The organism is Herbaspirillum robiniae (genome assembly GCF_002213415.1).
GTDB lineage: Bacteria > Pseudomonadota > Gammaproteobacteria > Burkholderiales > Burkholderiaceae_D > Herbaspirillum > Herbaspirillum robiniae.
Window position 1 is genome coordinate 230,687 of record NZ_NJGU01000006.1, and the last position, 115,343, is coordinate 346,029.

87 protein-coding genes (1 of these 87 cut by a window edge) are annotated in these 115,343 nt (G+C 60.7%); 39 read left to right on the forward strand and 48 right to left on the reverse strand.

Annotated elements, in window-relative coordinates; all coding sequences use genetic code 11:
- Positions 1-167 precede the first annotated feature (167 nt).
- Positions 168-362 (reverse strand): hypothetical protein, encoded by a 195-nt coding sequence (locus CEJ42_RS12620; RefSeq protein WP_088751296.1) that lies wholly within the window; start codon positions 360-362, stop codon positions 168-170.
- A gap of 813 nt (positions 363-1,175) precedes the next feature.
- Between CEJ42_RS12620 and CEJ42_RS12625 the strand changes: the two genes are divergently transcribed.
- The 5 genes from CEJ42_RS12625 to CEJ42_RS12645 all read left to right on the forward strand — a co-directional run bounded on the left by CEJ42_RS12625 (position 1,176) and on the right by CEJ42_RS12645 (position 12,738).
- The gene (locus CEJ42_RS12625; RefSeq protein ID WP_243397854.1) at positions 1,176-9,836 is read left to right on the forward strand and encodes a GH36-type glycosyl hydrolase domain-containing protein; all 8,661 of its coding nucleotides are present in this window, start codon (positions 1,176-1,178) and stop codon (positions 9,834-9,836) included.
- Between the two features lie 210 nt (positions 9,837-10,046).
- The gene (locus tag CEJ42_RS24515; protein ID WP_129587711.1) at positions 10,047-10,427 is read left to right on the forward strand and encodes a hypothetical protein; all 381 of its coding nucleotides are present in this window, start codon (positions 10,047-10,049) and stop codon (positions 10,425-10,427) included.
- Between the two features lie 413 nt (positions 10,428-10,840).
- Positions 10,841-11,407: an FxDxF family PEP-CTERM protein gene (locus CEJ42_RS12635; RefSeq protein WP_088751298.1), complete on the forward strand. Its 567-nt coding sequence runs from the start codon at positions 10,841-10,843 to the stop codon at positions 11,405-11,407.
- A gap of 153 nt (positions 11,408-11,560) precedes the next feature.
- Positions 11,561-12,283, forward strand: coding sequence for a Crp/Fnr family transcriptional regulator (locus CEJ42_RS12640; RefSeq protein ID WP_088751299.1), 723 nt, complete (start codon positions 11,561-11,563; stop codon positions 12,281-12,283).
- A gap of 215 nt (positions 12,284-12,498) precedes the next feature.
- A complete protein-coding gene (locus CEJ42_RS12645; protein WP_088751300.1) occupies positions 12,499-12,738 on the forward strand; it encodes a hypothetical protein in 240 nt (79 codons plus the stop codon).
- Between the two features lie 516 nt (positions 12,739-13,254).
- Here the strand turns inward: CEJ42_RS12645 and CEJ42_RS12650 are convergent.
- Together CEJ42_RS12650 and CEJ42_RS25030 are read right to left on the reverse strand one after the other, a co-directional pair.
- Entirely contained in the window at positions 13,255-13,938 is a 684-nt protein-coding gene (locus tag CEJ42_RS12650) for a Crp/Fnr family transcriptional regulator (protein WP_129587712.1), read from the reverse strand.
- A gap of 236 nt (positions 13,939-14,174) precedes the next feature.
- Positions 14,175-14,348 carry a hypothetical protein gene (locus CEJ42_RS25030; RefSeq protein WP_165774428.1) on the reverse strand — a complete coding sequence of 58 codons (174 nt, stop codon included), beginning with the start codon at positions 14,346-14,348 and terminating at the stop codon, positions 14,175-14,177.
- Between the two features lie 1,403 nt (positions 14,349-15,751).
- Here CEJ42_RS25030 and CEJ42_RS12655 point away from each other — a divergent pair.
- The 10 genes from CEJ42_RS12655 (at position 15,752) to CEJ42_RS12680 (ending at position 27,206) form a co-directional block, all read left to right on the forward strand.
- Positions 15,752-18,187, forward strand: a complete 2,436-nt coding sequence (locus CEJ42_RS12655; RefSeq protein WP_088751301.1) for a catalase — start codon at positions 15,752-15,754, stop codon at positions 18,185-18,187.
- A gap of 73 nt (positions 18,188-18,260) precedes the next feature.
- Complete coding sequence (locus CEJ42_RS12660) at positions 18,261-19,340, forward strand: extracellular catalytic domain type 1 short-chain-length polyhydroxyalkanoate depolymerase (protein WP_243397855.1); 1,080 nt, start codon at positions 18,261-18,263, stop codon at positions 19,338-19,340.
- Positions 19,341-20,945: 1,605 nt separating this feature from the next.
- Entirely contained in the window at positions 20,946-21,179 is a 234-nt protein-coding gene (locus tag CEJ42_RS24520) for a hypothetical protein (RefSeq protein WP_129587713.1), read from the forward strand.
- Between the two features lie 379 nt (positions 21,180-21,558).
- Positions 21,559-21,837 carry a hypothetical protein gene (locus tag CEJ42_RS24525; protein WP_129587714.1) on the forward strand — a complete coding sequence of 93 codons (279 nt, stop codon included), beginning with the start codon at positions 21,559-21,561 and terminating at the stop codon, positions 21,835-21,837.
- A gap of 661 nt (positions 21,838-22,498) precedes the next feature.
- Complete coding sequence (locus tag CEJ42_RS24530) at positions 22,499-22,909, forward strand: hypothetical protein (protein ID WP_129587715.1); 411 nt, start codon at positions 22,499-22,501, stop codon at positions 22,907-22,909.
- Positions 22,910-23,116: 207 nt separating this feature from the next.
- The gene (locus CEJ42_RS12665) at positions 23,117-24,040 is read left to right on the forward strand and encodes a DNA/RNA non-specific endonuclease (protein ID WP_088751302.1); all 924 of its coding nucleotides are present in this window, start codon (positions 23,117-23,119) and stop codon (positions 24,038-24,040) included.
- 91 nt (positions 24,041-24,131) lie between these two features.
- Positions 24,132-24,749 (forward strand): tyrosine-type recombinase/integrase, encoded by a 618-nt coding sequence (locus tag CEJ42_RS12670; RefSeq protein ID WP_088751303.1) that lies wholly within the window; start codon positions 24,132-24,134, stop codon positions 24,747-24,749.
- 167 nt (positions 24,750-24,916) lie between these two features.
- On the forward strand, positions 24,917-25,204 hold the full coding sequence (locus tag CEJ42_RS12675; RefSeq protein ID WP_088751304.1) for a hypothetical protein: 288 nt from the start codon (positions 24,917-24,919) through the stop codon (positions 25,202-25,204).
- Between the two features lie 745 nt (positions 25,205-25,949).
- Positions 25,950-26,243: a hypothetical protein gene (locus CEJ42_RS24535; RefSeq protein WP_129587716.1), complete on the forward strand. Its 294-nt coding sequence runs from the start codon at positions 25,950-25,952 to the stop codon at positions 26,241-26,243.
- A 663-nt stretch (positions 26,244-26,906) separates the two neighbouring features.
- Positions 26,907-27,206: a SemiSWEET family sugar transporter gene (locus CEJ42_RS12680; RefSeq protein ID WP_088751305.1), complete on the forward strand. Its 300-nt coding sequence runs from the start codon at positions 26,907-26,909 to the stop codon at positions 27,204-27,206.
- Between the two features lie 28 nt (positions 27,207-27,234).
- Here the strand turns inward: CEJ42_RS12680 and CEJ42_RS12685 are convergent, their stop codons facing one another.
- The 4 genes from CEJ42_RS12685 to CEJ42_RS12700 are packed head-to-tail and all read right to left on the reverse strand — an operon-like array spanning position 27,235 to position 30,315.
- Complete coding sequence (locus CEJ42_RS12685) at positions 27,235-27,909, reverse strand: glycosyltransferase family 2 protein (protein WP_088751306.1); 675 nt, start codon at positions 27,907-27,909, stop codon at positions 27,235-27,237.
- On the reverse strand, positions 27,906-28,508 hold the full coding sequence (locus CEJ42_RS12690; protein ID WP_088751307.1) for an SAM-dependent methyltransferase: 603 nt from the start codon (positions 28,506-28,508) through the stop codon (positions 27,906-27,908). The genes CEJ42_RS12685 and CEJ42_RS12690 overlap by 4 nt, the downstream gene beginning before the upstream one ends.
- Positions 28,505-29,281 carry a PIG-L deacetylase family protein gene (locus CEJ42_RS12695; RefSeq protein ID WP_088751308.1) on the reverse strand — a complete coding sequence of 259 codons (777 nt, stop codon included), beginning with the start codon at positions 29,279-29,281 and terminating at the stop codon, positions 28,505-28,507. Before CEJ42_RS12695 ends, CEJ42_RS12690 begins: the two co-directional genes overlap by 4 nt.
- Positions 29,269-30,315 carry an acyl-CoA dehydrogenase family protein gene (locus CEJ42_RS12700; protein WP_129587717.1) on the reverse strand — a complete coding sequence of 349 codons (1,047 nt, stop codon included), beginning with the start codon at positions 30,313-30,315 and terminating at the stop codon, positions 29,269-29,271. The genes CEJ42_RS12695 and CEJ42_RS12700 overlap by 13 nt, the downstream gene beginning before the upstream one ends.
- A 298-nt stretch (positions 30,316-30,613) precedes the next feature.
- Here CEJ42_RS12700 and CEJ42_RS12705 point away from each other — a divergent pair, with 298 nt between their 5' ends.
- Positions 30,614-31,474: an SDR family oxidoreductase gene (locus tag CEJ42_RS12705; protein ID WP_088751309.1), complete on the forward strand. Its 861-nt coding sequence runs from the start codon at positions 30,614-30,616 to the stop codon at positions 31,472-31,474.
- Between the two features lie 165 nt (positions 31,475-31,639).
- On the opposite strand, the gene CEJ42_RS12710 is transcribed toward CEJ42_RS12705, so the two are convergent.
- The 3 genes from CEJ42_RS12710 to CEJ42_RS12720 all read right to left on the reverse strand — a co-directional run bounded on the left by CEJ42_RS12710 (position 31,640) and on the right by CEJ42_RS12720 (position 34,602).
- Positions 31,640-32,398, reverse strand: coding sequence for an SDR family oxidoreductase (locus CEJ42_RS12710; protein WP_088751310.1), 759 nt, complete (start codon positions 32,396-32,398; stop codon positions 31,640-31,642).
- An 81-nt stretch (positions 32,399-32,479) separates the two neighbouring features.
- On the reverse strand, positions 32,480-33,952 hold the full coding sequence (locus tag CEJ42_RS12715) for an MFS transporter (RefSeq protein ID WP_129587718.1): 1,473 nt from the start codon (positions 33,950-33,952) through the stop codon (positions 32,480-32,482).
- A 41-nt stretch (positions 33,953-33,993) separates the two neighbouring features.
- Positions 33,994-34,602 (reverse strand): TetR/AcrR family transcriptional regulator, encoded by a 609-nt coding sequence (locus CEJ42_RS12720; RefSeq protein ID WP_088751311.1) that lies wholly within the window; start codon positions 34,600-34,602, stop codon positions 33,994-33,996.
- 471 nt (positions 34,603-35,073) lie between these two features.
- On the opposite strand from CEJ42_RS12720, the gene CEJ42_RS24540 reads away from it, so the two are divergent.
- Positions 35,074-35,685 carry a hypothetical protein gene (locus tag CEJ42_RS24540; RefSeq protein WP_129587719.1) on the forward strand — a complete coding sequence of 204 codons (612 nt, stop codon included), beginning with the start codon at positions 35,074-35,076 and terminating at the stop codon, positions 35,683-35,685.
- A 155-nt stretch (positions 35,686-35,840) separates the two neighbouring features.
- On the opposite strand, the gene CEJ42_RS12725 is transcribed toward CEJ42_RS24540, so the two are convergent.
- From CEJ42_RS12725 to CEJ42_RS12760, 12 genes are all read right to left on the reverse strand, one after another.
- Positions 35,841-36,932 carry a UvrD-helicase domain-containing protein gene (locus tag CEJ42_RS12725; protein WP_088751312.1) on the reverse strand — a complete coding sequence of 364 codons (1,092 nt, stop codon included), beginning with the start codon at positions 36,930-36,932 and terminating at the stop codon, positions 35,841-35,843.
- Entirely contained in the window at positions 36,929-38,536 is a 1,608-nt protein-coding gene (locus CEJ42_RS12730; protein ID WP_088751313.1) for an ATP-dependent nuclease, read from the reverse strand. The genes CEJ42_RS12725 and CEJ42_RS12730 overlap by 4 nt, the downstream gene beginning before the upstream one ends.
- A gap of 431 nt (positions 38,537-38,967) precedes the next feature.
- The gene (locus tag CEJ42_RS24545) at positions 38,968-39,477 is read right to left on the reverse strand and encodes a hypothetical protein (RefSeq protein WP_129587720.1); all 510 of its coding nucleotides are present in this window, start codon (positions 39,475-39,477) and stop codon (positions 38,968-38,970) included.
- 622 nt (positions 39,478-40,099) lie between these two features.
- The gene (locus CEJ42_RS24550) at positions 40,100-42,724 is read right to left on the reverse strand and encodes a GAP1-N1 domain-containing protein (RefSeq protein WP_129587721.1); all 2,625 of its coding nucleotides are present in this window, start codon (positions 42,722-42,724) and stop codon (positions 40,100-40,102) included.
- Positions 42,725-42,740: 16 nt separating this feature from the next.
- The gene (locus CEJ42_RS12735) at positions 42,741-43,589 is read right to left on the reverse strand and encodes a TRAFAC clade GTPase domain-containing protein (protein WP_088751314.1); all 849 of its coding nucleotides are present in this window, start codon (positions 43,587-43,589) and stop codon (positions 42,741-42,743) included.
- A complete protein-coding gene (locus tag CEJ42_RS12740) occupies positions 43,586-44,578 on the reverse strand; it encodes a TRAFAC clade GTPase domain-containing protein (protein WP_207760421.1) in 993 nt (330 codons plus the stop codon). The genes CEJ42_RS12735 and CEJ42_RS12740 overlap by 4 nt, the downstream gene beginning before the upstream one ends.
- Before the next feature lie 53 nt (positions 44,579-44,631).
- Complete coding sequence (locus tag CEJ42_RS12745) at positions 44,632-45,666, reverse strand: GTPase-associated system all-helical protein GASH (protein WP_088751316.1); 1,035 nt, start codon at positions 45,664-45,666, stop codon at positions 44,632-44,634.
- A 1-nt stretch (position 45,667) separates the two neighbouring features.
- Positions 45,668-46,987, reverse strand: a complete 1,320-nt coding sequence (locus tag CEJ42_RS12750) for a metallophosphoesterase family protein (RefSeq protein ID WP_165774429.1) — start codon at positions 46,985-46,987, stop codon at positions 45,668-45,670.
- Between the two features lie 543 nt (positions 46,988-47,530).
- Positions 47,531-48,571 carry a hypothetical protein gene (locus CEJ42_RS24555; RefSeq protein ID WP_129587722.1) on the reverse strand — a complete coding sequence of 347 codons (1,041 nt, stop codon included), beginning with the start codon at positions 48,569-48,571 and terminating at the stop codon, positions 47,531-47,533.
- A 219-nt stretch (positions 48,572-48,790) separates the two neighbouring features.
- The gene (locus CEJ42_RS25430) at positions 48,791-49,345 is read right to left on the reverse strand and encodes a winged helix-turn-helix transcriptional regulator (RefSeq protein WP_129587723.1); all 555 of its coding nucleotides are present in this window, start codon (positions 49,343-49,345) and stop codon (positions 48,791-48,793) included.
- Between the two features lie 285 nt (positions 49,346-49,630).
- A complete protein-coding gene (rnhA, locus tag CEJ42_RS12755; protein WP_079219362.1) occupies positions 49,631-50,065 on the reverse strand; it encodes a ribonuclease HI in 435 nt (144 codons plus the stop codon).
- 89 nt (positions 50,066-50,154) lie between these two features.
- Positions 50,155-50,922 carry a class I SAM-dependent methyltransferase gene (locus CEJ42_RS12760; RefSeq protein ID WP_079218779.1) on the reverse strand — a complete coding sequence of 256 codons (768 nt, stop codon included), beginning with the start codon at positions 50,920-50,922 and terminating at the stop codon, positions 50,155-50,157.
- A gap of 35 nt (positions 50,923-50,957) precedes the next feature.
- On the opposite strand from CEJ42_RS12760, the gene gloB reads away from it, so the two are divergent.
- Both gloB and CEJ42_RS12770 read left to right on the forward strand, forming a co-directional pair.
- On the forward strand, positions 50,958-51,782 hold the full coding sequence (gene gloB, locus CEJ42_RS12765) for a hydroxyacylglutathione hydrolase (RefSeq protein ID WP_243397856.1): 825 nt from the start codon (positions 50,958-50,960) through the stop codon (positions 51,780-51,782).
- A gap of 345 nt (positions 51,783-52,127) precedes the next feature.
- A complete protein-coding gene (locus CEJ42_RS12770) occupies positions 52,128-53,660 on the forward strand; it encodes a transglycosylase SLT domain-containing protein (protein ID WP_079218778.1) in 1,533 nt (510 codons plus the stop codon).
- A gap of 169 nt (positions 53,661-53,829) precedes the next feature.
- Here CEJ42_RS12770 and CEJ42_RS12775 read toward each other — a convergent pair whose 3' ends face one another.
- From CEJ42_RS12775 to CEJ42_RS12790, 4 genes are read right to left on the reverse strand one after another with little or no spacing between them, the layout of a single operon-like run.
- Positions 53,830-55,446, reverse strand: coding sequence for an ABC transporter ATP-binding protein (locus tag CEJ42_RS12775; protein WP_088751318.1), 1,617 nt, complete (start codon positions 55,444-55,446; stop codon positions 53,830-53,832).
- Positions 55,443-56,522, reverse strand: a complete 1,080-nt coding sequence (locus CEJ42_RS12780) for an ABC transporter permease (protein WP_079218776.1) — start codon at positions 56,520-56,522, stop codon at positions 55,443-55,445. Before CEJ42_RS12780 ends, CEJ42_RS12775 begins: the two co-directional genes overlap by 4 nt.
- Complete coding sequence (locus tag CEJ42_RS12785) at positions 56,519-57,589, reverse strand: microcin C ABC transporter permease YejB (protein ID WP_079219360.1); 1,071 nt, start codon at positions 57,587-57,589, stop codon at positions 56,519-56,521. Before CEJ42_RS12785 ends, CEJ42_RS12780 begins: the two co-directional genes overlap by 4 nt.
- 58 nt (positions 57,590-57,647) lie before the next feature.
- A complete protein-coding gene (locus tag CEJ42_RS12790) occupies positions 57,648-59,456 on the reverse strand; it encodes an extracellular solute-binding protein (protein WP_088751319.1) in 1,809 nt (602 codons plus the stop codon).
- A 347-nt stretch (positions 59,457-59,803) separates the two neighbouring features.
- Between CEJ42_RS12790 and fabI the strand changes: the two genes are divergently transcribed.
- On the forward strand, positions 59,804-60,586 hold the full coding sequence (gene fabI / locus CEJ42_RS12795) for an enoyl-ACP reductase FabI (RefSeq protein ID WP_079218774.1): 783 nt from the start codon (positions 59,804-59,806) through the stop codon (positions 60,584-60,586).
- A gap of 422 nt (positions 60,587-61,008) precedes the next feature.
- A complete protein-coding gene (locus tag CEJ42_RS12800) occupies positions 61,009-62,583 on the forward strand; it encodes a DEAD/DEAH box helicase (RefSeq protein ID WP_079218773.1) in 1,575 nt (524 codons plus the stop codon).
- Positions 62,584-62,664: 81 nt separating this feature from the next.
- Here the strand turns inward: CEJ42_RS12800 and CEJ42_RS12805 are convergent, their stop codons facing one another.
- The 4 genes from CEJ42_RS12805 to CEJ42_RS12820 are packed head-to-tail and all read right to left on the reverse strand — an operon-like array spanning position 62,665 to position 66,314.
- Complete coding sequence (locus tag CEJ42_RS12805; RefSeq protein WP_165774430.1) at positions 62,665-63,300, reverse strand: PqiC family protein; 636 nt, start codon at positions 63,298-63,300, stop codon at positions 62,665-62,667.
- Complete coding sequence (locus tag CEJ42_RS12810) at positions 63,300-64,922, reverse strand: PqiB family protein (protein WP_088751321.1); 1,623 nt, start codon at positions 64,920-64,922, stop codon at positions 63,300-63,302. The genes CEJ42_RS12805 and CEJ42_RS12810 overlap by 1 nt, the downstream gene beginning before the upstream one ends.
- Positions 64,915-65,676 (reverse strand): paraquat-inducible protein A, encoded by a 762-nt coding sequence (locus CEJ42_RS12815; RefSeq protein WP_088751322.1) that lies wholly within the window; start codon positions 65,674-65,676, stop codon positions 64,915-64,917. The genes CEJ42_RS12810 and CEJ42_RS12815 overlap by 8 nt, the downstream gene beginning before the upstream one ends.
- A complete protein-coding gene (locus CEJ42_RS12820) occupies positions 65,673-66,314 on the reverse strand; it encodes a paraquat-inducible protein A (protein ID WP_088751323.1) in 642 nt (213 codons plus the stop codon). Before CEJ42_RS12820 ends, CEJ42_RS12815 begins: the two co-directional genes overlap by 4 nt.
- Positions 66,315-66,995: 681 nt before the next feature.
- Between CEJ42_RS12820 and leuA the strand changes: the two genes are divergently transcribed.
- Entirely contained in the window at positions 66,996-68,699 is a 1,704-nt protein-coding gene (gene leuA / locus CEJ42_RS12825) for a 2-isopropylmalate synthase (RefSeq protein ID WP_079218768.1), read from the forward strand.
- 101 nt (positions 68,700-68,800) lie between these two features.
- Here the strand turns inward: leuA and egtB are convergent, their stop codons facing one another.
- Both egtB and egtD read right to left on the reverse strand, forming a co-directional pair.
- Entirely contained in the window at positions 68,801-70,138 is a 1,338-nt protein-coding gene (gene egtB, locus CEJ42_RS12830; protein WP_243397857.1) for an ergothioneine biosynthesis protein EgtB, read from the reverse strand.
- A gap of 55 nt (positions 70,139-70,193) precedes the next feature.
- Positions 70,194-71,168 (reverse strand): L-histidine N(alpha)-methyltransferase, encoded by a 975-nt coding sequence (egtD, locus tag CEJ42_RS12835; RefSeq protein ID WP_420840762.1) that lies wholly within the window; start codon positions 71,166-71,168, stop codon positions 70,194-70,196.
- Between the two features lie 359 nt (positions 71,169-71,527).
- Between egtD and CEJ42_RS12840 the strand changes: the two genes are divergently transcribed.
- Together CEJ42_RS12840 and CEJ42_RS12845 are read left to right on the forward strand one after the other, a co-directional pair.
- Positions 71,528-73,348, forward strand: a complete 1,821-nt coding sequence (locus CEJ42_RS12840) for an ABC transporter transmembrane domain-containing protein (protein WP_088751325.1) — start codon at positions 71,528-71,530, stop codon at positions 73,346-73,348.
- 173 nt (positions 73,349-73,521) lie between these two features.
- Positions 73,522-74,640: an NADH:flavin oxidoreductase/NADH oxidase gene (locus CEJ42_RS12845; protein WP_088751326.1), complete on the forward strand. Its 1,119-nt coding sequence runs from the start codon at positions 73,522-73,524 to the stop codon at positions 74,638-74,640.
- A gap of 74 nt (positions 74,641-74,714) precedes the next feature.
- Here the strand turns inward: CEJ42_RS12845 and CEJ42_RS12850 are convergent, their stop codons facing one another.
- On the reverse strand, positions 74,715-75,356 hold the full coding sequence (locus CEJ42_RS12850) for a DedA family protein (RefSeq protein ID WP_079218764.1): 642 nt from the start codon (positions 75,354-75,356) through the stop codon (positions 74,715-74,717).
- A gap of 199 nt (positions 75,357-75,555) precedes the next feature.
- Between CEJ42_RS12850 and CEJ42_RS12855 the strand changes: the two genes are divergently transcribed.
- The 3 genes from CEJ42_RS12855 to CEJ42_RS12865 all read left to right on the forward strand — a co-directional run bounded on the left by CEJ42_RS12855 (position 75,556) and on the right by CEJ42_RS12865 (position 77,567).
- Positions 75,556-76,215 carry a tetratricopeptide repeat protein gene (locus tag CEJ42_RS12855; RefSeq protein ID WP_088751327.1) on the forward strand — a complete coding sequence of 220 codons (660 nt, stop codon included), beginning with the start codon at positions 75,556-75,558 and terminating at the stop codon, positions 76,213-76,215.
- Positions 76,216-76,305: 90 nt separating this feature from the next.
- Positions 76,306-77,028 carry a hypothetical protein gene (locus CEJ42_RS12860; RefSeq protein ID WP_088751328.1) on the forward strand — a complete coding sequence of 241 codons (723 nt, stop codon included), beginning with the start codon at positions 76,306-76,308 and terminating at the stop codon, positions 77,026-77,028.
- A gap of 230 nt (positions 77,029-77,258) precedes the next feature.
- Complete coding sequence (locus tag CEJ42_RS12865) at positions 77,259-77,567, forward strand: hypothetical protein (RefSeq protein ID WP_079219358.1); 309 nt, start codon at positions 77,259-77,261, stop codon at positions 77,565-77,567.
- Positions 77,568-77,715: 148 nt separating this feature from the next.
- Here CEJ42_RS12865 and CEJ42_RS12870 read toward each other — a convergent pair whose 3' ends face one another.
- On the reverse strand, positions 77,716-78,420 hold the full coding sequence (locus tag CEJ42_RS12870; RefSeq protein ID WP_088751329.1) for a GntR family transcriptional regulator: 705 nt from the start codon (positions 78,418-78,420) through the stop codon (positions 77,716-77,718).
- A 499-nt stretch (positions 78,421-78,919) separates the two neighbouring features.
- Here CEJ42_RS12870 and CEJ42_RS12875 point away from each other — a divergent pair, with 499 nt between their 5' ends.
- The 7 genes from CEJ42_RS12875 to CEJ42_RS12905 all read left to right on the forward strand — a co-directional run bounded on the left by CEJ42_RS12875 (position 78,920) and on the right by CEJ42_RS12905 (position 88,361).
- Positions 78,920-80,194, forward strand: a complete 1,275-nt coding sequence (locus CEJ42_RS12875) for an ABC transporter substrate-binding protein (protein WP_079218762.1) — start codon at positions 78,920-78,922, stop codon at positions 80,192-80,194.
- 259 nt (positions 80,195-80,453) lie between these two features.
- Positions 80,454-81,329 (forward strand): branched-chain amino acid ABC transporter permease, encoded by an 876-nt coding sequence (locus tag CEJ42_RS12880; RefSeq protein ID WP_088751330.1) that lies wholly within the window; start codon positions 80,454-80,456, stop codon positions 81,327-81,329.
- A 10-nt stretch (positions 81,330-81,339) separates the two neighbouring features.
- Positions 81,340-83,862: a branched-chain amino acid ABC transporter ATP-binding protein/permease gene (locus CEJ42_RS12885; protein WP_088751331.1), complete on the forward strand. Its 2,523-nt coding sequence runs from the start codon at positions 81,340-81,342 to the stop codon at positions 83,860-83,862.
- A gap of 35 nt (positions 83,863-83,897) precedes the next feature.
- Positions 83,898-84,683: an SDR family oxidoreductase gene (locus tag CEJ42_RS12890; RefSeq protein ID WP_088751332.1), complete on the forward strand. Its 786-nt coding sequence runs from the start codon at positions 83,898-83,900 to the stop codon at positions 84,681-84,683.
- Between the two features lie 13 nt (positions 84,684-84,696).
- Positions 84,697-85,629, forward strand: a complete 933-nt coding sequence (locus CEJ42_RS12895) for a 3-hydroxyacyl-CoA dehydrogenase (RefSeq protein ID WP_079218745.1) — start codon at positions 84,697-84,699, stop codon at positions 85,627-85,629.
- Positions 85,630-86,206: 577 nt separating this feature from the next.
- A complete protein-coding gene (gene kce, locus CEJ42_RS12900; RefSeq protein ID WP_088751333.1) occupies positions 86,207-87,139 on the forward strand; it encodes a 3,5-dioxohexanoate:acetyl-CoA acetone transferase in 933 nt (310 codons plus the stop codon).
- Positions 87,140-87,389: 250 nt separating this feature from the next.
- A complete protein-coding gene (locus tag CEJ42_RS12905) occupies positions 87,390-88,361 on the forward strand; it encodes a thymidylate synthase (RefSeq protein ID WP_088751334.1) in 972 nt (323 codons plus the stop codon).
- Between the two features lie 37 nt (positions 88,362-88,398).
- Here CEJ42_RS12905 and CEJ42_RS12910 read toward each other — a convergent pair whose 3' ends face one another.
- Together CEJ42_RS12910 and CEJ42_RS12915 are read right to left on the reverse strand one after the other, a co-directional pair.
- A complete protein-coding gene (locus tag CEJ42_RS12910; RefSeq protein ID WP_088751335.1) occupies positions 88,399-89,358 on the reverse strand; it encodes an amino acid ABC transporter substrate-binding protein in 960 nt (319 codons plus the stop codon).
- A 39-nt stretch (positions 89,359-89,397) separates the two neighbouring features.
- The gene (locus CEJ42_RS12915) at positions 89,398-89,820 is read right to left on the reverse strand and encodes a VOC family protein (protein WP_079218738.1); all 423 of its coding nucleotides are present in this window, start codon (positions 89,818-89,820) and stop codon (positions 89,398-89,400) included.
- 141 nt (positions 89,821-89,961) lie between these two features.
- On the opposite strand from CEJ42_RS12915, the gene CEJ42_RS12920 reads away from it, so the two are divergent.
- Positions 89,962-90,855, forward strand: a complete 894-nt coding sequence (locus CEJ42_RS12920; protein WP_088751336.1) for a LysR family transcriptional regulator — start codon at positions 89,962-89,964, stop codon at positions 90,853-90,855.
- A 64-nt stretch (positions 90,856-90,919) separates the two neighbouring features.
- Here CEJ42_RS12920 and CEJ42_RS12925 read toward each other — a convergent pair whose 3' ends face one another.
- The 4 genes from CEJ42_RS12925 to CEJ42_RS12940 form a co-directional block, all read right to left on the reverse strand.
- Complete coding sequence (locus CEJ42_RS12925) at positions 90,920-92,383, reverse strand: efflux transporter outer membrane subunit (protein WP_088751337.1); 1,464 nt, start codon at positions 92,381-92,383, stop codon at positions 90,920-90,922.
- 92 nt (positions 92,384-92,475) lie between these two features.
- Complete coding sequence (locus tag CEJ42_RS12930) at positions 92,476-93,690, reverse strand: efflux RND transporter periplasmic adaptor subunit (RefSeq protein ID WP_088751338.1); 1,215 nt, start codon at positions 93,688-93,690, stop codon at positions 92,476-92,478.
- A gap of 87 nt (positions 93,691-93,777) precedes the next feature.
- Complete coding sequence (mdoH, locus tag CEJ42_RS12935) at positions 93,778-96,411, reverse strand: glucans biosynthesis glucosyltransferase MdoH (protein ID WP_088751339.1); 2,634 nt, start codon at positions 96,409-96,411, stop codon at positions 93,778-93,780.
- The gene (locus CEJ42_RS12940) at positions 96,384-98,003 is read right to left on the reverse strand and encodes a glucan biosynthesis protein G (protein ID WP_088751340.1); all 1,620 of its coding nucleotides are present in this window, start codon (positions 98,001-98,003) and stop codon (positions 96,384-96,386) included. Before CEJ42_RS12940 ends, mdoH begins: the two co-directional genes overlap by 28 nt.
- A 538-nt stretch (positions 98,004-98,541) precedes the next feature.
- Between CEJ42_RS12940 and CEJ42_RS12945 the strand changes: the two genes are divergently transcribed.
- Both CEJ42_RS12945 and CEJ42_RS12950 read left to right on the forward strand, forming a co-directional pair.
- A complete protein-coding gene (locus tag CEJ42_RS12945; protein WP_079218720.1) occupies positions 98,542-99,036 on the forward strand; it encodes a dihydrofolate reductase in 495 nt (164 codons plus the stop codon).
- A 201-nt stretch (positions 99,037-99,237) separates the two neighbouring features.
- Positions 99,238-101,490 carry an arginine/lysine/ornithine decarboxylase gene (locus tag CEJ42_RS12950; protein ID WP_079218718.1) on the forward strand — a complete coding sequence of 751 codons (2,253 nt, stop codon included), beginning with the start codon at positions 99,238-99,240 and terminating at the stop codon, positions 101,488-101,490.
- 70 nt (positions 101,491-101,560) lie between these two features.
- On the opposite strand, the gene CEJ42_RS12955 is transcribed toward CEJ42_RS12950, so the two are convergent.
- Both CEJ42_RS12955 and CEJ42_RS12960 read right to left on the reverse strand, forming a co-directional pair.
- Positions 101,561-102,091 carry a chromate transporter gene (locus CEJ42_RS12955; RefSeq protein WP_088751341.1) on the reverse strand — a complete coding sequence of 177 codons (531 nt, stop codon included), beginning with the start codon at positions 102,089-102,091 and terminating at the stop codon, positions 101,561-101,563.
- The gene (locus CEJ42_RS12960; protein ID WP_088751452.1) at positions 102,088-102,726 is read right to left on the reverse strand and encodes a chromate transporter; all 639 of its coding nucleotides are present in this window, start codon (positions 102,724-102,726) and stop codon (positions 102,088-102,090) included. Before CEJ42_RS12960 ends, CEJ42_RS12955 begins: the two co-directional genes overlap by 4 nt.
- A 133-nt stretch (positions 102,727-102,859) precedes the next feature.
- On the opposite strand from CEJ42_RS12960, the gene CEJ42_RS12965 reads away from it, so the two are divergent.
- Entirely contained in the window at positions 102,860-103,834 is a 975-nt protein-coding gene (locus CEJ42_RS12965; RefSeq protein WP_088751342.1) for a LysR family transcriptional regulator, read from the forward strand.
- 72 nt (positions 103,835-103,906) lie between these two features.
- Here the strand turns inward: CEJ42_RS12965 and dcd are convergent, their stop codons facing one another.
- The 6 genes from dcd to CEJ42_RS12995 form a co-directional block, all read right to left on the reverse strand.
- A complete protein-coding gene (dcd, locus tag CEJ42_RS12970) occupies positions 103,907-104,476 on the reverse strand; it encodes a dCTP deaminase (RefSeq protein WP_079218704.1) in 570 nt (189 codons plus the stop codon).
- Between the two features lie 82 nt (positions 104,477-104,558).
- A complete protein-coding gene (locus tag CEJ42_RS12975; RefSeq protein WP_129587725.1) occupies positions 104,559-105,668 on the reverse strand; it encodes a hypothetical protein in 1,110 nt (369 codons plus the stop codon).
- A gap of 334 nt (positions 105,669-106,002) precedes the next feature.
- Positions 106,003-106,596, reverse strand: coding sequence for a hypothetical protein (locus CEJ42_RS12980; protein ID WP_088751344.1), 594 nt, complete (start codon positions 106,594-106,596; stop codon positions 106,003-106,005).
- A gap of 105 nt (positions 106,597-106,701) precedes the next feature.
- Complete coding sequence (gene hrpA, locus CEJ42_RS12985; protein WP_420840765.1) at positions 106,702-110,802, reverse strand: ATP-dependent RNA helicase HrpA; 4,101 nt, start codon at positions 110,800-110,802, stop codon at positions 106,702-106,704.
- Between the two features lie 218 nt (positions 110,803-111,020).
- Positions 111,021-112,772 carry a ShlB/FhaC/HecB family hemolysin secretion/activation protein gene (locus CEJ42_RS12990; RefSeq protein WP_088751346.1) on the reverse strand — a complete coding sequence of 584 codons (1,752 nt, stop codon included), beginning with the start codon at positions 112,770-112,772 and terminating at the stop codon, positions 111,021-111,023.
- A 194-nt stretch (positions 112,773-112,966) separates the two neighbouring features.
- On the reverse strand, positions 112,967-114,715 hold the full coding sequence (locus CEJ42_RS12995; protein ID WP_088751347.1) for a two-partner secretion domain-containing protein: 1,749 nt from the start codon (positions 114,713-114,715) through the stop codon (positions 112,967-112,969).
- A gap of 328 nt (positions 114,716-115,043) precedes the next feature.
- Between CEJ42_RS12995 and argA the strand changes: the two genes are divergently transcribed.
- Positions 115,044-115,343 carry the beginning of an amino-acid N-acetyltransferase gene (gene argA / locus CEJ42_RS13000; RefSeq protein WP_079219356.1) on the forward strand. It continues 1,014 nt past the right edge of the window, so 300 of the gene's 1,314 nt are visible here — the first part of the coding sequence; its start codon is at positions 115,044-115,046; its stop codon lies off the right edge, out of view.

The following is a 115,343-nucleotide window of genomic DNA, read 5'->3' on the forward strand; positions in this document are numbered from 1 at the left end:
TCGTCCAGCGCCGCGTCCATTGCCATGTCGAATCGATTCTGCCGTTGGACACCTATGTACTGGTTCGCGGCATAGCCATAGGTGGGATGTGGCGGGTTATAAGGGGTATCCATTGACAGCTCCGGTCAAAAGACAAGACCGTCTTTCGACGGCCCCGGGGATTTTTTCTACGATTTCTTTCCATCCGTCTTGTGAGACGTCGAGTGGTTCTGCTTCTTCGCTACGACCGACTGCTTGCCGCCTGTTGCTGAGTCGCCGTCGTTATCGTGGCTGGACTTGACAGTCTTGCCGCTACTCCCTCCTGCGGCCGCCATTTTCTTGTCGGTGCTGCTGTCTTTGCTGCGTTGATTGTTGCTGGACATGTCATTTCTCCTTGAGCGCCGGTTGGCAATTCGCCCGCGCCTCCGATATACATGCGCCGACGATGAGACATGCTGTTCCTATTGGAAACCAGCGGATGTAGGTGCAAGGCCTATGTAACTGTAGTCATCCTGGCCATCCGAAAAATCAGTCATTCCAGTGGCTTGTAGGCGATACCAGATTGCGTCCGCTATGTTTGTCACCGTACATACCAGACGCTGTTATTGGACTACCGTGAAGGTTGGCCGTCATCCGGGCAACGACCTCCGGAACACTTGTCATTCTTCACGGCATGGAGATGTTCTCAGTCCTCACGCGCGCCCGGTCAGGGCCAATAAAGTAAGCGCCCAAGGGCGTCAGGAGGCATTCGATGTCGGAAACACGAATCTACAAGGAATTCAGGATCGAAATCACAGTATCTGCAGTCGGTGGAAATTTTAGAACGTTCACCTGCATCGAACGTTGTCGCCCAAGACAGACGCCGTCGATCAGCGGGGTGTGCGACGAACGCATTGACTGGACTGCCCAAGAGGCTCATGTGGCGCTTGAGCGAGCGTTCGAGCGCGCCAGGAAGGACGTGGATCACCTGGTATCTGGCGGCGCCTTTTCGAGAATCTAGGTGGCTATCTTGTTCGTAGGAGAGACACATCGTAACCGCATCGACTAGCGCTTCGGAAGAAGAACTGCCCTTACGCGCTGAACTGTTCAGCGCGCAGCAGATGGAGCACCATGGCCAAGTTCTGGCCAGAGCTCACGCCGTCAGTTCGGAACAACATGCCGATCGGCTGCTGTCGCGATTATCGGAAAACCAAGGCGTGATAGTCTCCACCTGCGCCCTGCTCACCGACGCCATCAAGCAGGGCCGGCAGGTGACGCCTGCGTCGGAATGGTTGTTGGATAATTATTACCTCATCGAAGAGCAGATTCGCACCGCCAAACGCCATCTTCCCAAGCATTACAGCAAAGCCCTGCCGCAGCTCAAAAATGGGCATCGGGATGGCATACCACGGGTCTACGATATTGCGCTCGAGACCATCGCGCACGGCGACGGCCGGGTCGACCCCGAAAGTCTCAGTCGCTTCGTCGCCTCCTACCAGAAGGTCACCACGCTCAACCTCGGCGAGCTCTGGGCCATTCCCATCATGCTGCGCTTGGCGTTAATAGAGAATCTCAGACGCGTGGCGGCTCGCCTGGCAGCTAGCCACCACCATAGCAGTTTGGCACGTCGGTGGGCCGACACTATGCTGGAAGTGGCCGAACAGGCTCCCGAAGACCTGATCCTGGTGGTTGCGGACATGGCACGCTCAGAGCCATCGTTAGACAGCGCCTTCCTGGCCGAACTGGTGCGACGCCTTCAGGCTCGCAACGCCACGCTGGCGCTGGCGCTGCCGTTGACTTGGCTGTCGCAACGCCTGGCCGCGGGAGGCGACAGCATTGAAACCCTGATCCAACGGGAAGGACAGCGTCAAGCGTCTGATCAGGTCTCGATCAGCAACACAATCGGCTCACTACGTCTGCTTAGCAGCACCGACTGGCACGAATTTGTCGAGACGATGAGCGAGGTGGAACATAGCCTGCGCCAGGATCCAGCCAACGTCTACGCACGAATGGATTTTGCAACGCGTGATCGCTATCGCCATGCCGTGGAAAAGATTGCGCGCGACGGCTGGTTAACGGAAAGCGCCGTAGCCGACCGGGCACTGGGGCTGGCCCGTCATGCCAGCGGGCAGGCCGGAGCCGCCCACCGCAGCGCACACGTAGGTTACTACCTGATCGGCGCCGGCCGCTACCGTCTGGAGGAAGCTGCAGGAATGCGCCGCTCTTGGCGCGATTGCGTCCACCGTACCTGGGTGGCGCATGCCCTGTCGCTATACCTTGGTAGCCTGCTGGCGCTGGGCTTGCTTATCGAATGGCTCCTTCTGGCCGTGGCCGCGCGTGGCGGTGCGCAAGCTTGGCCCGCACTAGGAATAACACTGTTCGCCTTGTTAGCGCTGTTGCCGGTGAGCCAGTTGGCGCAATCGCTAGTGAACTGGGTCGCGTCGCTCTTAGTCACACCAGTCCTATTACCACGCATGGATCTGGCCACCGGCATTCCACCCGAGCTGGCCACGCTGGCCGTGGTTCCTTGCCTGATGCAGACGCCATCCGGCGTCGAGGAACTGGTGGATGCATTGGAAGTTCGTTTTTTGGCAAACCAGGAGCGCCATCTGCGGTTCTGCCTGCTGACCGACCACACTGATGCACAAGGCGAACGTGGGGATGCCGATGCTTGGCTGACGCTGGCAGCGACGCAACATGTGGAGCGGCTCAACCGCAAGTATCCACGCGCCGACGGCGACTACTTCCTGTTGTTGCATCGCCCTCGGTTGTGGAACTCCGGCGAAAGCGCCTGGATGGGGTACGAACGCAAGCGTGGCAAGCTGGAGGCACTCAACGCGTTGCTAACCGGTGCCACCGAAGGCGCTGGTGCATTCTCGCTGGTGGTCGGCGACATCCAAGGGCTAGCCAACATCCGCTACGTTATCACCCTAGACGCCGATACCGCGCTGCCGCGCGACGCCGCGCGGCTAATGGTGGCCACCATGGCCCATCCGCTGAACCGGCCGGTGCATGATGCATCTCGCAACGTCATCGTCGAAGGTTACGGGATGCTGCAGCCACGCATCGCCGTCAGCGCGCCAAGCGCCCAAGCCTCGCGCTATGAACTGCTGTACGGCGGCGACATTGGTATCGATCCCTACACGCGGGCCGTCTCAGATTTGTATCAAGACCTGTTCGGCGAGGGTTCTTTCATCGGAAAGGGCATTTACGACGTACGTGCCTTCGAGCAGGTCATGCGCCATCGCATGCCAGAACGACGCATTCTCAGCCACGATCTGCTGGAAGGATGCTACGTACGCTGTGGGCTGGTCAGCGATATTCAGCTCAACGAACACTATCCGGCTCGCTATCGCACCGATGCCAGCCGCCGTCATCGTTGGATACGGGGCGACTGGCAAATCGCGGCGTGGTTGATGCCGACAGTGCCGACGGCGGATACTGGGCCGGGCCCGCCGAGCAAGGAAATCCGACAGAGCAATCCACTCTCTGCGCTGTCGCGCTGGAAGCTGTTCGACAACCTGCGCCGAAGCTTGGTGGCGCCGGCGCTGACCGTGGTGTCGATCATCGGATGGATGTTCCTCTCCAATGCATGGTCTTGGACCTTGTGCGTGCTGGCGTTGATGTTTACCCCTGCGCTGTGCGCGCTGCTTTTGAGCCTGATCAGCGTCGCTCCTGATACTCGGCTGCGCCAGCATATATGGGCCTCAGCACGGGCCGCATTGACCCAGATCACGCAGGTCGCGCTGGCTGTCGCCCTGCTGCCGTATGAGGCTTGGCTGCATGTGGACGCGATCGTGCGCACGCAGTGGCGCCTGCATCTTTCGCACGTCCGCCTGCTCGCTTGGCGCAGCTCGGATGACGTGGACAGGCACGCCGATGGTCACCTCCGCGCGGCATATCGCCAGATGTGGCCCGGTCCGACCCTGGCACTCGTGACAGCGCTGTATCTCGATGCCATGCATCCGGCTGCGCTGATGGCAGCGGCGGCAGTGTTGATCTCATGGTGGCTGGCACCGTATGCTACTTGGCGCCTGAGCTGCCCCCTGCCGCGCGAGACCATGGAGCTCGGTACTGGCAGGAAGCACTATCTGGGTATGCTAGCGAGAAAGATTTGGCTGTTCTTTGAAGAACGGGTTGGGCCGGATGATCATTGGTTGCCTCCGGATAACCTCCAAGAACACCCCGTCGAAGTATTGGCGCGTCGCACTTCGCCAACCAACATCGGTATGAGCCTGATGGCCAACCTGAGCGCCTGTGATTTCGGCTACATTCCAGCCGGGCAACTCATCGAGCGCACGCGTCGGACTTTCGCAACCCTAGCCTTGCTGGACCGCCACCGGGGACATTTCTACAATTGGTACGATACCCGGAGCCTGCAGCCCTTGTCGCCGACTTACGTGTCTACGGTCGATAGCGGCAACCTGGCTGGCAACCTATTGACGTTGTCGCAGGGCCTTGAGGCACTGACGGACGCGCCGACCATGCATCCTCGCCAGTTCGCGGGACTGGCCGATGTGTGCGCCATTCTGGAGGAGTTGACCTGCGATACGGCGCTGCCACTGCCGGCTATGTTGCTGGCGAACATAGCCGACGCCTGCCGCGACGTGCCCGGCCACGCCAGCTCAAGCCACGATATGTTGTACCTGGTATGGCAACAGGCCGTCAGTTTCGACGATGCCTGGCGACGAGGCGAGTGTGGCGGCGCGGCGCTGCAGTCCGCATCGCCCGCCACGGTCGCCTCGTGCCAGGAGATACTCCGCTGGACAGGCGTCCTGGCACAACAGTGCCGCGCCACGTTGGACGAGCTCGAGGCGCTGGCCCCCTGGCTGCGAATGAAAAGCGAGCCGGGGCTACCCGACTGGCAATCGGATTTCTCTGAACTCGTCCCCATGCTAGAAACGCCCCTGAGTCTGCGTCATATCTCCCAGCTTGAGATTCTCACTCGCAAGCAGCTGGCGACAATCCTATCAGTGGCTGATGAAGAGCATGCACGGCAGGCGCGGGAACTGCAGGTGGCGATCACGGCAGCCAGCTCGCTAGCCGCGGCACGCATGTACGAGATCGCGACGCTGGTCCGGCAATGCAACGAATTCGCAAGCATAGAATACGGTTTCCTCTATGACCCGGCCACCCACCTGCTAGCAATCGGCTACAACGTCAATGAGCGCCGCCGCGACGCCGGTTTCTATGATTTGCTGGCCTCGGAGGCGCGCTTGGCGACCTTCGTCGGCATTGCCCAAGGAAAATTACCTCAGGACAGTTGGTTCGCGTTGGGACGCCAGCTCACTCTGGCCGGTGGCGAGCCTATCCTGCTTTCCTGGAGCGGCTCGATGTTCGAGTACTTGATGCCGCTGCTGATCATGCCCACATTCCGAGGCACCTTGCTAGACCAGACTTACCGTGCGGTCGTGGAGCGCCAGATCGATTACGGCATGGAATGCGGTGTGTACTGGGGCATGTCAGAGTCTGGCTACAACGCTCTCGACGCCAGCTTGAATTACCAGTATCGCAGCTTTGGCGTTCCCGGCCTTGGCTTGAAACGGGGCCTGGCGGACGATCTGGTGGTAGCGCCCTACGCGTCAATCATGGCGCTGATGATCGCGCCCGAGCGCGCTTGCACCAACCTGCTAGACATGAGGGACGCAGGCTTCGAGGGAACCTATGGCTTTTACGAAGCCATCGACTACACGCCATCACGCCTGGCACGTGGACAAAGCAAGACCATTGTGCGCTCCTTCATGGCGCATCACCAGGGGATGGCGCTGCTATCGCTGGCATACGTGCTGTTGGACCGGCCGATGCAGAAGCGCTTTGAGTTCATTCCCATATTCCAGGCGACGATGTCGCTGCTACACGAACGCATTCCCCGCGCCGGGTCCAGTTACTCGTCGGCCTCTGATCTAGCCGATGTGCGCTCAGCGCCGCACGACCAGACGCTGCCGATTCGCGTCATGCACCGCGGTGATCCTCGCGTGCCCGAGGTGCAGCTGCTCTCCAACGGACACTATCACCTGATGCTAACCAGTGCCGGCGGCAGTTATAGTCGTTGGAAGGATCTGGCCATCACGCGCTGGCGCGAGGACTGTACGCGTGATCATTGGGGGACCTTCTGCTATGTACGCGATCTGAGCGACGGCGCTTTCTGGTCAACTACAGCGCAACCAACGCGGATGGAACCTTCGTTCTACGAAGTCATCTTCTCCGAAGGACGCGCTGAATTCCGACGCCATGACAGGAACTTCGAGATGCATACCGAAGTGCTGGTCTCACCCGAGGATGATATCGAGTTGCGCCGTACGAAGATCGTGAACCATGCCACTGTCGCTCGCACCATAGAGCTCACTAGCTATGCCGAGGTAGTGCTGGCTCCAGCTGCCGCTGACGTGATGCATCAGGCCTTCAGCAACCTGTTCGTGCAAACGGAGATCGATATAACGCACAGCGCCATTCTGTGCACACGGCGAGCGCGATCACCCGAAGAAAGTGTGCCGTGGATGTTTCACCTGATGGCCGTGCATGGCACGATCATCGAAGAGACCTCTTATGAAACCGATCGGCTTGCCTTCCTCGGGCGAGCCAATACGCCGGTTTCTCCAGATGCGTTACGCCGCGCCGGCCCCTTGTCGGGTACGGCAGGCTCGGTACTTGATCCCATCATGGCAATTCGCCATCGCATTACGCTGGCTCCTGGCCAGCCGGTCACCATTGACATGGTGATCGGCGCGGCATCCACGCGGGACGCCTGCCTGGGGCTGGCTGAGAAATACCAGGACCGCCACTTAGGTACCCGAGTGGTCGAATTGGCCTGGACGCACAATCAAGTGGTGCTGCGCCAGCTCAATGCCAGCGAGGCCGACGCCCAGCTTTATGCGCGCTTGGCCAGTTCGGTGATCTACGCCAATTCGCTGTTACGGGCGGACGTCGCCATCCTGGCGCGCAACCAGCGTGGCCAGTCGGCACTGTGGAGCTATTCGATTTCGGGTGATCTCCCGATCGTACTGGTGCAAGTGGGCGACCTGGCCAATGTCGAACTGGTACGCCAACTAGTGCAAGCCCACGCCTACTGGCGCTCCAAGGGCCTGGCGGTGGATTTGGTGATATGGAACGAAGACCATGCCGGATACCGGCAAGTACTGCAAGACCAGATCCTAGGGCTGATTTCCTCGGTGACCGGAGCGCATGCCATTGATCGCCCGGGTGGTATTTTCGTGCGTCATCTCGACCAGATCTCGGACGAGGACAAGGCACTGTTCCAGTCCGTGGCGCGCATCATCCTAAGTGACCGCAACGGCTCGCTAGCCGAGCAGTTGAACCAACGCGAGCGGCCTGAGCCGCGGCTACCGCTGCTGACGGTCAGGTCGCCGCTTAGCTTCGACGCTGAAGACCGGGTGGACTCGTCCGATCCTGCAACTCCCTCCAATCATGTCGCCGCGGCACCTCTGTTCTGGAACGGCACTGGCGGTTTCAACATCGACGGCGACGAATACCATATCGTCACGGACCAAGTGCATCGTACCCCCGCGCCGTGGAGCAACGTCATCGCCAACGCTCACTTCGGCACTGTCATCTCCGAAAGCGGGCAGGCCTACAGTTGGAGTGACAATGCGCATGAATTCCGGCTCACACCTTGGAACAACGACCCGGTCAGCGACGGTGGCGGAGAGGCATTTTATCTACGCGATGAATACAACGGACGATGCTGGTCACCAGCCCCCTTCCCGAAGTGCGGTGAGGGTCAATACTTGACACGTCATGGCTTCGGCTACAGCGTATTTGAACACTATGAGGACGGCCTGACATCCGAACTGACCGTGTACGTGGCGTTGGATGCCGCTATCAAGTATTCGGTACTGCGCGTACGCAATGAGTCGGGCAGACAACGCCAGCTATCGGCGACCGGTTATGTCGAATGGGTATTGGGCGACTTGCGAGCCAAGACTGCGATGCACGTCACCACCGAGATTGACCCGGTAACGGGCGCCTTGTTCGCTCGCAATCATTACAACACCGAGTTTCCGCATCGACTGGCCTTCTTCGATGTCGATGCAGTAAAGTCTGTCAGCGCCGACAGGCAAGAATTCATCGGGCGAAACCGCGCGTTGGACGACCCAGCCGCTTTGAAGCGGCAACGATTGTCAGGCAAGAGCGGTGCCGGTCTCGATCCATGCGCGGCGCTGCAGGTAGCTTTTGAGTTGAATCCGGGCCAGGAGCGGGAATTGGTGTTTGTAATGGGTGCGGCAGACACGCGTGAGACCGATCCAGTGGCGCTGCTGACACGTCACCGGGGAAGTGCCGCCGCAGCTGAAGCATTGCAAGCGGTTCGGCGCTATTGGAAGCGCACGCTGGGTGCGATCCGCATCACCACGCCTGAGCCGGCGGTTGACTTGCTGGCCAATGGCTGGTTGCTCTACCAGACGCTGGCCTGTCGAATGTGGGCGCGCAGCGGCTTCTACCAATCCGGTGGCGCTTTTGGTTTTCGTGACCAATTGCAGGATGCCATGGCGCTGGTGCACTGTGAACCACAACTGCTGCGTTCGCACCTGTTGCTATGCGCAGGCCACCAGTTCCTGGAAGGCGACGTCCAGCACTGGTGGCATCCCCCCACCGGACGCGGCGTGCGAACCCATTGTTCCGACGACTATCTCTGGTTGCCGCTGGCGGTCTGCCGCTACATCGTCGTCACTGGCGACATCGGTGTACTGCAGGAAAGTGTGCCCTTCCTCGAAGGCCGGGCTCTGGGCGCAGATGAAGACTCCTACTACGACCTGCCGTTGCGCTCGACGCAATCCGGATCCCTGTACCAACACTGTGTGAGGGCGATACGGCACGGGCTGCGGTTCGGTGTGCACGGGTTGTCGTTGATGGGCTCCTGCGACTGGAACGACGGCATGGACAAGGTCGGCCATCAGGGGCGCGGCGAGAGCATCTGGCTCAGCTTTTTCTTCTACGAAGTGATGATGCGCTTTGCCGATGTGGCCACTACCTGTGGTGACGAGGAGTTTGCGATGCATTGTCGAGAGCAGGCAGAGTTGTTACACAGAAACATCGAGGCCAATGGTTGGGACGGCGAATGGTACCTGCGCGCCTATTTCGACGACGGTAGTCCGCTCGGTTCGGCCGCGAACGCTGAATGCAGTATCGATTCGATTTCTCAGAGCTGGTCGGTGCTCTCCGACGCCGGTATGCCAGGCAGGAGCCGGGCGGCGATGGATGCGGTCAGTCGCCGCCTAGTCCATGAGCAGCATGGCGTAGTTCAGTTGCTCGATCCACCGTTCGACCAATCCGATCAGAACCCCGGCTATATCCGCGGTTACGTGCCAGGTGTGCGCGAAAACGGCGGCCAATATACGCACGCTGCCATCTGGGCCGCCATGGCCTTTGCGCGGATGGGAGACGGTCGATCCGCATGGACCGTCATGCGCATGATCAATCCGTTGATGCACGCCTGCAATGCGGAGGAAGTCGACGTGTACAAGGTGGAACCCTATGTGATGGCGGCCGATGTCTATGCCGCCGCACCGCATGTAGGACGTGGCGGTTGGACCTGGTATACGGGATCGGCCGGCTGGATGTATCGACTGTTGATTGAATCTTTGCTTGGCCTTGAAGTTCTCGGCGAGGTGCTGAGCGTGCGGCCATGCCTGCCAGCGGAGTGGAGCAGTTATCGATTGGACTACCGTTATCACAGTACGCTCTATCGGTTGGCGATTGTGCAGCGGTCCATGGCAGAGCAGGACGTGGCGCAGGAAATGGAACAAACAGGGCCGGAACTAAGCTACCGCTACGTGGTGGACGGTGTCTTGCAAACCGCGCCCTCGATAAGATTAATCGACGACGGTCAAGTGCATCGCGTGGAGATCACGTTGCGCCGTTGATCGTGCCTCGTGTCCTGGAAAACAACGATTACGCCACCTTCGCCCACATTACAGGAGTTGCGCCTACATCAAGACCTTCAACGGCGGCGCATGATCCAGCATTACCTCAGCGTTGAACTGGCCGTCAGGCTGGAAGATGCAGGGGCCCCAAGCGCAACGGACATCACGGTCTGCCCGCCGACGCAACATTGACCGTGACTAGGAGTGCATATGTCTTATCCCGATCTTTCCGCCCATTCCCAAGGCCAGAGCGTAAATACAAACATCGACAAAAAATCGCACGCGGCCGATGGCGAATTGGGCAAGAAGCGAACGCGCCGACTGGAGTCGATCGCCAACTGGCCCAGCAGTAATCCGCCTATGCATGTATCTGGGAATCCTATCGTATCGGAGGATGTTCCCAAGAAGTCGGTAGAAGCGACGCTCGTCGCGGACATTGTGGAAACCGAGGGCAAATCTACCATGGAGCAGATCCGGCGTCGCCAGGCCGGTCAGCAAAGCGATGCCGGTACAGAACTGTATCGCGATGGCGACATCTTTCGCGGCCGGCCGCTGCTGACTCTTAAGAAAAAAGCCGATCAGAAGTTCTGATCACAAGTCTTCGCGCTTTTTCTTGCACATCGCGACGTAATCAGCCATGGCTGGAGGCAAGAGCGGCAGCGTTCATCATGTTCGCCGCGGCGCTGTTTTCATCTATCGATGCTTTGTAGACACTCATGCTCGAACTCGTATAAGTGTCTCCGAGAAAGCTTCAGAAGGCGCGCTACGGGGAAAGTATAAAAATATTCTCGTAATGTTCGATGGCGAACAGATGGAGGATGCCCGAAAAGGAGATGCTTCCTCCGGGAGGAAAAAAGTGAACGGCGGATGGCTTTCCATCCATCGTAAACACTGTTCATTCAAATAAGTGTGCCAATTCTGGGCATTCCCAAGGCGCCGACAAGAATCAAATCGTAGCAGATCGCTTTCCCCTATCGTTGCCACATTCACCTAGAGGTCACTCAATGAAAAACGTCATTTCAGGGGTATTCCTGTCCGTTTCCCTGATGCTGTCCAGCACCGCTGTCCATGCATCGACCGACATAAACCACACTTCCACTATCACTTTCAACGGGCCCAGCTCGTCGATTGGTGCTTCGTATGGAGCCGGCACCACAGGTAAGACCTTCACCGAGAATTTCACTTTCGAACAAGGTACCGTCTTCAACGTTTCTTCTGCGGTGATCTCGATCGCCTTGGACTCCATCTCGGGCCTCAACATCAGTAGCTTCACCCTGAGCGGAAACGGCGTGACCGCGACTGGCTCTATGACTTCCAGCTCGGGCCTGCAGACCTGGACGTTGAGAGCCTCCAATCTCACTGCCGGCCTGTACACCCTGTCAGCGATCGGCAAGGTCACGGGAACGAATGGCGGCAGCTTCGGCGGCAACATCAGCGTGGCAGCGGTTCCGGAGAATTCCACTGTGGCAATGATGCTGGCCGGGCTTGGCTTGGTCGGTTTCGCCGCAGCGCGCCGTCGTCGAAAATCGGCCATGCATGAGACAAACTCAAGCGGCCTCATGCCGGCATAAATGGCAAAACGGAAGAGTGTTGAAACTGCCCTTGCGGGCAGTTTTTTTATGCTGAACGCATTCATGCGTCCGGTATCGAACATAGGACAATTCCGAGTCCATCGCTGTTTCCCGATAGCTGCCTGATCTCCCTCTACCCAATTGGATTGCCGCATGTCTACTCCGGATTTTCCATTAAAGAACCACCTTCTGGCCGCGTTAGCGCCAGAGGTGCAGCAACGCCTGCTTCCTCAACTGGAATGGGTCTCCCTTCCGTTAGGAACGGTGCTCTACGAATCGGGCGATACGCTGCAACATGTCTATTTCCCGACTGACTCCATCGTGTCCCTGTTGTATGTAATGGAAGACGGTGCGTCGGCTGAGATTTCCGTGGTGGGGAATGACGGCTTCATTGGCATCGCCATCCTGATGGGAGGAGAAAGTACGCCCAGCAGAGCGATCGTGCAAAGTGGTGGTGGCGCCTATCGTCTTTCGGCCAGCCGCTTCAAAGAGGAATTCCATCGCGATACCGGCACGCTCCATCTGATGCTGCGATACAGCCAGGCGCTGTTGACGCAGATGGCGCAGACCGCTGTATGCAATCGCCATCATTCCATCGACCAGCAATTGTGCCGATGGCTTTTGTTGTCGTTGGATCGGCTATCCGGCAACCAGGTGACCATGACCCAAGAGCTCATCGCCAACATGTTGGGGGTGCGGCGTGAGGGGGTCACCGAGGCGGCCGGTAAGCTGCAGCGGCAAGGAGTGATCGAGTACAGCAGGGGGCGGCTAACGGTACTGAATCGGTCAAGACTGGAAGAACTGTGCTGCGAATGCTACGCGGTGGTCAGAAAGGAGACACGCCGTTTGTTGCCGCCGGCGCCATCCGGCAAATGATGGTCCTGCTACTTCGATCCAGCACATAAGTGTGGGGCTTGCCGACTGGCAGGAGCTCGGCAGTTCGACCCGGCGCCTTCGGTCGCCTGACGCACTGACTGCACGCAAAGTAACGGGCATGATCGGATTGAAGTGAGACGTTCGATCTGCCAGCGTGCCAATGGCCGGCAGATATCACTCGTCTTGAGCACGTTGCCGATTGCAGGAGTTCGGGCATGCACACCAGCCGCATCAAGTTCTTCAAAGGATTTCAGATCGAGGTCACGGTGACCAGTTTCGGTGTGCATTTTTACTCCTTCACCAACATACGACGGCTCACCAAGATTTCTGCGGCAGGTGGTGAATCCATTTTTTCAGAATGGATTGACCAGCGAGCAAGATCCTGCGCTATGGCCTTCCAAAATGCGTTCGAGCGCGCCCACACCGAGATAGAGAAGCACGAGATGCATGGGTAAGCTTGCAGGAATGTAGCTGGCAGAGGTCCGACGAAAAAGCGGATGATGTCTTCGCTGCCGGCTCGGCAATGTTGGGTAGCGAACAGAGTGCCGTCCGGCCTGGCGATAGAATGGGGGGTAATGGCTTAGTGCTTTCTTGAAGCTGGCCGGCCGCGAATCGAGAGGCAGTTTTTAATACAACCGCACTGACCTGTAGCGTCTTCATCAGTGATTTTGACGGCAACCTGATGGAAAAATTTGAACTACGTTTCGTCAAGACTCCAACCGCGTGGGAGAAATATCTGTTGATTGCAATCGGTAACCAACACGGGGATATCTACCGACTCATTGGAGTGTATTCGCAGGCGAATCTGGCCATCTTTCTCAAAGCGTTGCAGCGCCTGATCCTGTCGGGAGAGTCTAAAAATGGCGCACACGTGTGCGGGAAGTCCCACATGATCCTGTCGTGGCCGTTTTTCATGCCAGTTCGTGCAGGTGGGCACACGAGTGGCCGTGCGTCGACGCAGCGTGAGCGTGCTATAGCGTCTTCGTGTAGAGCTTCGTTTCGTCGAGGTAGCAAGAACACGCCTGCTTTTCCAGGTGCTTACGGTTAAGAATGGTCACGTGGCCGCGGCTGTATTCGATAATGCCATTGCTGCGTAACTGGTTGGCCGCAGCGGTGATGCCAACCCGGCGCACTCCCAGCAACGATGCCAGCGTTTCTTGAGTGATTGAGAATTCGAGGGCATTGGAGCGATCCTGACTCATTAGGAGCCACTTCGCGAGGCGCTCGGAGAGGGTATGGAATTTGATGCAGCGGCAGGTGTTATAGAGTTGCTCGATGACGATATTGATGTATCGATTCAGCGCCAGTTGTAGTCCCCTATTGTGGTGCAATTCCGTGCGGAAAACCGTGGTGGAAATACTCCATGCTTGGCCTGGATAGAGTACCGAGGCGTGAAAATCGGTGGACTTCAAGCCTAGCGCGAAGGGGATCCCGTACATGCCTTCACGACCGACCATGCCGACCTCGAAGTTCGGCGTCACATCTCCCAGCGAAAGGATGGAGATCAGTCCATTGATTGGGAAGTAAATCTGGTTAGCCCCGGACGTCGACAAGATCCGCCCGGTCTGAAGGTCAACCAAAGTACATTGCTTTAACAGATGTGACCGATCATTTTGGGATAGAGACGCGATAATATGGTTCTGGTCATTTTCCAATTCATCTCTCAGGTAATGGGAGCCAAAAACAGGCAGAGCGCAGGTCGTGCTGCCGTTTCAATGAATGGAGTATGACCCTTTTGTATATTTGTCACCGTCCGTTAACGAACATACGCGGCCGTTAATGACTAGGGGAATTAATGGCTCGAAAAGGTTAAGAAACCGCTACGAATTGGCGGAAAGAGTAACTTGGCTGGACCATCAATTGGATGATTGCCACTAGGTCGTCGCACTCCTCAATCCTGTAGAGTTTCTTCCCGGCGCTGCCTGGCAGCTTCCATTAAATCTTCAATCAGTCTACGCACAGCCACCCTGTCGCGTAGGAGGGCAGCGTGCAATGAAGGATCGATGGGGGCCACCGTCATCAGATCTTTCATTGGGGCAGTGCTTTCGTTGTATTTAGTATGCATTGATATTTCCTCAGTTCTTGCAGAGAGGCACCACGGGAAACTGTGGATCATTCTTGTAACTGTTCCTTCTTCTGCTTTGCTTCTTCCGCCAACACGCCACCAAGTCCTATTTTTGAATACCGGCCGGTGCGTTCAACGGTCGCTGACCGCCCAATCAGAGCTGCCCCCGGGGTACTTGGGACGGGTAAGCGATGCCATGATCTTCTCCTTAAAATGCATAGCCTAGTGCGGCTGCGGGGAAAGCGTCACCAGTGGGCAACGTGGCTTGACGCCGGTTGATGCCGACACAACCATGTTCGCCGTGTTGAGACGCGATCTTTTCGTCGGATGAGGAAAGGGCCTATTTCTCGTCGTATGTTCGACACCGCACAGGCACTTTCCGATCGCGGCAGTACCTTGTATGCATGGCAGGTTGCCCTGTTACCCCCCCTTTCCGATAAAAATCCGGATTTCAAGCCCTCGGTTCCTTCCCCTATACACACCTCGGAATCGGGGGCCTTTTTGCACATGCCATCAGGCGCAGTCTTCGCGCATTGAAGGCTTTCGATGTTTTGCGACATGCATGGATCTCTGGTGCGGATTCTTTGCGCCTGGAGGATTCAGGTGCGTTCGATACCTATTCTGTTGCCGATGTCGAACTCCCCCCGCTGGGACGGTTGCCAAGGGCACATTATGGGCGGCGGCGTCATACCTGTTCCGGGTGGACTTGATGCTACCGCTAGCTTGGACATGGCGGCAGAAGACGGCCTTCGATGGGCTCGGTCGCAGATAGGCAGCGCAGCAAGATGCTGCGGTCCTTGCAGGATGGCACCCGCCAGATTGGCGAGAGATGTCACGCTTAGCCGCGCGATGTCGCGCAGGGCATGGAAGACGGGGCCATGTAAGGTGGGCTTGGACATATGTTTCTCCTAGATGAAAGTAGATCTGCAATCAGATCACCCGGCAAACACGCAGGATGAAGCGTGCATTGCCCCAGCAGCGTCGCTGCGACGAATGAGTGAAACTGGATGTGAATGGCGGGCTGGGGCGAATGACAGCTGGCTGACGCCTGGGACGGAGAACGATTCGCGGCGGAGGAAGGCGCTTCTACTAGTCCCCATAGTACGCGCATGCAGTCGCGACAAGACGGAATGCCAAACTATATTTCGCTATGCTTGGGCCCTTCATGATAGCGCCGTGATGGCGACGCGTAAGGAAAAATGCAGGAGCATTCGCCGAGATCGAGCTAGCAAGCCGACTACCAGCGTCGCTGATGCAAGCTCTTCTTCATCGTATCTGACCATGCTTGGCGGCAGCGTCTTATTCCCAGCGACGCGGTGGCTGCCTAAGCTTCTCGTTCCCTCATGCGCGTTCCTCGCATGTCCCTAGCCAGCTTCCCCGTACAATCCATACGAGAGTCCGCCATGTCGCCCAAGAAATCCCCTGCAGAAAAATCCGCTTCGCCCTCCTCAGCTTCCCGCGCCAAGAACAGTTGCCTGAGCTCAGGTTCGTTGTTGAGCACAGTTTCCGGCCCGGCTGACGGCAAACCGGCATTTTCCGCGGGCACACATTCGCCCTCGGATCTGTTACGTAAGATCGCAGGTTCTAATGCGACTGCTGCCGCCATGCCTGACAATCCCAATAAGTCCGGCGAATTTGGATTGCAGCATGCCGTGGCACCGGTGGGCACCGCGGTCGAGTCATCCGATCCCGATGTGGGTTCCAGCACTGTGACCGAAGCGCACGTCTCGGCCAAAACCGGGGGGGGCAGCCCGGTGCCCGGCACCAACGCGTTGGCTGGCTCGCTGGATCGGGTGCGTGCCGACGACAGCGACCAGGTGCTCACCAGCGACCAAGGCGTGCCTGTGGCAGATAATCAGAATTCGCTCAAGGCTGGACTGCGCGGGCCAACGTTGATGGAAGACTTTTTGCTGCGCGAAAAGATCACCCATTTCGATCACGAACGCATCCCCGAGCGTGTGGTGCACGCACGCGGCTCTGCCGCGCATGGTTACTTCGAGTGCTACAAGACGTTGGCCGACTTGACCTGCGCGGCGCCCTTTTCCGAAGACGGCAAGCGTACTCCGGTGTTCGCGCGCTTCTCCACCGTGGCCGGCGGCGCCGGCTCGGCCGACACGGTACGTGATGTACGTGGCTTCGCGGTCAAGTTCTACACCGATCAGGGCAACTGGGACCTGGTGGGCAACAATATGCCGGTGTTCTTCATCCAAGATGCGATGAAGTTTCCAGACCTTGTGCATGCCTTGAAGCCGGAACCGCATTTCGGCATGCCGCAGGCTTCCAGCGCGCATGACACGTTCTGGGATTTTGTCTCGCTGATGCCGGAATCCACCCACATGCTGCTGTGGCAAATGTCGGATCGTGCGATCCCGCGCAGCTATCGCATGATGCAGGGCTTCGGCGTACACACCTTCCGGTTGATCAATGCCGAAGGCAAGTCTGTTTTCTGTAAGTTTCACTGGACGCCCAAGGCGGGAACACATTCGCTGATCTGGGACGAGGCGGTGAAGATCGCCGGCGCCGATCCCGACTATCACCGACGCGACCTGTGGGAAGCCATCGAGGCCGGCGCTGCGCCGGAATGGGAGTTGGGCCTGCAAGTGTTCTCGGAAGACGAGGCCGATGGGCTGCCCTTCGACGTCCTCGATCCGACTAAGATTGTGCCCGAAGAACTGGTTCCGCTGGTGCCGGTGGGCCGCATGGTGCTCAACCGCAACCCCGACAACTTCTTCTCCGAGACTGAGCAAGTGGCCTTTTGTACCGCGCACATTGTCCCCGGCATCGACTTCACCAACGATCCGCTGCTGCAGGGGCGTATCCACTCCTATCTGGATACGCAGATCAGTCGCCTGGGCGGGGCCAACTTTCATGAGATCCCGATCAACTCGCCGCTGCGTGCGGTACACAATAATCAGCGCGACGGTATGCACCGCCAGGCGATCAACCGCGGGCGCGTGGCCTATGAACCCAACTCGCTGGGCGGCGGCTGTCCGTTCCAAGCCGGAGCGGCGGGCTTCCGCAGCATCCCACAGACCGTCGACGGCGACAAGATCCGTGCCAAGCCAGAACAGTTCGCTGATCACTATTCACAAGCCAAGCTGTTCTGGAAGAGTCAGACTCTGGCCGAGCAGTTGCACATCGTCAATGCCTTCCGCTTCGAGCTGACTCGGGTGCAGACGCCGGCGATACGCCAGCGTGTGGTGTCGCTGCTGGTCAATGTCGACCCGATGCTGGCGCAGCAGATCGCCGAAGGGCTGGGTTTCGCAGTGCCAGAAGCAGCCCCTGTGTTGGTAGACGCGCCTGCCGAATATTCTGACTCTCCGGCACTTTCTCTAAGCGCCTATCCTGGCGAGACAGGTATTGCAACCAAACGTGTCGCGTTGCTGGTGGCTGACGGCGTGGACGGCGCGGCGCTGACGGATATCTACGAACACCTGTTGCAGAAAGGAGCCGTGCCGCGCTTGGTGGGCCAGACTCTAGGTGCGGTGAGCTGCTCGAAGGGTAAGCTGCTCCAAGTCGAAATCACACTGTCGGCCGCCCCGTCGGCGCTGTACGACGCAGTGGCGATCGTCGACGGCGAAGCAGCATCGACGCTTCTGGCGGCCGACCCGCTGGTAGCTGATTTCCTGCGTGATCAGTACCGCCACTGTAAGCCCATCTTGGCGCTAGGAACGGCCATGATGGTGATCGACAAAGCGGAACTCCCAGAGCGCCTGCCCAATGGCGACGACGACTTCTCGTTGGCCGTGGGAGACGCCGAGTTGCTGGATGAGCTATTGCAGCAATTCACCGAAGCGTTGGCAGGACCGCGTGAGTTAGGCCGCGAAGCGTTGGCGTGAGATGTGCTGTTGGCGCTATGACTTCATTGCCGCCCAGATGTCAAAGCTGGCGAAACCATGAACGGAATCTGCCATGCTGAAGAAACTGAATCGCTTGTGGCTCTCCGGGATAAAAAAGGCTGCGAGCGCGCAACGTAAGCGTGTTGGTTCGATGTTGAAGACGCTTCGCACCAAGCCAGCCGCCTCGACCAAAGCCTCCGCGTCCAAAACCGGAAAGCGATCTTCGTCCATATCCGCCGATGTTTCCAAACCAATCGGCGAATGGATCAGCGGTCATCACCGCCATGGGCCCGGCCTGACGCAGCGTATTTACTATCGGCTGTTCCTGCCGCATGCACCAGGAGCTGATATGCCGCTGATCGTGATGCTGCACGGTTGCCAACAAAACGCCGCTGAGTTCGCACAAGGGACGAGCATGAACGTACATGCGGCAAAAAGAGGCTGCGCCGTACTCTATCCCGAACAGTCATTACGCGCTCATCCGCAGCGATGCTGGAAATGGTACGACAAGACCCTTCAAAACGGTGAGGGAGATAGCGCCGCGTTGGCCGCATTGATCGAAGACATCACGTCCATTCATGCCATTGACAGGCAGCGCATCTATGTCTGCGGGATCTCAGCGGGAGCAGCCATGGCGCACATCCTTGCGTTGACGCATCCTGCGCTGGTTGCCGCCGTTGGCCTGCATTCCGGTCCCGTCTTTGGCGGTTGCAACAGCGCGGCCGGTGCATACCGGGTGATGCAGCACGGAAGCCGCTATCCTACGGCGGCCATGGATGAGCTCCTGAATCGTTTGCCTCGCCTGCAAGCTACGCCGGCCATTCTCATCGGGGGCGACATTGACAAGATCGTGCGGCCGATTAATCAGGGGCAGCTGGCCGAGCAGTTCGTCCGTCTGAACCGAGCGCTGACGCTGACGGTAAAACCCATCAGGTACAAGCCATTTGGCCGGGCGTTAAAGAACGAACCGATACGGCGCAAAATGACGATCCGTGACTATACCTATGATCGCAAGGTGATGATCCGCTCGGTAATGATCGAGGGCCTAGGCCACGCGTGGAGCGGTGGCAATGATGCGCTCGCCTTCAACGCACGCGGGCCAGATGCGAGCCGGCTGATGCTAGATTTCTTGGCACGGCATCGCATGCGCTGATTTTAAGATCTTCCATCGCGCGGCTACCGCACGACGCCGGTCCGAACTGCAGCCTGACTACCGCTGCCACTTTTGCGGCGAAGTGGTGATGGTCAATCTGCCATTTTTCGACATGAGCGGTTGGGACGACTACGAGAAGGTGCTGGCAGCACGGCGACGTGCAAGTATTCTTTGAGTATTGTTCTTCCGAATCCCCTGACGTTAATGCGACGTGTATTCGAAGAAGTGCTATGGAGCATATCGATGCCATAGATAAATATAGAAAGCAATTTCTACTTCTCCAGCGAAAACAAGCGTACTGTGAGGATGACCTTCCGAAAAATGCTTTTCGGATGCTCACCCTCCTACGTTTCACTTCCTCTCTCCCCTCGCGGTTTTTGCGTACCGGATTAAGACCTGATTCTTAGGCCACATTTGGATTCTTTGAGAGCGCGATATCGCGCTTCTCGGCATGAATCGGAGGCACTATGAGTAAGGTAAATAGGCGACACGTTTCTTTGCCCCCAGAATTCTTTGCTTCTACGGAGAGAGTTTTCGATGGAGACTCTTCTCAGCAGGCGAATGATGAATTATCCGCCAGCGAAGTGTTCGGGGATGATGCGCTTCGTGAAGAACGAGCGATTTCTGCGGCGGAATCTGAGGGGCTTGCAACTCAAGAGGACTAGCCTCTTAGCTACTGCGTTTTTCACCTGATCCCCGCATGTTCTATGCTGCGTAGAAGAACCCCGCCGAAAAGTTATTCGTCGTTAGCTATATTTAAGAATACATAGGATTGGCATTCAAGGATGGGATTCAGCATATCTGCATGGATATTGCTTACCTTGAGCTGAATGTAGCGAAAACGGACATCGCGGCCTGTTCCGGTGACGCCTTAGTGAGACCGTGATGTAAAGGAAATATATGTCTATCGTTAATAGAATTAGGGGAACTCTGCACATCGGGCAACAGCGCTCGCCCCCCCCCAAAAGAAGATGCGTCGCGTTCTCGCGATGCCAACAATCCACAGCCATGGGAGCGGAGTCGCGAAGAGAAAAATCAGAATCAAACCGACCAGCAAGGCGACGGGTTCTCGCGTCGCTACCCTGGCGGTGACATTTATCGGAAAGATCGTAAACCAGAGAAGGCGTAACTCGACATCACCGCTCAGAGTCCCTAATCGCCTTTTTGGAAAAGGCCGCTGTTGACTTGCTGGCAGATTTTCCTCTCTCCATTTGACCCGCCTTCCATGCCAGTCCGAATGCTGTCACGCGATCATAGAGCCCTTCGTAGCCGAGCGCTCGTAGTCTCAAGAACGTCAGCTTAAGAGTTTTTCTTTATTTACGCGACTTCGCACGCTCTGCGGCAAGCCAAGTAAAGGGGCGGAGCGCATATTGGTCCAGTGAGCTTGAGGATTGCCTGTTGGGATAGGAGGGATCGACCGCTGCAGATCGAATTTTGAGGCGCACGGTGGTGCGAGATGTCTAGCCTGCTGGCTATTTCTCTGATCTAGACGCGATCTCTGATGTACTAGCGCCGAATAATTCCAAGTAAAGCCACATCCGACTCCGGTCTGTCTACCGCTCGCCGTCATGAGCAAGATTGTGGCCTCTAAACAAAAAGGCCCCCATGAAGAAAATGGCGTCCAGCATTTGTCACCGCGGATGGAAAATAAAAGTGCGGTACGAACAAAAACTCTATCACTGGACTATCGTCGAGCTTCTAGCTGTGCATGACAATGATCAGATCGCCGCAACAGAAACCTCCCTGCAGCAACGTTATGCAACCAGCCAAGCGGCGCTCGCATTCGGACATATAGAAGGTCGCCGACTCATTGATGAGAGGTTGGGGCCGGCTCAGTAACGTGACTCTCGTCTCCGAGTGGATAGGTCACCCGGTTACGAAAGGGCTACGCTTGTGGGTAGTCGCCGGTAAACCATGTGCTTGATTTGATATGTATAGCCAAGAGCGCTTCCGTAGCACGCCAATAGCGCGAGTGCGAAAAGAACGCGTAAATTATCCCCATTTTCCGTGCGTAAATCTGTGGATAATTATCGGTGGTGGAACCCTTAGCCATGTCGTCAGGGCCTCTCCAGATTATGCTTATTTATTGAGCAGATCGAAATGTCGTGGCGAGATGTACTCATCTCGGGACGAGCAATGATTGCTCGTCATAGGGTTTCGCCTGATAGCTTATCTGCTACGTCCGACCTAAGGTATATTAAGGACTGGGGAGAATGATATGAACACAGCGACGATGCTCGTCGAGCACTACATGCTCTTGATCAAAAACATCGCCTATCTCACCGCAAATGGCGTGCAATATCGTGATCGAATGGAGCCGCTAGTATTGCGCGCAGCAGATCATTTGCATATTGCGCACATTGCCGATGCGTCTACCTGTAGGACGCTTTTAACCTTGGCGATAGAAGATGAACTTTGCCATCTTCACGGCGAACCGCCGCTATATGCGGACTGCCTTCGCGGAGCTCTTCAAAGCCTCGGTCGTCTGCATCACTGAAAATAATTTCAATTGAAAACGCCCGCACACTGCGGGCGTTTTACCGTTCTGATCGCCTACTTACAAGGCTCGCAAAAACTCAATTAACTCCATACTTAGAGGTGGACAATGCAGAGTAGTTTATTTTCGTCGCATTGCTTAGTGCATACCTCCTCGCCGGATGCGCCAGCCCAGAACTACAAGGCATCGTCATGGTTCCTCCCGATAGCTACGCCCTTCCGTCGACAACCAATCTTGGGGATCTGTCGGCCAACGGGAAAAAGTCTCTCATGCTCCAAAAGGCCGAAAGTTTTTGCCAGGCTCAAGGACGTCAAGCACAGCAAATCGTGAACCTTTCCCGGGAGAATGCAATTGGATCCTACGCAACACCCGAGATGCAATTCAAATGCATCGTGGCTCGACAATAAAATTTCGCCTTTCCGCCAGAAAAGGCCGCTAGTTCACGGATGTAACGAAGTCGAGTAATTCCACGTAGCGGCATGTATATCACTCCGTTTTCTCGCTCGTTGGTGATCAGGATTGTTGTCTAAACATGGGGCACCTTGGGACGCAAATTTCTTTGGGGAAGTGAGTCAGTTTTCGATGCAACTCAATCCGACCCGCGTCAATGACATATATAAGTTGTCAGTCGCACAGACTCTCATTACATCTGAGCGATAAAGTGAAGAAGGTCGTTGCTGAGATGCGGCGACATCACTATATTTTGTCGATCTCGGAGGCTATTTTGATTACAACTGCGCTAACCGGCGGTGTCGCGAGCAGCGATTTTGACAGTTTCCTTATATCAGCTGTTCGCGCCAAATCTGTAAAAAATCCTTCCATGGCGGAGAGACATTTTTTAGTGGCTGTTGGAAACCAGTATGGAGAGATTTATCGCTTAATAGGAGCGGATACAAAAGGAGAACTAGAGTCTTTACTTTCCATTCTCGAATCTTGCAGCTGGAACGTCGTGGCTACTGAGTTTCCTCTCACAGTTTCCAAATATTACGCTGTTCTATTTCAGCCAAAGGACGTTGATGCTGTGGCAAGAAGAAAAGAAATGGCTAAAAAATACAAGCGGCAACCCGCCTAATCTCGCATCAGGTCTACTTTCCCAAAAAAAGCCCTCGACGCGATGTAGAGGGCGAGAATCTAATTTGGAGGGAATTGAGGGAGACATGCCGAATATATTGCATCACAAAACTAAGCCAAGGTCTGCCATCGGCCAGAAGCGGGCGCCGTATAGGTCGCCTGGAAGTAGGTGGCACGGATCAGCGATGCAAGTTACCATCTGGGGAGAATGGTAACGAAACAGAAAAAGGCAGCACCTCGCAAGCGCTCCACCTCTAGAAAAAGTAAAAGTAAGCGATTGAGTACACTCAGCCGCTTCTTAATTTCCTTCACCAGTACGACGATCATCGTCTTCGGCATCGCCAGTTGCGTCCTCAACCCGCAGCTGACCGAAGACATACGCAATGCGTCATATCTACCGCACCTCGACTGGTCAGACGAGGATGGCTCTGCCCCGATAGAAAAAGCCGAACCAGGAAGCACCGTCACACGCTTCTCTCAGTGCCCGCAGTTCTTCCCTGGTGCTCGGCCGCCGCAATTACCTGCTGGCGCCCACTTACGGGAATTATGTTTCAGTGCTTTTGCGATCCTATATAACACCCAGACAAAGACGCCATTTATAGCTGTGGAGCGCTTGAACCGAGCCACGCTCATACACGCCCGGGATCAGCACCGTACCAACAGGTTCTATGCAGAATCGCGGCTGCCTCGCGCCGCGCGAGCAGCGCTTGATGACTACAAGGGATCGGGCTATGCGCGTGGGCACATGGCGCCAGCAGGTGACATGTCCACACCTGAGTCTATGGCGCAGAGCTTTTCGCTCGCCAACATGGTTCCGCAAAATCAGGCGCACAATTCCGGCCCCTGGTCCAAGATCGAACAGGACACGCGCAAGTACGTCATGCGCGCCCAAGGTGATGTCTTCGTCTACACGGGGCCCCTGTTTGAATCTTCGATTGGTACGATTGGACGAGGTCGCATTGCTGTTCCTGACCACATCTTCAAGCTGATTTATGACGTGAACAACGGCAGATCCTGGGCTTATGTGCAGCCAAATCGAGCAGATACGCGGACAGGGCCACCTATCGATTACGATGCCTTTGTACGGAGAACTGGGCTGCATTTGCTGCCACAAGGCGGAGCACATAGGTAACTTCGACGGCCGTTTCGACTACAGATGGCCTCCACGTGCCATTTGTACCCTCGACTCAAACTAAATCTTCTTTTGTTTTCAGGAGATTTAGATGGCCACTCTATATACACCCGCCCCCCCATGGAACAAGGGTAAGCTTGTTGGGCAAAAAGCCCCGTTGAAGTTGAGCGAGATATGGTCAATTCGCATTCGGCTTCAGCTTTCCGAGCGGAACCGCGAACTTGCGCTTTTTAATCTGGCGATCGACAGCAAACTCCGCGCATGCGACCTGGTCCAGATTCGGATCCAAGACCTATGCCAAGGAGGTCAAGTTGCAAGTCGAGCTGCAGTTTTGCAGAAAAAGACGAGGCTGCCGGTACAGTTTGAGATAACGACTGGCACTCGCGAGAGCGTTGGGAAATGCATCGCTATGGCAGGGCTTAAAGCTGGCGACTTCCTCTTTCCCAGCCGCCGGCGCGACTCTCATCACGTTTCGACACGACAATATGCCCGTATTGTTAAGAGATGGGTTGCCGAGATAGGGCTTGATCCGTCGTTATATGGGACGCATAGCATGCGTCGCACCAAGCCAACCCTGATCTATCGCCGCACGAAAAATCTTCGCGCCATCCAATTGCTTTTGGGGCATACGAAGCTTGAGAGCACAGTCCGCTATCTAGGTATTGAAGTAGAAGATGCTTTGGAGCTGGCGGAACAGACAGACGTCTAATGCCAAATAGACCGGTCATTGTCTAGATGGCCGGTCTTGGCCGATAGCGAACGCTGACACGCGTCCTGGCTGAGGATGCAAATTTGTGAGAATTCAGGAGTTTCTGATGAACAAAGGTCTGTCGGCGCTGTCAGACTTCTCTCCTATTCTTTCAGGCGAGTGCAATCATGACGGCATTCCTCTACGAGCACAAAACGAATGACGCAGAATTTATCTATAGGCTTTGGTATTCCCACCATGCTGAAGGCTGGGCTGTAGATTCTGCGCAAATCTTGCGTAGGGGGGAAACGCTGTTGCCAAAGCGTCCGCTGAAAGGAACTCACCTCGATGCATCGGGGGCCATCGCCTACGGCGTGCGTTGGTGCGAAACCATCTCTGCATATCTGGAGGCACAGGATTTTTCCACCGACGAATGGGCGGAGCGGCTTCTGGAAGGCACAAAGACTAAGAACTAGTGAATTGTTAAGGCTGCCTCACAGTTTCAATTGAAAGGGCTCGCTTATGCGGGCTTTTTCATTTTTAGTGACTGAGCCTCTGAAGCGCCATGCGAAGGGAGTCTGCATACTGTGGATGCTGACTATGAAGATGACAAAGCTCATCTTCGATAGCTAAGCCCAACATTGTTCGACAGGTCGGTGCATCCGCAACATGCGCCATACACAAGTGATCTATCGCGCGTAAGACGAGAGGTTCCATACGGTCAAGATACTGCACTCCATGGGCGGTGAGATAGGCAATGTTCTTGATCAAGAGAAGATAGTGTTCTACTAGCAGTGTTGCGGTATTCATTTCCGTCCTCCTCTTTACTTAAGCTCAACTTTAGTTCTGGATTACTAGATGAGGTATCAGGCGAAACCTTAGACGACAAAGCAACATTGAGGATGTCTTCCTCAATTCGCTTCCACCGACGTGAGCTCATTCAGCCGCTCTCTCTTCGGTCAGCATCTAGCCCCACATACTTAGGAAATTTCCCGATAGGCCGATGAAGATCCAACATTTAAACTATGTGCACGTCTCCTGAATCCTGTGGGATTTAGCTTGCCCCCGATAGCAGTATCGGGGGCTTTTTTCTTTCCGAAGCAATCGGATCGATGATCTCCATTACCTTGCATCAGGAAGGAAATACCTGATTTCGTTGTTCTCTTGATATGACTAAGATCTGTCTCACATTGAGGCGGAGTTCATTTTGAGGAGCTAGTGATGACGAAGTTATGGGTGAAATTCAAACCTGCCAATCAATCGGCTCAGCAAGAGCTGCAGTTCGAGATTGACGCAGCATTTTTGAGTGCAGATATGGTTCTTCGCGCGTTGGGAAATCATCTGCGGCCGCAAGAAGAATGGCCTTTTGCGGTGTCCCTGATTAACTGCCCGGATGATGCCGATCTTGGCGAACGTGCGGTTCGTATGCACAGGTCTCAAGCGGCGCGAAATCACCTTGGCGTTACCTACGTTTCGTATCGACCTGAAGGGGTAGTTTCCGAGCTGGCGTGTTAGCGCAGGTATGCCATGATGGCCCGATAGAAGTAGGCAACAATTGTTTGAGGTGGCGTAGTGGAAGTTTTGAATTTGCTGTTCGCGATAGCCGGAATAATTGGCGTCCCTGTAGTGCTTTGCTTTTTCTTGAGTCAACGAGTCGTCTTGAAGAAAAGCGCCATCATGGAGGCAGAGGAAATGATCCAGGTTGCGATAAGTCGGCGGGATCGGGTGTTAGAACCGGTAATAGTTTGCGACGAGCTGATTATTACGGTCGAGGAGTTCGGGGGGCTATCACCAAACAAAGCCCATCGTTCATCCCAGCCGTGTATCGAAGGTCCGCCGAAAGCAGTATGAAAAAGCCCGCGTAAGTGGGCTTTATTTTTCTAAAGCGAGGCGGAAACCGAGTTTTCGGTGACAGGTTCTCCGACCTCTTTGGTGCCACTGATCCCGGGCGTGAGACCCCAGCGACACCGTCGCATTACTTGACTACATGGTTGTCCGCATCTGGTCGATTGCAAACGTGTGACATTCCAATGCCGCGCGAAGCTCTACGTCAGGGCTTGAATTCGATTCGGATGTCCTACAGTGGCTCGCGCAGTCTTCCGATGCCCCGAGGCGCAGCACATTGGCATCATGTCCTGACGAGCCGCCATCCAGGCGGTTCTCCTTGTGGAGTCGTCGATGTCCGAGACCTTGACCAACCTGATCGGGTGGTGCGCTACGCTGATCCTTCTCCTGACCGTTTCCTCGCAGGTCTACGAGCAGTGGCGCACACGCTCAGTGCGAGGCGTATCCCATTGGCTGTTTGCCGGCCAGTTGGCAGCCTCAACCGGCTTCGTCATCTATTCCATACTACAGGGAGACTGGGTGTTCGTGGCTTCCAACGTGATGCTCCTAATCACCGCGCTGGTAGGACAGGTGCTCTTCTTACGAAATCGACACCGAAGCGAGGATGAGGGAGAACAGGCGCCACACCGCTGATGCCCCAAGCGGCGATCCTCTGCCATTGTCACACACCCGGTGGTAAGGCGACAGACTGGGCCCAGCTATGCAAGGTGTCACCAAAGCCGCCGCGAGACTTGCTTGCCAGCCTCGCACTTGTGGTTACACGTGGCGCCGCACTCCATGCGATGGAAGCGCCGTTGGCTTGCAGCGAGCGTACCAGGTCGAGGTCTTCATGGCAGGAGAGCGGCTTGAAGCCGCCACAACGGAGGTAAGCCTCCGCCGAGATTCCGAAGTTGGCGCCATGGATATGACCGTGGCCATCACGGTCGCAATACTCGGACCTGAATTTCTCCCAGACGTGGCGAGGGTGTTCGCGCCAGTCGGCCACGCCCACGGTGCCGCAGACAGCGTCGGCATGCAAAGTCAGCTGTGTTGTGAGCCAATCGGGCGCGACCAGGGTGTCGGCATCAGTGAATGCCAGCCAGCGTGCGCCGGCTGCCAGCATGCGCCGCGCACCGTGCGCACGCGCATGGCCGACATTCATTGCATTGACGTATTCGATGTCTACGCGGTGCTGGGAGGCAATGGAAGCAGAATGATCCGTACAGGCGTCGAGCACCACCACGATGCGCACCGGTTCGGCCAGCAAAGCCGGATGGGTGGCTGCGGTGCGCGCCGCAGCGAGGCAGCCGTCCAGCAGCGCTTCTTCATTGTGGGCCGGGATGACGATGCCGATCATGAGACGCTCCCCTTCTTTTGCTTTTGCCATACGTCGAGCCGAAATTCCTCATCTTCGTAATAGGCGTAGCTGTGCAGCTCGTCGTGCGCCGCAAACAGACCGTGGATATCCGCAGTATCTTGCTGCCGATCCTCGAAGGGGCGTTTCCAATGGCAGGTCAGCAAGTGCCCTGCGGGGAGCAGGCTGCCTACGGACAGCGAAACGATCATGCGCAGCTGCTCGTCATCCAGGTAGTAACACAGCTCAGACAATACGATGAGGTCAAACACCGGCATTCCGCCTGCTTGCCATTGTTCCGGCAGGCTCTCCCTGACGACCTGTACATGGCGGCTGTCCAGGACGCGCGACAACGTCAGGCGCACCGCCTCATCGCAGAAATCTGAAGCAATCAGGAGGTCGCAGCGCTCGGCCAGTGCAACAGTGAGCGCACCGTTGCCGCAGCCCGGCTCATAGACACTGGAGAAGTGCGGCTTGGGCAAGGTGGCAAGCAGGATGGACAGCTTGCGTTGCTCATACCAGCTGTCGGCGGTGTGCCAGGGATCGGTGCTGCTGGCATACAGGGAGCGGAAGTGTTCAGCGTTTGGCGCAAGGGTCGTCATAGGAAGAACACCTCGTGAGGACGGACAAAGTGGGCCAGTACATTGGCGGGGAGCACGGGCGTGCGGCCTTCATCCTCGCTGATCTGGCTTCGGTGGCATTGCATCGCCAGGCGCTTTTTTTGTTCGGCGGCTGGCGTCAACGCCAGACGTCTGGCCCGACCCCACGGTAGACGCGGATCGTCGGGGCGTGCCCAGTGCCAGGTCCAGATGGGCACTTCGACCAGCTTGCAGCCAACGACCTCTTCCATCTCACACGCGGCCTGACCGACGGCTTCGTGGTCGGGATGGCCATCCAGCATCCAGGGGGCGAACAGGATGTCGGTCGGTTGGAGGTACGTACGAAGCCACTTTCTGAGCTCAGGCAAATGGGCTGCTACTGCGCCGTCCGGGAGGTGGATGCGCTGGATGGCGGCGTCCACGATACCAAGATGGCATAGTGCAGCGCGACTTTCCTGGGCGCGCACTTCTGGCAGTCGGGCGTGCAGCGCCGATTCTTCTGGATGGCTACCTTCACCGTCACTGACCGCCACGACGTTAACGTGCCGGCCTAGCGCCGCCAGCAGACTGATCAGGCCGCCGCAACCCAATGTTTCATCGTCGGGGTGCGGCGCCAGAATGACAGCACGGGAGCGTGATGGCACCAGCTCGCACAGCTCGACTTCGGGCAGTGCATCAAGTTGGGTGCAAGCTTGCCAGGCGTGTTCCGGTGTGCCTGTTTCGATGTCGATATGGCGGGAAAGGGCGTCGGTGGTGCTGCCAGTCAGAGTTGCCATGGTGACTCCTCGCTGTCCAGACACAAGCTGCCGAGTTGCACCAGGTCACGTTCCGCATGGCTCTGGCGCAGGAATAGGGGAAGGTCGGCCAAGATGCGTGCGCTGTGGCGGTCCAGACAATAAGGGGCGGGGCCGAGTGCGCGGCCCGCATGGCTGATCACGGCCTGACTGGCCGCCTCCACTTGCAAGCGGGCGGATAGGGCCAGCCGGGAAACTGATGTGACGGGGTTCGCATCGATGAAGCGTGCTGCTTCGCGCAGTTGGTTCAGCGCGCCGCTCAACTGGCAATGGGCCCCGCCCAAGTGCGCCAATGCATGCGGGTCGTTTCTGTTTCGCAACGCCTGTCGCAGCTTTTCTGCCAACGTGGCGCCAGCACCGTACCAGCCGGCGGCGATGCCGATGGCGCCATGCCAGAACCCCGGCCGCTCCAGATAGAAACCGGGCGCACCAATCGGTGTCGCGTGCACGGCAGTGAGCTTGATGGTGGCGGTGCGAGTGGCTGCCATACCCACGGATTTCCACGCATCGTCTTCCACCGAGATGCCGTCCTGGTCCAGGTCGACTGCGGCCAGGCAGGCTTGCTCTTGTTCGTCGCGATAGCTGAGCAGCGCGTGCGTGGCAGACATTGCGCCGGAGCACCAACGTTTTTCTCCATCGAGTACCAGTTGTCCTTCCGCTGCAATGGGACGAGCATGCAGTACCGCGCCAGGCGGCTCTGCGCACCATACGCCCCACACGGACAGCGGCGGTATGTCGGTGAAGCCGCCTTCAGCAAGGATGGCCAGCGCATCGGTATGGGCTTCATATAGTTTGAGCAGGCTCAGGTCACGCCCGGCTACGGCCGCCAGTACTCGCCATCGCTCCAGTGTGGCGCCGCTGCCGGGCAGAGGGAGTGCGTCAAGCCGATTGTCGACGATCTCGCACAAGATTTCAGCCACCAGCGATGGCAGCGTTTCTTGCGGGCACTGAGCGATACGCTCTGCGATGAGCTCATGGAGCCTGCAGACAATACTGGAGCCGTCGGTGGGGGCCATGGTTTCCTGATGCAGAAGAGAGATGGGACAAAGCTGAACCAAGCTTGGTTAGCTTGAGTATCGTGAAAGTGGGCTCGCCTGAATGTCGGCAGACAGCGCGGCGCACCGTAGGAATATGGCCCGATTTCAACGGTGCGCGTTCGATTGCAGCTGTTCTGCTACCAAGCCAAAGCAGCTCATCTTCATCGCCCGGTGCTGGAAAATCAGGAGTCCGCTGGCGAAGCCCGGGCCAATCTCCGACATATCTCAAAGGCATTGATGCCTAGCAGGGCTATTTAGCCATGCACGGAGGTCGACCATGAGCACCCACGAGACAGCATCCGTTCCACGCCAGCATCAGGAACGCCAACCTGGCAGTGAACAACAGATGACGCCGCAGCCGACGTCCCAGCCGACGGCGCGACCGGCGCAACGCCTGTCCGGAAAGGTCGCGCTGGTCTCCGGCGGCGACAGCGGCATTGGCCGGGCGGTAGCGCTGGCGTTCGCGCAAGAGGGGGCGAGGCTGGCCATCGTTTATCTGGATGAACACGAAGACGCTCACCGAACGCGTAACGAGCTTCAGGCGATGGGTGCCGCGTGCCTGCTGCTGCCGGGCGACATTACTTCTCCCGCGTTCTGCCAGCAGGCCGTACAGGCCACCACCGACGCCTATGGTCGTCTCGATGTGCTAGTCAACAATGCAGCCCAGCAGTACCCCGCGGCCAGCATCGAGGAGATCTCCGACGAGCAGCTGGAGCATGCCTTTCGCACCAACGTCTTCTCGATGTTCTACATGGTCAAGGAGGCGCTGCCTTACATGACGCGCGGTGCGCGCATCATCAACACCGCCTCGGTCACTGCCTACCGCGGCAGCAAGCACCTTATTGACTATTCAGCGACCAAGGGCGCGATCATCTCGTTCACTCGCTCGCTGTCACAACAGCTGGCGCAGGCGGGCATTCACGTCAACGCGGTGGCGCCGGGTCCGATCTGGACACCGCTGATCCCGTCCAGCTTCACCGCCGAAGAGGTCGAGCAGTTCGGCAAGAACGTACCGCTGGGGCGCCCGGGGCAACCGGATGAGGTAGCACCCGCCTATGTCTTTCTCGCCAGCGAAGGTGCCTCCTATATGACCGGGCAGGTGCTGCATCCAAACGGAGGCGAGATCATCAACAGCTAGGAGAAAACACCATGCTCATCGGATAGACGGCGGCACCGTTCCGATCGTGTAGTCACAATAGCGAGCGTTCGGAGGGGGCAGACACATCAGCCGATCGGCTGTGTGTCTGGCCTGAGCGCTGCGTTCCAGAGGGGGCGTCGATACAGTTGCGGTCCGGAAGGCCCTTTAGATCTGGGACAGGCCGCCATCGACTGTCAGTTCAATACCAGTAATGTAGCGGGCATCAGCGGATGCCAAGAATAGTCCTGCACTTGCGATTTCCGCCGGATCCGCCATGTATCCCAGCGGCGTGATTTGGGAGACATACTCTTTCAGGCTATCGATCTGCTCATGGTCAAGCTTGAGGCTATTGTCCATTAACGGCGTGCGCGTAAAGCCTGGGCTAAGCGCATTGATACGAATCTTGCGCCCCCGCAAATCATTGGTCCAGGTGCGCGCGAAGGAACGCACTGCTGCTTTGGACGCGTTGTAGACGCTGAGCTCTGCCATGCCGTTACTGGAGCAAATGGAGGACGTAAGCACCACGGAGCCGCCGTCGGCAAGCAGCGGGAGCAACGTCTGCACGGTATAGAAGACGCCTTTGACGTTGATATCGAAGGTGCGGTCGTAATCCGCTTCGGCAGTGCTTCCGAATGGGTGTTTTTCACAAATGCCGGCGTTGGCGAAAATCGAATCGAGGCGATCGCCGCGCTTCTCGATTTCGGTCTTCAGATGTTCCAGCTCGGCGAGATCCGACACATCGGACACAATGGCCACCGCGGCATCACCCAGCAGGGCGATCGCCTCATCAAGGCTTTTGCGGGAACGGCCTGTGATGTAGACCCGTCTGGCGCCCTCGGCAAGCAATCCCTGGGCAATGGCCAAGCCGATTCCGGTCGAGCCGCCTGTAATCACTGATACGTGGTTTAAAAATTTAGAGGACATCGGATATTCCTGTCTTGATCAAGTTGGGAAAAAAATTGAATACCTGTGCCGGGAAGCGCCTAACCCGGTCCAACCTGGTATTCATGCAGATTGGTCGGATAGAGCTGCTGAGACGGCGTTTTTGTGTGTATGCGATGCGCGGGCGACCAACAGCGCCGCCACTGTCAGGCTGGCGGCGATGCAACGCATCGCCCAGCTGAAGGCATGCGCCAGAGAAGACGGAGTGTGGCTGGCGCCAGCAAGACTGAAGAACACGCTGCCAATGATCGCCACGCCCAGCGCGGCACTGATTTGCAAGGCGGAATTCACAATGCCGGCCACCATGCCGGAACCGCCCGCCGGCGCCCGATCGATCATTGATCGAACCAGTGTCGGCACGGCAATTCCTTGCCCGAACCCGATCAGCGACAGGGCGATCACAACACCCGGTAACGCGAGCGCATGCGCTGCGGGTGCAGTGGACACCACCGCACTGAGAACCAGGCAGCCAACGACCTCAAGCGCCATTCCCAATACCGGCGTCCAGCGCCCAAACCAACGGGTCGCGGCTGGAGTCGTCAATGGTCCGATCAGAAAACCCAAGCCGCAAGGAACAAACATCAACCCGGTTGAAAAGGCGCTCTTTCCGATTGCCTCCTGTAGATAAATGGAGAAGGTAAGAAAGAATGCCGAGACCACATAGAAGAACAACACGCCAGTCAGCGCAAGCGCGAGGCCAGGCACTTTGGCCAGCTGCGGACTCACCAGCGGAGTTGCCCCGCGTTGCGTGAGGAGCAGCTCGTAACGCCAGAAGGCAATGGCGAATCCTGGAGAGGCAATGAGCATCAGGCACGTCCACCACGGCCAACCCGCCTCAGGCCCTTTCACCAGCGGCACAACCAACAGGCCCAGCGAGAGTGCGCATAAAAGGACTCCCATCCGATCCAGTCGCGCAGGATTGGCGCTGCGGGTATCGGGCAGCAAGGGAATTCCGCCAAGCAATACAATGGCCACGATCGGCAAGTTGATCAGAAAGATGATGCGCCATTGGAGGTCACCGATATTGGCTGCGATGAGCAGCCCGCCGAGCGCTTGGGCGACAATCGCCGCCAGTCCGATGGTCGCGCCGTACATGCTCAACGCGCGCGCCCGTTCATGCTCGGGAAAGAGCGCCTGAACCGATGCCAATCCTTGCGGTGCCATGATCGCCGCGCTCAAGCCTTGCAATAGCCGCCCCACGATCAGCATCGTCGGTGAAGTCGCAACGCCACATAGCATTGAAGACAAGCCGAAGCCCGCCAAGCCTGCCAGAAACACTCTTTTTCGCCCGTACAGGTCTCCCAGTCGGCCGCCAGTAATCAGAAACACTGCGTAGACGGCCGCGTAACCGGATATCACCAATTGCATCTCAGAGGGATCCGCGCCCAGCCCGGCACGAATCGACGGGATGGCCACATTGACGATGAAAAAATCCAGCGGCGGCAGGAATGCACCCACCAGCAAGACAGCGAATGCAAGCCAGCGGCGTGGCTGGGGAGCGCGCTCAATGAGCGAAGATGAAGTCAGAGGATTCATTGAAATAAGAACCGAAAGGTTCCAAATTGATCAAAAAAAATTCAGTCGAGTAGTCGCATCGCCGATTCGACGACCGCGGTCATTTGTTTATCGATGGCCCCCACCTTTCCAAGTGTTCGCATGCCGTGGGTCAGGCTGACGATCAGTGTGGCCAATGATCGCGCGTCGTGGTGCGCAGGAATTTCTCCGCTCGCCTGTCCGCGTACGATTGCTTGTGCATACGCATTGCGGATGCGGTCCACCATGGATTTGACACGCTCGGAAATTTCCTCATCGTGAGCGACCATTTCCATCGCCGTTGCCACCAGCATGCAGCCGCGGCGGCCTTCTTCCTTGCAAGACATTTCCGCTAAACGAGTCAATGTTTCGCGGATGGCGGCTTTCGCGGATCCAGGCTTTTCGAGCGTGCTGAGTAAACGTACGAGCGATTGAGAAATGTAGCGGTCAAGGGCGAACAGAAACAAACCATGCTTGTCACCGAAAGCCTTGTATAGGCTGCCGCGCGACAGGCCGGTGCCGCCAATCAAGTCGACCAACGACGTGCCGTTGTAGCCACGCGTCCAGAATACCTGCATCGCGGATTCAACGGCGGCGTCGATCTCAAATTCACGCGGACGCCCTGGTCCGGATGGAAGGTTAGATACGCTCATGATCTATTTGGAACCGAGTGATTCCAAATAATATCTCCTAGCGTTGCTTCGCGCAAGAAAAAATACGGCTCCAGCGCCATCTCCAGCATGGGTGGGGTTGAGTTGTTCGTCTACCGATTAGCCTGCGCTATGTGAGTGTGATGAATATAGTCCGTCGGCTTTGAGGTCGGCTGCTGGGTGCATTTTCTTGAGCATCTCTGGGTTCAAGGTTGACCGCTTCTGGCCGCGAGCGGACATCTTCAGCGAGACTTTTTCCAATGCCTGGAGAATTGAACAACGGCTTTTTTGAAAAGCTGGTTTCTAAGCTGTCACCCTGCTGGCTGCAGACAAAGTTAAGCTTGAAGTATGTCGTTAGAAATTTAACCAGAGAGACTGAAGATGTTGGCATATAGGATTTTGGAAATTGTGCTCCTATTGATTCGCAGGCTATCAAATCAAACCTTCCAGAAAACCAAGACGTGGGGAATAGCATTGGCAATCATAGCAATGGTTTCCGCGTGCTCACCAGCAGTGAACGGAATCATCACGGGTGGAAATAGCGTCAGTATTCAGCGAAGCCATGAAAAGACAGAAAAGGCGATCGAGGAGTACGTCGCAACAATAACCAAATTGAAAGACGCAGGTGACCCGAGAGGGAAATTTCTTTGGGCGCAGGCTAATGATTTCAATTGGATCAAAGGATCAACTCATGACCCCGGGATACTAATTCCGATATATCAAGATGCGGCGAGCGGTGGCTCGATTGATGCTCGCATACTTTTGGCAATTCGCGAGATTCGGCTAACTAGTTATAAGCTAAAAAGCGAAGCGCAGGACCGCGAAGTATTGGTGTCTCGTATCAAAAACGGCCTCGACGATCTTGAAAAAAACACCGAAGGAAGATGTTGGTATCAAAAGCCATCAATTGTTCCTGGATATGGTGGAATTTGCCTAGGTGGAGTTTCGGCTGCCGGGTGGGTATGGCCGGCGCTCAGGGATAGCGCTGACTTTCCTGGTAAAAATGAAATCGTTGAATACTGGCGCATGAAAGACGTTAGTTGTCAAAAATCAGAAAGCTTTAGGTCTGTTAACGCACGCTGCTAAATATTCTGGATAACTTAAAAATGACAACGACTCCGATTAGTACAACAGCACGGTTGTCCGCTTCTGGCCGGTTGCAGACTTATTTCAGGCGTAGCGCAAGCTTTTCTATTGCCCTGATTCTAGCCGACATATTTTCACGTGCAGAGGCTCCAGAATCATGACTCACATAATCTTATTTTGGGCTTCCAAAAAGGAAGCGGAGATAAGCCCGCCTTATCCATAATGATCGCTACACTTTGTTTAGCGCGAGTCACGGCAACGTAGAAGCTGGATGCGGAAGTCGGCTCTAGGAAAACGTTAGATGTGATGAATTTCTCTATCGGTCCGGTAGGAACTATAAGGACTCGTTCGTAAGTCATGCCCTTTGAGATTTTGAAATTTAGATAATCGAGATCGAAATCCTTTCCAGCACTGACGCTGTGTCGAAGGCACTGAGGTTGGAAAGTATCCACATATTCCGATACGTGCTGCGGTGACACTAGAAACACACCGTCATGGTCTGTAATCGAGTGGTTTTCCGATCGTGTATTCGGGAAAGCCCAAGAGGGATCAAAGATGCCGTCAGAGAAATTGGCAATCAAAGGATGGCATCGCCAAGTTACGACACTTTCTTCGATGTTCAGCAACCCCATCGCCTGGCGTTCGCGTGCCCATTTAACTGCGCCGGCATACGAATATTTTGAATTCTTTGTGCTACGCGGGTTCGTGGCCAACACAGACTGCCGGATGTCGCCGACCATACGAATGTTGATCGATGAACGCAAAAGAGCATCGATAATTTCCCAGTCATGAGCGCTGAGATCTTGAACCTCGTCGATAAGAATTTCATCATAAATACATTCAAGTCTTCTAAGCAGAGCCCCTTTGCTCTCACTAACTAACTCATGGGCCAAACGCCCCAGTTCGCATGCATATACTGCTCCATTCGGATCCAGGAAGCGTCGACTGCCCTTAGCCATGCGATGTGGTCTGCCATCAAAGTTAAAGCCGTGGACACGCTGGCCAGCAAATTTAAACGGTATAAAAGGCCGCGCGAAATGTCTGAGTAAGAACGTGAACCACCCCATCACCTCAACATGATGGTGATCTCCAGCATGCTTCTTCAATCGTGTGGTCAGTTCGATCTGATTTGCCTGCGTATAGGTCAGAACGAGCACGCGCCGCTCCTGCGGCAATAACCCGCAGTGATCCACGATGCCTTGCGTTTTGCGAGAACCTGCTACTGCCAACGTCAGATGATTCGTCATGGGCAATCGTGGACGAACTTGGCTGCCTCCAGCATATACGCTGGTGGAATAACTTCTTTTTCAGTCGTGCTAATCCTGAGGGCCGCTTCGGTCTTTTCTCTGGTCATCCACTTAAGAAGATCGGCGTGAGGGGCAATGTCTAGCATCTCGCGCAATGCTGTTTCTCCATTGTGATGAATTAGCTGCGGCTCAAGTGTTGCCCCGTGTGCGACTTCGCCAATAAAGAGTTCTCGCTCACCTTTTTTGAGCCATTCATCCAAGGACGTTCGGAGTTCTGCAGGATCTACGCCATCATTGTCGCGAAGAGCCGTAATAGGCTTATTTAATGCCTTACAAAGTTCTAGGCCTCGTGCAAGTGAAAGACCTCGCATACTCAAGACGTCAATGCCGATTTCCATAGGGCGTTTTCGATATAGATCGTAGAAGACCCTTTCGAAAATTAGCTCGTCGGATGGCCCTTCGACTAGTACAATTTTCTTTGCGAGGACTATGCGGAGAGTGTCGTATCCAGGGAGTTTCTTGAAGTAATCCACCGTCTCTGGAGTGAGCTCTGAGAGTCTTGTCGTAGCGTTAGTCCCCATTAGCAGCAATGCATTTAGCCCGAGGCGATTGAGTACGAAGGAGCTATGCGTAGTAATGAAAAGCTGCTGCGGATCTCCTGCGAGCGTTTCTATTCGCGATAGTAAAGTCGTAAGGCTAGTGTGTGATAGGTGATTTTCAGGTTCTTCGACCATGACGAATTTCGCGCGCCCAGCGTGACGGCTCATGGCCAAGGATATTTTTATTGCAGATTGTTGCCCTTGTCCTGCCATTGAAAAGGGGACATTGTCTATGTGTGGTGCCACAACGCCGTCCCAAGACGTCCTAGAGGTTTGATCCATAGCCAGCGCAATTGGGCGATTATGCAACGTTGCGTGCACAGCGCTCATTCTCGTGTTGACATCGCTCAGCGCAGTATCAGACATGGATGCCTTTACGCGCCGATACTCAAGAGAAATCTGCGCTCGCTCTTGAGGTGCCAGTTGATCGTTAAGAATTTGGCGAAGGTGGTAGTCAACTCCAGCGTAAGTGCGAACGGTGTGTGAGTTAATAAGCGCTGTGGCAAGAATTTTCGGTCTCATCGTCAGTTCGGCCGCTGCAAAAGTACGCCAATTACAACGATAAAACTCAACAGGAAGAAGCGCTGTCGGGCATTTTGCCCACTCCTCAAGCTCGTTGGCGTAGTCAGGATTTGGGGAAATCTGCATGCTTACACCTGGGCATGCCGTTGTGGGTACGTGTGAGTTTATTGCCCCGCATAGTTCCTGCAATTCGGGAAGATCTTCGAACGATAGTTCGATTAGGATTTCTGGAAAAGAGACAGCAATGCCTGCGGATCTGTTCTTGATGAATTCATTAACGACGGACGTATTAAACCAATGCGGGTTTAGTTCTTCGCTAACACTACGGCCATTAATCCGGCCAGTGAGGGCAATTGCGACAGCCTCCATAAGTGTTGATTTACCGGACTCGTTGGCGCCGACGATTAGATTGAATTTCGAATTCGGCTCAATCACCAAATCTCTGTGGATACGGTAGCCCTTGATCTTTATTTTTCGAATCATCTCTCTTCCCACACGACCTCGTTACTGAGAGGCAGTTGTATTTATTAGAATTGACCACAGCAGAACTACTTCGCGACAACAGCCCAAAGATTCTGGCGGCCGCTCATGTCCCCGAATCGTCACGGAATGTCACCCCCTGTTTCCCTGCAGGAGCTGTGATTGCTTTTCTGACGAATGCTCTCGTCAGCAAATTGACTATAGTTTCCCACTCTACATGAGAATTTAACTAATACTTAAGGCGAAAACGGTGCTCCGTTGATTACGTTTGTGCGACATCGTATTGATCGTTATCTTGTTGTCGCGGCAAGATTGAAATTGCCGGATTTTCAAATCAATTTGATGCGATGTAGATTAACGATGGCTAAGGTAGCCGGACATCACGACCAGCGGAAATCAAATCTGACGTATTTTGAGCACCTTGGAGGGCATTTTTAATGCGGCCAGTCGGATCGGCGCTCCACATCGAGATCAAGCTCTTGGAGGCCCGCCGCTGGCCCACCTACGGGGGCTAAATTCTTTGCGGCTATTGCGGCCGCAATATGCTTCCACAGTTCGTCTAAAAATCCGTCTTCAGGCTTAATTTTCAGAATCTGTCCCACTGATGTGTAGACGTAGAGTCGCAGTTTTGTGAGGCTTTCACGGCGCGAGTACGCATCGAGCCATACATCGCCGCGTGTCCCAATACCTTCAAACCAATTTCCTTCTCCGGTGACGGGCAGGAAGAAGGATGCAGTCGCGCCGAATGTAAGCTTGTGAGGGATGATGTCGCTATGAACGTTGTCGTCTCGCACCCCGCCATGCTGGTATGCGTTTAATTTGCTGCGGCGGTGAGTAACCCACGCCAAGCCCGATATCACGAACTCTCGCTCACCATTGTTTGTGACGCTGATATGGACGTATTCTGGCTTTCCCTCGACACCTTGTCCGACGACTACACGCATTCCGACATTCCCGCTCATGTGTAGACGGGGTGGGCTCAGAGCGACCCATAACGCCACAACTACGGCGCCACACGTCCCCATAGCGGACAGAATTTGGGCGATATCAACGACATATTTCCACCAATCCGGCTGCATCTTCCCTCCCCCTTGTTTTTAGACCTTCAATGTAACATCTGTGTAATTTAACTCGCTTTGCACACGGGAAATTCCGCTCCGCAATTCTTTACAGAGCGAGGCCCAATAAAGCGTTGCGAAGGGCTATCCTTTTTAATTGCGGAGCAAAAAATGGGCTAAGTATTTGATTTAATTAAATTCTGCGCCGGACTTGTAATCAGGCGCTCCAGACGGCAAAACGCCCGCGACCTGCGGGCGTTTTTCTTGCGCTATGGATGTCCGCTTCTGGCGGCGGTTTCAACCGGTGGCTGCAACAGATTGATAGAACCGTTGTCCCTCGCATATATCCCGGGATTGGGGAAAGCGGTGATATCAACGTACGTGTGACTTTGTTGATGCCTCGGGATGGCAATGGGAAATTGATCAGATGGGAGGCTCAATTCTGCAAAAAATCTAAAGATTAGTTTCCCACCAACTAGTACCTTACTTCGGTAGTAGCTTATTTCCCTCATAGGAGATCTTCGTCCGAATCCTTGTCTTTCCCCATGGATTTCAAGGCTCCAGCGACTTTAGTCCTCCAGGGAATTGGAATTAACTCGAGGCTCTCATGCATCTTCTCTATAACCCGACCATCGGCATCCATGCTTCCAATAAGCCTTACGATGCGATCAACATCTCCCGAACGTGCAGCGGCAAGAGCTATATCAGCAATACTCCACTTAGAATTGGAAAAAGCGACTAGAAGCTCCCGCCTTAATGTTTTGCACTTATCCCAGTCCGCAAAGAAAAATAAGCTGAAAAGATCGGGGCCTAGCTCGGAGTCTTTGTAATTCCTATAAACGACAGGGAACGCGACCGAAATCAATGGTGAGGCAGCTCTTCCAGGTGAGCGCCACAACAGGGGCAATAAAGCTGTGGATGCTTTGAGCAACTCAGCTTCATTCTTGATCCCAGAATCCCACATCAAATTTGCAATCGCTGCTGCAGCCTTAGGAGAGAAATCTATCTTCCCTCTTGCTAATAGAGCGGAAGAGAAAGCTCCAATATTTTCCATCAGAGATTCTCGAGTATCTGAAGAGATGCTATCTAATACCTCGAGATTTTCACTAAGAAGCTTACTTCCCACGTCCCGTTGCAGCGAAGTTCGATAAATCCAGGCACCGTCCACAGATGACCCGACGGTTTCAAGTAAAGCTGCTAAAGCCTCTCGTCGGCCCATCATCTCTCGCGATAGCAGCACGCCTAACGCGCGTAAAGAGAACCGCCTCGCTGTATTGGTGTCGACATGCCTCGATATGGATTTTGTGGTGTGAACTAAGACCGCAACACTTAATTCCTCAATTTCCAATATCCGATCGATTATCGCCAAATTCAATTTGGGATCACGCATCAGCAGACTTAGTACCGACTCAACTTCAGGTCCAGCAAGCATTGTCCTAAATTGACGCTCCGATGCATTCTTTATCAAGACGCGCACAAACTGCACGCGCCGACTATCTTTTAGATCCTTTGACCGAAGGATCCAAAGCAAATCGGCTTGGATTGGGCTTAAAAGTTTAATCAATAGCGAATCGGAGCCTTCCCCATCACTCAAGCTCGCGACCACATTCCTTAACTCCCTTACGACGTGGATTTCCTCTGCACGGGTCGCCAAAGCACCATGAAAACTATGGGCAGCCAATCCGTTCTCTTTGTCGAGATGGCGCACTTCTTCCATCAATTCAAGTTCGTCCAATTCGGCAAACAAAATCTTGGCCACTTCAAAATGGGCATCATCAACAAATAGTCTTAACAGTCGGCGTTTTGCCTCAAAAAGTGACGCAGACGAAGCTCGCTCGAGAGCGGAAGCAACCTTCGAAACAACCTTGTGAGAGTTATGTAGCGATACCTCAGCAAGTGCAGGACTAAGCATCAGCATCTTGAGGAGATCCGAAGGAGATAATTGCAAGAGCGCTTCAGCACGGTCAGCGTCAAAATGGGATGCAAGTCCTTCGCCAATCGCTCCTAATAGGAACTCCTGGTCTTTAACCGAAGACAATACATGGACGTTGGCTAACGCCTCTGCTGGTGCTCGGTCTGCAAGGTCGATCGCCGCCGCACGGATAGACTTTGCTATCGATAATTTCAAACGTACATCGTGCAGTTTAGCGAGAAGCGCGAGAAGAAATCGCCATGCCTCCACCGTTGGGAGCATGGTTGATGCACGTCGCGCTGCCGAACCAATTTCCGGCTCAATTTTTTTAATTGCAGCCATGTTTCTTACCGCTCGGCTATTCGCAATATCCAAGAGCCCCAGAACTGCGTTCGGAGACGACTGCAGCTTCCCGTAGAGTTCGTTCCACAATAGCGAAATTCGTAATTCGGCCTCTGTCCCGCCCTTTTCGGATGTCAACTCACCGAGGACGTCTTCGCGTAGCAACGACGGACGCACATCTGAAAAAATCCGCGTCGCTATTTCTTGAGACCAGCGATGACGAGAAGATGCTTGTTTCCTAGCATCAATCCGCCGTCCGGCCCAGTCGCTGAAGCGCGATCTTGCATCACCTGGACAAAATACTAAGTCAAAAAATCGTCGACCAAGAAGCCTAGGTGACAGTGCATAAGTAGAAAGTGCGAAAGATTGTCGGAACGAAGGCCAGAAAGACGTCAGCAGACGCATGGCAAGCAGCTCGGCATTTTGGGCGTCAAAAACGACTATCGGCTTGCGCTCCTCAAGAAAAATCGCCTCAACAAGCTCGATATTCTCTGCAAATGGAATCGGGTCGAGAAAATCTCCGGTGACATAAATCTTTCTCTTTGCAGCACTCTCAATAGGACCATCTTTCGATAACTGATCAAGAATCGCAAAAAGATCAACACCCCGACGCCAGTCTTCCATCGGAATCAACTGGCTACGAGTGCGTACACATCCAGCGCGAGGAGCGCTCAGGTCTTGCCAGGTGCGAGCCACGACATAATAAGTGGCGGAGGGAACGGGGTAACAGGTGATATATGGCTCAAACATCTCCCCTGGGCGCAACGGACCTGCGACGTCGGAAAGCCGATCGATTACGTCTTGATCACCTCTGGAGAGAGTCGTCGTCGCTGAAAGAAGTTGATGGCCATTTCGATAGCCATGTAATTGTTGATCCATAAAAATCATAAGCTGCTCAATCCCCAATTGCCCATGCAACCGGAATCGTAATATCCGCATCGACCGAGACTATACCCTCGCGATTCAACGAGACCCAGCCACAATCTTCAATTGATTTTTTCCTATTCTCCTGTCGAAACACCGGATCATTGTCAAGGTCACCACCGACAATCGTGACTCCATACGTCCGTATGTCGACTTTATCCGCATCATGGAGCGCTCCAAAGAATAGGGGAAATTGTTCACTTAAGAATACCTCTGGTCCGGCATTCTGCTCTTCCGGATTCAAACGATCCCACGCGGTCACTATTACAGCAACTCGAGGTCGGCCACCATCAGCGCGTCGAGATAACCGTGCTTGAAGCAAAGATAAGAGTTCACATAAAACGACTTGAGTAGGAAGCTCAATGTCTTCATTGCCCTGCCCTATTTTCTTCAGTAAATCACGAGACGTAACCCAGTCTAAAGGTTGCACATTGCGAGGAGAGTGAACGCGCACGAACAGCAAGGCTCCATTTGCCGTTTCTAGCTGTTCCAACCACTCGGCGGCAATTTCCGAGTGTTTAATGGCGTCTCGCCACAATTCCCCCGTAAAGTCTGGAACCAAAAGTGTGGTCGGCTCGGAGTCAGCACCTAATTTAAGAGGTACGCGAAAATCCTGGCGAGCTAAATTCGTATCGGTACGGCCGATAAATTTCCCTTGAAATAAATGCTCACAAATGCTGTCAATGTATTCCAAGTTCTCGGGTAGGCCGGCTCGCTGAAGCATACCCCGCCCCGCTTTCAAAGAGCACCAGAGTCTCGCCACGTAGTTGCTCTTTCCGGTTTCGGGACCACCCACTAGAATTATCGATTTGTGCTTCATACGTCTCTGCCAAAGCTAAGAAATGACCTCTTCGGACGTTCGGATTGTAGATTCGGCCAGAAAGGAACGCGTTTAACAGACGTAGCAACGGAACTCTCGATTAACTCCGATAACCCGTAGCCTGGCTTAGTATCACCATCTGAAAAAGAAGCAATCGGGAAAAACTCAATATTAAACCCGTGCTTTTTTCCGCATTCTTCCATTTTGGAGTACGCATCCTCGGGAAAAGCACCAAGATCGTGCCAAGTCGCAACGAAGATGATCCGTGGTGGAGATGCCGGGAAAATTGCAGCAAGCCTTTCGATCAAGATAGTGACTCTGTATAAAGCTCCAGCACGCAGCTTCTCATCTAGGAATTCTCCACCATTGGCCATTAACCAAATCACATCCGCTGCACGTAGAAATTCAAATCTTTTGGCCTCTCCCATGGCCTGAAGGCTGCGAGTCCACTCACCTGGCAAGTCAGGAAATAAAAAATCAAATTTACCGCCATCAGACTCTCGCTTTAGCCGAAGATGAAGAAATCCAGCCAACCGGTCATCGGCTAAATTGGTATGAGAAGTCATCTGAGTAGGCGGATTTCCAGCATTCCACCGCCGTACCCCTCGTGATATTTCCTCGAATGCCATTAAAGTCTTACTGCCCAAGAACGAAAAACCATGAAGTAATCGATGGGCCAGTAATAGATAAAGGCTAGCAAGACACGCGGTCTTTCCTGCATTTGGAAAACCGACAATTCCAATTAGATTTACCTGACGATTTCTCATGAGCTCATCAGCGTCAGCCAAACCTAGAGTTCCGCTTCGAGGCAGCTTTGGCTTTTCCTCCGGCGATGGAAGAACAGCATCACCAAGAGAGCTGTCTGCGGACAAGCTCTCGTTGCCTGCCAAAACTCCTGGCGCGTCCCCCCGGTAGGCCCCAGAATCGCCGACTAGCGCCACCAATGGTTGGTGGCGATCTGGGCATTCATCCGGAGCATAGTCATTCATGCACTTCCCTGTTTGGGCAAATGTGCACTCGGGTGCTGCGCATATCTGGCTGGTCATAGACCACCATTCGTGTGCGCGTGAATATGGTGAATAGCCCCCTCCAGTAAGGCGCGTTGCCCCCACTCATAGGGGCTCAATTTAACGGCCGACAGTATGCCCTTGTCTTCCTCACCAACTATTGCAGCAAAAAGAGGGAAAACGGCCGGTGCCCCATCTAATATAGTCCCTAAACTTTTTGACCACTTCTGTCTGTGTTCTCCAGCTACTTCCAGTAGCTCAACTATTGATAGCGGCTCGCCTTCTTCCACATTTCTCAGGACAATGTTGCGATGTGCTTCTGCGGGCAATTTTCTCAACTTTGCTGCGGATTCCAGTCCCGCGGTAACGGCTCGCACAGTATTATTCAGTGACGCCATTGGCTCATCAAGAATTTCACTACGATCAGACATTAGCCACCATAAGAAATCTAATTCTTCACGATCAAGCGCGGCATTCTCTTGCATAGCGTTGACCATTGGCTCGACCGCACGAGAAAAGGCCTGATTCACCCTAGAACCAGCACTGGAATCTTGATTAATATTCACTGAACCGATCGGAGGTATGGGACGTCGCGTGCGCGACCGTTCTCCAGTTTCGAGAACACGGCTACGACTTGCACTCATTAAGTTCTGTCTGAGCTTTTCCAACTTCGGAACGCTCAACGACTGTTGCGCTCCGAGGGCTGACCACAACGCAGCAGCCAAAGCGTCAACGGTCTTCCACCCGTTATCCGACAAAGCCTCTTCGATCAGATCTTCTGCTGCGGCAGAGACCAACACGGTGATCTCCAACTCGCCGCTATTTTCCGATCGTACGAATGATTTGGCGTGTTCCCTAATGATGTTCTCTACTGCGATACCATAAACCGGAGGAAGCGCCTGATTCGCACCGATTGAAGTTGCGATTGCTGAAGCGCAGGTAATCACGTCTGTTCGACTCATTGCTTCCAGCCATCTCTTTATATCGGCGATAGCGCTAATTCTCTTTTCAACCCATTCGTCCGAGGTGGTGGTTTGGAAAATCAGCGCATACTCTGCAATGTTGCTCATCTCATCCCTTTTTTTGTCTCATCAATTCTGCTGTAATCGCCGCCCGTACGTTCTCGAATCCTTTTTCGACAATTGAGCTGTTGAACAGGTCACTTGCCGTGGCATGGTTAAGAGCTCCTTTAAATCCCGGAGGTAAAGTACCGATTTCATGGAAGACGTTTAGGCGAGCCTCTGCCCCTAGATCCCGGAAGAAATGCAAATGTAGATTTTGGCGCTCAGATATGTCCACCATCCTTGGAAGCACGGCAGTCATCTCTGGCAGACGAATCTCAACTTTTGCCACCTCTGATTTATCTCCTAAATCACCCAATGGAGCCTTCTGAGGCCTAGGCCCTGCACGGAAATTAGGAGAGCCAAGTGTCAATTTCTCCGCCCCACCAGCGTTCGAATCGAAACGTTTCAGTTCATTGTTCCAGACTCGTGTTTCTACCGCCAAAGTCAAAGCATCCTGTCCCTCATCCCAATCGAATTCGATGACGTTGTATGAATATGTATAGACGCTGTCTATCTGATCTGGTGTAGTAGCGCCGGCAGCGAGTGACACTAAATGAGTTCCCTCTTCGACTTCTTCACACTCCACTGACGCTAGGTGTTCGTGACCAGATATCAAAACGCGAGCGCGCCCGCGCAAGTAGCGTTTCATCTCTTCGGAGTCAGCGAGCCAACTAAGTGGGTGATGAGTTAAAACAATTAGCTCTTCGCCCGGCGTAGCCTTCATAACTCGCTGCCCCGCGCCCAGCAGCAATTTCCCTAGATCGTCCCTAGACGATTTCAAGCAGGTAAGTGCTGAATTAATCCGCACGAAGCGGATAGATCGTCCTTTTGCTAGTTCCACTAAACGTTCCGCCGTACTCACTCCTTCGCAATTCAGCGGGCAATGATATGCGTCAGCGAATTCTCGATAAGCCTCAAAACGATGATAGAGAACTTCGCGATCAACTTCTTCGGCCAGAAAACTGTTTAGCTTCGGTTCGCCACCTTCGCGGATGGAATTGAGCATTAGTTCGGTAGCACCGCGAAATCTGCTCCGGTCAACATCGTGATTTCCAGGGACCATTTGCAAATCGGAGGGTTCACACCCCACCTTCTCAGCAAGCCGGTCTAACCATTCGCCTGCCGCCTGGTACTCATGCTTCTGTCCCGCATAGGCAATATCACCGGTGACGATAATCCCGGAAGCTTTTCCCTTCACTGAACGGCGGACGACACTAGCAGCGTCGTCTATTAGACGGTCACGAGCATCTTTATTGATGATCAATTGCCCTGGCTCTTTCTCTTGCCCGAAATGGATATCAGACAGATGTACAAATACCGCCGCCAAGTTACCCCCCTTTTTATTTATTCTAAATAGCGCTCGCAGCCGTAACCCAGATGAAAGCCCCTTCCATCTATGCTAGCCCAAACTACTTTTGTCAGCGATTTGACAGTAAGTTAAGTATAGGTGCAAACAAAAAAATAAGCTCTACAGACAAATTTGAATCGACCGAGCATTCCCATAAAGAAACTTTTTCTATATTAGTTAGTGCTGCTAATGGCTTCCATTGGCTCGTTGCTCAAGGCCGTCTTTAATTGGCAGCCCGGATGCTCCTCCCGCCTTCACTAGCCAGATACACTGGCAAGACGAGGATTGACGTCCAAGCGTCTGCAAACGATTGAAGTACAACTCCACTGCCTGGCGTCGCAATAACCTCCCAAAATAAAGAAGCGCCAGCCTCTTTATAGGAGACCGACGCTTTGCTCGTGGATGTTGCTGCTCCTAGGCGTTCAACTACCATTCAATGCCTAGGTCTGCGCTAATACGTTATGCGAAGGGCATATCTATATCCTGTAATAAACTCAGAAAATCGCCGTTGATACGAATTCTTCATGAGAGGAGTATTGCCGAAAATATAGTTCCAGCTAGAGCTACACACATACTTATCGCTGCATATCGATTCAGATCATTTTGAACGATGACAGTCTGTGCAAACTGAAAGATCCGTCTACTTCGCTCACTAGCCTTACCTTCTGGCAGTCTGAAATTATGTGCATTTAGAGAGTAAACCCGAGCCCAACAAGAGACCGCGCAAGAAAACGCACATATCGCGATCATTGCCAGAAACATTGCCCAAGAGGCTCTGGTTTTACGAGCCTTTTCAGCTCCCGCCAAAGCCACGTCTTGCTCCTTCCCCTTAAGTTTGTATTTTTCCGGGAATTGAGCTTTGCAGTCTAAAGACGGTGCTGCGATTTTTCCTAGCAGTCTCAAGTTTTCTGCATTGGAGACAATATAGACGGCCTTTTCATCGAGCAAGACGACATACTTCTCAGCATGGTGAAGAATTCGACCTCGGATCACATCATCCGCCCCGAGAGAAATGGTTGCGGGAGCCGGCTCTTTACTTTCCGTCCGAATCTTTTCATCACAAAGATCGCTCAAGAACTGAGCTCGACCTTCTTGCCAAGCATTTGGCATCCACCACACTCTCATGACAAAAATGCAGATTAGTGTCAGTGCACAAATTACGCCGAATGCAAAAGATATCCTAATAGCCTCAGGATCGATGGAGAATCGACTGCGCTTTGGTAACGCTCTCTCCGCCTTTTTCAGGGAGCCTGGCAGTTCAATTCGAAACGAAAAGACGAGGAAGAGTACACAGTATCCGCCAGACATTATGATCAGCCCTAACCAGTTCCATTCGGGCACCGTGCCATATATAAGTATTTCCTGGAAGCTTCTGTTGATGAATGACTGGGGCAGACGCGCGGCTCCCCAATAGCCCGCCGTATAGCAATAACCAGCTGTCCATAGCAAGACCGTGGAGATCGTGACGAACATACCGAATAGCATTCCCCAATTCGGGACGAAAAACGCTCTCTCTTTGCCCTCTGTATTTCTTTCAGATGTTGCAGGAATTTTCTCTATCATTTTTTATTCGTTGCATAACTTCCGTAGCATCCCCAGTAGGCGGCACTCTCGACGAGCACCGACCATTGCGTAATTATTGCTCGACTAAATCCATAATAGGCAATGCACCACCAAAAAATCGACAGCCGGCGCCGACCGGCAATCAGCTTCCTGAGTAATCACAAAAGCAAGCCCGCAATTTAACCTCAGGGTAGGCAGCCGCTCGAAGACATTGTTTTTCTAGATTGGACTCTGGAGCCGCTGGAACGAAAGGACTGGGACGGTGTCTGGGACCGGGTCTGGCTTTGCTCTCTCCGAACCAAGCAGAGGCTGCGACTGTCGTCGACATGTTTCGATCAAAGGAGAGTGCAGCGCGACGAGAATTATCTTCTGAGGTCTAGCAAAACTACATCGAGAAGTGGTGTATGTTGATTTGCGCGCAGAATTGCTCCTCTCCATTTGACCCACCCTCCATTGCCTCCAGAAGGCTGCCACGCGGTCATAAGCCCCTTCATATCCCAGCTCCCTTAAGTCCAGGAACATCTGTTTCTGGGTTCGTCTCTGCTTGCGCGATTTGACTGCCTCAGCGCTGAGCCAGGCTGAAACTCGAGGCGCGAATTCATCCAGGGCGCTGGATGATTGCCTCGAGGGGTAGGATGGCTCGATGACTCCGGGTCGGATATAGCGACGAACCGTGTTTCGAGAGATGTCCAGCCGGCGGGAGATTTCCCGGATTGAGATGTGATCGCGGATGTACCAGCGTCGAATAATTCCAAGTAGGGCCACGTCTATCACTCCGTTCTCCCGTTCACTAACATGAGCAGGATTGTGGTCTAAACTTGGGGTAACTTAGGACGCAAATTTCCGGGGAAAGTGGGTCAGTTTTCGATACAACTCAGCAAAGTGTAAACAGCCAGGCGAGAAATATAGCCAGGGTTTACAAAATACTTCGTAAAACCTGCATTTCCCAAGCTTCTAGATATGTTACACGGATTAAAAATCTACTCATCCCCTTACGTTTACAGTCCTCCTACCTATATAGAACGATTGGATCTGGCGCATGGGGTTGTTCGCTCCTGATTACTTGATGCTGTCCACGCCGCGGTTGGCCAGCTGGTCGGCGCGCTCGTTGCCGGCGTGGCCGTTGTGGCCGCGCACCCAGCGCCATTCGACGGTGTGCTGCTGCTGCGCGGCGTCCAGCGCCTGCCACAGGTCGGCGTTCTTGACCGGCTCCTTGCTGGCGGTCTTCCAGCCGCGCGCCTTCCAGCCGTGGATCCACTCGCTGATGCCTTTTTGCACGTACTGGCTGTCGGTGTGGACGATGACGTCGCAGGGGCGCTTCAAGGCGTTCAGGGCCTGGATCACCGCCATCAGCTCCATGCGGTTGTTGGTGGTGTTGGGCTCGCCGCCGAAGATTTCCTTCTCCTGGCCGCCGGCCACCAGCAAAGCGCCCCAGCCGCCGCGGCCGGGATTGCCCTTGCAGGCGCCATCCGAAAAAATCTCTACTTTGTCCATGCTCATTTATCTCTTGCTCGATGCCGGAATCCGCCGGCTGCTGCCGGCATGGCCGGGGCCGCGATCATACCCGATCCGGCCGCGGCGGTTCATTTCGACTTGTGGATGCGGTTGGTGGCCGGCACGCCGCGCGGCGCCTTGACCTTCTGTTTGGACAGGGCCGGGCCGATCAGGCGCATGCCGGGCACGCGCTTGATCGCCTGCACGATGTAGACCGCGCCGAAGTACGGCCACCAGCGGTCGCCGGCCTTTTCCATGAAGCTGAAGCGGCCCAGCCATTGCTCGGTCTGGCAGGGCGGCGCGTAGCAGCCGAAGTGGCCGCGATTGACTTCCATGTTGAGCAGCTTGAGCCAGTCCTTCAAGCGCGGCAGGCGGATGAACTCGCCGTCGCGCGGCAGGAAATGCGCCCCGGTCAGGCGACCGGCGGCCTGGCGCATGCCCCACAGGCTGCTGGGATTGAAGCCGCAAATGATGACCTGCCCTTCCGGGATCAGCACGCGCTCGACCTCGCGCAGCACCTGGTGCGGCTCGGCGGCGAACTCCAGCACGTGCGGCAGGACCACCAGGTCCAGGCTTTGCGAGGCGAACGGCAGCTCGCAGAAATCGTGCGTGACCACCTGCGGGATCTCCAGCTCGGACTGGCTCTCGGCCGGCATCGCGTTGTCGGTCAGCCAGCGGTAGGGCATGCGGTTGGCGGCCAGCGCGTGGATCTGGGGCGAACCGATCTGCACGGCGTTGAAACCGAAGATGTCGGCCGTCAGCGCGTTGAGGTGGCGCTGCTCCCATGCCCGCAGGTAAGCGCCGGTCGGTGTCTGCAACCAGGCGGCGAGGTCTATAATTTCCGGAGTTTCAACCATCTATTCTTTCGTGCCCCATGACCGAACAGCCAGCCATGCCAGCCAACCCGGATCGAAAAACTTCACTGGACGTCGTGGCCGTGCCGGCCTTCAACGACAATTATCTCTGGCTGATTCACAACGGCCGCCATGCCGCCGTGGTCGACCCGGGCGACGCCGGACCGGTGCTGGCCGCATTGCAGGCCAAGGGCCTGACGCTGAGCGCTATTTTACTGACTCATCACCATGCTGACCATGTCGGCGGTGTGGTCGAGCTGGCCGGGCGCGCCAGAAGCGCGGAATTCCCCGCGATCCCGGTCTACGGCCCGGCGCGCGAACGCGACAGGATCGCCGGCATGACGGTCGCGCTTGGACAAGACGACAAGGTCAGCGTGCCGCAACTGGCGCTGGAGCTGGACGTGATCGAGGTGCCGGGGCATACCCTGGGCCATATCGCCTATCACGCGCCGGCCGCGGGGCTGCTCTTTTGCGGCGACACGCTGTTCGCCGGCGGCTGCGGGCGCATCTTCGAAGGCACGCCGTCGCAGATGCTGGCCTCGCTTGCCAGACTGGCAAGCCTGCCCGGCGCCACGCGCGTGTATTGCGCGCATGAGTACACCTTGTCGAACCTGAAGTTCGCCGCGGCCGTCGAGCCCGGCAATGCCGATCTTGTAGCCCGGATAAAGGCCGAACAGGCCAAGCGCGAGCGCGGCGAGCCCACCGTGCCCTCGACCATCGCCCTGGAGCGCGGCACCAACCCCTTCCTGCGCGCCGGCGAAACCGAAATCGTGAGATCGCTGCAAAACGCCGGCCGTTTGAAGGAGTTCGACGAAGTTGCCAGCTTCGCGGCGCTGCGCGAATGGAAAAATACCTACAAATAGCGCGAAGATCGCGCCGACTTAGGCGCAAAATCCAGCCAAATCAAGGACTTGGCTTTGTAACAGAGGCCAATTTTTACTTGACTGCGGAAAAGGGTCTTCCGTACACTCCCTGCATTCCCCATTTTGGAGCGGCGGCTTTTACGTATTTTTACTAGCCGCTTTTAAAGCTGTTTCTCGTAGCGATTCGTGCTCAGGGGAAATCCGCAGCTTCCGACCTTGCATTGCCGCCAATACTGCCGGGCGAGATGAAATCGTTTTCCGGCGGGAGGCTCCGAGCTTACTGCACAGCTCTGCGACGGAAGCGCCGACAGCAAACTTTAGCCTCTGGCACAGGATATCGCCCACATGCAGCGAACACTGAAGAATCTCGCTATTGCCGCCCTGTTTTGCGCTAGCACCCCGCTGCTCTCCCACGCCAACGACATCTCGATCTATCCCGCGCCCTTCAACGCGATCAATCCCGAACTGGCCGGCAACGCGCTGCCCGGGATGAATGACATCGACATCTGGACGCGCATCCGCAAGGGCTTCGGCATCCCCGACCTCGACAATGCGCTGGTGGAAAGCCAGACCCAGTGGTACAGCTCCCGTCCCGACTACATCCAGCGCACCACGGCGCGCGCTTCGCGTTACCTGTTCCACGTCGTGCAGGAACTGGAAAAGCGCGGCATGCCGACCGAACTGGCGCTGCTGCCCTTCATCGAGTCCGCCTTCAATCCGGAAGCGCTGTCGACCGCCAAGGCGGCCGGCATGTGGCAGTTCATCCCCTCCACCGGGCGTGACTACAACCTGAAGCAGAACATGTTCACCGACGAGCGCCGCGACGTGCTGGCCTCGACCGATGCGGCGCTGACCTACCTGCAGAAGCTCTACGGCATGTTCGGCGACTGGCAGCTGGCGCTGGCGGCCTACAACTGGGGCGAAGGCTCGGTGCAGCGCGCGGTGAACCGCAACCTGGCAGCCGGCCTGCCGATCGACTTCAACACGCTGTCGGCGCAGATGCCCAACGAGACGCGCAACTACGTGCCCAAGCTGCAGGCGGTGAAGAACATCATCGCCAGCCCGGCCTCGTTCGACATCGCGCTGCCCAAGGTCGACAACCAGCCCTACTTCGTCACCATCGGCAAGACCCGCAACATCGACGTGAAGGTGGCCGCGCAGCTGGCCGAACTGTCGCTGGATGAATTCAAGGCGCTCAACCCGCAGTTCAACCGCCCGGTGATCATCGGCGGCGAGGACACCAAGATCCTGCTGCCCGAATCGAACGCCGAGAAGTTCAAGACCAACATGACCAAGTGGACCCAGGCCTTCTCGACCTGGACCGCGCACACCGTCTCCAGCGCCCGTGAGCGTATCGAGACCATCGCCAGCAAGTTCGGCACCACGCCTGAAGTGATCCGCAGCGTCAACCAGATCCCGCCGCGCATGGTGCTCAAGGCCGGCTCCACCATCCTGGTGCCCAAGACCGAAGAAACCGCGTCGCTGGACACCGACCTCACGCCCGAAATCGCCGACAACGCCCGCCTGGCCATCGCGCCGGACGTGCCTGAGACGCGCCGCATCTTCGTGAAGGCCGGCAAGCGCGACACCCTGGCCGGCATCGCCGGACGCTACCGCGTGAGCGTGGCCCAGATCAAGGAATGGAACGGCTTGAAGCGCGACACCCTGGCCGCCGGCCAGAGCCTGCAGCTGAACGTGCCCAACGTCGCCCATGCGGCGCCGACCCGCGTGGCCGCCGTGCGCCACGCCGCGCCGGTACGCCGCCAGGTGGCCGCCGCCCGTGCGCCGGTGCGCAAGGCCGCGCCCGCCCCGGCGCGCAAGGTCGCCGCCGGCAAGCCGATCACGCTGGCCTCGGGCAGCGGCGCGCGCAAGCAATAAGACAAGCCGTACGGGAGCCGCTCCCGCGCAGGAAATCCGGAGGAACCGGAGGAGACCAGAGCAGCTCGACTGCCACAAAAAAAGCACTGCCAGTACTGCAATACCTCACAACAAGAAAGAAAAAAGCCCCGCGCATGCGGGGCTTTTTCATTGGCGCGCAAAGCGCTGCTCAGGCCGCGCCTGCCCCGTCGCCCGCATCGGGCGCATCGGCGGCATAGGACGCCGCCGCCAGCAGGCGCTGGGTGTAGGTATGCTGGGGCCGCTGCATGACTTCCTCCGTGAGGCCGCCCTCCACGACCTTGCCATCCTTCATCACCAGCACCTGGTGCGCCATGGCGCGCACCACCGCCAGGTCGTGCGTGATGAACAGATAGGCCAGGCCGTGACGGCGCTGCAGCTCGGAGAGCAGCTGCAGCACCTGCTGCTGCACGGTGACGTCCAGCGCCGAGGTCGGCTCGTCCAGCAACAGCAACTCGGGCTGCAGCACCAGCGCGCGGGCGATGGCGATGCGCTGGCGCTGGCCGCCGGAGAACTCGTGCGGATAGCGCGTCAGCACCGAATCGGGCAGGCCGACTTCGGCCAGCGCGTCGGCGATGGTGCGGCGCTGCTGCTCTGCGCTCAGTTCCGGATGATGCAAGGCCAGGCCTTCGCCGACGATCTGCTCCACGGTGCGCCGCGGCGACAGCGAGGCGAACGGATCCTGGAACACCACCTGCATGCGCGAACGCATGGGCCGCAGGTCGCGACTGCTGCGCTCGGCGATGGAGGCGCCGTCGAAACGGATCGCGCCCGTCACCCGGGAGCCGGACAGGCGCAGCAGCGCCATGCCCAGCGTCGACTTCCCGGAGCCGGACTCGCCGACGATGCCCAGGGTCTCGCCGCGCCGCAGCTGCAAATCGACGCCGTCGACCGCCTGGAACAGGCGCTTCTTGAACCAGCCCTGCTTGATCTGGTAGGTGCAGCGCAGTTGCTCGGCCTGCAGCACCGTCGGCGCATCCGCGGCGACCTCGGCCACGGTGCGCTGCGGGCGGCTTTGCAGCAGCTTCCTGGTGTAGGGCTCCTGCGGATTGGCGAACAGCTCCGCGGTGGAGGCGGTCTCGACCAGCCGGCCCTTCTCCATCACGCCGACGCGGTCGGCGAAATGGCGCACCAGGTTCAGGTCGTGCGAGATGATCAGCACCGCCATGTTCTCGTCGCGCTGCAGCTGGTTCAGCAGCTCCAGGATCTGCACCTGGATGGTCACGTCCAGCGCCGTGGTGGGCTCGTCGGCGATCAGCAGCCTGGGCTTGCAGGCCAGCGCCATGGCGATCATGGCGCGCTGGCGCTGGCCGCCGGAGAGCTCGTGCGGATACGCCAGCGCGCGCCGCGCGGGCTCGGGAATGCCGGTCTTCTCCAGCAGCGCCACGGTGCGCAGCGCCGCCTCCCTGGCGTTGATGCCTTCGTGGCGCATCAGCACCTCGGCGATCTGGTTGCCGATGGTAAACAGCGGGTTCAGCGCCGTCATCGGCTCCTGGAAGATCATCGCCACGTCGTTGCCGCGCACCTGCTGCATCTGGCGCTCGGACTTCTGCAGGATGTCCTCGCCGTTGAACAGGATGCGGCCGCCGTAGCGGGCATCCTGGTTCAGCCTCAGCACCGCCAGCGAACTGACCGACTTGCCGGAACCGGACTCGCCCACCAGCGCGAACTTCTCGCCGGGCGCGATGGAAAAGCTGATGTCGTCGACCACCACGGCGTCGCCGAAGCGGATCGCCAGGTTCTGTACCTCAAGCAAGGGCGCGCTCATGCCTTCCTCCGCACGTCCAGGGCATTGCGCAGGGCATTGCCGATATTGGTCAGCAGCAGTAGCGTCACGGTCAGCACCACGAAGGTCGACAACGCGATCCACCATGCGTCGAGGTTGTTCTTGCCCTGCGCCAGCAGCTCGCCCAGGCTGGGCGTGGACGGCGGCACGCCCAGGCCGAGGAAGTCGAGGCTGGTCAGCGCCAGGATCGCCGCGCTCATGCGAAACGGCAGGAAGGTCACCACCGTGGTCATGCTGTTGGGCAGGATGTGGCGCCAGATGATCAGCCGGTTCGGCAAGCCCAGCGCGCGCGCTGCCTGCACGTATTCAAGATTGCGGTTGCGCAGGAAGTCCGCGCGCACGTAGTCCGACAGGCTCATCCAGCCGAACAGTGACAGCAATACCAGCAGCAGGCCCAGGCTGGGCTGGAAGATCGAGGAGAAGATGATCAGCAGGTACAGCTCCGGCATCGAGCCCCAGATTTCCAGCAGGCGCTGGGTGATCAGGTCGGTGCGGCCGGCGAAGTAGCCCTGCACGGCGCCGGCGGCGATGCCCAGCACCACGCCGATGGCCGTCAGCGCCAGGCCGAACAGCACCGAGACGCGGAAACCGTACAGCAGGCGCGCGAACACGTCGCGCCCGCGGTCGTCGGTGCCCAGCCAGTTGTCGGCCGAGGGCGCGGCCGGATTGGGCTCCCTGGCGAAGTAGTTCAGCGTGTTGTAGCCGTAGCGGTTCAGCGGATAGACGACCCAGTTGCCGTCCTTCTTGAACTGGTCCTGGATGAAGGGATCGAGGTAGTCGGCCGGGGAATCGAAATCGCCGCCGAAGCTCTTGTCGGAATAGTCGCGCAGCATCGGGAAGATCAGCTCGCCCTTGTAGCTGGCCACCAGCGGCTTGTCGTTGGAGACCAGCTCGGCGCCCATGCTCAGCACGAACAGGATGACGAAGAGCACCAGGCTCCAGTAACCGTTGCGCTCGGCGCGAAAGCGCAGCCAGATGCGGCGGCCGGGTGACACTGAAGGTGACGGCGAAGGCGCCGCAGGTGCGGCCGGCGCGGCGGAGGTTGGCAGGGAGCTCATTTGGCCAGGCTTTCGAATTGGACGCGCGGATCGGCCCAGACATAGCAAAGATCGCCCAGCAGCTTGACCACCAGGCCGATCAGCGTGAAGAGGTACAGCGTGCCCATCACCACCGGATAGTCGCGGCGGATCGCCGACTCATAGGCCAGCAGGCCCATGCCATCCAGCGAGAACAAGGTCTCGATCAGCAGGCTGCCGGCGAAGAAGGACGCGATGAAGGCCGCCGGAAAACCCGTCACCAGCGGAATGAGCGCGTTGCGGAATACGTGCTTGTACAGCACCTTGCGCTCCGACAGGCCCTTGGCGCGCGCGGTCAGCACGTACTGCTTGCGGATTTCCTCGAGGAAGGTGTTGCGGGTCAGCATGGTGATCACCGCGAAGGAACCGATCACCGACGCCGCCACCGGCAGCGTGATGTGCCACAGGTAATCGGTGACCTTGCCCAGCAGCGACAGGTTCTCCCAGTTGTCGGAAGTCAGCCCGCGCAGCGGGAACCATTGCAGGAAACTGCCGCCGGCGAACACCACCAGCAGAAACACGCCCAGCACGAAGCCCGGGATCGAATAGCCCACCAGCACCAGCGCGGAAGTGAAGCCGTCGAAGCGCGTCCCCTCGCGCACCGCCTTGGCGATGCCCAGCGGGATCGATATCAGGTAACTCAGGAAGAAGGTCCACAGCCCGATGCTGATCGACACCGGCAGCTTGGACTTGACCAGCGTCCAGACATCGCCATGGTGGTAAAAGCTCTTGCCCAGGTCGAAGGTGAGGAAACCCTTGACCATGCCCCAGAAGCGTTCGGCCGGCGGCTTGTCGAAGCCGTAGAGCTTCTTGATCTCTTCGATGCGCTGCTCATCGATGCCCTGGCGGCCGCGATAGGCGGAAGCGCCGGTGGCGGCGCCGCCGCCGGAGGCTTCACCGCCGCCGCCGCGCCCCTTCATCTCCAGCATGGCCTGCTCCACCGGCCCGCCGGGCACGAACTGGATCACCGCGAAGGTAATGGCGATCACGCCGAACAGGGTGGGCACCATCAGCAGCACCCGCTTCAGTATGTAAGACCAGATATTCATGCCAGCGGCCATCCTCGTTCAAACCCGGCGCAGCCGGAAGTTGCCTTGCGAGCCATGTTCAGCGTCCTTTCTCTTCCCACCAGGTGGCGATCACGTAGGGATCGGCCTGGTAGTACAGCGGCGCCACCGCGGGAATGCCGAAGCGGTTCTGGTAGGCGATGCGGTGGGTCGACGAATACCAGTGCGGCACCACGATGTACTTGTGCAGCAGCACGCGGTCCAGCGCGCGCGCCGCCGCCGTCAGCTTGACGCGGGTGTCGGCGGCCACCACCGCCAGCACCAGCTGGTCCACCACCGGGTCCTTCAGGCCCCAGACGTTGTTGGAGCCCTTCTCGTCGGCCGCCTTGGAGCCGAACATGTCGAACAGCTCGTTGCCCGGGCTGCTGGTGTCGGGGAAGCGGATGCTGGTCATGTCGAAGTCGAAGTCTTCCATGCGCTTGGCCACCAGCGCGAAGTCGGCGCTGCGCTGGACCACGTCGATGCCCAGCGTGCGCAGGTTGCGCGCGAACACGCTGATGACGCGCGACATCGAGCTCTGGTCGTCCAGGATCTCGAAGGACAGCGCCACGCCCTGGGCGTTGCGCACCGCGCCGTCGCGGTAGACCCAGCCGGCCTCGGCCAGCAGTTCGCGCGCCTTCCTCAGGTTGGCGCGCAGCGAACCGGGCGGATTGGTATTGGGCTGCACCGGCGCCGGACCGAACACGGCCGCATCGACCTTGCCGCCCTTGGCCTGGATCGAGCGCAGCAGCGCCAGCTCGTCGCCCTCGGGCACGCCGGTGGCGGCCAGCTGGCTGTTGTTGAAGTAGGAATAGATGCGCGTGTACTGGTTGTAGAACAGCTGGCGGTTCATCCATTCATAGTCCAGCGCCAGCCCGATCGCCTGGCGCACGCGCGGGTCCTTGAACTGGTCGCGCCGCAGGTTCATCACGAAACCCTGCATGCCGGCGCCGTTGGAGTGCTTGAACTCCTTCTTGATGATGCGGCCGTCGCGGAACTGCGGGCCGGTGTAGCTGCGCGCCCAGTTCTTGGCGCTGTATTCCACCACCACGTCGAACTCGCCGGCCTTGAAGGCCTCCAGCCGCGCCAGGTCGTCCTTGTAGAAGCGGTAGACGATGCGCTCGAAGTTGAACATGCCGCGCCGCGTCGGCGCGTCCTTGCCCCAGTAGTCCGGGTTGCGCTTGTAGGTGATGCTGCGGCCGGTGTCGTAGCTGTCGATCACGTAGGGGCCGGTGGTGACGGGCGGGGTCAGCTGGATCTGGTCGAACGGCGTGCCCTGCGCCCACTTTTTGGAGAACACCGGCACGCTGCCCACGATCAGCGGCAGCTCATGGTTCTGGCTGGCGAAGTCGAAGCGCACGGTGGCGGCGTCGACCACCACGCAGCCCTTGACGTCGGCGAATACCGAGCGGAACTGCGGCGCGCCCTTGGCCATGATGGTGTCGAAGGAATACTTCACATCCTCGGCGGTGACCTTGTCGCCGTTGTTGAAGCGCGCCTTGGGGTTGATGTGGAAGGTCATCGACATGCGGTCCGGCGCCAGCTTCATGTCGTCGGCCAGCAGGCCGTAGACGGTGGCCACCTCATCCGAGGACGACACCGCCAGGGTCTCGAACATCAGCGCGTCGATGCCGGCGGCCGAGACGCCCTTCATCGACAGCGGATTGAACTTGTCGAAGCTGGTACGGCGATCCGGGTTGGCGAGGTAAAGCGTGCCGCGCTTGGGCGCGTCCGGATTGACGTAGTCGAAATGGGTGAAACCGGCGGGATATTTGGGCGTGTCGTACAGCGAGAAGGCATGCTCCGCGCTGGCGGGACTGCTGTGGACCAGGGCTGCGGCCAGCAGGCAGGAAATGAGGGTTTTGACCATGCGGTGGTTGTCTGCGCTCTTGTTGGCTTGATGTCGTTCCGGTGGAAGCTTCCTGTCAGGCAAGTCCCGTGCCCGGCAAGGAAGAAACGTATTTTGTTCGGGGCATTGTAAATAGATGGCCGATTACAGGGAAGCAATTAAAACAGCCATGCAAACAAGCAAAACGCATGGCCGGCCCTGGCAGTTCCGAGGCCAACCGATGCGGCAAGTTCCGGCCCGGCCGGGCGCAGAGGTTGCCCCGCCCGGCGCTAGCCCCTACAATCTGGGCCTGTTCCAGCCCGGCGCCGGCGCAAGGACGATCGAAACGATCGCCCGATGCGCGTCGCCGCTACCCACACGGAGTCATCATGGCATTTCTGCAAGGCAAAAAAATTCTGATCACCGGCTTGCTGTCCAACCGTTCCATCGCTTACGGCATCGCCGAAGCGTGCAAGCGCGAAGGCGCCGAACTGGCCTTCACCTATGTCGGCGAGCGCTTCAAGGACCGCATCACCAAGTTCGCGGAAGAGTTCGACAGCAAGCTGATCTTCGACTGCGACGTGTCCAGCGACGAGCAGATCAATGCCTTGTTCGCCGACCTCGGCAAGTCCTGGAGCCAGCTGGACGGCCTGGTGCACGCCATCGGCTTCGCCCCCAGCGAGGCGATTGCCGGCGACTTCCTGGAAGGCTTCTCGCGCGAAGGCTTCAAGATCGCCCACGACATCTCGGCCTACAGCTTCCCGGCCATGGCCAAGGCCGCCGTGCCGCTGCTGTCGCCCAACGCCGCCCTGCTGACCCTGACCTACCTGGGCTCGGAGCGCGTGGTCCCCAATTACAACACCATGGGCCTGGCCAAGGCCTCGCTGGAAGCCTCGGTGCGCTACCTGGCCGAAGCGCTGGGCCCCAAGGGCGTGCGCGTGAACGGCGTCTCGGCCGGCCCGATCAAGACCCTGGCCGCCAGCGGCATCAAGGGCTTCGGCAAGATCCTGGGCGCCGTGGCCGCGACCGCTCCGCTGCGCCGCAACGTGACCATCGAAGACGTCGGCAATGCGTCGGCCTTCCTGCTGTCGGACCTGGCCTCGGGCATCACCGGTGAAATCACCTATGTCGACGGCGGCTTCTCCCGCGTGGTCGGCGGCATTGCCGAGTAATACGGGACTTCGGCGGCTCCCTGCTGAGCCGCCGAAGCGCAAATAAGCCACAGATTGACGATTTGGCATGATGCCAAACTCGATGTTTTACTGTATGATTCGGCTTGTGCGTCGCAATAAGCGATGCGCGAGCGAATCCGGCATGAAAACGTACTCATCTGAATACATTTGCGCCGAGATCGCCCAAGCAGCTTCGCAAGCCTTACCTGTCAGCAAGACAAGTTTTCAGTAAAAGCCCCCCGCCTCTGGCATCGTTCGATGATGCCGTCCCGGCGCAAAGCTTTTGTGCCGAAATTTCTTTGTATTTTTTCATAGTCATTTCGTCGGTTGGCGTTGCTTTTTTTCGTTCAGGCCTCTGATGCCCGGCGCGCTCGCGTGCGCCTGTCGCATGGTGCCTGACGTTCACATTCACGAAAGAGATTATGACTTTTGAAGCACTCGGCCTGAACCCTTCGATCATCAAAGCACTGACCGAAGCAGGCTACACCACCCCGACCCCGGTCCAGGAAAAGGCCATCCCCGCCGCCATCGGCGGCCAGGATCTGCTGGTTTCCTCGCAGACCGGTTCGGGCAAGACCGCTGCTTTCATGCTGCCCTCGCTGCACAAGCTGGCCGACCTGCCGCAATCGGCGCCGGCAGCCGGCGCGGGCAACCGTACCCCCAACCAGGAACGCCAGGCCAGCCGCGCCCGCGGCGAACGTCCCCGCTTCACCCCGGCGCAGCCGAAGATGCTGGTGCTGACCCCGACCCGCGAACTGGCCCTGCAAGTGACCACCGCCACCGACAAGTACGGTTCGTACATGCGCCGCGTGCGCGTGGTGTCCATCCTGGGCGGCATGCCTTACCCGAAGCAGATGCAACTGCTGTCGAAGAACCCTGAAATCCTGGTCGCGACCCCGGGTCGCCTGATCGACCACATGGAATCGGGCAAGATCGATTTCTCGCAGCTGCAGATCCTGGTGCTGGACGAAGCCGACCGCATGCTGGACATGGGCTTCATCGACGACATCGAAAAGATCGTCGCCGCCACCCCGGCCACGCGCCAGACCATGCTGTTCTCGGCCACGCTGGACGGCGTCGTCGGCAACATGGCCAAGCGCATCACCAACAACCCGCTGACCATCCAGATCGCCAGCTCGTCGACCCGCCATGAAAACATCATGCAGCGCGTGCACTTCGTCGACGACCTGTCGCACAAGAACCGCCTGCTGGACCACCTGCTGCGCGATACCAGCATCGACCAGGCCGTGATCTTCACCGCCACCAAGCGCGACGCCGACACCATCGCCGACCGCCTGAACATCGCCGGCTTCGCCGCCGCCGCTCTGCACGGCGACATGCACCAGGGCGCGCGCAACCGCACCCTCAACAGCCTGCGCCGCGGCCAGGTCCGCATGCTGGTGGCCACCGACGTCGCCGCGCGCGGCATCGACGTGCCGGGCATCACCCACGTGTTCAACTACGACCTGCCCAAGTTCGCCGAAGACTACGTGCACCGTATCGGCCGTACCGGTCGTGCCGGCCGCAAGGGCGTGGCGATCTCGCTGGTGAACCACTCCGAAGGCATGCACGTCAAGCGCATCGAGCGCTTCACCAAGCAAAGCATCCCGGTCGACGTGGTCGAAGGCTACGAACCGAAGAAGGCGGCCGCACCGCGCGGCCCGCGCAAGCCCAACAACTGGCGTCCGGGCGACGGCCGCAGCAATCACGGCGGCAACAACCAGCGCTTCGGCAACCGCGAAGGCGGCGGTGGTTTCGGCAATCGTGAAGGCGCTCCGCGCGAAGGCGGTTTCGGTCATCGCGAAGGCGGTGGCGGTTTCGGCAACCGTGAAGGCGGCCAGCGCGAAGGCGGCTACGGCAACCGCGACAACCGCAGCTTCGGCGGCAAGCCGGCCGGCAACGGCCCGCGTCGCGAAGGCGGCGGTGGCGGCGGCTACAAGGGCAACGGCGGCGGTTTCCGCTCCGACGGCCCGCGCCGCTCCTACGGCGACCGCTGATCTGCGTATCGCCCCGGCCTTAAAAAGAAAAAGCCGCTTCATCTGAAGCGGCTTTTTTCATGGGCGTTCCGTTTTACGGTTTCAGCCGGCGCACTTGGCACCCTGCCCCGCCTGCAGCGCCTTCACATTGTTGGCGATGGCGTCGGCCGCGCCCGAGACCGCCTTCTGCATGGCCAGCACCACATCGCCGACGGCGCCGCCGGCCACCGGCTCGACCACCGTCATGCGGCAGACCGTGCTCCTGCGGTCATCCGAACGCGTCACCGTCCAGCCGAAGCTGGCCTGCACCTGCCCGCCGCGCACGGCGTCCAGATCGCGCAATTCGACGGCGATGCGATAGCTGACCTGGTCGGCCGGGCGGCCGCTGCGCGAGATGTCGATTGCACCCAGGCGGCTGGCCACGCCGGCGGCCAGCGCATCGCGCAGCTCGCTGTTGAAGGGCGAGGACCAACGCTCCTGCTCCAGCACGTCGACGCGGGTGGCGTCGCTGCGCACCACCAGCTGCGGACGCGCCAGCCGGTCCGGCACGGCCACCGGCATCACCTCGATGAAAGTCTGCGGCCCCTGCGCGGGGATCGCGCCGTTTGTCGAGGCCGACGCCGGCGCCGACAGCGTATAGAACTGCGCCGGCGGCGAACTGCCGCAGGCGGCCAGCAGGGCCGCCGCCAGCGCGGCGGCGGCCAGGGACTTCAGGGAGTTGTTCTTGTGGTTTGGCATCATGGCTCCTGTTTGCCGCGGATCAGCGATTCCGGGTGCTGCTGCAGGTAGTCGGTCAATACCCGGATCGACGCCGCCGCGCGCGACAGTTCCTGCATGGTCTGGCGGATATCCTGCTGCAGCGGCGCGTCGTCGGACAGCGTGCGTTCGGCCGCGTTCAGGGTCTTGCGCGCGTCCTTCATGGCGGCGGTCATTTCCGGCGCGATGTCGTTGTTGATGCGCGCGGCGGTCTGCTCGGCCGTGGTCAGCGTCTTGTTCAGGGTCTTGACGGTGGTCTGCAGGTCGCGCCCGATCTCGTCGAACGGCACCTTGGACAGCTTGGCGGCGATGTCGGAGATCTGCGTCTGGATCTCGTCCAGGCTGCCCTGGATGGTAGGCAGCTCGACCGGCACCTTGCTGGCGTCGATCTGGACCGGCTTGGCCTTGGGGAAGAAGTCGATCGCCACATACAGCTGGCCGGTCAGCAGGTTGCCGTTGCGCAGCTGCGCGCGCAGGCCGCGCTTGACCAGGAACTTCAGGCGCTCGGTATGGGAGTAGCGGGTGTCGGTCACGTCCTGGTTGAAGCGGCGGCCCAGGCGGTCCGGATAAATCTGCACCAGCACCGGCATGCGGAACTCGCCCTTGGCCCGGTCGTATTCGATGCCCACGCTCTTGACCTCGCCCAGCACCACGCCGCGGAAGTCGACCGAGGCGCCCGGCTGCAGGCCGCGCAGCGACTGGTCGAAGTACAGCAGCACGGTCTGCGGCGCGCCGTCCGGATCCTTCATCGCGGTCGTCTCGTCGTCGGCCAGCTGATACTCCGAGCCCTCCTTGGCCGGCGGGCTCTTCTCGTCTTCATTGCGGTCGCGGAAGGCGATGCCGCCCAGCACCACGGTGGAGAGCGCCTGGGTATGCAGCTTGAAGCCGCTGGCGTTGAGCTCCATGTCGAAGCCGCTGGCGTGCCAGAAGCGCGAATTGAGCGTGATGAACTTGTCGTAGGGCGCGTTGATGAAGATGCGCAGCGTCACGCCTTTGCCGTCGGCGTCGAGGTCATAGGCCATCACCTGGCCGACCTTGATGCGGCGGTAGAACACCGGCGTGCCGATGTCCAGCGAACCGAGGTCGTCGGTATGCAGCACGAACTGGCGCCCGGAGGCGTCGCGCGTGACGATGGGCGGCTGCTCCAGGCCGACGAAGTCCTTCTTGGTCTCGCCGGAAGCGCCGGCGTCGGCGCCGATATAGGCGCCCGAAAGCAGCGTGCCCAGCCCCGAGATGCCGGAGGCGGCGATGCGCGGGCGCACCACCCAGTAGCGCGTGTCCTCGGCGTCGAAGCCGGAGGCCTCCTTGGTCAGCTGGATCGACACCAGCACGTGGGAGCGATCCTCCGACAGCTTGATCGACTGCACCTGGCCGATGTCCACATCCTTGTACTTGACCTTGGTCTTGCCGGCTTCCAGCCCTTCGGCCGAGATGAAGCTCACCGTCACCACCGGGCCGCGGTCGACCAGGATCTTGGCCACCAGCGTCAGGCCGACGATGGCCGCGATGATGGGGATCAGCCAGACCAGCGAAGGCAGCCAGTTGCGCCTGCGCTCGCGCCTGGGCTGCAGCAGCGCCGGTTTTTCGTCGTGCGGATCAGTCATTGCGTTCCTTCATGTTTTCGATTTCTTTTAACTCGAGGTCATTGACGTCGGCCGTCTGCTCGGCCTGCCGCTGGCGGTCTTCCTCATCCCAGATCAGGCGGGGGTCGAAGGCCAGCGAAGCCAGCATGGTCAGCACCACCACCGCGCCGAAGGCGGCAATGCCGATGCCGGCATGCACGTCGGCGAAGCCGTGGATCTTGACCAGCCCGGTCAGCACCGAGACCACGAACACATCCAGCATCGACCAGCGGCCGATGGTTTCGATCACGCGGTACATCTTGGCGCGCTGCAGGCGCTGCCAGCTGCTGCGGCGGCGCGCCGACAGCACCAGGATGATCAGCGCCGCCAGCTTGAACAGCGGCACCAGGAAGCTGGCCACGAACACCACCAGCGCCAGCCCCCATTCGCCCGAGGTCCAGAAGTAGATCACGCCGGAGAGGATGGTGTCGCGCTGCTCGTCGAACAGCGTGCGCGTGACCATCACCGGCATCAGGTTGGCCGGGATGTACATGATGCAGGCCGCGATCAGCAGCGCCCAGGTGCGGTTCAGGCTGTCGATCTTGCGCACGTGCAGCGGCGCGTCGCACACGCCGCAGCGGTCGCCCTGGCGCGCGCCCTGCCACACCGTGCCGCAGTGATGGCAGCCGATGACGTCGATGTCGGCGGCGTTGGTCACTTGCGCCTGCGCCTGTACCGCATCCGCGGCCGGCGCGACGGCTGGTCCGGCGGCGCCGGAAGATGCCGCGCGGCTCATGGCGCGTGCTCCCCGATCGTCTCGCGCAGCGCCTGCTTCTGTTCGCAGATGTGCCAGATATAGCGCGGATTGAACGAGACCACCGCGGTCAGCAGCACGGTCAGCGCGCCGAAGGACCACAGCGCCGGGCCGGGAATCACCTCGGCCATGTTGGAGAGCTTGATCAGCGCCACCAGCACGCCCAGCATGAACACCTCGATCATGCCCCAGGGCCGCGCGGCCTGCATCAGGCGCAGCAGCAGCACGAAGCCGGGCGGGCGTTCCAGGCGCGAAGACGGCAGCAGCAGGTAGAACAGCACCAGCATCTGGATCAGCGGGAACAGCAAGGTGGTGGCCATGACCAGCAACGCCACCTCCGACATGCCGTCGCGTGCGAGCGCCATCACCGCGCCGATCAGCGTGGTGTCGTTGGACAGGCCCTGCAGCTCGATGGTGACGATGGGGAAAGCGTTGGCAATCACGAACAGCACCAGCGCGCCCACCGTCAGCGGCAGCAGCCGCTCCAGCCGCTTGCCGGTGTCGCGGTCGAGTTCGGCCTCGCAGCGCGGGCAGCGCGCGATTTCACACGGCCCCAGGCGGGGGCGGTGATATACGGCGTCGCACTCTTCGCAAACGATGAGGTCCGGGCGTTTCTGCATGGATGAGTCGTTCTGCTTTCTGGCTATTGTTATCGGAGAGTCGTGGCGCGCCCGCAGGCACCCAGGCGCCCCATTTTGAGCCAAATCGGCCCGGGGCGTTCAATGGTTGCAATCATTTGCGTTTTGCAAACATCGTTTTTAATGACCCGTCGGTAAATTACTCGACGATTCTAACAACAAATATATTGCGACCCGGCACGCATTTGCGCTTGTAAAGAAGATAGCCCTTGACAAGCTTGCAGGCAATCTTCTAAAGTCGCCGAATGACTTCCGCAGCAAAAATCTCCCTACGACTGAACAGCGCCGGCGCCCTGCTAGCGTTGCTACCAGTGTCGCTACTACTAGCCTCGCGCTAATCCTGCTGTTCCTGCCGAAGTTCGCTGAGTCCACGCGCACCGGCACACAAAATCAATCCGCAGTACCCTGGCAGTACCAATCCGCAGCGCCGCGTCATCTGAACGCCGCCGCACAGACAAGCGAAGCGATCATGCATTCGAAGCCGGTCACAACCCGCACGCAGCACGCCCACCCAGGGGAACGCGCCCGCTCGCGCACGGAGATTCTGCTTCTGGCTCTATGACGGGTTGCCTGGCCATGCGTGAGTGGCAGCCAGGCAACCCGATCCGCCACATCTGACACCGTTTTCCAGTATTTCCGAATCCAGAGACTAAGAGGTCCATCATGATGTTAAGCAATCCTTCCGCCAAATACCGCGCCTTCCCCGCCATCGACCTGCCTGACCGCACCTGGCCGTCCAAGGTCATCGACACCCCGCCGATCTGGATGAGCACCGACCTGCGCGACGGCAACCAGGCCCTGATCGAACCGATGAACGCCGAGCGCAAGCTGCGCTTCTTCGAACTGCTGCTGAAGACCGGCCTGAAAGAGATCGAAGTCGGCTTCCCCTCCGCCTCGCAGACCGACTTCGACTTCGTGCGCAAGCTGATCACCGAGAACCGCATCCCCGACGACGTCACCATCATCGTGCTGACCCAGTCGCGCGAAGAGCTGATCCGCCGCACCGTCGAATCGCTGGAAGGCGCCAAGCAGGCCATCGTCCACCTGTACAACTCGGTGGCGCCGGCCTTCCGCAAGATCGTCTTCAACATGTCACGCGACGAGATCAAGAACATCGCCGTCACCGGCACCAGGCTGGTCAAGGAACTGACCGACGCGCGCCCGGGCACCGACTGGCGCTTCGAGTACTCGCCGGAATCCTTCAGCACCACCGAGCTGGACTTCTCCAAGGACATTTGCGACGCCGTCTGCGAAACCTGGGGCGCCACGCCCGAGCGCAAGATCATCCTGAACCTGCCCTCCACCGTCGAGTGCAGCACCCCCAACGTCTACGCCGACCAGATCGAATGGATGTGTCGCAACCTGAAGCATCGCGACTCCGCCATCATCTCGGTGCACCCGCACAATGACCGCGGCACCGCGATCGCTTCGGCCGAGCTGGCCGTGATGGCCGGCGCCGACCGCGTCGAAGGCTGCCTGTTCGGCAACGGCGAGCGCACCGGCAACGTCGACCTGGTCACGCTGGCGCTGAACCTGTACACCCAGGGCGTGAACCCGGGCCTGGACTTCTCCGACATCGACGTGGTGCGCCAGGTGGTCGAAGAATGCAACCAGATCCCGGTCCACCCGCGCCACCCGTACGTCGGCGACCTGGTCTTCACCGCCTTCTCCGGCTCGCACCAGGATGCGATCAAGAAGGGCTTCGCCAAGCAGCAGGCCGACGCCATCTGGGAAGTGCCCTACCTGCCGATCGACCCGGCCGACCTGGGCCGCAGCTACGACGCCGTGATCCGCGTCAACAGCCAGTCCGGCAAGGGCGGCATGGCTTACCTGATGGAGCAGGAATACGGCCTGGCCATGCCGCGCCGCCTGCAGATCGAGTTCTCGCGCGCGATCCAGCGCGAGGCCGACGCCACCGGCAAGGAAATCAACGCCGCCGACATCTACTCCATCTTCAAGAGCGAGTACCTGGACCGCAGCGAGCCCTACGTCTACCGCGCGCACCGCATGTCGGAAGATTCGTCCAAGGCGGAGTCGATCAACATCGAAGTCGATATCGTGCGCAACGGCCAGCCGGTCACCGTGCGCGGCAGCGGCAACGGCCCGATCGACGCCTTCGTGCATGCGCTGGGCCTGGACATCAAGCTGATGGACTTCCATGAGCACGCCATCGGCGCCGGCGCCGACGCCAAGGCGGCCAGCTACATCGAGCTGCGCCTGAACGAAGCGCCGACCGGCTTCGGCGTGGGCATCGACGCCAACATCGTGACCGCGTCCTTCAGGGCCGTGCTGTCGGCGGTGAACCGCCAGATCGCCATCAGCGAGAGCGCCAACCAAAGCGGTTCCGCGCGCGCCAAGGCCGCCTGATCATGGAATACCGCCGGTGATCCCGGCGGCTGCTCCTGAAAAAAACGCCGACCTACAGGTCGGCGTTTTTCTTTGCCCGGCGAAAATGCGCGGCGTCGTCGTCAGCCACCACGGGCCAGCCGTATGCCCGTCACCTGCCAGCGCGCATACGCCGGGAAGAAGTTCCGATACGTCAGCCGCGCATGGTTCAGCGGCGTGGCCGAGGAAGAACCGCGCAACACATACTGGTTCACCATGAACTTGCCGTTGTACTCGCCCACCGCGCCCTGCGGCGCGCTATAGCCCGGATACGGCGCGTAGCTGCTGCTGGTCCATTGCCAGGCCACGCCGAAGAACTCGCGACCGCTGCCCTGCATCTTCCCCGCGGCATGCTCCCATTCGGCCTCGGTCAGCAGCCGCGCACCGGCCCAGCGGGCGTAGGCATCGGCCTCGTAGTAGGAAAGGTGAACCGCGGCGCGGTGCGGCTGCAGCTCCTGCAGGCCGTATTCGGTGAATTCGCTCCAGTGTCCGGACGCGTCGCGCTGCCAGTAGATGGGGTGTTCCAGCGCCAGCTGCTTGCGCCACTCCCAGCCCTCCGACAGCCACAAGGCCGGATCCAGATAACCGCCGTCCTCGACGAAGGCGCGATACTCGTCGTTGTTCACCAGCCGCGACGCGCAATGGTAGGCCTCGACGAACTGCCGGTGGCGCGGCGTCTCGTTGTCGAAACAGAAGCCCTCGCCGGCATGCCCCACTTCCACCACGCCCGCCTCGATGCGGTGCCATTGCAGCGGCAGCTCGGCCGGGTCGCCGCCCACCAGCGCTTCGGGCAGATCCTGGTAGGCCGGCCTGAGCGGATTGATCGACAGCAGATGCTTGACGTCGGTCAGCATCAGCTCCTGGTGCTGCTGCTCATGCTGCAAACCCAGCTCCAGCAGCGCGAGGAAATCGGCCAGCTGGGCACGCAGGCGCTCCTGTGGGCCGCCGGCATGCGCGCCCGCTTCCATCGCGTCGATCAGCAGCAGCATGCGATGGTCGACGTCGGCGCGATAGGCCTGCACTTCTTCCAGCGAAGGGCGCGTCAGCAGGCCGCGCTGCGGCCGCGGAAACTTCTCGCCCACGCCTTCATAGTAGGAGTTGTACAGCACCCTGAATTGCGGATGGAACGCCTGGAAGCCGCTCTCGAAACGCTCCAGGATGAAGGTCTCGAAGAACCACGTCGTGTGCGCCAGATGCCACTTGATCGGGCTGGCGTCGGGCATGGACTGCACGCAGCAATCCTCCGCCGACAGCGGCTCGGCGATCGCCTGCGACTGGCGCCGCACGCGCCGGAAGCGATCGCCCATGCGGTCGCGCGGGCGATGGTTGACCTCCTGGATCGCGGCGTCGATCACGGCATCGATGGCGGCGCTCATGGCCGCATCCGCGGTGGCTTCGACAATGGCGCCGTCAGTGCGCATGGCTGGTCTCGTCATTGCAGTCATATTGCGGTGATATTGCAGTCATCGTCTTGCGTCAGCGCGCGCGGGCATGGCAGACCGCGAACCAGCGCTGCGGGTCGAACCACATCCGCACATCGCCGAAACCGGATTCCTCGAGCAGATCGAGGATGTCCTGCGGCGTGAACTTGTGGCTGTTCTCGGTATGGATGCGCTCGCCCTGGCGGAAGGTGCGGCGCCCGCCCTCCCAGCGCACGATCAGGTCGCGGCAAGCCTCCAGGTGCATCTCCACCCGCTGGTGCGCAGCGTTGTAGAAACCGATATGGCGCCAGTCGCGCGGGTTGAAATCGGCGCCGATCAGCCGGTTCACGTGCTTGAGCATGTTCAGGTTGAAAGCCGCGGTCACGCCCAGTTCGTCGTCATAGGCGGCGTCCAGCACGCGCGCGTCCTTGACCAGGTCCAGGCCCAGCAGCACGCCGCCGGCCTCGCCGATCTGCAGCGCATGGCGCATGCGGCGCAGGAAGGCGCGCGCCTGCTGCGGATCGAAATTGCCCAGCGAGGAGCCGGGATAGAAGAACAGCCGCCGCTCGCGGCTGACGGTGGCGGGCAGCTCCAGCGAGGCGGAGAAATCCATCGCCACCTCATGCATCGGGATGTCCGGGAATTGTTGGCGCAGGCCATCGACGGCCTGGTGCAGAAAATCCGCCGAGATGTCGATCGGGACGTACTGGCGCGGCTTGAGCTCGGGGAACAATCCCGCCGCCTTGGCGCAATTGCCGGCGCCCAGGTCGATCAGCGTGACGCCGGTGCCGGCGGCCTGCGCGATATCGGCCGCGTGTTCAGCGAAGATCGCCGCCTCGGTGCGGGTGGGATAGTATTCGGGCAACTCGCAGATGGCCTCGAACAGCTTGCTGCCCAGCGGGTCGTAAAGATACTTCGGGGAAATGGCGGCGTCCTGCGCCGTCAGTGCGGCCTCGATTTCTGCGCGGATCTCCCAGTCTTCGGGAGTCTGCTGCCAGGGCCGTTGGATCAAGCGAGCGAGTTGGGCCAAGCTGGTCTCCTTGCCGTTGATGCTGCGTTTGCGTTGCAATCGGGTAACTCGGGTACGACGATCGGGGGCGACGCACTGCAAATGCCGCCGGATCCAGGCTGTCCAGCCAATGTAGCAGGGCTTTACGCGCAAGCAATGTGCGGCGGGAAACTCTGCGCTACACTCTGCCGGCGCCAAATCGACACCAACCAAGCCGTTTGGCCGGAAAGCGGCTTATGAGCAGCCTGCATATACTTATGAAGCTTCCGACTTAAGCGCACCGCGGTGGTTCAACGCAGCAATAAGATTTTCCCGGTGGCAGCACTGTGGACCAGACCGGCAGGTCATCCGCATTGCCGCCACGACAACACCAGCCCAATATGCCATCCACGCCAAGCTCATCCACAACCGCCACGGCTAACGCCTCTTCCCCCACCGCAAGAAAAAGCACCCTGGCCACGCTGCGCGGGCTGGCGCCTTTCCTTGCGCCCTACAAAAAGCAGTTCCTGCTGGCCGGCCTGGCCCTGATCGTGGCCGCCGGCGCCACGCTGGCCGTGCCCTACGCGTTCAAGCAGATGATCGACCTCGGTTTCGGCGCGGCGGGCAGCAAGAGCGCGGCCCACATCAACCTGTATTTCATCGCCCTGTTCGGGGTGGCCTGCGTGCTGGGCGTGGCCACCGCGCTGCGCTTCTACATGGTGTCGTGGCTGGGCGAGCGCGTCACCGCCGACCTGCGCCGCGCGGTGTATGCGCACGTGGTGCTGCAAAGCCCGGAGTTCTTCGAAACCACCAAGACCGGCGAAGTGCTTTCCCGGCTGACCACCGACACCACGCTGATCCAGACCCTGGTCGGCACCAGCATCTCGATGGCGCTGCGCAACGCGCTGCTGTTCGCCGGCGGCATGGCGATGCTGTTCATCACCAGCGCCAAGCTCACCTCCATCATCATCGTCATGCTGGGCGCGGTGGTGCTGCCCATCGTGTTCTACGGCCGCCGCGTGCGCAAGCTCTCGCGCGCCTCGCAGGACCGCGTGGCCGATGCGTCGGCGATGGCCGGCGAGATCCTCAACGCCATGCCGACCGTGCAGGCCTTCACCCATGAAGAGATCGAAGCCAAGCGCTTCGGCGGCTCGGTCGAGCGCGCCTTCGAGACCGCGATGGAACGCATCCGGGCGCGCTCCCTCCTGACGGTCGCCGCCATCCTGCTGGTGTTCGGCGCCATCGTGTTCGTGCTGTGGCTGGGCGCGCATGCGGTCATGCAAGGCAGCATGAGCGGCGGCGAGCTCGGCCAGTTCATCCTCTATGCCTCGCTGGTGGCGGGCTCGCTGGGCGCCCTGTCGGAAGTGATGGGCGACACCCAGCGCGCCGCCGGCGCCACCGAACGCCTGCTCGACCTGCTGGCGGCCAGGTCGCCGGTGCAGTCGGTGCTGCTGCCGGAGAAGCTGCCGCAGCGCACCGCCAACGGCGCCGCGCTGGACATCGCCGGCGTCGACTTCCACTATCCTTCCCGCCCCGGCAGCCATTCGCTCTCGCAGCTGTCGCTGCAGGTCAAGCCCGGCGAGACGGTGGCCGTGGTCGGGCCGTCCGGCGCCGGCAAGACCACGCTGTTCCAGCTGCTGCTGCGCTTCTACGATCCGCAGGCCGGAGCGATCCGGCTGGACGGCGTCGACATCCGCTTCCTGACGCTGCAGGACCTGCGCGGCGCCATCGGCATCGTGCCGCAGGACACCGTGATCTTCTCGGCCAACGCGATGGAAAACATCCGCTTCGGCCGCCCCGGCGCCAGCGACGCCGAGGTCATCGCCGCGGCCCAGATGGCCGCCGCCCACGAGTTCATCGAGCGCCTGCCGGAGGGCTACGGCTGCTTCCTCGGCGAGCGCGGCGTGCGCCTGTCCGGCGGCCAGCGCCAGCGCATCGCGATTGCCCGCGCGTTGCTGAAGAACCCGCCGCTGCTGTTGCTGGACGAGGCCACCAGCGCGCTGGATGCCGAGTCCGAACGGCTGGTGCAGTCGGCGCTGGAGGCGGCCATGGTCGGCCGCACCACGCTGGTCATCGCGCACCGCCTGGCGACCGTGCAAAGCGCCGACCGCATCATCGTGCTGGAGCATGGCCGCATCGTCGAGACCGGCACCCACGCCGAGCTGATTGCGCAGGACGGCTTGTATGCCAGCCTGGCGGCGTTGCAGTTCAACGTGGAATAAGCCGGGCCGCCCCACCACCGAGGGCAGGCCCGCGCGTCCCGGCCGCCGGGTGCCGGCGAAGGCTGCCGGCGCAGGAGGGGTGGGGCCGACGCGATTTTCCAAAATCCAATAGACTGCCTGCTGCAATTGCCCCGACCAGCCAAAACAACAAACGCTACAACAGGAGTATTCCGATGAGCAGCCAACTCTTTTCGCCGCTGACGCTGCGCGGCGTCACCCTTCCCAACCGCATCGCCGTGTCGCCGATGTGCCAATACTCGGCGCAGGACGGCTTCGTCAACGACTGGCACCTGGTCCACCTGGGCAGCCGCGCCACCGGCGGCGCCGGCCTGGTGATCATGGAAGCCACCGCCGTGGTGCCGGAAGGCCGCATCACCGCCGCCGACCTCGGCATCTGGAAGGACGAACACATCGAGCCGCTGCGCCGCATCACCCGCTTCATCGAGCAGCAGGGCTCGGTGCCCGGCGTGCAGTTGGCCCACGCCGGCCGCAAGGCCAGCGCGCTGCGTCCCTGGGACGGCACGCCCGGCAGCGTGCCGGTGGCCGAAGGCGGCTGGCTGCCGGTGGCGCCCTCGGCCCTGGCGTTCGACACCACTTACACCGAGCCGCATGCGCTGACCGCGGACGAGATCAAAGGCCTGGTGCAGGCCTTCGCCGACGCCGCCAGGCGCGCGCTGCAGGCCGGCTTCAAGGTGGTCGAAGTGCACGGCGCGCACGGCTACCTGGGCCATGAATTCCTCTCCCCCTTCAGCAACAAGCGCACCGACCAGTACGGCGGCTCCTTCGAGAACCGCATCCGCTTCCTGCTGGAAGTGACCGCCGCGGTGCGCGCGGTGTGGCCGCAAGAACTGCCGCTGTTCGTGCGCCTGTCTGCCACCGACTGGACCGAGGGCGGCTGGACGCCGGACGAGACCGTGAAGCTGTCGGCCAAACTGCGTGAGCTGGGCGTGGACCTGGTCGACGTCTCCAGCGGCGGCAACCTGCCCACCGCGGCGATCCCGACCGGCCCCGGCTACCAGACCGAGTTCGCCGCGCGCGTGAAGGCCGAGGCCGGTATCGCCACCGGCACGGTGGGCATGATCACCGACGCCATCCAGGCCGAGCACGTGCTGCGCACCGGCCAGGCCGACCTGGTGCTGCTGGCGCGCGAACTGCTGCGCGACCCGTACTGGCCGCTGCATGCCGCCGACCAGCTGCGCGAGAACATCGCCTGGCCGGCGCAATACGTGCGCGCCGCGTCGAGCAAGACGCCGCTGCGTCCGGATGTGGACTACGGCGCCGAGCTCGACTGAGCGTCATCGCGTAAAAAAAGCCACCGCATGCGGTGGCTTTTTTATTGGTCACATCCGTATCTGCGCCCGCCGGATCAGCCGGGTCGGCGCTTCTGGCGGAAGTACTCGATGATGCCCGGCAGGATCGACAGGATCACGATCGCCACGATAAGAAGACTCAGGTTCTTCTTGACGATGGGCAGGTTGCCGAAGAAGTAGCCGGCATAGGAGAAGCTCGTCACCCAGGCGATGCCGCCGACCACGTTGTAGAAGAAGAACTTGGGATAGGTCATCGCGCCCACGCCGGCGACGAAGGGGGCGAAGGTGCGCACGATGGGCGCGAAGCGGGCGATGATGATGGCCTTGCCGCCGTGCTTCTCGAAGAAGGCATGGGTCTTGTCCAAATATTCCTTCTTGAAGATGCGCGAGTCCGGCTTGTCGAACACCTTGATCCCCAGCATCTTGCCGATCTGATAATTGGTGCTATCGCCCAGGATGGCGGCCACGATCAAGGTCAGCACCATCAGGTGGACGTCATACGCGCCGGTGGCGGCCAGCGCGCCGGTCACGAACAGCAGCGAGTCGCCGGGCAGGATCGGTGTGACCACCAGGCCGGTCTCGCAAAAGATGATCAGGAACAGGATCAGGAACAGCCAGGGGCCGTAGGACGCGGCCAGCTCGGCCAGGTGGCGATCGATGTGAACGATGAAATCGACAAGGAACAGAAGGATATCCATAGTGCCCGCTTGAAAAAGAAAGGGGCATTGTAGCAACTTGCGACCGCGCGGCTCACAAACCGCGTCACACTCCGGGAGTTACGCAATGCTTCGCAACGGATGAGATCGCATTCAATAGAATGTATGATCTTCTCCGCCGTCATTTGCATTTACCAACAACACCAACTATTAAAGCCTTGCACAGGCTGGGGGTAACGTCGTGCAAACACCAAAACACAAGCGGCTTGCTGCCGGCATTCTTTTATTGTCGTGGTGCTCGCTGATACACGCGGGGCCCATAGACGACTTATTGGCCGAAGCGCAGGCGGGCAATGCCGATGCCCAGTTCAAATTGGGCCTTGCCTACGATTCCGGGCGCGGCGTTCCACGCGAGATCGACACCGCAAAGATGTGGTACTCCAAATCTGCCGAGCAAGGCAACGTCGAAGCTCAAAACAGTCTGGGGAGCATCTACCAGGAGGAAAAGAACTACCAGGGCGCCAGGCTCTGGTTCGAGAAAGCCGCCGCTAAAAAGAATGCTCTGGCCTTGAATAACCTGGCGTATTTGCACGATCTCGGTCTGGGCACCGAGCAAAACCGAAAAATGGCATTCGACCTCTACCTCCAGTCGGCAGACCTTGGCTGGGGAGAAGCAATGTGGAATCTGGCCAACATGTACGGCGCTGGCCAGGTAGGCGCTCCTGACTTGTATCAGGCTTGCGTGTGGACCATGCGTGCTGAGCGCTTTTCAGCAAACAACGGCAACCTGGCGATGCATGTGCGCCAGGCAAAACCGCAAATACTGAAGCTGCTGGGCGGCCGTGCAAGCGCATGCGAGCAGGAGGGCAACGCCTGGTCTCCTCAAACCGTCAATAAGTAGATAAACAATGGCATGGACGGCCCGATGCCGGCATGCTGCATGTCCTCGCAGCGCAATTCCAACCCCTCTGACAAACCGATGAAATCTCTCATGTTTCCAACCCTGAACAAGTTTCTCCTTTGCGTGCTCGTCTGCCTGCTCGGCCTGCTTGGCGGTTGTGCCACCAACAATTCCCTGAATCCGGCGCAAGTTTCCCAGATCAGGAAGATCGGCGTCATCTCCACCGCCGGCGGCACCTTTTATCGCCAATACATAGGCCTGACAGTGTTCAACAACGAGTCGGAATCCCTGGATATTCGTGACTGGAAGCTGGATGACGTCTACGAGGCGCAGGCGCAAAAAGCATTGAAGCAAATGTCTTCCATCGAAGTGATCCTGCTCGGCGAACAACGCGCCGATTTTCATGTGCTGCAAGGACGAAAAGAGTTGATCCAGACGACCGCGGCGCGCTTGAAGCTTGATGCCATTGCGCTGGTCTCTTCTGATCCTGCCAACAGGAATGGGCTGGGACTATATGGCCAGGGGATGTCCAATTCCAATCTGCGCTTCTATGCATCGATCGGAATCTACGATGGAAAAACCGGCGAACTGATCGGCCAAGAACGACTCGGGAGCGTCAGGAGCGATCCCATGGCGCTCGGCATACCAAAGTTCGGCGAACCGCGACTCCGCGTTTCACACAAGACGGTACTCACGCCGTTGGCTACGCTGTCCGACAAGGAAATTGCAGATCTGAAGCAGCAGGCGACCTATTTGCCCGGCACGGCCTGGATGGAAACATTCCGGCGCCTTTTGGGCAAGCAGGGAAGCTGATCGCGCAGATGGCCCGGGCAAAATCGCAGCGTTCCAGGTAAAGAAGAAACCTGAACACATCCCTACCCAAACTTACCGATCTTTACGAGAAAATCGCGCAAGGTTTTACCCGACAGTCCGATATCTGATGCAAGCGGTGAACGACGGCGGCCAGCCGATACCGCCCTGGCGGCGAGCCTATGTTCGCCCTTTCTTCTCTTCAGAACTCGGAACTGTCAATGGAGCTGACCATGAAAAGCAAACTGATGACGATGCTGGACAAGACCCTCGACGCCCTGCCGCTGACCGGCGCGGCGATCGGCATAACCGTCCTGGCCTGCGTATTTTCGGGCACCCTGCGCGAGATCCTGCAGCGCGCGAACATGGACATGCTGGCCGCCGCCGTGGCGCTGCTGCCGCTGTCGGCCGTGCTGCTGGCCTTCGGCTGGAGCATGCGCGGCCACCAGGGGCGCGACCGCCAGCGCGCGCTGCGCGAACGCGAAGTGGAACGCCGCAAGGCCATGCTGCGCGCCACCTACGACCTCGACAACCGCAACTGAGGATCGCCAACTGATGCCGCATCGACAGGAAGGACCGGCGACGCTCCGCGCCCTCGTCCCGCCAGCCGCCACGCCCCGCTTCTGAATTCGGTTCAGGACGCGTGCGCCCAGGCAGCACCGACCGGACCGGAACCCCACCCCGCCCGCTTCAATCGGGCAGACCGTCCCCCGCCAGGATCATCTGCGCGGCGCTCAAGAGATCGCCGGAGAGGCCTTCGCGCGCCTTTTCCGGCGAACCTTCCTGCAAGCCCTTCAGCAGCACGCCATGGTGGAACAGCGCCGGCGCCTCCGACAACCGGCGCGAGCCGGCGCGCAGGTCGAGGTTGATCACCGGCCCCACCTGCAGCCACAGGCCGGAGATCAGGTCCACCAGCGTCGGCATGCCCGAACCCTGGTAGGCGGCGAAATGCAGCTCCTTGTTCAGGCGGATGATGACGTCGACATTAGGCTTCTTGCGGTTCATCTCCACGCACAGGCTGTCGTGCAGGTCGGCCACTTCCTTCAGGCCCTCGCGGCCGATGTTGGCCGCCGCATGCTCCACCGCCAGCCCCTCCAGCGCCAGCCGGATCTTGAGCAGTTCGCGGAACTTGTCCTTGGTCATCAGCGGTACCCGCATGGCGCGGTTGGGCAGGATCTCCAGCGCGCCCTCGGCGGCCAGCTGGCGCACCGCCTCGCGCACCGGCATCGGGCTGGTGCCCAGCGCGTCGGACAGCCCCTTGAGCGTGAGCTTCTGGCCCGGGCGCACCTGGCCGGCCTGGATCAGTTCGCACAAATCCTGGTACACCCGCTCCGACAGCGTGGCGTGCTGGATCTTGCGCATGTTGGAAAGGTCGGCGATTAAGGTCTGATCCATGATGATGCGTGAAAAATTTTCGCGGATTATACCGCCGGGTACGGCGGCGCTGGGCCGGGCCGGCCTGCAAGCCAGAACCGAAGCGGCTTGCGGCCCGCAACGCCCCGCAATGGCCGGCTTCGGCCGGCGCCACACCGGTTGGCGAAGCCGGTTGACGCCTTAAATTCTATCGAATACATTTGATCACATGTCAAATAAATGACATCAGCAGAATAAAAAACGGATCGGTGCGGCAGGATGCGGTTTTCACCCAACATCTGCGCCGCGGCGGTGACGGCCCCAGGAGATATTTCTTTTCGCACGTCGACAGCAGCCTCGCGATACGCGCGGCCGGCATCGGCGCATCTTCCCTGCCCGCCACGATGCGCGCGAACGGCCGCCTCGGTCGTTCCACCCTGCTGCCGCAACAAGCCGGCGCCAGTCCGGCCGTATGTAGTGCTCAAAAAAAGCAGTTCCCACGAGACACCGGCTTCGGCCGGACATTAAGGAGGATCGCACCATGGAGCAAGACAAGAGCAATGATCTGAACGACGTCGCCTCGCCGCGCCGCCGCAGCATCCTGAAGGCCGGCGCCGCCGCGGCCGGCGCTTCGGCGCTGGGCTTCCCGGCGATCGTGCGGGCCCAGTCGGACAAGATCATCATCGGCCACCTGACCCCGCGCACCGGCTTCCTCGGCCCGATGGGCGAATACGCGGTGATGAGCATCAACCTCGCGGTGGAAGAACAAAACAAGGCCGGCGGCCTGCTGGGCCGCCAGCTCACGCTGATCTCGGAAGACTCGGTCAACCCGCCCACTGCATCCAGCAAGGCCCAGCGCCTGCTGGAGCGCGACGGCGCCGCGGTGCTGATCGGCGAGATCTCGTCGGCCTCGGCATTGGGCATCGCCCAGGTCGCGCAGCGCAACAAGAAGATCTTCATGAACACCGGCTGCAACTCCGACGAGCTACGCGGCAAGAGCTGCAACAAGTTCATGTTCCACATCGAGGCGGCCAACTCGACCTATGTGAAGGCCTGCGGCCAGCAGCTGCTGCAAAACGGCCTGATCAAGGGCAAGAAACTGTACGCGCTGACCGCCGACTACGCCTTCGGCCATGACCTGCTGCGCACCGCCAAGGTATTCGTCTCGGCCAACGGCGGCGCCATCACCAACGACGAGCTGGTGCCCACCGACGCCACCGACTTCAGCCCCTACCTGCTGAAGATCCGCCAGGCCAAGCCGGACCTGGTGATCTCGAACCTGGCCGGCAACCAGATCACCAACTTCATCAAGCAGTACTCCGAGTTCGGCCTGCCCTTCCCGATGTCGGGTTTCGGCTTCGACACCGTGGCCGCCTGGGGCGCGGGCGCCGACAACTTCGCCGGCACCTGGCCCACCACCTGGCACCACGATGTGGATGCGCCGTCGGCCAAGGCCTTCGTCGCCGCCTTCACCAAGAAATACGGCAAGCCGCCCGAGAACCAGGCCTGGGGCGAATACGTGGCCTTCCGTTCCATCGTGCAGGCGATCACCGAGACCAAGTCGCTGGATACGATGAAGCTGATCGAGTACTTCGAAAAAGGCGCCGAGGTCGACGTGCTCAAGGCGCGCAAGGGCGTCTACCGCGCCTGGGACCACCAGCTGCTGCAGGAGATGTACACGCTCTCGCCCAAACCCAAGGGCCAGGCCAAGGACCAGTGGGATTTCCTGAAGCTGGGCGCGGCCGTGCCCGGCCCGGGCGGCTCGCTGGAGTCGATCGCGCCGACCATGCAGGAAAACGCCTGCAAGTTCACGTAAGGCGGGCAAAGCTGCTGCGCGCGCCAATCCCGGCGCTGCGATGCCGGCCGTACATTTAGTGCTCACGTACGGCCGCGCTTCCCGCACCGGCCTTGGCGCTGGCGACGCTTTTCCAGCCTTACGGCGGCATCTGTTCGGATGAATCGAATCGACCGCACGGAGGAACGCGCTGCCTCCCCTGCGTCGTCCGGACGAAAGTCAGGACTCAGCGTCGTTCAGCGGCCATCGCGCTGCAACGACGCCCCTTTGCGGAGCACCAATGCAAATCGTTTTCCTGCTGGAACAAATACTCAACGGCCTGCTGGTCGGCGGCTATTACCTGCTGATCGCGCTGGGCCTGTCGCTGATCTTCAGCCTGGGCGGCATCGTCAACCTGGCGCACGGCGCCTTCTACGCGATCGGCGCCTACCTGGCCGTGGAGATCACCAAACACCTGGGCTTCACCGGCGCGGTGTTCATCTCGCCGATCGTGGTGGCCCTGATCGGCATCCTGTTCGAACGCTTCCTGCTGCGCCGTTTCTACTCGGCCGATCCCATCCTCGGCCTGCTCCTGACCTTCGGCCTGTCGATGGTGGCCGAGCAGCTGATCCGCATCGTCTGGGGCGCTTCGCCGCTGCCGGCCTCGATCCCGCCGGCCTTCAAGGGCCAGATCATGGTGGGCGACTTCATGTACTCCAAGTACCGTTTGCTGATGCTGGCCACCGTGCTGGCGGCGCTCACGCTGATCTGGCTGCTGCTGAACAAGACCTCGTTCGGGCGCGTGGTGCGCGCCGGGGTGCAGAAGCCCGACATGGTCGCCGTGCTGGGCATCAAGCTGCAGCCCTACATGACCGCCATCGTGATGCTGGGCGTGGGCCTGGCGGCGCTGGCCGGCGTGCTGTTTGCGCCGATCTCGGGCGTGCATCCGGCCATGGGCGCGGAAATCATGACCGCCGCCTTCGTGGTGGTGGTGATCGGCGGCCTGGGCAGCTTCTGGGGCGTGATGGCCGCGGCGGTACTGGTGGGCGTGGTGCGCGGCATCACCATCCAGTTCTACGCGCCGGCCGGCGAAGCCTCGATGTACCTGCTGATGCTGCTGGTACTGATCTTCCGTCCGCGCGGCCTGCTGGGCGAGCGCATCGAACGTTTTGAATGACAGGCGGATCATGAACAAAAAACATCAACCCCTGGCTATCGCCGCCGTCGCGCTGGCCGTCACGCCCTTCCTGCTGCAGCTGCTGGGACTGACCACCACCTCGGCCACCGATGTGGTGATCTATGCGATCGCGGCGATGGGCCTGAACCTGCTGGTGGGCTACACAGGCCTGACTTCTTTCGGCCACGGCGCCTGGTTCGGCGTGGGCGCCTACGCCGCGGCGCTGTCGCAGAAGTACTGGTTCCCGGGCCAGATCGTGCTGCCGCTGCTGTTTACCATCGTCTTCATCGCGCTGTGCGCCATGGTGATCGGCTTTCTGATCCTGCGCCGGCGCGGCGTCTACTTCTCGCTGCTGACGCTGGCGCTCTCCGCCCTGACCTTCGCCATCGCCTTCCGCTGGACCGACTTCACCGGCGGTGAATCGGGACTGGGCGGCGTGGTGCGCCCGGCCCTGGCCGGTATCGATCTGGACCAGTCGATTCCCTACCTGGTCTTCGTCAGCGTGATCGCCTGGCTGGTGCTGTACGTGCTGCACCGGATCATCCGCTCGCCCTTCGGCCACACCATCGTGGCCATCCGCGAGAACGAGCAGCGCGCCCGTTTCCAGGGCTACGCCACCATCGTCTACAAGCTGCAGATGTTCGTCATCTCGGCCAGCGTCACCGGGCTGGCCGGCGCGCTGCTGGCTTTCCATCACCGCTTCGCTTCGGCCGAACCGACCTCGGTGGCGTTCTCCGGCGAGCTGCTGGCGATGGTGGTGATCGGCGGCATGCGCAGCTTCCTCGGCCCGGCGCTGGGGGCGCTGTTCTACATCCTGTTCCGCGAATGCCTGTCGATCTGGACCGAGAACTGGCTGCTGTGGTTCGGCCTGGCCTTCGTCGCCTTCATCCTGTTCTCGCCCACCGGGCTGGTCGGCATCTGGCAGCAGATCCGCCGCCGCTTCAACCCGCCGCCGGAAGTGGGCGCGGCCATGAGCGCGCGCCAGATCGTCGACGGCCTGCCGCTGCCGGCCTTCCTGCAACCGCCGGCGCAACAGGGGCTGGTGCTGGAAGCCAGTGACATCGAAATCCGCTTCGGCGGCATCCAGGCCGTGAAGAACGCCCAGATCGCGCTGCACGCCGGCGAGATCCACGCGCTGATCGGCCCCAACGGCGCCGGCAAGACCACCACCTTCAACCTGATCTCGGGGATGTTCGCGCCCCATGGCGGCACCGTGAAACTGAACGGCGAAGAGATCCAGGGCCTGCCGCCCAGCCAGATCTGCCAGCGCGGCCTGGCGCGCTCGTTCCAGATCACCAACCTGTTCAAGGGCCTGACGATCTACGAGAACCTGCGGCTGTCGCTGCAGGCGCGCCACGCCTCGCGCTACAACATGTGGAAGGACATCGACAGCTACCCCGAGATCCACGCCGAGACCGAGGAGCTGATGCGCTTCCTGGGCCTGAAAGGCATCGACGAGATCGAAGGCGGCGCGCTCTCCTACGGCGGCCAGCGCCTGGTCGACCTGGGCATCGCGCTGGGCTCCAAGCCGCACGTGCTGCTGATGGACGAGCCGCTGGCGGGCCTGGCCGCGGCCGAGCGCGAACGCGTGTCGCGGCTGGTGAAGATCATCGCCTCCAACATCCCGGTGCTGATCGTGGAGCACGATATCGACCGCGTGCTGGGCTTCTCGCAAAAGGTGACGGTGATGAACCAGGGCAGCGTGCTGATGGCCGGCACGCCCGACGAGGCCCGCGCCGACACCCGCGTACAAGAGATCTACACCGGCCACGGCACGCCGCCGGTCACCGGCCGCGTCGCCGGCGACGCACAGGAACGCCCGCAGCTGCTGGCCTTCGAACAGGTCAACGCCTTCTACGGCAAGAGCCACATCCTTAACGACGCCACGCTGGAAGTGCGCCAAGGCGAGATCGTGGCGCTGCTGGGTCGCAACGGCGCGGGCAAGTCGACGCTGCTCAAGGCGCTGACCGGCCTGCTGAAACCGGCCTCGGGCTCGATCCGCTACAACGGCCGCGACATCGCCGGCCTCTCCGCGCCCGACATCGCGCGCCTGGGCATCGGCTACGTGCCGCAGGGCCGCGGCCTGTTCGCCGGCATGACGGTGGCCGAGAACCTGGCGCTGGGACGCCTGGCCCGCAAGACGGACAACAGTGATGGCGTGGCCTGGAGCGAAGAGAAGATCCTGCAGTACTTCCCGCGCCTGAAGGAGCGCCTGCACACCCACGCCGACTTCCTCTCCGGCGGCGAGCAGCAGATGGTGGCGGTGGCGCGCGCGCTGTCGGGCAACGTCAGGCTGCTGTTGCTGGACGAGCCCTTCGAGGGCCTGGCGCCGGCCGTGGTGCAGGAGCTCTTCACCGTCTTCGACCAGCTGCGCAGCGAAGTCTCCATCGTCATCGTCGAACACAACCTCGACCTGGTGCTGGCGCTGGCCGACCGCGTGTTCGCGCTGGAACGCGGCGCCGTGTTCCACACCGGCCCGGCCGAGCCGCTGCTGACCGACCTGGCCTATCGCAAGAAGATTCTCTGGCTGTAACCACCTCCCCCTACCGTAACAAGGAAACACGCATCATGGATCTGAACCTCAAGGACAAGAAAGTCATCGTCACCGCCGGCGCGCAAGGCATCGGCTTGGCCATCACCGCCGCCTTCGTCGAGGCCGGCGCGCAGGTGCACATCTGCGACGTCAGCGACGAGTTCCTCAACGCCGCGCGCGAACAGTTCAACAACGCGCCGGTGAGCTACAGCCACACCGACGTCACCGATGAAAAACAGGTCGACGCCATGTTCGCCGAGCTGTCCAAAAAGTGGGACGGCCGGCTCGACGTGCTGGTCAACAACGCCGGCATCGCCGGCCCCACCGCGCGCGTGGAAGACGTCGACCTGCCGGCCTGGGACCAGACCATCGCCGTCAACCTGACCGGCCCCTTCCTGTGCGCGCGCCGCGCGGTGCCGATGTTGAAGAAGAACGGCGGCGGCTCGGTGGTCAACATCTCGTCGGTGGCAGGCCGCCTCGGCTTCGCCCAGCGCACGCCGTACTCGGCCTCCAAGTACGGCATCATCGGCCTGACCGAAAGCTGGGCCATCGAGCTGGGCCCGGACAACATCCGCGTCAATGCGGTGCTGCCGGGCGTGGTAGCCGGTGCGCGCCAGGAGCGCGTGATCGCGGCCAAGGCCGCCTCCTACGGCATCGACCATGAAGAGATGCGCGAGCGCGTGCTCTCCAAGGTATCGATGCGTCAGATGGTCACCGCGGAAGACATCGCCAACCAGATCATCTTCATCTGCTCGCCGGCCGGCGCGTCCATCAGCGGGCGCAGCCTGTCGGTGTGCGGCAACGTCGAAACCCTGAGCTGAGGAGCCTTTCATCATGAGCGAAAAGATCGCAGTCGTCGGCGCCGGCCTGATCGGCCGCGCCTGGGCCATCGTGTTCGCGCGCGCCGGCTTCAAGGTCGCCATCTGGGACGCCGTGCCGCAGGCGCTGCAGTCATGCCAGCAGCTGCTGCGCGAGAACGTCGGCGACCTGGCCCGGCATGGCCTGATCGCGGAAAGCGTGGAGGTGGTGCTGGAGCGCATCAAGCCCGCCGCCAGCCTGGCCGAGGCCTTGAAGGACGCCGCGCTGGTGCAGGAGAACGTGAAGGAGACGGTCGAGGTCAAGCGCGAGATCTTCGCCGAGATGGACCGCCTGGCCGCACCGGGCACCATCCTCACCAGTTCCACCTCGTGGATCCCCACCTCCGAATTCACCGAACACCTGCCCGGCCGCGAGCGCATCCTGGTGGCGCACCCGGTCAACCCGCCCTACCTCGTCCCGCTGGTGGAACTGGCGCCGGCGCCCTGGACCTCGAAGGCGACGGTCGAACGCGCGCGCGACATCTACACCCGCGCCGGCCAGTCGCCGGTGCTGCTGAAAAAGGAAATCACCGGCTTCCTGCTCAACCGCATCCAGGGTGCGGTGTTGAACGAGGCGTTGAATCTCTATGAAAACGGCTATGCTTCCTCCGAAGATCTGGACAAGGTGCTGAAGGACGGGCTGGGCCTGCGCTGGTCCTTCATGGGGCCGTTCGAGACCATCGACCTGAACGCGCCCGAAGGCGTGCTGGACTACGCCAAGCGCTACGGCCATACCTACCGCGACGTCGCCAAGACGCAGCCGCCCAACGAATGGAAGGCCGAGACGCTGGCCGCCATCGAAAAGGAGAGACGCGCCGTCCTCGGCGCCGGCGCCCTGGGCGAGCGTGCGCGCTGGCGCGACAACCGCCTGATGGGTCTGGTGGCGCACAAGCGCAAGCAGCCGACGTAAGCTACGGAGATGGCTGCGAGAACGACGCAAATAAGCTGGTAGCGCTGATCGATCTTCAGCGAAGTGCAGCGAACGTCGCTGGGTCCCCGCTTTCGCGGGGACGACGGATTAAAAGAGATGCCGAGCCGACGCATCGAAGCCGCAGGCAAGCACGCAGGCAAGCAGCAAGCAGCAAGCACAGCGAAGCCGAAGGCGAGCAAGACACAGCGCGATGCCGAAGGCGAGCCGGATACGCTGTCCCCTTGTGGGCCAGCCGCCGGAGCGCGGTAAAAAATGGATCAGCGGGGCAGCCGGAGCGAAGCGACTCTGCCCTGCCCATTTTTTACCGCGCTCCGGCGGGAACCCCGAAGGGGCTGGCACTTAGGGGCCGCCTTTCTTTGCTTACTTTCTTTGGCGGAGCAAAGAAAGTGAGCGGCTGCCGGGCCGCTCCCGGCGCTCCGCTTCGACCGGAGAAAGATAAGCCCAGAGCCAGTACACCGGCACGCAGCAAGACCAGACTTAAAAGAAAAGAACACCACCAGACAAGCAACACCAAACACAAAACCATCAACACAACAAACACCCAAAGGAGCACACCATGGCCAAACCCCGCAAAGTCATCATCACCTGCGCCGTCACCGGCGCCATCCACACCCCGTCGATGTCGCCCTACCTCCCGGTGACCCCCGACGAAATCCGCGACGCCGCACTGGGCGCGGCCGAAGCCGGCGCCGCCATCGTCCACCTGCACGCGCGCGACCCGCAAAACGGCAAGCCGACGCAAGACCCGGCCGAGTTCCGCAAATTCCTGCCCGGCATCAAGGCCAAGTCCAACGTCGTCATCAACCTGACCACCGGCGGCGCCCCCACCATGGGCGTGGAAGAACGCCTGCAACCGGCGCTGCAACTGAAACCGGAAGTCGCCTCCCTGAACATGGGCTCGATGAACTTCGGCCTGTATGAAATGCTGGGCCGCTTCAAGGACTTCAAGTACGACTGGGAAAAGCCCTACCTGGCCGAATCCGACGACCGCATCTTCCGCAACACCTTCAAGGACATCGCCTACATCCTCGAATCCTGCAGCGCCAACCAGACCCGCTTCGAGATCGAGTGCTACGACATCGGCCACCTCTACACCGCGGCCCACTTCATCGACCGCGGCCTGATCAAGCCGCCGTTCCTGATCCAGTCGGTGTTCGGCCTGCGCGGCGGCATCGGCAACGACATGGAAGACGTCATGCACATGAAGCGCACCGCTGACCGCCTCTTTGGCGACGACTACTTCTGGTCGGTGCTGGGCGCCGGCCGCGGCCAGATCCCGATCGCCACCATGTCGGCGGCGATGGGCGGCCACACCCGCGTCGGCCTGGAAGATTCGCTGTGGGACGGCCCGGGCCAGCTGGCGAAAAGCAATGCCGACCAGGTCAAGCGCATCCGCACCGTGATCGAGGCGCTGTCGCTGGAAGTGGCCACGCCGGACGACGCGCGCGAAATGCTCAAGCTCAAGGGCGGCAACAACGTCGCGTTCTGAGGCAACAGCGGCAGAAACGGCAGCACGACCAGCGACATAAAAAGCCGGAGCGCGGACCACCGCGCCCCGGCTTTTTCTTTGTGGGCCATCTCCTGCGCGAGAAAGTTTCCCGCAGGATTTATCAAGGCGGCAACATGTCCCGCCGCCCGGTCCGGGCGCCGGCAATAGGCTACAATCTCCCCCATCCGATTGAGCCGCCGAACCGCGCCGCGCATTTGCCGCGCCGGGCCGGCCTTTGCACCAGACCCCGATGAAACAATACCAAGACCTGATCCAAGACGTACTCGACAACGGCAGCTGGCAAGAGAACCGCACCGGCATCCGCACCCTTTCCGTGCCGGGCGCGATGATGCGCTTCGACCTGCAAAAGGGCTTCCCGGCCGTCACGACCAAGCGCCTGGCGTTCAAGTCGGTGGTGGGCGAGCTGGTGGGTTTCCTGCGCGCCACCCGCAGCGCGGCGACCTTCCGCGAACTGGGCTGCAAGGTCTGGGACCAGAATGCCAATGAAAACGCCGAATGGCTGGCCAACCCCTTCCGCGCAGGCACCGACGACCTCGGTCCGGTGTACGGCGTGCAGTGGCGCGAGTGGCCCGCCTACAAGGTGATCGACGCCGGCAAGACCGACCGGATTGAAGCCGCGCAACGCAAGGGCTTCAGCGTCGTCTCCGCGCTGACCGACAACGGCCAGGACAAGGTACTGCTGTACAAGGCGGTGGATCAGCTGCGCGAATGCCTGGACACCATCATCAACAATCCGGCCAGCCGCCGCATCCTGTTCCACGGCTGGAATTGCGCCGTGCTGGACGAAGTCGCCTTGCCGGCGTGCCATTTGCTTTATCAGTTCCTGCCCAACCAGGCGACCAGGGAAATCTCGCTCTGCCTTTACGTGCGCAGCAACGACATCGGCCTGGGCACGCCGTTCAACCTGGCCGAAGGCGCGGCGCTGCTGCACCTGGTCGGCCGCCTCACCGGCTACAAGCCGCGCTGGTTCACCTATTTCGTCGGCGACGCCCACATCTACGAGAACCACATCGAGATGGTGACCGAGCAGCTCAAGCGCGAGCCCTATGCCGCGCCGCAGCTGGTCATCGCCGACCGCGTGCCCGACTTCGCCGTGACCGGCAAGTACGAGCCGCAATGGCTGGAACAGGTCGAGCCGGGCGACTTCATGCTGGAAAACTACCAGCACCACGCCCCGCTGACCGCGCCGATGGCGGTCTGACCGCTACGGCGTACGACCAGGCGGGGCGTCGCCCCGCCTACTTCTTCTTGCGTATTGCCGACAGCTGCTCCTTCGGGAGCGGCGCATAGTCCGCCGGATCCGGCGAACTCGTCACTTTGGCGATGGCAGCCCGGGTCTCGGCGCTCATCGGCCAGTTCAGGTTCTGGCCGCCCGGCAGCGTCGGCGACTGGAACCACTTGGCATAGAGCTTGTTGATGTCGCCGGACTTGAACAGGCTGTCGATATTGCCCTCCACCAGCGCCTTGAACTCGGGATCGTTCTTGCGATAGATCAGCCCGAACGGTTCCACCGAGAGCGCATCTTTGCTCAGCACCAGTTCATTTTTCAGCTTGCTGCCGCCGGCCAGCGAGGCCAGCACGATGTCATCGTTCATGAAGGCGGCGACGCGGCCGGTTTCCATCAGCAGCATGCCCTCGGCGGTGTCGCGCGAGGGCACGATGTCGATGCCCAGCTTCTGCTCGTCGTTGAGCGTGGACACCAGCTTGATGTGGGTGGTGCCGCTGTTGATCGCCAGGCGCTTGCCGCGCAGGTCAGCCAGGGTCTGGATCGCCGCCGCCTTCTTCGACAGCAGGCGCGACCCGCTGACGTAGTAGGTGGGAGAGAATTGCACGACATTCTGGCGCTCGGCGGTATTGGTGGTGTTGCCGCATTCGATGTCCACGGTGCCGTTCTGGATCAGCGGGATGCGCGTGGACGAGGTGACCGGCATCATCGTGATCTTCATCTGTTCGAGCCCCAGGCGGCGCTGGACGCTGCGCGCGATGCCAAGGCAAATGTCGAGGGCGTAGCCTTCGTACTCCTGCTTGTCGTTCAGGTAGGAGAACGGCTTGGCCGAGTCGCGCACGCCCAGCACGATCACGCCCTTCTCCCGGATCTTCTTCAGGGTTCCCCCCACCTCGTCGGCCGGCGCCGCGTGGGTAGTGCCGGCGGCCAGCCCCAGGGCCAGTCCGGTTGCCGCAAGTGCCTTGCAGATCATTGCTCTCTCCCTTTTTGGTTTTCGTTTTTGCCTGCGGCCTTACTTGGCGAAGATGTAGTCCATGTTGGCGAAGGACTTGAACTCCAGCGCATTGCCCGACGGGTCCAGGAAGAACATGGTGGCCTGCTCGCCGACCTCGCCCTTGAAGCGGATATAGGGCTCGATGATGAACTTGATGCCGGCCGCCTTGAGCCTGTCGGCCAGCGCGTTCCACTCGTCCAGCGAGAGGATGGCGCCGAAGTGGCGCGACGGCACCTCATGGTCGTCGACGTCGTTGCTGACGCTGAAGCCCGCTTCCTCCGGCGCCAGGTGCGCCACCAGCTGGTGGCCGTAGAAGTTGAAGTCCACCCATTTCTCCGAACTGCGGCCTTCCGGGCAGCCGAGCAGGTCGCCGTAGAAGGCGCGGGCCTCGGCGATGTCCTTCACGGGAAAGGCGAGGTGGAAGAGAGAGTTCGAGTTCATGTCATATCCCTGTAGATGAGTAAAGCTCGCGGGGCCTGCGAGACAAAGCCCTCTTGATGGCGAGGTTTTTCAGTCTATCGATGAGATATATTTATGTGAAATTCATAATTCTCGTCTCCATCATCTAAATTTTTGATATCGATGATCCGCTACCTGAAGACCTTCATCGCCGCCGCCAGGCTGGGCTCCTTCTCCACCGCAGGGGCCCGCCTGGGCCTGACGCAATCGGCGGTAAGCATGCAGATCCAGCGCCTGGAGGCCGAGCTGAACTGCGAACTTTTCATGCGCATCGGCAAGACGGTGGTGGTCAGCGAGCACGGCAAGCAGTTGCTGGCGACGGCGCAGCAGGTGATCGATCTGTTCGAGTCGATGAAGGGGCAGTCCGAGCTTTCCAGCGCGCGCGGCAAGATCGACATCGGCGCCATCTCCACGGTGCAGCTGGGCCTGCTGCCGGCGGCCCTGGGCGAGTTCAGGAAGCGCTTCCCGCTGATCGAGCTCAACGTGGTGCCGGGCACCTCGGTGCAGCTGATGTCGCTGATCGACAGCAACGACCTGTCGCTGGCCGTGATGATCCGGCCCAACCTGAGAATGACCAAGGGGATGAAGTGGACCACGCTGCTGCGCGAGACCTATGTGGCGATCTGCCCGGCGGCGGTCAAGGAGGAGTCGGTCAAGGAGTTGCTGGCCAGGCACCCGTTCCTGCGCTACAGCCGCAGGTCATATGGCGGCCAGCTGGTGGACCGGTTCTTGAAGCGCAGCAGGCTGCAGGTCAACGACGCGATGGAGCTGGACGAGCCCATGGTGATCACGGAAATGGTGCGCCAGGGCCTGGGCGTTTCCATCATTCCCTTTGACCTGGTCTCCGGCAACCTGGGCAAGAAGATCCGGCTGCTGCCCTTGCCGGGGCAGGCGTTCCACCGCGAGATCGGCATCCTGCGCCGCACCGCGCCGGAACCCAATGCGGCGCTGGAACAGCTGATCGAAAGCATCTCCGGCGCGGCGGCGCGACTGGATAGCGCTGCCGGCAAAGCGTAGCGCCGGCGCGCATCGAAGCGATGGCGGCCCGGCGCGCCTGGCCGCCGTAAAAAACGTCAGGGCGTTAGGGTGCTACGGCGCCGTTGCCCGGCGCCTCGTCATGCCAGCCGCCGCCCAGCGCCTTGTACAGCGAGACCGTGGCCTGCAGGCGCTGCAGCTTGATCTGGCCGAGCTGGTTCTGCGCCTCGGACAGGATGCGCTGGGTGTCGAGCACCACCATCAGGTCTTCGGCGCCGGCACGGTAGCGGATCTCGGACAGTTCAAACGCGAAGCGCGCCTGGTCGACCTCGCCGCTCTTCAGGCGGTAACGCTCCTCCAGGCTGCGGATCGCGCCCAGCGCCTTCTCCACTTCCGAGAGCGAATTGATCACACGCTGCTGGTAGACCTGCACCAGCTCTTCCTTCTGCGCGATCGCCAGGTCGCGCTGGCTGCGCAGGCGCCCGCCGTCGAAGATCGGGGCGATCAGGCCGGCGCCGATGTTGGCGAACAGGTTGGGACCGTCGAACAGTGAAAGCAGCGCATTGCTCTGCGCGCCGGTGGAGCCGGTCAGCGTGATGCTGGGGAACAGCGCCGCGCGGGCGACGGCGACGTTGGCATTGGCCGCGGCCAGGTTGGCCTCGGCGCGACGGATATCGGGACGGCGCGTGAGCAGCTCGGAGGGCAGGCCGGCCGAGATGCGCGGCATCTGGATCTGCGCCAGGCCTTTCTCCTGCACGCGGAAATTCTGCGGCGGACGGCCCAGCAGGATCGCCAGCGCGGTCTGCGCATCCTGCTCCTGCTGCTGCAGGTCGGGAATGAGCTGCCGCTGGTTGGCCAGCGCCGAGCGCTGGCGCGCCAGGTCCAGCGGCGAGGCGGAACCGGCGCGGCTTTGCGCCTCGACCAGCTTGAGCACGCGCTCGGCGTTGCTGACGTTCTGGCGCGCGATTTCCAGGCGGTCGCGCAGCGACAATACCTGCAGATAGGTGGAGACGATGCCGCTGGTGACCGTCAGCGCCACGGTCTCGCGGTCGTAGCGGTTGGCCCGCAGCGACGCCTCGGCGGCATCGGCGCCGGCCCGGTTCTTGCCCCAGAAGTCGATCTCGTAGCTGACCTGCAGCCCGGCGTCGGCCGAATTGCTGGGCGTGCCGCCCGACAGCGGCACGGTGCGCGCGGCATTGGCGGTGACGCCCACGTTAGGCAGCAGCGGCGCGCCGGCGATGCGCGCCTGCGCCTCGGCCTGCTTGACGCGCGAGAAGGCGGCGGCGATCTCGAAGTTGTTGTGCTGGCCCTCGTCGACCAGGTTGGACAATTCGTTGCTGCCGAACTGCTTCCACCAGTCCGAATCCGGCCACAGCTGCTCCGCGTGCGCCACATCGGCGGCGGCGCCGCTGCCCCACTTGTCGGGCACCTGCATCTCGGGGATGGGATCGGTCTCGACCTTGCGGGTGGCGCAACCGGCCAGCGCCAGCGCGGCGCACAGCGCCAGCGCGAGGCGCCTGCGGGTCGGCGCCGACGAGAGATCGGGCTTGTGAGGCTTGCTGAAATTCATAGGCGGACGGTGCAAACGTGGAACGGGCCGCGCCCGTTTCCCCGGGCGCAAGCCTGTATTTTAAAGAATCCGCGAGAAAGCCCGAAACCGGCTTACTGCCGGGCCTGCGCGGGCGCCGCCGATGCCGCGGGCGTATTGGCCGGCAGCAGCACCTGCTCGCCTTCCTTCAGGCCCGAGACCACCTGCGCGCGCTCGCCGTCGCGGATGCCGATTTTGATCTTGCGCTGCTCCAGCTTGCCGCCCTCCAGCAGCACCTTCACGCTCTGGGTGCCGTCCAGGCCGGGCTTGGCCACCAGCGACAGCGGAATGGTCAGCGCGTGCTCGACATGGGCCAGCACGAAATAGACATCGGCGGTCATGCCGCTCATCAGCTCGCGGCTGGGGTTGGCGACGTCGAACAGCACCGTGTAGAAGGCCTTCTTGCCCTGGCGACCGGAGTCGTCGGTGGGCAGCAGCATGATCTGGCGCAGCTTGCCGCTCCAGCGCTTGCCGGGGTAGCCGGGCGTGCTGAAGTAGGCGGTCATGCCCTTCTGCAGGCGCGTCACGTCCTCCTCGGCCACCGGCACCTGCACCGTCATGCGCGACAGGTCGGCGATGCGCATCAGCACCTCCGGATTGGCGCCCAGCATCTGGCCCACGCGCGCGTTGAGCGTGACGACGGTGCCGCCGACGGGGGCCTCGATGCGGTTCTGCTTCTGGATCAACTCGTCTTCCTTGATGGCCGCCTCGGTCTGCTGGATCTGCGCATTGGTGGCGTCCACCCTGGCCGCGGCCGCGTACATGTTCATGCGCGAGGATTCATACGACTCTTCGCGGGTGGCGTTCTCCGCCTTCAGCTGGGTCTGGCGCTGGAACTGCAGCTGGGCGAAATCAAGCTGGGCGTTCTGCCCGGCCAGTTCGGCCTTCAGGCGCGCCAGCTGCGCGCGGTTGTTCTCGATGCGGCTGTTCTGCACCGCCGGCGAAACGGTGACCAGCACCTTGCCGGCCTTCACCACCTCGCCAATGGCCACGTCGACGCCGTCGATCTGGCCCGCGACCCGGGAGCCGACGTCGACATAGTTCTGCACCACCACGTTGCCGGTGGCGTTGACCACCTGTTCGATGTCGGCCTTCTCGACCCTGGCCGTCTCCAGCTTCACCGGCACCGGCTTGGCCGGCGCGGGCGCCGGGCGGTTCTGCCAGAAGGCGATGCCGCCCGCCACCAGCGCCGCCGCCAGCAGGCCGCCGCCCCACAGCGCGCCCTTGTGCGAGGCGCCGTGCGCGGCTGGCGGCGTGTGTTGCGGGATGTTGTCGTGCGGCTCGCTCATGATGGCAGTGGTTGCTTGCGATAATGATTTCAGAAAAAGATGACGGCCGGATTACTCCGGCCGCACTGGCTTGCCGATGCCGCCCCCTCAGGCGGCAAGCGCTTGCGGCGGCAGTTGGCCCAGCGCCGCGCGCCAGTCGGCGTGCACCTCCGGCGCGCCGCTCCACACCGCCTGGTGCAGTTGCGACAACAGGCCGGGTTCTTCCAGCAGGCTGTTCTTCTGCTTGTCGTTCAGGGCGTCCGGACCGTCCTTGAGCGCGGTGCGCACCAGCTTCTCGCGCAGGTGCTGCGTGAGCTGCGGCACGGCCGGATGGGCGTGCGCGGTGGCGCACACCAGCGCGTTGAAGGACGGATCGACCACCGCCTCGACGAAGCCCGGCAGCGCCGGCGTCTCGTTGAAGTGGCGCACGGTCTCCAGCAGCTCGAACGGCGGCGTGGTCTCTTCCGGGATCTTGAACAGGCCGGCGCGGCGGAAACCCCGGCCGAAGGTCACGCGCGAGGACAGCACCGACACCGGCACCGACACCGCCAGCGAACCGGCGATGGGAATGAGCCACCAGATGAAGGACGGATTGAGCCAGTAGACCGCCGCGCCCCACACCACGCCCAACAGCGAATGCCAGCCGTGGCGGCGCATCGCCTCGCCCCAGCCGGTTTCGTTGTCGGCGCGCGGCGGCGATTTCCAGCCGGCGTTCCAGCCGAGGAAGGCGCCCAGCACGAAGCGCGTGTGGAACAGCATGCGCACCGGCGCCAGCGCCATCGAGAACAGCAGCTCGATCACCATGCTCACGAACAGCGCCAGCGCGCCGCCGAAGCCGCGCGCGCCCTTCACCGCGAACAGCAGCACCGCCAGGATCTTGGGCAAGAACAGGATGGTGGCGGTGGCCGACACTAGCGCCAGCGCCTTCTCGGGATGCCATTCGGGCCAGATCGGGAACAGCTGGCGCGGCGAAGTGAAGTACTGCGGGTCGATCAGCGTATGCGCGGCCAGCAGCACGGTGGACAACAGCAGGAACAACGCCCACAGCGGCGCCGACACGTAGGCCATGACGCCGGTGACGAACACCGCGCGGTGCACGACGTGCATGCCGCGCGCCAGGAACAGCTTGAAGTTCATCAGGTTGCCCTGGCACCAGCGGCGGTCGCGGCTCAACTCGTCGAGCAGGTTGGGCGGCATCTCTTCGTAGCTGCCGTCGAGGTCGTAGGCGATCCAGACCGACCAGCCGGCGCGACGCATCAGCGAAGCCTCGACGAAGTCGTGCGACATGATGGGGCCGGACAGGTTGCCGCGGCCCGGCAGCGGCGCCAGCGCGCAGTGCTTCATGAAGGGCTTCAGGCGGATGATGGCGTTGTGGCCCCAGAAGTGCGACTCGCCCAGCTGCCAGTAGTGCAGGCCGGCGGTAAACAGCGGGCCGTACACGCGCGTGGAGAACTGCTGGATGCGGGCATACAGCGTGTCGCGCCCGGCCGCGCGCGGCGCGGTCTGGATGATACCGGCGCCGGGATGCTCTTCCATCAGGCGGGTCAGCTTGGTGAGGCACTCGCCGGTCATCACGCTGTCGGCGTCCAGCACCACCATGTAGCGGTAGTCGGCGCCCCAGCGGCGGCAGAAGTCGTCCAGGTTGCCGCTCTTGCGCTTGACGCGGCGGCGGCGATGGCGATAGAAGATGCGCCCGAAACCGCCGGTCTCCCGGCACAGCGCGGCCCAGGCCGCGGTCTCGGCGGCGCAGATGTCGGCCTCGCCGCTGTCGGAGAGAATGAAGAAGTCGAAGTGCTCCAGCTGCCCGGTGCGCTCCAGCGACTCGTAGGTGGCGCGCAAGCCGGCAAACACCCGCGCCACGTCCTCGTTGCAGATCGGCATGACGATGGCGGTGCGGGCATCGGGGGCGATGTCCTTGTTGCCGGCCTTCTCGTGCGAGATCAGGTATTCGTCGTCGCCGCGCATGAGCACCAGGAAGCCGGTCATGGCGGTCCAGAAACCGGCCGACACCCACAGGAACAGCAGCGCGAACAGGCCCAGCACCAGCATCTCCAGCGGCTTGGTGCCGTGATACGGCAGCACGTCGCTCATGAAGTAGGTGGCCATCGAGGTCTGCAGCACCATCAGCACCAGGAGCGTGATGCGGCGCAGGTTGCCGGTGCGCTGCCAGTGGCCCTTGGGGTCCGGCGCGTCGGACTTGTCGAGATGGTCTTCGACATAGTGCGGCTCGGCCGGATGCTCGGGCTCGACGGCCTTGGCCTTCTTGCGGCGCCAGCGGCTGGGGCGGCGCTCCAGGCGGCGGTTCTCCTCCTCCACCCAGCGGGCGAAGGGATTGAGCTCGCCCCAGGGACGGGGCACCATGGATTTGCGGTTCAGCGGCGGCGCCACGGCGATATGTGGCTGGCCGCGGTCTTCGCCGACGGCCGGCGCGTTCGCGCCCGGCGCGCCGCTCACGTCGGTCGATTCGGCCGCAGCCGGATACAGCAGGGCCAGGCGCGCGTCGATGGAGGCCTGGGCGGCAGAGGCGTCGCCGGCAGGGCCGGTATCGCCGGCGTCGCGCCCGGAAGCCTGCGCCAGCACGCGGTGCAGGTCCGCCACCGGGTCGCCGGAGCCGATCGCACCCGCCCGCGCCGCCAGTTCACGACGTTGCTCAGGCGACAGCGGCAGGCGCGCGAGGTAGTCTTCGAGCGCCTGGGATGCTGCCGACGTCTGCATTAGTTGGGGGGTAATATGTAGCTCCACGTTTCTGACAAGGTTGTGCCGCCGTTGGCATTGCGCAGGAAACCGCGCAGCTCGACCGGCTTGTTATCTTCCACCCGGCGCAGCTTGACTTCAATGCGCCAGCCGCCGGTCACGTCGTTCTTGCGAGTGGTCACGCTCGCGATCTTGCCGTTGGCGTCAGCCTCGACCACGCCCTCGACACGGGCGTTGGCGGGCAGCTTCTTGAGCGAGCCGCCGTCGAAGTCGATCGCCAGGGCCTGGGAATCATCCTGCTTGCCGTCCTGCTTCGGACGGTAGCCGTGGCCGAAGCGGGTCTGCGTGACCCAGGCCAGCGGCGGACGCTTCTCGTTTTCCTTCTGCCACAGCAGGCGGTATTCCACATTCATCGGCTGGCCGGCCTTGGGCATGGTGTTCGGGATCCAGTAGGCCACGATGTTGTCGTTGGTCTCGTCGGGCGTGGGGATCTGCACCAGCTCGACGCGACCCGAACCCCACTTGCCCTTGGGCTCGACCCAGGCGCTCGGGCGCGACTGGTAGTTGTAGTCGAGGTCCTGGTAGCTGGAGAAGTCGCGGTCGCGCTGCATCAGGCCGAAGCCCAGCGGGTTGTCGAACGAGAACGAGGTCACCAGCAGGCGCTTGGGGTTCACCAGCGGACGCCACAGCCATTCGCCGGTGCCCGACTGCATCAGCAGGCCGTCCGAATCGTGCACCTCGGGACGGAAGTCGTCGCCCGGACCCGGCTGGTTCTCGCCGAACAGGAACATGCTGGTCAGCGGCGCAATGCCCAGCTTGGTCACGTTGCCGCGCAGGTAGATCTGGGCCTTCACGTCCATCACCGTGTCCACGCCCGGCTTGAGCACGAAGCGGTAGGCGCCGGTGGCGCGCGGCGAATCCAGCAGGGCGTAGACGACCAGCTCCTTGGCCTCGGCCGAGGGACGCTCCAGCCAGAACTCGGTGAAGCGCGGGAACTCCTCGCCGGAATACAAGGCAGTGTCGATCGCCAGGCCGCGCGCCGACAGGCCGTAACCCTGCCCCTTGCCCATCGCGCGGAAGTAGCTCGCACCCTGGAAGGTCAGCACGTCATCCTTGACCTTGGCCGAGTTGACCGGGAAACGGATGCGGAAACCGGCAAAGCCGATATTGCGCAGCGAGCGCGGATCGATGTTGCGGTTGGCGCTGTAGTCGAACAGGGCCGGGCTGAAATTGATCTCGCGCACCGCGCCGCCGACCACTTCGTTGACCTTGACCGGCTCGTTGAAATTGCCGCCCAGGTGAATGAAGGACAGCTCGAACGGCAGCTTCTGCGCGCCCCAGTACGCCTTGTCGGCGCGGAAGCGGATCTGGTTGGCCTGTTCATAACTCAAGTCGCGGATGGACTTGGGCAGCTCGTCGGAAGGCTTCTTGTACGATTTGGACGCCAGCGTCTTGGCGCGCGCGGCCACCGTATTGAAATCGAAGGCGAATGCCGCCTGGTGGAACGCCAGCAAACCCATCAGGGTTGCCGGAACAACAAGACGGCGCCACCAGGACGGTCTTGCGGCGCGGCGCGCGGATGTGGATCCGGTTGCCGGCCATGAGGTGGTGTGAAGCGGCATTATTGTTTTGTCTGACATGCAATTTTCTGGTTGGAGTGCTTTCCCCCGGAGGCGGAATCGACCGCCGCCGGTCTTTTCCCGGCCTGGACCGCTGGAATGAACCATCGGCGCGGCCTGGAAAGCAGGCGCTAGTTTACCCAAATGTTGCGTGAATTGTTCGAGCGGATGGCGTGAAACCGGCATTTACCGGCGCCATTACCCGCCGGCAACGTCTCCCGCGGGGCTGCCGGGGCGATTGCGGGCGGCGCCTGCATCGAACGACCCGCCGAACGGCCAACGCAACCCCTGACGGCGATGTCTGGGCGGGATCCCCCGCCGCATCGCGGTGCCTGCCGCCGCGACGCTTCTGTCGAGCTCGTCCCAGGCGGCACGCGGGCAGTCTGTCGAAACTGTTCCGATCAGTGCACTGTCTGGTATAAGGGCGGCGGTGGAACAGAAAGTTCCGTGATGCAGCATTGCGTCCTGTAACATTGCGGCTTCGGCGCCGCGCGGGATCTTCCGCCGCGTCGTCCGGCTCCACCTTCGACCCAGCAACCATCCATCCGACCAAGCGCGCATGAGCACTTCCGCAGGCAACCTGACCATCGTCGTGGCCACCGACAAGAACAACGGCATCGGCATCAACAACACCCTGCCCTGGCGCCTGCCGGAAGACCTGGCGCATTTCAAGCGCACCACCTCCGGCCACGCCATCCTGATGGGCCGCAAGACCTTCGAGTCGATCGGCCGTCCGCTGCCCAACCGCCGCAACATCGTCATCAGCCGCAATGCCGGCTGGCAACACGAGGGCGTGGAAACGGCCGGCTCGCTGCAAGCCGCGGCCGAGCTGGCCGCGGGCGCCCCCGCCTTCGTCATCGGCGGCGCGCAGATCTATGCCGAAGCGCTGCCGCTGGTGAACCGCCTGATCGTCACGCGCATCGAACAGGCTTTCGCGTGCGACGCGTTTTTCCCGGCGCTCGACGAGCAGGTCTGGAAGGAGACGGCGCGCGAAGAACACCGCAGCGAAACCGGCGGATTCGACTACGCTTTTGTGACATACGAAAGACGTTGAAGGGGCGGCGCCCCCGCCCTGTTGTTTTTTCCCGTTTTTGCTTAATATGCGCACCTCTTTTGCGCATATCTGCGACAATCCCGCTTTCTTTTTTTCGGCGCGCAAGCCCTGCCAGCCCAGGCGCAGTTCCCGCAGTTTATTTTCACCCATGAGTCCCGACCGCGCCTGCGGACCGGCCGCACTCTAGCCCTGGAGAACACAATGAAATTCCGTTTCCCCATCGTCATCATCGACGAAGACTTCCGTTCCGAGAACACCTCGGGCCTCGGCATTCGCGCCCTGGCCGACGCCATCCAGGCGGAAGGCATGGAAGTGCTGGGCGTGACCAGCTACGGCGACCTGGCCCAGTTCGCGCAGCAGCAGTCGCGCGCCTCGGCCTTCATCCTGTCGATCGACGATGAGGAACTGGGCGCCGGCTCCCATGAGGAAACCGATTTCGCGCTCAAGGCCCTGCGCGCCTTCGTCGGCGAGATCCGCCACAAGAACGCCGACATCCCCATCTACCTGTACGGTGAAACCCGCACCTCGCGCCACATCCCCAACGATGTGCTGCGCGAACTGCACGGCTTCATCCACATGTTCGAAGACACCCCGGAGTTCGTGGCGCGCCACATCATCCGCGAAGCCAAGTCCTACCTCGACGGCCTGGCGCCGCCGTTCTTCCGTGCGCTGGTGGAATACGCCAACGACGGCTCCTATTCCTGGCACTGCCCCGGCCACTCGGGCGGCGTGGCTTTCCTGAAGTCGCCGGTGGGCCAGATGTTCCACCAGTTCTTCGGCGAGAACATGCTGCGCGCCGACGTCTGCAACGCCGTGGAAGAGCTGGGCCAGCTGCTGGACCACACCGGCCCGGTCGCCAATTCGGAACGCAACGCCGCGCGCATCTTCAACGCCGACCACTGCTACTTCGTCACCAACGGCACCTCGACCTCCAACAAGATGGTCTGGCACTCGACCGTCGCCCCGGGCGACATCGTGGTGGTGGACCGCAACTGCCACAAGTCGATCCTGCACTCGATCATCATGACCGGCGCGATTCCCGTGTTCCTGATGCCGACCCGCAATCACCTGGGCATCATCGGCCCGATCCCGCTGGAAGAGTTCACGCTCGAAAGCATCCAGAAGAAGATCGAAGCCAACCCCTTCGCGCGCGAAGCGAAGAACAAGAAGCCGCGCATCCTGACCATCACGCAATCGACCTACGACGGCGTGGTCTACAACGTCGAAACCTTGCGCGAAATGCTCGACGGCGAGATCGACACCCTGCACTTCGACGAAGCCTGGCTGCCGCACGCCACCTTCCACGACTTCTACAAGAACATGCACGCCATCGGCAAGGACCGTCCGCGCGCCAAGAAGTCGATGATCTTCGCCACCCAGTCGACCCACAAGCTGCTGGCCGGCCTGTCGCAAGCCTCGCAGGTGCTGGTGCGCGAATCGGAAACCGTGCAACTGGACCAGGACGCCTTCAATGAAGCCTTCCTGATGCACACCTCGACCTCGCCGCAGTACTCCATCATCGCCTCGTGCGACGTGGCCGCGGCCATGATGGAAGCGCCCGGCGGCACCGCGCTGGTGGAAGAATCCATCCTCGAGGCGCTGGACTTCCGCCGCGCCATGAAGAAGATCGACCAGGAGTTCGACAACGAATGGTGGTTCCAGGTCTGGGGCCCCAACCAGTTCGCGGCCGACGGCATCGGCGAGCGCGAGGACTGGGTCATCAAGGCCGAAGACGACTGGCACGGCTTCGGCAACCTGGCGCCGGGCTTCAACATGCTGGACCCGATCAAGGCCACCATCGTCAACCCCGGCCTGGCGCTCAACGGCCAGTTCGGCGAGACCGGCATCCCGGCCTCGATCGTGACCAAGTACCTGGCCGAGCACGGCGTCATCGTCGAGAAGTGCGGCCTGTACTCGTTCTTCATCATGTTCACCATCGGCATCACCAAGGGCCGCTGGAACACGCTGGTCACCGCCCTGCAGCAGTTCAAGGACGACTACGACAAGAACGCGCCGATCTGGCGCATCCTGCCCGAGTTCGCCCAGCGCAACCCGCGCTACGAGCGCCTGGGCCTGCGCGACCTGTGCCAGCAGATCCACGAGACCTACCGCGCCTACGACGTGGCGCGCCTGACGACCGAAATGTACCTGTCGGACATGCAGCCGGCGATGAAGCCCTCGGACGCCTTCTCCAAGATGGCGCACCGCGAGATCGAGCGCGTGCCGCTGGACGAGCTGGAAGGCCGCGTCACTTCGATCCTGCTGACCCCGTATCCGCCGGGCATCCCGCTGCTGATCCCGGGCGAGATCTTCAACAAGACCATCGTCGACTACCTGAAATTCGCGCGCGACTTCAACGAGAAATTCCCGGGCTTCGAAACCGACGTGCACGGCCTGGTCAAGCGCGAAGTCAACGGCCGTCGTGACTACTTCGTGGATTGCGTGAAGCAGTAACGGCAGAACAAGCGCCCATGAAAAAAGCCGATACCGTTGTCACGGTATCGGCTTTTTTCTTGCCTGCAGCTCAGAACGAGCCGAGATAGAAATACCCCGCCAGCGCCCCGCCGAACAGCAGCCACAGTGGATGGATCTTGGTCTTCAGCGCGATCACCGCGGTGGCGGCGGTGACGGCCGCCAGGAAGCCGTGGGTGATCGAGGCCTGGGCGATCAGCAGCGCCGAGGCCGCCACCAGGCCGCCGGTCACCGGCAGCAGGCCGGCCTGCACGTGGCGGCGCCACGGCTTGTCCTTGAAGCGTTCCCAGACGTGCAGCATGACGATGGTGATCAGCGAAGACGGGCCGAACTTGGCGAAGGTCGTCACCAGCATTCCCCAGAAGCCCGCGACGTGCCAGCCGACCAGCGTCACCACCATCAGGTTGGGGCCGGGCGCGGCCTGGCCCAGCGCGAACAGCGCGCTGAAATCCTCGGCCGTCATCCAGTGGTGGACCTCCACCACCTGGCGCTGCATCTCCGGCAGGATGGTGTTGCCGCCGCCGAAGGCCAGCACCGACAGCTGGGTCATGATGACGGCCAGTGCGATCAGGGTCTGGCTCATTGCGCGCCCTCCTTCGCGGCGTCCTTGGATGCCTCCTTCGCCTGCGGCCTGGCCGAGAACCTGTCGCCGTAGCGCGAAGTCAGCAGCACGCTGATCGGCGTCATCACCAGCATCACCCACACCAGCGGCACGCGCACGATGGCGATGGCGATGAAGCAGACCACCGCGACCGCCGCAAGCACCAGGTTCTTGCGCAAGGGCAGCGCGATCTTGATCGCCATCTGGATCAGCAGGCCGGCCGCCGCGGCCGCCAGCCCGGCGAAGAGGTGCTTGACGTTCGGGTCGTTCTGGAAATGCTGGTAGATGATGCCCAGCACCACCACCACCGCCGACGGCACCGCGATCAGGCCGGAGATCGCCGCCAGCGCGCCTTTGACGCCGCGGAACTTCATCCCCAGCGCAACCGACAGGTTGATGATGTTGCCGCCCGGCAGGAACTGGCACAGGCCCAGCAATTGCACGAATTCCGGCTCCGACAGCCATTTTCGGCGCTCCACGATCATGCGGTGCGCCAGCGGCAGCGCGCCGCCGAAAGCGGTCATACCGAGGCCCAGGAAGCCCAGGAAAAGTTCTTTGGAAGTGGGTGGCGCCGAGGGCGCGGCCGGAGTATCCGGATGGGGCGTGGAAGTGCTCATGTTCATCTCGTCTTGCGTTGCAGCGGGGGTTGCAGCCTGGTTTGGCGGCGCCATCGCCGCATGTATGAAAGGCTACTCCCGAGGAGGGTTTTTGTCTAATATATGTCAAATACTCAATCCATATTGAACAGATATGTCACCCAACATCGACCTGCGCCTGCTGCGCTACTTCATCGCCGTCGCCGAAGAGGGCCACCTGACCAAGGCCGCCCTGCGCATCGGCATCCAGCAGCCGCCGCTGTCGCAGCAGATCCGCGTACTGGAGAAAGAACTGGGCGTAACGCTGTTCAACCGCCTGCCGCGCGGCATGGAGCTGACCGAAAGCGGCGTGGCGCTGCTGGCCGACGCCCGCGCCATCCTGGCCCAGCTGGAATCCACGGTGGCTGGGGTGCGCCGCATCGCCGCGGGCAAGATGGGCCGCATCGCGGTCGGCTTCACGGAATCGGCCTCTCTGCATCCCTTCGTGCACTCGGTGATCCGCGCGTTTCGCGCCGCCGCGCCCGACGTCGCCCTGAAGGTGGAAGAGACCAACACCCACGAGCTGGTCGAGGCGCTGCGCCAGAAGCGGCTCGACCTGGCCTTCGTGCGCTCGCCGGTGGGCGACGCCACCGGTCTGACGATGGAAACCATGCTGGTCGAGGAAATGGTGGCGGCGCTGCCGGTGGACCATCCGCTGGCCGCGGGCGCCCGCAAAAATGGAGGCAACGGCGGACGCAACGGCGCCCGTAAGGGCGGGGGCAACAACAGCATCGCCCTGGCCTCGCTGGCCGAGGAGTCCTTCATCATGACGCGCCGCCCCAGCGGGCCCGGCCTGTACGACACAATCATCGCCGCCTGCCACGCGGCCGGATTCTCGCCGCGGGTAATGCAGGAGTCCAGCAAGAACCTGTCGACGCTGTCGCTGGTGGCTGCGGGGCTGGGCGTGTCGGTGATCCCGGCCTCGCTCACGCGCGTGAACGCCGAGGGCATCGCCTACCTCAAGCTCAGCGACGCCCCCGAACTGAAGGCACCGCTGCACCTGGCCTATCGCGAAGGCGAAATCAGCGGCGCGGCCGCACTGATGCGGGAGGAAGCGATCAAGCTGGGCGCCCAGCAGAAACGGCGCTGAAGCCGAAGAGCGTGCAGAAACGACAAGGCCTCCGTCAGGAGGCCTTGTCACTTGCAATCGACAGCGATGCGATCAGGTCTTGGGCAGCGTCACGCCATGCTGGCCCTGGTACTTGCCGCCGCGATCCTTGTAGGAGGTCTCGCAGATCTCGTCGCTCTCGAAGAACAGCACCTGCGCGCAGCCCTCGCCGGCGTAGATCTTGGCCGGCAGCGGCGTGGTGTTGGAGAACTCCAGCGTCACGTAGCCTTCCCACTCGGGCTCGAACGGGGTGACGTTGACGATGATGCCGCAGCGCGCGTAGGTCGACTTGCCCAGGCAGATCGTCAGCACGCTGCGCGGAATGCGGAAATACTCCATCGTGCGCGCCAGCGCGAACGAGTTCGGCGGGATGATGCAGACATCGCCCTTGAAGTCCACGAAGGACTTCTCGTCGAAGTTCTTGGGATCGACGATGGTCGAGTTGATGTTGGTGAAGATCTTGAATTCGTCGGCGCAGCGGATATCGTAGCCGTACGACGAGGTGCCGTAGGACACGATCTTGCTGCCGTCGGCGGCGAGACGCACCTGGCCCGGCTCATAGGGCTCGATCATCCCGTGCTGCTCCGACATGCGGCGGATCCACTTATCTGACTTGATGGACATGGTATTTTGGCAATTTCTGAAGATGTGCAATTTTACGCGAAAACACCCAGAAATACCCTCCGGACAAGCATTTCCGGCCGAATCAGGACTTTTTCATGCTCATGGTGCAGGCGCGATCCAGAGAATTGCGCACCAACAAGCCGCCACTGCCTTCCCAGGTGGAACCATCACCATTGAAGGCACCGTCCAGCCGCACCGACCATCGATTGGCCGGGTTCTCCACCCGGTAGCCGGTACCGCGCAGCGCCATGCGGCCGTTGATGACGCGCCCGGCGATGTTCTCGGTCACCGTCGTGGAGCGTCTGTGCAATCGTATTACCGGGTAGCGACTTACATCCACGTCATAGTTGCGGGTAAAGGGACTCGGCTGGCTCGGATGAGCGGCGTTGCTGGCGCCGCAGGACATGACCGCGCTCCAGCTCTTGTCCGTCACATGCACCGCATCGGAGCTGGCGATAGCAAGCAGCAGTCCATCGTCCGGTTCGCCGGCCAACGCCGGATCAAGCTTCCCTGCGGCATCCGCCGGCAGCGTATAGGTCTGTTGCGACGCAGCTGCCAGCTTCAAGGCGTCGTTCGCGAAGCCATTCATGCAGTCCGCGGCGCCAAGCACTAGGCGCTGTTTGAGCAAACTGGCATTGTGCGCCAGCAGTTCGTCCTTGCTGGGAGGATGGGGATCGTTTTCGCTCTGCACCGAACGACAAGCCTGCTGCGCCAACACCTGCTTGCTACGGGAGTCGATGAGACGCAGGCGAGCAGAATAGTCCACCTTGTAGTGGGTCCAATCCGAAGCGAAATACATCGTGGCCCACCCCGTGGTTTTGATGTCGAGGATATAGTCCGCTTCAGGCTGCGCCGTCACCACGGAACCGATATCGTCCTTGCCCAGGGGTACGGCGGGCGGCGGCAGGATACTCATGCCGCGCTCCTGCGCCATACGCCTGGCCAGCAGATCGGCCATGGCAAACGCAGGATCTTCGACGTGATATTGCCTGACCAGGGCTTTCCCCTGTTCCTGCGCCGCCAACACCCCGATAATCCCGAAGACCGCATTGCCGGCCTTGAAATCGACGAAGGTAGGAAGCTCATAAGCCACAACGGCCAGCCTCTTGCCCGACATCTGCCCCAGACTTTGCTGCTGCATCTCGATTTTCTGGGCGACGCAGGCTGCCAGCAGCATCGGCAGCGCGAGCACGCAGCAACGCCTGCTCAGGCGTCTGAGGAAGAGTCGGATCGAATTGATGGAAAGAGACGAGTCATACGGCCTTGTTCTTGTCTGCATATGGCGTGTTCACTAGGGCCGCGCAGCGCTTTTCCCCGCTTACCCCTCGGGACGGATTGCCTGGCCAGCCGCGATTATTGTCGTACAAGCCGGCGCACGTGGTCGCCGGCTTCCCCCGATGCCGCGGCTGTTGCCGAAGCTCGCAAAAATCATAAGGGAAAAGAACCAACGCTGGCTGACGAAGCGCTGACAACGACCCGACGAGAATATGTTTTTCCCGGCGCTGCGCGCAAAGAGCATTCTGCGGTCACCGGATCGGCGCGACCTGTGCTGGCGCATGGAGTATCGGCGCCACCGCCTTGATCAGATGCAGGGAGAGGTCATCGAACCGAGCCGCATCGATGCGCGACGGCGCGAAATAGGCCTCCTGGAGATCAGTGCGCCACAGCGTGGGCGCCGCGCCTGAGCGCAGCAGCGTGGCGCGCAGGGTCACGCGGTAGGAGCAGGCGCCGGCGCTTGCGCATTCCTGCCTGTCGTCCTGGATGCGCAGGTAGAGCACATGCGAGACGGCCGAACGGGCGGTCCTGGAGTTGAGTACGGTGGTGACGTTGGCTGCGCGCACGAACAAGGCGTTCACGCCCACCTCGGTCAGCCCCGCCGGCACCCGTTGCTCAAGCGACTCGCCCAGCGCATCGCTGAGCCGCTCGCGCTGGGCTGCGGAGCTTCCCTCCGGGCCACTACCCTCGGCGCCCTGCAGCGGGGGCTGGTAGACCACCAGCAGGCGCGGCACTTCCACCGGGACATCGACGAAGGTCTGGGTATCGATCTGCCTCACCGCGCAGGCCGACAGCAGGAATGCCGTCGTCGCGACAGTCAGCCTGGCGCTCAGTTTGTACGACATGTCTGCAGCTCCTTTTTTTTGACCGGTGATGCACTGCCCGACGGCAGGGCAGAACCCAGGTGAAACTTCAACAGACGGCGTTGCAGCGTCGGCGGCGCGCCAGCTTCAGCGCTGCATGCTCTCCCACACCTTCTGCAGCCGCTTGACCGACACCGGCATCGGCGTCTTCAGCTCCTGCGCGTACAGCGACACGCGCAGCTCTTCGAGCATCCAGCGGAACTCGGTCATCTTGGGGTCGGCGCGGCCGGCGCGTTCCTTCAGGCCGCGCTGGTAGGGCAACGCGACCAGGTTCCAGTCCGTCAGCAGGCGCGTGTCGCGCGCGGGATCGGCGCGCAGCTTGTCCAGCCGCACGTTGATGGCCTTCAGGTAGCGCGGATAGTGGCTCAGGTTGCCGTAGTCGGTGTCGGCCACGAAACGCTTGCCCACCAGCAGCGCGAGCTGCGACTGGATGTCGGCGGCGGCCTGCGCGTGCGCCTTGATGCCCTGCAGCTTCTTGGGCAGCGAGTGGTACTCGGCCAGGATCTGTGCGGCCAGGCGCGCGATCTCGTTGACCAGCAGGCTCAGGCGCGCCTTGCCCTCGTCGCGGCGCCGGTTGAACTCGTCGGCGTTCTTCGGCAGCGGGTCCTGCAGGAAGGCGCGCTCCAGGCCGGCGTTGAGGATCTGGTCGCGCAGCTCCTCCTGCGTGCCCAGGGCCATGAACTGCATGCCCATCTGCTGCAGGCCGGGGATGTTCTTTTCCAGGTACTTCAGCTGCTCCTTCATCTGCAGCGCAAACAGGCGGCGCAGGCCGGCGTAGTGGAAGCGCGCGGCCTCGGCCGGATCGTCGAAGACCTCCAGGTCGCAGTGGGTCTTGCGGTCCACCAGCGCCGGGAAACCGATCAGCGTCTGCGCCTGCTTGCCGGTCCCGCGCGTGATCTCCAGCAGCTCGGGCAGCTCGCCGAAGCTCCAGCCGGTGAGGTTGGCGTATGCGCCGGCCGAGGCCGGTGCGGACGCGGACGAAGACGAAGGTGCAGACGTGACCGCGCCTGGCGCCGGTTTTGCGGCCGTTTTTGCGGTCGCCGCCTGTGCCGGCGCCGCATCGCCATCCTCATCGCGCGGCGCGATCGCCACCTGCTCGGCCAGCTTCTGGAACTGCTGGCGCGCCTGGCCGCCGAACTCGGCCTGCAGCGCGGCGAGGTTGCGTCCCATCTCCAGCTGGCGGCCGTGCTCGTCGACGATCTTGAAGTTCATCGCGTGGTGCGCCGACAGCGTCTCTTGCTTGAAGTCGCTGGCCTTGACCAGAATGGTGATCTGCTCGCGGATGTCGGCGATGATGGCGTCGATCAGGTTGCCGCGCCCGAAGGTCTTGCGTTCATCCTGGCGCTCGCAGAATTTCGCCGCGTAGTCCGGCAAAGGCACGCAGTGGCGGCGCAATTTCTGCGGCAGCGACTTGATCAGCAGGTGCACCTTCTCCTTGAGCATGCCCGGCACCAGCCATTCGCAGCGGTCGGCCGAGACCTGGTTGAGCGCATACAAGGGCACCGTCAGCGTGACGCCGTCGCGCGCCGCGCCCGGCTCGAAATGGTAGGACAGCGCCATGGCGATGCCGGCCACGTTCATGGTCTTGGGGAACAGCTCGGTGGTGACGCCTGCGGCCTCGTGGCGCATCAGGTCGTCCTTGTTCAGGTACAGCAGCTTGGGATCGGCTGCGGTGGCCTGCTTGTGCCACTTCTCGAAGTCCACGCCGTTGCAGATCTCGGCGGGAATCAGCTTGTCGTAGAAGCCGATGATCAGCTCGTCGTCCACCAGCACGTCCAGGCGGCGCGACTTGTGTTCCAGGTTCTCGATCTCGCGCACCAGCTTCTGGTTGTGCGCGAAGAACGGCGCCCGGGTCTCGAAGTCGCCGCCCACCAGCGCGTCGCGGATGAAGATCTCGCGCGCTTCGGCGGCATTGATGTGGCCGTAGTTGATGCGGCGCTGGCTATACACCACCAGGCCGTAGAGCGTGGCGCGCTCGGAGGCGGTCACCTGGGCGACGCGCTTCTCCCAGCGCGGTTCGCCCCAGGATTTCTTGAGCAGGTGGCCGCCCAGCTTTTCCAGCCATTCGGGCTGGATGTTGGCCACACAGCGCGCATACAGGCGCGCGGTGTCCACCAGCTCGGCCGCCATCACCCAGCGACCGGGCTTCTTGGTCAGGTGGGCGCCGGGCCAGATGTTGAACTTGATGCCGCGCGCACCCAGGTACTGGGCGTCGTCCTCGGACTTGAAACCGATGTTGCCCAGCAGGCCGGTCAGCAGCGCCAGGTGCAGCTGGTCATAGGTGGCTGGCGCCTCGTTGAGGCGCCAGCCCTGTTCCTTGACGATGGTCAGCAGCTGCGAGTGGACGTCGCGCCATTCGCGCAGGCGCAGCTGCGACAGGAAGTTCTCGCGGCAGTGGTCCTGCAGCTGGCGGTTGGACTTCTTGTGCTCGATGGCGCTTTCGAACCACTTCCAGATCTTGAGGTAACTGCTGAACTCGGACTTCTCGTCGGCGAATTTCTTGTGGGCGTTGTCGGCGGCGTTCTGCGCATCCATCGGCCGGTCGCGCGGGTCCTGCACCGACAACGCTGCGGCGATGATCAGCAGTTCGGTCAGGCAGGCGTTGTCGCGCCCGGCCAGGATCATGCGGCCCACGCGCGGGTCCAGCGGCAGCTTGGCCAGTTGGCGGCCCAGGGCGGTCAGGCGATTGACCCCGCCCTGCTCTTCCACCGCGCCCAGCTCCTGCAGCAACTGGTAACCGTCGGCGATCGCCCGGCCCGGCGGCGGCTCGATGAAGGGGAAGCTCTCGACATCGGTCAGGTGCAGCGACTTCATGCGCAGGATGACCGAGGCCAGCGAAGAGCGCAGGATTTCCGGATCGGTGAATTTGGCGCGTCCCTGGAAGTCCTGCTCGTCGTAGAGGCGGATACACACGCCCGCGGCCACCCGGCCGCAACGCCCGGCGCGCTGGTTGGCGGCGGACTGCGCCACCGGCTCGATCTGCAGCTGCTCGACCTTGTTGCGGTAGCTGTAGCGCTTCACGCGCGCAAGGCCCGCGTCGACCACGTAGCGAATGCCAGGCACCGTCAGCGAGGTCTCGGCGACGTTGGTGGCCAGCACGATGCGGCGCGCATTGCTGATCTTGAAGACGCGCTCCTGCTCGGCCGCCGACAGGCGGGCAAACAGCGGCAGGATTTCCACATGCGGCGGATGGTGCTTGCGCAACGCCTCGGCGGCATCGCGGATCTCGCGCTCGCCCGGCAGGAACACCAGCACGTCGCCCGAACCGATGCGCGCCAGCTCGTCGACGGCGTCGACCACGGCGTCCATCAGGTCGCGCTGCTCGCGGTCCTTCTGCGCCTGCGAGGCACGGCCTTCGGCGCGCGCGCGGGTCTGCGCCACTTCGGTGGACACACCGCTGCGGTCGGCATTGTCGATCGGGCGATAGCGGATCTCCACCGGATACAGGCGGCCGGAAACCTCGATCACCGGCGCGGGGAGGATCTCCATCCCGTCGGCGCCCTTCACCTCGCGGCCGAAATGGCGGGCGAAGCGGTCGGCATCGATGGTGGCCGAGGTGATGATGAGCTTCAGGTCCGGGCGCTTGGGCAGCAACTGCTTGAGGTAGCCCAGCAGGAAGTCGATGTTCAGGCTGCGCTCGTGCGCCTCGTCGATGATGATGGTGTCGTACTGGCGCAGCAGCGGGTCGGTCTGGGTCTCGGCCAGCAGGATGCCGTCGGTCATCAGCTTGACCCAGGCCCCCTTGGACAGCGTGTCGTTGAAACGCACCTTGTAGCCGACCAGCTCGCCCGGCGGCGAATTCAGTTCCTGCGCGATACGCTTGGCGGTCGACGACGCCGCAATGCGGCGCGGCTGGGTATGCCCGATCAGGCCCTTGGCGCCGCGGCCGAGGTCCAGGCAGATCTTGGGCAGCTGGGTGGTCTTGCCGGAACCGGTCTCGCCGCTGACGATGATGACCTGGTGACGGCGCAGCGCCTCGGCGATCTCGTGACGGCGGCCGGAGACGGGCAGCTCTTCGGGAAAGGTGACCGGGGGCAGCGGGTTGCGTACCGCCGGCGCCGCTTGCGCCTCGGGCTTTGGCTGTGGACGCGGGCGACGCTGGGGATCCTGCTGCGGCTTTCCGGCGGGCGCGGGAGTGGTAGATTTGGTAACGGACATGAGGCCGACATTATACCCGCCGCCACCCATGGAAGCAGGCTGCAGGCGGGTGCCAGCCAATTTTCGCGCCGGCAATCAGGCGCTGCGTTACGGCGCCGACGACAGGCTGCCCGGCGGCGGCGCACGATGCCGCCGGCCGGCTTTGCCGGCGGGACGACGAGCGATGGACGTCAATGACGGGGGCGGAATGCCCGGGCATTCATACGAGCACAAGCGGATACAGGCGGCGCGCCATTACCGGAGCGGCTTCAATACTGATACGCAAACTCGAATCCCCCGGCCATATTGCTCGTCTGGAAGCCCGTCGGCTTGTATAGCGGCGTCCCCAGAAAGAGGTTGAAGGAGAGCGCGCCAAGGGTCCCGTCCGCCCAGGCTCCGCGCACGCCAACGGCCATGCCGGCCAACTGGTTTCCGGACTGGGCGCTTGCCATGGTGCCGCCCACCCGGCCATAGTCCAGTCCCGCATAGAGCGCGTGACGGGTTCCGGGCAAGCCGGTCTCGACCTCATTGCGCCAGTAGCCACCTGTCTCGCCGCGCAGGTTCGACTCCCCGTCAAAACCGCGCACCGTCCAGCGGTTGCCGATTGCCAGCGCGTCGACGAAGAATTGTTGATCGGGCGTATACCTGACATGCGCGCTCGATATGTAGGCCGCCCTGTAGTCGGCCACCGAAAACGGCATCTTCAGGCTGAGGTTGGCCTGCTGCAGCCGGTAGTAGGGCGTCTGCGCGGAATTGGGTGGAGCGTCCTTGGCTCCCAGCCACGGCACGCCCTGGCGATGCGCCAGATCGGCATCGACCTGCATGGCGCCCAGATAGCTACGGTTGGACAGCCCGACCTCAACGTAGGTGCTGTTACGGTTCTGGCTGGGGATCTCCGTGTCCTCGATGAAGCCTCGCGCGGTACGTTTTCCCAGTTTGGCGAAGATCCCCAGCACGTGATTCTGCGCCCGCGATATCACGCGGCTGACGCGCAATTCCCCGCCCGTCGACTCGCCGCTGGCAGAGAACGTCGTGACGGCCCCGGTCACCTTCTGCCGATACGCATTGGCATACACGGAAACGTTCGTGGTCCAGTAGCCGGTAGGCAGCATGTAAGTGACGGTCCATCCCTTGGTGCCGCCGCCGTTGTTTGCGGCGGAACGACTCACTCCCAGGTTCAACTGGTCGTTCAGCCCCAGCGGGTTGTCGATGCCCAGATACAGCGCCTGCTGCGTCTTTCCCGTGTTCCGGTAGCCGCCGTTGTCGGCGAATGCCGTCACGCGCCAAGGTTTCTGGCGCTCGACCAGCACGACCACATCGCTCTGCCCGGGAGCGGGCGCCGGCACCACCTTCACATCCACGTCTTGTGAAGGGATCTGCCTCATCTGCTCCAGGCCCTGCTCCAGCGCCGCCAGCTCCAGCAAGTCGCCGGGGCGCGCGGGGAATGCCGAACGCGGCGAGCCGCTCTCCCGGGGATCCTCGAAGCGGATCGCGCCGATGGTTCCGGGGATCAGCGAGAGCCTCAGCCGTCCGCCGGCAAGGTTCTGTTCATCCGCCACCACCACGCGAGTGGTGATGTAGCCGCGGCTCAAGATCAACGCATTCAGGTTCTTGACCAGTATCCCGATGCCGTTGCCGCCCAGGCAACGGCCGCTATATTGTTCCAGCCACTCCCTCGCAAACGCGAAGGGATCCTGAGGCAAGGCCGAGGCGCCGGCCGTTCTGGCCGCAGCGGGCAGCACATCGGGTACCGTCAGCAGGAATTCGCTGATCTTAAAACAGGGTTGCTCGACAGGAAGCACGACTTCGTCACGCGCCTGCTCCCGGCCCAGATGGACGGACGGCGACATCAGCTGTCCGGCCCGCTGTTGCGCCTCCTGCTGCTGCAGCAACTGCTGCTGGGCCGCCGCGTTGGCACGGGCGGCGTCGGCGCGATCGCTCGGCGCTTGGGCGACCGACAAGGAATGGGACAAGATGCCGAGCACGGCTACGGCAATTCTGCGGATCTGGAAACGATACATGAGGGGGGTACTTCAATCAGCCCGGATTTCCCTAGGGCTGGTTGGCGAAGGTGCCGAAGAGTCTTCCGATGCGCCTCCCGCGTGCCATAGACCCGGCTACGGACAAGAGAGGCGTCGGATGAACGGAGACAACAGGTTGTCCGGGCATCGCTTTTGATGAGACAAGGGCGATCCCCGGTTTAAACCCGGCCTTGTTACTCGAAGACGACGGACGGTGCAGTCAGCGTCCCGGTATTCACCAGAGGGCCGGATGTGTTGAAGCTGATGCGATCAGTCGCCTGGATGGTCCCGGTATTGGAGACGCCAGCGTCAGATGCGGTCACCCGCACGCTCTTGCCCGCGACAAGGCCATTTTGCTCGACCGCGTCGAAACTGACCAATTCAACGTTCTTGTTCGCCCGGATGACGCCAGTTGCGGCGTTGCTCAACTTGCCATCGCTGGCGACAAATGCATCGCCGGCGGTGGCCTCGATCAGCCCCTCGTTACGCAACGCACCACGCGTACCGACGGTGAGGCTGCCCGCGCTCAGCTCACCTGACGCGGTGTTTATGAAGCCATTTTCGCTGCGAATCTCGAGCGCTTTCCCGGCCTTGAGCGCACCACTGTTGACCAGCTCCTCGCCTCCATTCACGCGCACCAACATGTCAGCACCTGCCGTGATCTTGCCGGCCTGAGCAACGGAGTCGCTGTTTATTTCGACATTCTTCCCGCCGTGCATGACGCCGCTCGAGGAATTGGTGAATTTTCCTTCAACAAAAGCCGACAGGTTGTCCTTACTGGAGATGGCGCCGTCGTTGCTCACAGTACGTGCACCCAAAGCCAGACGGCCGCCGGCGTTCATCACGCCGGTCTTGCCGTTGACCAGGGAGTCCGTGCCATGGGCCAGCAGAGTGCCTTTGCTCTCCACCAGGCCGCTGTTGTTGATACTGCCCAGGCTGTCGATATTGACTTGCCCGCCTTGCAGGCGTGCCGTGTCGCGCAGCGCCAGGTTGCCGCTGCTGTCCAGACGCAAGGACTCCTTGGCATCGACGATGCCGCCGATATTGACACCCACGCCGCGCTCAGTACCGATCAGCGCGATCTTGTTGGCATACATGCCACCCAACGCCGCGACGTCGATGGCCACAGCAGGTTTGGGGCCGCGCACGGCGCCCAGGCTCGCCGGCGAGGTCGCATTGCGATAGTAGACCTCGTTGATGCCGGCGACCACGTTCAAGGCGTTGTCGGCATGAATCTCGCCGTTGATCTTCACCGCGCGGGCGATCAGGTCAACCTGATCGGTGCCGCGTCCATCCAGCTTGTTGACGATCAGATCGCCCTTGATCACCCGCACGCTGTTGAGGCCGTTCTGGTCAGACACCACCGGCGAACCAGTTGTCAGCACGGCGCGCGAGGTGTTGATGAAACCAGCGCCGTTGACGGTGATGCCATTGGGATTGCTCAGCACGACTTCAGCGCGCCTGCCGGCGACCTCGATATTGCCCACCAGATTGCTGGGCATGTTGCCCGTGACCTGGTTGATGATGATGCGGGCCGCGCCGTTGGCCATGTTGGCGTTGCCGGCGATCGCGCCGGCCAGCTGCGTCTGGCTTGCCGCGGCGGAGTTGTTCAGGATGGCGCCGCGCGAGTCGGTATTGAACTGCGCGTAGTGGTTGACGCTGACGCCGGCGCTGGAGGCGGCATTGATGTTGACCAGCGGCGTGCCGTTGCCCGCGGCGCTCACGCCGGGCGCCTTGCCCTGGCGGTTGTCGGCGGAAATCTGCGCATAAGCGGACGAGGCCATGCCCATCATGCCGGCGGCCAGGCACACGGCGCAGGCGATGCCTTTCAGGGGCGATGGCGCGTTGCCACGGGATTTGCCGCGCGCGGGGGCGTTCTCGGCCACGGCCATCATCTGGCCTCGGGCCTGGTTGAATACGATGCGGTGCTGATTTTTATTCATAAGTCATTTCCTCTTTCATGTTGAGAGCTCAAATGCAAAACGGCGCCCGAGAATCAGGCGCCGTCAGCAGCGGGATTCTATGGTTCGGCACCGCGCATTGAAATGACATAAATTCGAGAAGCGAAGAAAGCAGCAGAAAACCGGAAAATGCCGACAACCTGGCAAACATTCGCCGAAGTCCAATATTGATATTTGACAACCCCAAGCCCACAAAAAATGGAATGGCGCGCGCTCGACGGTGGCGGATATCCCCCGCCACCCGCCATTTCCTTCATTTCAGTGGCGCGCCAGCCGACGCCGGGCGGCGACGCTGGTTATAATGCGCGTCATGGAAAATCAGACCGAATTCGTCAACTGGCTGCGCTCAGTCGCGCCCTATGTTCACGCCTTCCGCGGCAAGACCTTCGTGGTCGCCTTTCCGGGCGAGCTGGTCACCGCCGGCGACCTGCAGGTGCTGGCCCAGGACTTGTCGCTGCTGCACGCGCTGGGCATCCGCGTGGTGGTGGTGCACGGCTCGCGCCCGCAGGTGGCCGAGCAGCTGGCGCTGCGTAACGTCGAGGCGCGCTTTCACAACGGCCTGCGCGTGACCGACCCGGCCGCGCTGGAATGCGCCAAGGAGGCGGCGGGC

Coding starts and splice junctions, on each gene's coding strand:
- CEJ42_RS12840 (WP_088751325.1), top strand. CDS start 71,528: ATGCCATCCACGCCAAGCTCATCCACAACCGCCACGGCTAACGCCTCT.
- CEJ42_RS12940 (WP_088751340.1), bottom strand. CDS start 98,003: ATGTCAGACAAAACAATAATGCCGCTTCACACCACCTCATGGCCGGCA.
- CEJ42_RS12655 (WP_088751301.1), top strand. CDS start 15,752: ATGTCGCCCAAGAAATCCCCTGCAGAAAAATCCGCTTCGCCCTCCTCA.
- egtB (WP_243397857.1), bottom strand. CDS start 70,138: ATGCGCACTGACGGCGCCATTGTCGAAGCCACCGCGGATGCGGCCATG.
- CEJ42_RS12945 (WP_079218720.1), top strand. CDS start 98,542: ATGAGCACTTCCGCAGGCAACCTGACCATCGTCGTGGCCACCGACAAG.
- CEJ42_RS12675 (WP_088751304.1), top strand. CDS start 24,917: ATGACGGCATTCCTCTACGAGCACAAAACGAATGACGCAGAATTTATC.
- CEJ42_RS12865 (WP_079219358.1), top strand. CDS start 77,259: ATGAAAAGCAAACTGATGACGATGCTGGACAAGACCCTCGACGCCCTG.
- CEJ42_RS12880 (WP_088751330.1), top strand. CDS start 80,454: ATGCAAATCGTTTTCCTGCTGGAACAAATACTCAACGGCCTGCTGGTC.
- CEJ42_RS12950 (WP_079218718.1), top strand. CDS start 99,238: ATGAAATTCCGTTTCCCCATCGTCATCATCGACGAAGACTTCCGTTCC.
- CEJ42_RS12905 (WP_088751334.1), top strand. CDS start 87,390: ATGAAACAATACCAAGACCTGATCCAAGACGTACTCGACAACGGCAGC.
- CEJ42_RS12680 (WP_088751305.1), top strand. CDS start 26,907: ATGTCCGAGACCTTGACCAACCTGATCGGGTGGTGCGCTACGCTGATC.
- CEJ42_RS12715 (WP_129587718.1), bottom strand. CDS start 33,952: ATGAATCCTCTGACTTCATCTTCGCTCATTGAGCGCGCTCCCCAGCCA.
- CEJ42_RS12885 (WP_088751331.1), top strand. CDS start 81,340: ATGAACAAAAAACATCAACCCCTGGCTATCGCCGCCGTCGCGCTGGCC.
- gloB (WP_243397856.1), top strand. CDS start 50,958: ATGCCAGCCAACCCGGATCGAAAAACTTCACTGGACGTCGTGGCCGTG.
- CEJ42_RS12805 (WP_165774430.1), bottom strand. CDS start 63,300: ATGCCAAACCACAAGAACAACTCCCTGAAGTCCCTGGCCGCCGCCGCG.
- CEJ42_RS12955 (WP_088751341.1), bottom strand. CDS start 102,091: ATGAGCCAGACCCTGATCGCACTGGCCGTCATCATGACCCAGCTGTCG.
- hrpA (WP_420840765.1), bottom strand. CDS start 110,802: ATGGGTGGCGGCGGGTATAATGTCGGCCTCATGTCCGTTACCAAATCT.
- CEJ42_RS12995 (WP_088751347.1), bottom strand. CDS start 114,715: ATGAATAAAAATCAGCACCGCATCGTATTCAACCAGGCCCGAGGCCAG.
- rnhA (WP_079219362.1), bottom strand. CDS start 50,065: ATGGACAAAGTAGAGATTTTTTCGGATGGCGCCTGCAAGGGCAATCCC.
- CEJ42_RS12895 (WP_079218745.1), top strand. CDS start 84,697: ATGAGCGAAAAGATCGCAGTCGTCGGCGCCGGCCTGATCGGCCGCGCC.
- CEJ42_RS12740 (WP_207760421.1), bottom strand. CDS start 44,578: ATGAATGACTATGCTCCGGATGAATGCCCAGATCGCCACCAACCATTG.
- CEJ42_RS12960 (WP_088751452.1), bottom strand. CDS start 102,726: ATGAGCACTTCCACGCCCCATCCGGATACTCCGGCCGCGCCCTCGGCG.
- CEJ42_RS12735 (WP_088751314.1), bottom strand. CDS start 43,589: ATGAAGCACAAATCGATAATTCTAGTGGGTGGTCCCGAAACCGGAAAG.
- CEJ42_RS24520 (WP_129587713.1), top strand. CDS start 20,946: ATGAAGAAAATGGCGTCCAGCATTTGTCACCGCGGATGGAAAATAAAA.
- CEJ42_RS12685 (WP_088751306.1), bottom strand. CDS start 27,909: ATGATCGGCATCGTCATCCCGGCCCACAATGAAGAAGCGCTGCTGGAC.
- CEJ42_RS12670 (WP_088751303.1), top strand. CDS start 24,132: ATGGCCACTCTATATACACCCGCCCCCCCATGGAACAAGGGTAAGCTT.
- CEJ42_RS12845 (WP_088751326.1), top strand. CDS start 73,522: ATGAGCAGCCAACTCTTTTCGCCGCTGACGCTGCGCGGCGTCACCCTT.
- CEJ42_RS12875 (WP_079218762.1), top strand. CDS start 78,920: ATGGAGCAAGACAAGAGCAATGATCTGAACGACGTCGCCTCGCCGCGC.
- CEJ42_RS12690 (WP_088751307.1), bottom strand. CDS start 28,508: ATGACGACCCTTGCGCCAAACGCTGAACACTTCCGCTCCCTGTATGCC.
- CEJ42_RS12790 (WP_088751319.1), bottom strand. CDS start 59,456: ATGGTCAAAACCCTCATTTCCTGCCTGCTGGCCGCAGCCCTGGTCCAC.
- CEJ42_RS24535 (WP_129587716.1), top strand. CDS start 25,950: ATGACGAAGTTATGGGTGAAATTCAAACCTGCCAATCAATCGGCTCAG.
- CEJ42_RS12915 (WP_079218738.1), bottom strand. CDS start 89,820: ATGAACTCGAACTCTCTCTTCCACCTCGCCTTTCCCGTGAAGGACATC.
- CEJ42_RS12645 (WP_088751300.1), top strand. CDS start 12,499: ATGCACACCAGCCGCATCAAGTTCTTCAAAGGATTTCAGATCGAGGTC.
- CEJ42_RS12725 (WP_088751312.1), bottom strand. CDS start 36,932: ATGACGAATCATCTGACGTTGGCAGTAGCAGGTTCTCGCAAAACGCAA.
- CEJ42_RS12820 (WP_088751323.1), bottom strand. CDS start 66,314: ATGCAGAAACGCCCGGACCTCATCGTTTGCGAAGAGTGCGACGCCGTA.
- CEJ42_RS12695 (WP_088751308.1), bottom strand. CDS start 29,281: ATGGCAACTCTGACTGGCAGCACCACCGACGCCCTTTCCCGCCATATC.
- CEJ42_RS12925 (WP_088751337.1), bottom strand. CDS start 92,383: ATGAATTTCAGCAAGCCTCACAAGCCCGATCTCTCGTCGGCGCCGACC.
- CEJ42_RS12660 (WP_243397855.1), top strand. CDS start 18,261: ATGCTGAAGAAACTGAATCGCTTGTGGCTCTCCGGGATAAAAAAGGCT.
- CEJ42_RS12635 (WP_088751298.1), top strand. CDS start 10,841: ATGAAAAACGTCATTTCAGGGGTATTCCTGTCCGTTTCCCTGATGCTG.
- CEJ42_RS24545 (WP_129587720.1), bottom strand. CDS start 39,477: ATGCGTGTAGTCGTCGGACAAGGTGTCGAGGGAAAGCCAGAATACGTC.
- CEJ42_RS12980 (WP_088751344.1), bottom strand. CDS start 106,596: ATGTCGTACAAACTGAGCGCCAGGCTGACTGTCGCGACGACGGCATTC.
- CEJ42_RS12910 (WP_088751335.1), bottom strand. CDS start 89,358: ATGATCTGCAAGGCACTTGCGGCAACCGGACTGGCCCTGGGGCTGGCC.
- CEJ42_RS12640 (WP_088751299.1), top strand. CDS start 11,561: ATGTCTACTCCGGATTTTCCATTAAAGAACCACCTTCTGGCCGCGTTA.
- CEJ42_RS12770 (WP_079218778.1), top strand. CDS start 52,128: ATGCAGCGAACACTGAAGAATCTCGCTATTGCCGCCCTGTTTTGCGCT.
- CEJ42_RS12850 (WP_079218764.1), bottom strand. CDS start 75,356: ATGGATATCCTTCTGTTCCTTGTCGATTTCATCGTTCACATCGATCGC.
- CEJ42_RS12785 (WP_079219360.1), bottom strand. CDS start 57,589: ATGAATATCTGGTCTTACATACTGAAGCGGGTGCTGCTGATGGTGCCC.
- CEJ42_RS24550 (WP_129587721.1), bottom strand. CDS start 42,724: ATGGATCAACAATTACATGGCTATCGAAATGGCCATCAACTTCTTTCA.
- CEJ42_RS12710 (WP_088751310.1), bottom strand. CDS start 32,398: ATGTCCTCTAAATTTTTAAACCACGTATCAGTGATTACAGGCGGCTCG.
- CEJ42_RS12930 (WP_088751338.1), bottom strand. CDS start 93,690: ATGAGCGAGCCGCACGACAACATCCCGCAACACACGCCGCCAGCCGCG.
- CEJ42_RS24515 (WP_129587711.1), top strand. CDS start 10,047: ATGTCTTATCCCGATCTTTCCGCCCATTCCCAAGGCCAGAGCGTAAAT.
- CEJ42_RS12700 (WP_129587717.1), bottom strand. CDS start 30,315: ATGGCCCCCACCGACGGCTCCAGTATTGTCTGCAGGCTCCATGAGCTC.
- CEJ42_RS25030 (WP_165774428.1), bottom strand. CDS start 14,348: ATGCATACTAAATACAACGAAAGCACTGCCCCAATGAAAGATCTGATG.
- CEJ42_RS12665 (WP_088751302.1), top strand. CDS start 23,117: ATGGTAACGAAACAGAAAAAGGCAGCACCTCGCAAGCGCTCCACCTCT.
- CEJ42_RS12920 (WP_088751336.1), top strand. CDS start 89,962: ATGATCCGCTACCTGAAGACCTTCATCGCCGCCGCCAGGCTGGGCTCC.
- CEJ42_RS12990 (WP_088751346.1), bottom strand. CDS start 112,772: ATGTATCGTTTCCAGATCCGCAGAATTGCCGTAGCCGTGCTCGGCATC.
- CEJ42_RS12870 (WP_088751329.1), bottom strand. CDS start 78,420: ATGGATCAGACCTTAATCGCCGACCTTTCCAACATGCGCAAGATCCAG.
- CEJ42_RS12965 (WP_088751342.1), top strand. CDS start 102,860: ATGTCACCCAACATCGACCTGCGCCTGCTGCGCTACTTCATCGCCGTC.
- fabI (WP_079218774.1), top strand. CDS start 59,804: ATGGCATTTCTGCAAGGCAAAAAAATTCTGATCACCGGCTTGCTGTCC.
- dcd (WP_079218704.1), bottom strand. CDS start 104,476: ATGTCCATCAAGTCAGATAAGTGGATCCGCCGCATGTCGGAGCAGCAC.
- leuA (WP_079218768.1), top strand. CDS start 66,996: ATGATGTTAAGCAATCCTTCCGCCAAATACCGCGCCTTCCCCGCCATC.
- CEJ42_RS12810 (WP_088751321.1), bottom strand. CDS start 64,922: ATGACTGATCCGCACGACGAAAAACCGGCGCTGCTGCAGCCCAGGCGC.
- CEJ42_RS12780 (WP_079218776.1), bottom strand. CDS start 56,522: ATGAGCTCCCTGCCAACCTCCGCCGCGCCGGCCGCACCTGCGGCGCCT.
- CEJ42_RS12815 (WP_088751322.1), bottom strand. CDS start 65,676: ATGAGCCGCGCGGCATCTTCCGGCGCCGCCGGACCAGCCGTCGCGCCG.
- kce (WP_088751333.1), top strand. CDS start 86,207: ATGGCCAAACCCCGCAAAGTCATCATCACCTGCGCCGTCACCGGCGCC.
- CEJ42_RS12730 (WP_088751313.1), bottom strand. CDS start 38,536: ATGATTCGAAAAATAAAGATCAAGGGCTACCGTATCCACAGAGATTTG.
- CEJ42_RS12775 (WP_088751318.1), bottom strand. CDS start 55,446: ATGAGCGCGCCCTTGCTTGAGGTACAGAACCTGGCGATCCGCTTCGGC.
- CEJ42_RS12760 (WP_079218779.1), bottom strand. CDS start 50,922: ATGGTTGAAACTCCGGAAATTATAGACCTCGCCGCCTGGTTGCAGACA.
- CEJ42_RS12720 (WP_088751311.1), bottom strand. CDS start 34,602: ATGAGCGTATCTAACCTTCCATCCGGACCAGGGCGTCCGCGTGAATTT.
- CEJ42_RS12745 (WP_088751316.1), bottom strand. CDS start 45,666: ATGAGCAACATTGCAGAGTATGCGCTGATTTTCCAAACCACCACCTCG.
- CEJ42_RS12800 (WP_079218773.1), top strand. CDS start 61,009: ATGACTTTTGAAGCACTCGGCCTGAACCCTTCGATCATCAAAGCACTG.
- CEJ42_RS12620 (WP_088751296.1), bottom strand. CDS start 362: ATGTCCAGCAACAATCAACGCAGCAAAGACAGCAGCACCGACAAGAAA.
- CEJ42_RS12705 (WP_088751309.1), top strand. CDS start 30,614: ATGAGCACCCACGAGACAGCATCCGTTCCACGCCAGCATCAGGAACGC.
- CEJ42_RS24525 (WP_129587714.1), top strand. CDS start 21,559: ATGAACACAGCGACGATGCTCGTCGAGCACTACATGCTCTTGATCAAA.
- CEJ42_RS24555 (WP_129587722.1), bottom strand. CDS start 48,571: ATGATAGAGAAAATTCCTGCAACATCTGAAAGAAATACAGAGGGCAAA.
- CEJ42_RS12860 (WP_088751328.1), top strand. CDS start 76,306: ATGTTTCCAACCCTGAACAAGTTTCTCCTTTGCGTGCTCGTCTGCCTG.
- CEJ42_RS12890 (WP_088751332.1), top strand. CDS start 83,898: ATGGATCTGAACCTCAAGGACAAGAAAGTCATCGTCACCGCCGGCGCG.